Origin of the sequence: Allomuricauda sp. CP2A (assembly GCF_001683915.1) — a bacterium.
Taxonomy (GTDB): domain Bacteria; phylum Bacteroidota; class Bacteroidia; order Flavobacteriales; family Flavobacteriaceae; genus Flagellimonas.
Map to the genome: position 1 here is coordinate 1 of NZ_LXTT01000101.1, position 115,343 is coordinate 115,343.

Annotated in this window: 109 protein-coding genes, 1 tRNA gene and 1 pseudogene (1 of these 111 running past the window's edge); 43 read left to right on the forward strand and 68 right to left on the reverse strand. The window is 43.0% G+C overall.

From position 1 onward, the window contains the following. Positions 1-220 precede the first annotated feature (220 nt). From A7D14_RS11795 to A7D14_RS11810, 5 genes and pseudogenes are all read right to left on the reverse strand, one after another. Positions 221-988 carry an enoyl-CoA hydratase/isomerase family protein gene (locus A7D14_RS11795; RefSeq protein WP_067034667.1) on the reverse strand — a complete coding sequence of 256 codons (768 nt, stop codon included), beginning with the start codon at positions 986-988 and terminating at the stop codon, positions 221-223. Positions 989-1,057: 69 nt separating this feature from the next. Then, the gene (locus A7D14_RS11800; protein WP_067034669.1) at positions 1,058-2,392 is read right to left on the reverse strand and encodes an MATE family efflux transporter; all 1,335 of its coding nucleotides are present in this window, start codon (positions 2,390-2,392) and stop codon (positions 1,058-1,060) included. Between the two features lie 12 nt (positions 2,393-2,404). After that, positions 2,405-2,554 (reverse strand): annotated as a pseudogene (locus A7D14_RS20430) (GNAT family N-acetyltransferase); the annotation flags it as partial. A gap of 64 nt (positions 2,555-2,618) precedes the next feature. Beyond that, positions 2,619-3,605 carry an NAD-dependent epimerase/dehydratase family protein gene (locus A7D14_RS11805; RefSeq protein ID WP_067034671.1) on the reverse strand — a complete coding sequence of 329 codons (987 nt, stop codon included), beginning with the start codon at positions 3,603-3,605 and terminating at the stop codon, positions 2,619-2,621. A 93-nt stretch (positions 3,606-3,698) separates the two neighbouring features. After that, complete coding sequence (locus A7D14_RS11810; RefSeq protein ID WP_067034673.1) at positions 3,699-4,199, reverse strand: GNAT family N-acetyltransferase; 501 nt, start codon at positions 4,197-4,199, stop codon at positions 3,699-3,701. 53 nt (positions 4,200-4,252) lie between these two features. Between A7D14_RS11810 and A7D14_RS11815 the strand changes: the two genes are divergently transcribed. After that, a complete protein-coding gene (locus tag A7D14_RS11815) occupies positions 4,253-5,050 on the forward strand; it encodes a universal stress protein (RefSeq protein ID WP_067034676.1) in 798 nt (265 codons plus the stop codon). Between the two features lie 58 nt (positions 5,051-5,108). Further along, a tRNA-Ala gene (locus A7D14_RS11820) sits at positions 5,109-5,185 on the forward strand. Positions 5,186-5,285: 100 nt separating this feature from the next. Here the strand turns inward: A7D14_RS11820 and A7D14_RS11825 are convergent. Together A7D14_RS11825 and A7D14_RS11830 are read right to left on the reverse strand one after the other, a co-directional pair. Beyond that, positions 5,286-5,726 carry a hypothetical protein gene (locus A7D14_RS11825; protein ID WP_067034679.1) on the reverse strand — a complete coding sequence of 147 codons (441 nt, stop codon included), beginning with the start codon at positions 5,724-5,726 and terminating at the stop codon, positions 5,286-5,288. Between the two features lie 179 nt (positions 5,727-5,905). Beyond that, positions 5,906-6,829: a HEPN domain-containing protein gene (locus A7D14_RS11830; RefSeq protein WP_083158083.1), complete on the reverse strand. Its 924-nt coding sequence runs from the start codon at positions 6,827-6,829 to the stop codon at positions 5,906-5,908. Between the two features lie 114 nt (positions 6,830-6,943). On the opposite strand from A7D14_RS11830, the gene A7D14_RS11835 reads away from it, so the two are divergent. Beyond that, positions 6,944-7,654, forward strand: a complete 711-nt coding sequence (locus tag A7D14_RS11835) for an SDR family oxidoreductase (RefSeq protein ID WP_067034682.1) — start codon at positions 6,944-6,946, stop codon at positions 7,652-7,654. On the opposite strand, the gene A7D14_RS11840 is transcribed toward A7D14_RS11835, so the two are convergent. From A7D14_RS11840 to A7D14_RS11855, 4 genes are all read right to left on the reverse strand, one after another. After that, positions 7,655-10,387, reverse strand: a complete 2,733-nt coding sequence (locus A7D14_RS11840) for a PD-(D/E)XK nuclease family protein (protein WP_067034685.1) — start codon at positions 10,385-10,387, stop codon at positions 7,655-7,657. Positions 10,388-10,449: 62 nt separating this feature from the next. After that, entirely contained in the window at positions 10,450-11,808 is a 1,359-nt protein-coding gene (locus A7D14_RS11845) for an OmpA family protein (RefSeq protein ID WP_067034688.1), read from the reverse strand. A gap of 123 nt (positions 11,809-11,931) precedes the next feature. Further along, positions 11,932-13,125: a glycine C-acetyltransferase gene (gene kbl / locus A7D14_RS11850; RefSeq protein ID WP_067034690.1), complete on the reverse strand. Its 1,194-nt coding sequence runs from the start codon at positions 13,123-13,125 to the stop codon at positions 11,932-11,934. 10 nt (positions 13,126-13,135) lie between these two features. Then, positions 13,136-16,255 carry a UvrD-helicase domain-containing protein gene (locus A7D14_RS11855; protein WP_067034692.1) on the reverse strand — a complete coding sequence of 1,040 codons (3,120 nt, stop codon included), beginning with the start codon at positions 16,253-16,255 and terminating at the stop codon, positions 13,136-13,138. Between the two features lie 119 nt (positions 16,256-16,374). Here A7D14_RS11855 and A7D14_RS11860 point away from each other — a divergent pair, with 119 nt between their 5' ends. After that, complete coding sequence (locus A7D14_RS11860; protein WP_067034694.1) at positions 16,375-16,983, forward strand: superoxide dismutase; 609 nt, start codon at positions 16,375-16,377, stop codon at positions 16,981-16,983. Positions 16,984-17,659: 676 nt separating this feature from the next. Here A7D14_RS11860 and A7D14_RS11865 read toward each other — a convergent pair. From A7D14_RS11865 to purN, 4 genes are all read right to left on the reverse strand, one after another. Beyond that, positions 17,660-19,558, reverse strand: coding sequence for an amidophosphoribosyltransferase (locus tag A7D14_RS11865; protein ID WP_067034697.1), 1,899 nt, complete (start codon positions 19,556-19,558; stop codon positions 17,660-17,662). Between the two features lie 45 nt (positions 19,559-19,603). Then, positions 19,604-20,530, reverse strand: a complete 927-nt coding sequence (locus tag A7D14_RS11870; protein ID WP_067034700.1) for a PfkB family carbohydrate kinase — start codon at positions 20,528-20,530, stop codon at positions 19,604-19,606. Between the two features lie 155 nt (positions 20,531-20,685). Then, complete coding sequence (locus A7D14_RS11875) at positions 20,686-21,321, reverse strand: viroplasmin family protein (RefSeq protein ID WP_067034703.1); 636 nt, start codon at positions 21,319-21,321, stop codon at positions 20,686-20,688. Next, a complete protein-coding gene (gene purN, locus A7D14_RS11880) occupies positions 21,321-21,884 on the reverse strand; it encodes a phosphoribosylglycinamide formyltransferase (protein ID WP_067034708.1) in 564 nt (187 codons plus the stop codon). Before purN ends, A7D14_RS11875 begins: the two co-directional genes overlap by 1 nt. 161 nt (positions 21,885-22,045) lie before the next feature. On the opposite strand from purN, the gene A7D14_RS11885 reads away from it, so the two are divergent. From A7D14_RS11885 to pyk, 5 genes are all read left to right on the forward strand, one after another. Then, a complete protein-coding gene (locus A7D14_RS11885) occupies positions 22,046-22,279 on the forward strand; it encodes an acyl carrier protein (RefSeq protein ID WP_009778413.1) in 234 nt (77 codons plus the stop codon). Positions 22,280-22,380: 101 nt separating this feature from the next. Further along, complete coding sequence (gene fabF / locus A7D14_RS11890; protein ID WP_067034710.1) at positions 22,381-23,631, forward strand: beta-ketoacyl-ACP synthase II; 1,251 nt, start codon at positions 22,381-22,383, stop codon at positions 23,629-23,631. A 10-nt stretch (positions 23,632-23,641) separates the two neighbouring features. Next, complete coding sequence (rnc, locus tag A7D14_RS11895) at positions 23,642-24,379, forward strand: ribonuclease III (RefSeq protein WP_067034712.1); 738 nt, start codon at positions 23,642-23,644, stop codon at positions 24,377-24,379. 111 nt (positions 24,380-24,490) lie between these two features. Continuing rightward, positions 24,491-24,955 (forward strand): IPExxxVDY family protein, encoded by a 465-nt coding sequence (locus A7D14_RS11900; protein ID WP_067034715.1) that lies wholly within the window; start codon positions 24,491-24,493, stop codon positions 24,953-24,955. Positions 24,956-24,957: 2 nt separating this feature from the next. Next, complete coding sequence (gene pyk / locus A7D14_RS11905; RefSeq protein ID WP_067034718.1) at positions 24,958-26,400, forward strand: pyruvate kinase; 1,443 nt, start codon at positions 24,958-24,960, stop codon at positions 26,398-26,400. A gap of 12 nt (positions 26,401-26,412) precedes the next feature. On the opposite strand, the gene A7D14_RS11910 is transcribed toward pyk, so the two are convergent. Then, positions 26,413-26,931, reverse strand: coding sequence for a PAS domain-containing protein (locus A7D14_RS11910; RefSeq protein WP_067034721.1), 519 nt, complete (start codon positions 26,929-26,931; stop codon positions 26,413-26,415). A 141-nt stretch (positions 26,932-27,072) separates the two neighbouring features. Between A7D14_RS11910 and A7D14_RS11915 the strand changes: the two genes are divergently transcribed. The 3 genes from A7D14_RS11915 to A7D14_RS11920 all read left to right on the forward strand — a co-directional run bounded on the left by A7D14_RS11915 (position 27,073) and on the right by A7D14_RS11920 (position 28,755). Beyond that, complete coding sequence (locus A7D14_RS11915; RefSeq protein ID WP_067034724.1) at positions 27,073-27,921, forward strand: helix-turn-helix domain-containing protein; 849 nt, start codon at positions 27,073-27,075, stop codon at positions 27,919-27,921. A 91-nt stretch (positions 27,922-28,012) separates the two neighbouring features. Beyond that, positions 28,013-28,171 (forward strand): hypothetical protein, encoded by a 159-nt coding sequence (locus A7D14_RS20060; RefSeq protein WP_176712415.1) that lies wholly within the window; start codon positions 28,013-28,015, stop codon positions 28,169-28,171. Between the two features lie 35 nt (positions 28,172-28,206). Further along, positions 28,207-28,755 carry a carboxymuconolactone decarboxylase family protein gene (locus A7D14_RS11920; RefSeq protein ID WP_067034727.1) on the forward strand — a complete coding sequence of 183 codons (549 nt, stop codon included), beginning with the start codon at positions 28,207-28,209 and terminating at the stop codon, positions 28,753-28,755. A gap of 224 nt (positions 28,756-28,979) precedes the next feature. On the opposite strand, the gene A7D14_RS11925 is transcribed toward A7D14_RS11920, so the two are convergent. Continuing rightward, complete coding sequence (locus A7D14_RS11925; protein ID WP_067034730.1) at positions 28,980-29,558, reverse strand: TetR/AcrR family transcriptional regulator; 579 nt, start codon at positions 29,556-29,558, stop codon at positions 28,980-28,982. A 70-nt stretch (positions 29,559-29,628) separates the two neighbouring features. Continuing rightward, positions 29,629-30,729, reverse strand: a complete 1,101-nt coding sequence (gene dinB / locus A7D14_RS11930) for a DNA polymerase IV (RefSeq protein WP_067034733.1) — start codon at positions 30,727-30,729, stop codon at positions 29,629-29,631. Positions 30,730-30,756: 27 nt separating this feature from the next. On the opposite strand from dinB, the gene A7D14_RS11935 reads away from it, so the two are divergent. Further along, entirely contained in the window at positions 30,757-31,230 is a 474-nt protein-coding gene (locus A7D14_RS11935) for a CYTH domain-containing protein (protein WP_067034735.1), read from the forward strand. Further along, positions 31,224-31,940: a lysoplasmalogenase gene (locus A7D14_RS11940; protein ID WP_067034738.1), complete on the forward strand. Its 717-nt coding sequence runs from the start codon at positions 31,224-31,226 to the stop codon at positions 31,938-31,940. The genes A7D14_RS11935 and A7D14_RS11940 overlap by 7 nt, the downstream gene beginning before the upstream one ends. On the opposite strand, the gene A7D14_RS11945 is transcribed toward A7D14_RS11940, so the two are convergent. The 21 genes from A7D14_RS11945 to A7D14_RS12045 form a co-directional block, all read right to left on the reverse strand. After that, positions 31,903-32,961: a serine hydrolase domain-containing protein gene (locus A7D14_RS11945; RefSeq protein ID WP_255307446.1), complete on the reverse strand. Its 1,059-nt coding sequence runs from the start codon at positions 32,959-32,961 to the stop codon at positions 31,903-31,905. The two genes, A7D14_RS11940 and A7D14_RS11945, sit on opposite strands and share 38 nt — an antisense overlap. A gap of 72 nt (positions 32,962-33,033) precedes the next feature. Then, the gene (locus A7D14_RS11950; RefSeq protein WP_067034742.1) at positions 33,034-34,329 is read right to left on the reverse strand and encodes a Zn-dependent hydrolase; all 1,296 of its coding nucleotides are present in this window, start codon (positions 34,327-34,329) and stop codon (positions 33,034-33,036) included. 233 nt (positions 34,330-34,562) lie between these two features. Next, entirely contained in the window at positions 34,563-35,192 is a 630-nt protein-coding gene (locus tag A7D14_RS11955) for a TetR/AcrR family transcriptional regulator (RefSeq protein WP_083158085.1), read from the reverse strand. Further along, positions 35,183-36,583: an efflux transporter outer membrane subunit gene (locus tag A7D14_RS11960; protein WP_067034969.1), complete on the reverse strand. Its 1,401-nt coding sequence runs from the start codon at positions 36,581-36,583 to the stop codon at positions 35,183-35,185. Before A7D14_RS11960 ends, A7D14_RS11955 begins: the two co-directional genes overlap by 10 nt. Before the next feature lie 31 nt (positions 36,584-36,614). After that, the gene (locus A7D14_RS11965) at positions 36,615-39,761 is read right to left on the reverse strand and encodes an efflux RND transporter permease subunit (RefSeq protein WP_067034744.1); all 3,147 of its coding nucleotides are present in this window, start codon (positions 39,759-39,761) and stop codon (positions 36,615-36,617) included. A gap of 32 nt (positions 39,762-39,793) precedes the next feature. Continuing rightward, positions 39,794-40,864, reverse strand: a complete 1,071-nt coding sequence (locus tag A7D14_RS11970) for an efflux RND transporter periplasmic adaptor subunit (protein WP_255307447.1) — start codon at positions 40,862-40,864, stop codon at positions 39,794-39,796. A gap of 34 nt (positions 40,865-40,898) precedes the next feature. Next, a complete protein-coding gene (locus tag A7D14_RS11975) occupies positions 40,899-41,381 on the reverse strand; it encodes a GbsR/MarR family transcriptional regulator (RefSeq protein WP_067034748.1) in 483 nt (160 codons plus the stop codon). Between the two features lie 121 nt (positions 41,382-41,502). Further along, the gene (gene pheS / locus A7D14_RS11980) at positions 41,503-42,522 is read right to left on the reverse strand and encodes a phenylalanine--tRNA ligase subunit alpha (protein ID WP_067034750.1); all 1,020 of its coding nucleotides are present in this window, start codon (positions 42,520-42,522) and stop codon (positions 41,503-41,505) included. Next, entirely contained in the window at positions 42,515-43,207 is a 693-nt protein-coding gene (locus A7D14_RS11985; RefSeq protein WP_067034753.1) for a hypothetical protein, read from the reverse strand. Before A7D14_RS11985 ends, pheS begins: the two co-directional genes overlap by 8 nt. Before the next feature lie 21 nt (positions 43,208-43,228). Then, positions 43,229-45,082 (reverse strand): SulP family inorganic anion transporter, encoded by a 1,854-nt coding sequence (locus A7D14_RS11990; protein ID WP_067034755.1) that lies wholly within the window; start codon positions 45,080-45,082, stop codon positions 43,229-43,231. A gap of 107 nt (positions 45,083-45,189) precedes the next feature. Next, a complete protein-coding gene (locus A7D14_RS11995) occupies positions 45,190-45,816 on the reverse strand; it encodes a carbonic anhydrase family protein (protein ID WP_067034757.1) in 627 nt (208 codons plus the stop codon). A 9-nt stretch (positions 45,817-45,825) separates the two neighbouring features. Beyond that, a complete protein-coding gene (locus A7D14_RS12000) occupies positions 45,826-47,409 on the reverse strand; it encodes a SulP family inorganic anion transporter (protein ID WP_067034759.1) in 1,584 nt (527 codons plus the stop codon). 77 nt (positions 47,410-47,486) lie between these two features. Then, positions 47,487-47,798 (reverse strand): hypothetical protein, encoded by a 312-nt coding sequence (locus tag A7D14_RS12005; RefSeq protein ID WP_067034762.1) that lies wholly within the window; start codon positions 47,796-47,798, stop codon positions 47,487-47,489. Between the two features lie 55 nt (positions 47,799-47,853). After that, a complete protein-coding gene (locus tag A7D14_RS12010) occupies positions 47,854-48,618 on the reverse strand; it encodes an SH3 domain-containing protein (RefSeq protein WP_067034764.1) in 765 nt (254 codons plus the stop codon). Beyond that, complete coding sequence (locus A7D14_RS12015) at positions 48,615-50,399, reverse strand: BatD family protein (protein ID WP_067034767.1); 1,785 nt, start codon at positions 50,397-50,399, stop codon at positions 48,615-48,617. Before A7D14_RS12015 ends, A7D14_RS12010 begins: the two co-directional genes overlap by 4 nt. Then, the gene (locus A7D14_RS12020) at positions 50,399-51,292 is read right to left on the reverse strand and encodes a tetratricopeptide repeat protein (protein ID WP_313790845.1); all 894 of its coding nucleotides are present in this window, start codon (positions 51,290-51,292) and stop codon (positions 50,399-50,401) included. Before A7D14_RS12020 ends, A7D14_RS12015 begins: the two co-directional genes overlap by 1 nt. Beyond that, positions 51,273-52,319: a VWA domain-containing protein gene (locus tag A7D14_RS12025; protein ID WP_067034773.1), complete on the reverse strand. Its 1,047-nt coding sequence runs from the start codon at positions 52,317-52,319 to the stop codon at positions 51,273-51,275. Before A7D14_RS12025 ends, A7D14_RS12020 begins: the two co-directional genes overlap by 20 nt. Before the next feature lie 3 nt (positions 52,320-52,322). Continuing rightward, on the reverse strand, positions 52,323-53,321 hold the full coding sequence (locus tag A7D14_RS12030; RefSeq protein WP_067034776.1) for a vWA domain-containing protein: 999 nt from the start codon (positions 53,319-53,321) through the stop codon (positions 52,323-52,325). Beyond that, positions 53,322-54,941 carry a BatD family protein gene (locus tag A7D14_RS12035; RefSeq protein WP_067034972.1) on the reverse strand — a complete coding sequence of 540 codons (1,620 nt, stop codon included), beginning with the start codon at positions 54,939-54,941 and terminating at the stop codon, positions 53,322-53,324. A gap of 42 nt (positions 54,942-54,983) precedes the next feature. Further along, positions 54,984-55,850, reverse strand: coding sequence for a DUF58 domain-containing protein (locus A7D14_RS12040; protein WP_067034778.1), 867 nt, complete (start codon positions 55,848-55,850; stop codon positions 54,984-54,986). Positions 55,851-55,919: 69 nt separating this feature from the next. Next, positions 55,920-56,921, reverse strand: a complete 1,002-nt coding sequence (locus A7D14_RS12045) for an AAA family ATPase (protein WP_067034781.1) — start codon at positions 56,919-56,921, stop codon at positions 55,920-55,922. 158 nt (positions 56,922-57,079) lie between these two features. Here A7D14_RS12045 and A7D14_RS12050 point away from each other — a divergent pair, with 158 nt between their 5' ends. The 3 genes from A7D14_RS12050 (at position 57,080) to A7D14_RS12060 (ending at position 60,005) form a co-directional block, all read left to right on the forward strand. Beyond that, positions 57,080-57,955 carry an aldo/keto reductase family oxidoreductase gene (locus A7D14_RS12050; protein ID WP_067034784.1) on the forward strand — a complete coding sequence of 292 codons (876 nt, stop codon included), beginning with the start codon at positions 57,080-57,082 and terminating at the stop codon, positions 57,953-57,955. 14 nt (positions 57,956-57,969) lie between these two features. Continuing rightward, positions 57,970-58,725: an SDR family NAD(P)-dependent oxidoreductase gene (locus A7D14_RS12055; protein WP_067034787.1), complete on the forward strand. Its 756-nt coding sequence runs from the start codon at positions 57,970-57,972 to the stop codon at positions 58,723-58,725. Between the two features lie 143 nt (positions 58,726-58,868). After that, a complete protein-coding gene (locus A7D14_RS12060) occupies positions 58,869-60,005 on the forward strand; it encodes an ATP-binding protein (RefSeq protein ID WP_067034790.1) in 1,137 nt (378 codons plus the stop codon). Here A7D14_RS12060 and A7D14_RS12065 read toward each other — a convergent pair. Together A7D14_RS12065 and A7D14_RS12070 are read right to left on the reverse strand one after the other, a co-directional pair. Further along, positions 60,002-61,930: an amylosucrase gene (locus tag A7D14_RS12065; protein WP_067034792.1), complete on the reverse strand. Its 1,929-nt coding sequence runs from the start codon at positions 61,928-61,930 to the stop codon at positions 60,002-60,004. The two genes, A7D14_RS12060 and A7D14_RS12065, sit on opposite strands and share 4 nt — an antisense overlap. A gap of 1 nt (position 61,931) precedes the next feature. Further along, entirely contained in the window at positions 61,932-62,876 is a 945-nt protein-coding gene (locus A7D14_RS12070; protein WP_067034795.1) for a carbohydrate kinase family protein, read from the reverse strand. A gap of 157 nt (positions 62,877-63,033) precedes the next feature. Here A7D14_RS12070 and A7D14_RS12075 point away from each other — a divergent pair, with 157 nt between their 5' ends. Beyond that, the gene (locus A7D14_RS12075; protein ID WP_067034976.1) at positions 63,034-63,759 is read left to right on the forward strand and encodes a metallophosphoesterase family protein; all 726 of its coding nucleotides are present in this window, start codon (positions 63,034-63,036) and stop codon (positions 63,757-63,759) included. Positions 63,760-63,814: 55 nt separating this feature from the next. Continuing rightward, positions 63,815-64,810 (forward strand): acyl-ACP desaturase, encoded by a 996-nt coding sequence (locus A7D14_RS12080; RefSeq protein ID WP_067034798.1) that lies wholly within the window; start codon positions 63,815-63,817, stop codon positions 64,808-64,810. Here the strand turns inward: A7D14_RS12080 and A7D14_RS12085 are convergent, their stop codons facing one another. After that, positions 64,811-65,359: a hypothetical protein gene (locus A7D14_RS12085; protein WP_067034801.1), complete on the reverse strand. Its 549-nt coding sequence runs from the start codon at positions 65,357-65,359 to the stop codon at positions 64,811-64,813. Between the two features lie 526 nt (positions 65,360-65,885). Here A7D14_RS12085 and A7D14_RS12090 point away from each other — a divergent pair. Further along, positions 65,886-66,650 carry a hypothetical protein gene (locus tag A7D14_RS12090; RefSeq protein ID WP_067034803.1) on the forward strand — a complete coding sequence of 255 codons (765 nt, stop codon included), beginning with the start codon at positions 65,886-65,888 and terminating at the stop codon, positions 66,648-66,650. Positions 66,651-66,709: 59 nt separating this feature from the next. On the opposite strand, the gene A7D14_RS12095 is transcribed toward A7D14_RS12090, so the two are convergent. The 5 genes from A7D14_RS12095 to A7D14_RS12115 form a co-directional block, all read right to left on the reverse strand. Next, complete coding sequence (locus A7D14_RS12095) at positions 66,710-68,263, reverse strand: aldehyde dehydrogenase family protein (protein WP_067034806.1); 1,554 nt, start codon at positions 68,261-68,263, stop codon at positions 66,710-66,712. Positions 68,264-68,334: 71 nt separating this feature from the next. Beyond that, the gene (locus tag A7D14_RS12100; protein WP_067034809.1) at positions 68,335-68,706 is read right to left on the reverse strand and encodes a DUF1304 domain-containing protein; all 372 of its coding nucleotides are present in this window, start codon (positions 68,704-68,706) and stop codon (positions 68,335-68,337) included. Beyond that, the gene (locus tag A7D14_RS12105; RefSeq protein ID WP_067034979.1) at positions 68,706-69,248 is read right to left on the reverse strand and encodes a 3-hydroxyanthranilate 3,4-dioxygenase; all 543 of its coding nucleotides are present in this window, start codon (positions 69,246-69,248) and stop codon (positions 68,706-68,708) included. Before A7D14_RS12105 ends, A7D14_RS12100 begins: the two co-directional genes overlap by 1 nt. Positions 69,249-69,364: 116 nt before the next feature. Further along, positions 69,365-69,877 carry a CAP domain-containing protein gene (locus tag A7D14_RS12110; RefSeq protein ID WP_067034812.1) on the reverse strand — a complete coding sequence of 171 codons (513 nt, stop codon included), beginning with the start codon at positions 69,875-69,877 and terminating at the stop codon, positions 69,365-69,367. A gap of 186 nt (positions 69,878-70,063) precedes the next feature. Next, positions 70,064-70,591, reverse strand: a complete 528-nt coding sequence (locus A7D14_RS12115; protein WP_067034815.1) for a CvpA family protein — start codon at positions 70,589-70,591, stop codon at positions 70,064-70,066. A 59-nt stretch (positions 70,592-70,650) separates the two neighbouring features. Between A7D14_RS12115 and A7D14_RS12120 the strand changes: the two genes are divergently transcribed. From A7D14_RS12120 to A7D14_RS12130, 3 genes are read left to right on the forward strand one after another with little or no spacing between them, the layout of a single operon-like run. After that, on the forward strand, positions 70,651-71,007 hold the full coding sequence (locus tag A7D14_RS12120; protein WP_067034818.1) for a hypothetical protein: 357 nt from the start codon (positions 70,651-70,653) through the stop codon (positions 71,005-71,007). A gap of 2 nt (positions 71,008-71,009) precedes the next feature. Beyond that, positions 71,010-71,318, forward strand: a complete 309-nt coding sequence (locus A7D14_RS12125) for an antibiotic biosynthesis monooxygenase family protein (RefSeq protein ID WP_067034821.1) — start codon at positions 71,010-71,012, stop codon at positions 71,316-71,318. Between the two features lie 6 nt (positions 71,319-71,324). Beyond that, positions 71,325-72,992 (forward strand): glycerol-3-phosphate dehydrogenase/oxidase, encoded by a 1,668-nt coding sequence (locus tag A7D14_RS12130; protein WP_067034824.1) that lies wholly within the window; start codon positions 71,325-71,327, stop codon positions 72,990-72,992. Here the strand turns inward: A7D14_RS12130 and A7D14_RS12135 are convergent. Together A7D14_RS12135 and A7D14_RS12145 are read right to left on the reverse strand one after the other, a co-directional pair. After that, positions 72,989-73,990, reverse strand: coding sequence for an NAD(P)H-dependent glycerol-3-phosphate dehydrogenase (locus A7D14_RS12135; RefSeq protein WP_067034827.1), 1,002 nt, complete (start codon positions 73,988-73,990; stop codon positions 72,989-72,991). The genes A7D14_RS12130 and A7D14_RS12135 overlap by 4 nt on opposite strands. A gap of 411 nt (positions 73,991-74,401) precedes the next feature. Further along, positions 74,402-75,250, reverse strand: a complete 849-nt coding sequence (locus A7D14_RS12145; protein WP_067034833.1) for an AraC family transcriptional regulator — start codon at positions 75,248-75,250, stop codon at positions 74,402-74,404. Positions 75,251-75,390: 140 nt separating this feature from the next. Here A7D14_RS12145 and A7D14_RS12150 point away from each other — a divergent pair, with 140 nt between their 5' ends. Further along, complete coding sequence (locus A7D14_RS12150) at positions 75,391-76,356, forward strand: phytanoyl-CoA dioxygenase family protein (protein WP_067034836.1); 966 nt, start codon at positions 75,391-75,393, stop codon at positions 76,354-76,356. Between the two features lie 82 nt (positions 76,357-76,438). Further along, a complete protein-coding gene (locus A7D14_RS12155) occupies positions 76,439-77,965 on the forward strand; it encodes a SulP family inorganic anion transporter (protein ID WP_067034838.1) in 1,527 nt (508 codons plus the stop codon). Between the two features lie 5 nt (positions 77,966-77,970). Here the strand turns inward: A7D14_RS12155 and A7D14_RS12160 are convergent, their stop codons facing one another. The 11 genes from A7D14_RS12160 to A7D14_RS12210 all read right to left on the reverse strand — a co-directional run bounded on the left by A7D14_RS12160 (position 77,971) and on the right by A7D14_RS12210 (position 85,739). Further along, a complete protein-coding gene (locus tag A7D14_RS12160; protein ID WP_083158087.1) occupies positions 77,971-78,573 on the reverse strand; it encodes a DinB family protein in 603 nt (200 codons plus the stop codon). Between the two features lie 9 nt (positions 78,574-78,582). Next, a complete protein-coding gene (locus A7D14_RS12165; protein ID WP_067034840.1) occupies positions 78,583-79,065 on the reverse strand; it encodes a YciI family protein in 483 nt (160 codons plus the stop codon). A 110-nt stretch (positions 79,066-79,175) separates the two neighbouring features. Continuing rightward, positions 79,176-79,529: a YciI family protein gene (locus tag A7D14_RS12170; protein WP_141673376.1), complete on the reverse strand. Its 354-nt coding sequence runs from the start codon at positions 79,527-79,529 to the stop codon at positions 79,176-79,178. 11 nt (positions 79,530-79,540) lie between these two features. Further along, positions 79,541-80,026: a hypothetical protein gene (locus tag A7D14_RS12175; RefSeq protein ID WP_067034846.1), complete on the reverse strand. Its 486-nt coding sequence runs from the start codon at positions 80,024-80,026 to the stop codon at positions 79,541-79,543. A 2-nt stretch (positions 80,027-80,028) separates the two neighbouring features. Beyond that, the gene (locus tag A7D14_RS12180) at positions 80,029-80,844 is read right to left on the reverse strand and encodes an META domain-containing protein (RefSeq protein WP_067034849.1); all 816 of its coding nucleotides are present in this window, start codon (positions 80,842-80,844) and stop codon (positions 80,029-80,031) included. Further along, positions 80,841-81,260 (reverse strand): META domain-containing protein, encoded by a 420-nt coding sequence (locus A7D14_RS12185; protein WP_067034851.1) that lies wholly within the window; start codon positions 81,258-81,260, stop codon positions 80,841-80,843. The genes A7D14_RS12180 and A7D14_RS12185 overlap by 4 nt, the downstream gene beginning before the upstream one ends. A 94-nt stretch (positions 81,261-81,354) precedes the next feature. After that, positions 81,355-82,062, reverse strand: a complete 708-nt coding sequence (locus tag A7D14_RS12190; RefSeq protein ID WP_067034854.1) for a membrane or secreted protein — start codon at positions 82,060-82,062, stop codon at positions 81,355-81,357. Between the two features lie 81 nt (positions 82,063-82,143). Continuing rightward, entirely contained in the window at positions 82,144-82,626 is a 483-nt protein-coding gene (locus A7D14_RS12195) for a c-type cytochrome (RefSeq protein ID WP_067034857.1), read from the reverse strand. Between the two features lie 119 nt (positions 82,627-82,745). Further along, positions 82,746-83,705, reverse strand: coding sequence for a YheT family hydrolase (locus A7D14_RS12200; protein ID WP_067034860.1), 960 nt, complete (start codon positions 83,703-83,705; stop codon positions 82,746-82,748). Continuing rightward, positions 83,705-84,706, reverse strand: coding sequence for a bestrophin family protein (locus A7D14_RS12205; RefSeq protein WP_067034863.1), 1,002 nt, complete (start codon positions 84,704-84,706; stop codon positions 83,705-83,707). Before A7D14_RS12205 ends, A7D14_RS12200 begins: the two co-directional genes overlap by 1 nt. 55 nt (positions 84,707-84,761) lie before the next feature. After that, positions 84,762-85,739, reverse strand: coding sequence for an NAD(P)H-dependent flavin oxidoreductase (locus tag A7D14_RS12210; protein ID WP_067034867.1), 978 nt, complete (start codon positions 85,737-85,739; stop codon positions 84,762-84,764). A gap of 114 nt (positions 85,740-85,853) precedes the next feature. Between A7D14_RS12210 and A7D14_RS12215 the strand changes: the two genes are divergently transcribed. Beyond that, positions 85,854-86,327 (forward strand): acyl-CoA thioesterase, encoded by a 474-nt coding sequence (locus tag A7D14_RS12215; RefSeq protein WP_067034871.1) that lies wholly within the window; start codon positions 85,854-85,856, stop codon positions 86,325-86,327. Between the two features lie 35 nt (positions 86,328-86,362). Here the strand turns inward: A7D14_RS12215 and A7D14_RS12220 are convergent, their stop codons facing one another. The 5 genes from A7D14_RS12220 to A7D14_RS12240 all read right to left on the reverse strand — a co-directional run bounded on the left by A7D14_RS12220 (position 86,363) and on the right by A7D14_RS12240 (position 89,361). Then, positions 86,363-86,659 carry a hypothetical protein gene (locus A7D14_RS12220; protein WP_141673378.1) on the reverse strand — a complete coding sequence of 99 codons (297 nt, stop codon included), beginning with the start codon at positions 86,657-86,659 and terminating at the stop codon, positions 86,363-86,365. 210 nt (positions 86,660-86,869) lie between these two features. Next, positions 86,870-87,763: a DMT family transporter gene (locus tag A7D14_RS12225; RefSeq protein ID WP_067034877.1), complete on the reverse strand. Its 894-nt coding sequence runs from the start codon at positions 87,761-87,763 to the stop codon at positions 86,870-86,872. Next, a complete protein-coding gene (locus tag A7D14_RS12230; protein ID WP_067034880.1) occupies positions 87,760-88,113 on the reverse strand; it encodes an arsenate reductase family protein in 354 nt (117 codons plus the stop codon). The genes A7D14_RS12225 and A7D14_RS12230 overlap by 4 nt, the downstream gene beginning before the upstream one ends. 47 nt (positions 88,114-88,160) lie before the next feature. Next, positions 88,161-88,853, reverse strand: a complete 693-nt coding sequence (locus tag A7D14_RS12235) for an aspartate/glutamate racemase family protein (RefSeq protein WP_067034883.1) — start codon at positions 88,851-88,853, stop codon at positions 88,161-88,163. A gap of 205 nt (positions 88,854-89,058) precedes the next feature. Continuing rightward, positions 89,059-89,361: an ArsR/SmtB family transcription factor gene (locus A7D14_RS12240; protein WP_067034886.1), complete on the reverse strand. Its 303-nt coding sequence runs from the start codon at positions 89,359-89,361 to the stop codon at positions 89,059-89,061. An 80-nt stretch (positions 89,362-89,441) separates the two neighbouring features. Here A7D14_RS12240 and A7D14_RS12245 point away from each other — a divergent pair, with 80 nt between their 5' ends. Continuing rightward, positions 89,442-89,915 carry a DinB family protein gene (locus A7D14_RS12245; protein ID WP_067034889.1) on the forward strand — a complete coding sequence of 158 codons (474 nt, stop codon included), beginning with the start codon at positions 89,442-89,444 and terminating at the stop codon, positions 89,913-89,915. Between the two features lie 155 nt (positions 89,916-90,070). Next, positions 90,071-90,622, forward strand: coding sequence for a conjugal transfer protein TraO (locus A7D14_RS12250; RefSeq protein ID WP_067034892.1), 552 nt, complete (start codon positions 90,071-90,073; stop codon positions 90,620-90,622). A gap of 19 nt (positions 90,623-90,641) precedes the next feature. Here the strand turns inward: A7D14_RS12250 and A7D14_RS12255 are convergent, their stop codons facing one another. Continuing rightward, positions 90,642-91,382, reverse strand: coding sequence for a DUF3298 and DUF4163 domain-containing protein (locus tag A7D14_RS12255; protein ID WP_067034895.1), 741 nt, complete (start codon positions 91,380-91,382; stop codon positions 90,642-90,644). A gap of 85 nt (positions 91,383-91,467) precedes the next feature. On the opposite strand from A7D14_RS12255, the gene A7D14_RS12260 reads away from it, so the two are divergent. The 4 genes from A7D14_RS12260 to A7D14_RS12275 all read left to right on the forward strand — a co-directional run bounded on the left by A7D14_RS12260 (position 91,468) and on the right by A7D14_RS12275 (position 97,328). Continuing rightward, positions 91,468-92,622, forward strand: a complete 1,155-nt coding sequence (locus tag A7D14_RS12260; protein WP_067034897.1) for a cystathionine gamma-synthase — start codon at positions 91,468-91,470, stop codon at positions 92,620-92,622. A 130-nt stretch (positions 92,623-92,752) separates the two neighbouring features. After that, positions 92,753-94,096, forward strand: a complete 1,344-nt coding sequence (gene gdhA / locus A7D14_RS12265; protein ID WP_067034900.1) for an NADP-specific glutamate dehydrogenase — start codon at positions 92,753-92,755, stop codon at positions 94,094-94,096. Positions 94,097-94,186: 90 nt separating this feature from the next. Further along, positions 94,187-94,906 (forward strand): DNA repair protein RecO, encoded by a 720-nt coding sequence (gene recO / locus A7D14_RS12270; RefSeq protein WP_067034904.1) that lies wholly within the window; start codon positions 94,187-94,189, stop codon positions 94,904-94,906. 1 nt (position 94,907) lies between these two features. Beyond that, the gene (locus A7D14_RS12275; protein ID WP_255307449.1) at positions 94,908-97,328 is read left to right on the forward strand and encodes a TonB-dependent receptor domain-containing protein; all 2,421 of its coding nucleotides are present in this window, start codon (positions 94,908-94,910) and stop codon (positions 97,326-97,328) included. Between the two features lie 192 nt (positions 97,329-97,520). Here A7D14_RS12275 and A7D14_RS12280 read toward each other — a convergent pair whose 3' ends face one another. Further along, positions 97,521-97,841 carry a hypothetical protein gene (locus A7D14_RS12280; protein WP_067034911.1) on the reverse strand — a complete coding sequence of 107 codons (321 nt, stop codon included), beginning with the start codon at positions 97,839-97,841 and terminating at the stop codon, positions 97,521-97,523. Between the two features lie 182 nt (positions 97,842-98,023). Here A7D14_RS12280 and ileS point away from each other — a divergent pair, with 182 nt between their 5' ends. From ileS to A7D14_RS12300, 4 genes are read left to right on the forward strand one after another with little or no spacing between them, the layout of a single operon-like run. Continuing rightward, positions 98,024-101,425, forward strand: a complete 3,402-nt coding sequence (gene ileS, locus A7D14_RS12285) for an isoleucine--tRNA ligase (RefSeq protein ID WP_067034914.1) — start codon at positions 98,024-98,026, stop codon at positions 101,423-101,425. Positions 101,426-101,429: 4 nt separating this feature from the next. Next, positions 101,430-101,813: a TraR/DksA family transcriptional regulator gene (locus A7D14_RS12290; RefSeq protein ID WP_036380527.1), complete on the forward strand. Its 384-nt coding sequence runs from the start codon at positions 101,430-101,432 to the stop codon at positions 101,811-101,813. 29 nt (positions 101,814-101,842) lie between these two features. Next, the gene (locus tag A7D14_RS12295) at positions 101,843-102,463 is read left to right on the forward strand and encodes a DUF4097 family beta strand repeat-containing protein (RefSeq protein WP_067034917.1); all 621 of its coding nucleotides are present in this window, start codon (positions 101,843-101,845) and stop codon (positions 102,461-102,463) included. Positions 102,464-102,495: 32 nt separating this feature from the next. Continuing rightward, on the forward strand, positions 102,496-103,146 hold the full coding sequence (locus tag A7D14_RS12300) for a lipoprotein signal peptidase (protein ID WP_067034919.1): 651 nt from the start codon (positions 102,496-102,498) through the stop codon (positions 103,144-103,146). On the opposite strand, the gene A7D14_RS12305 is transcribed toward A7D14_RS12300, so the two are convergent. Further along, the gene (locus A7D14_RS12305; protein WP_067034921.1) at positions 103,134-103,697 is read right to left on the reverse strand and encodes a 5-formyltetrahydrofolate cyclo-ligase; all 564 of its coding nucleotides are present in this window, start codon (positions 103,695-103,697) and stop codon (positions 103,134-103,136) included. The genes A7D14_RS12300 and A7D14_RS12305 overlap by 13 nt on opposite strands. 474 nt (positions 103,698-104,171) lie before the next feature. On the opposite strand from A7D14_RS12305, the gene uvrC reads away from it, so the two are divergent. The 7 genes from uvrC to A7D14_RS12345 form a co-directional block, all read left to right on the forward strand. Then, on the forward strand, positions 104,172-105,959 hold the full coding sequence (gene uvrC / locus A7D14_RS12315; RefSeq protein ID WP_067034923.1) for an excinuclease ABC subunit UvrC: 1,788 nt from the start codon (positions 104,172-104,174) through the stop codon (positions 105,957-105,959). Positions 105,960-105,966: 7 nt separating this feature from the next. Continuing rightward, complete coding sequence (locus A7D14_RS12320; RefSeq protein ID WP_067034924.1) at positions 105,967-108,237, forward strand: patatin-like phospholipase family protein; 2,271 nt, start codon at positions 105,967-105,969, stop codon at positions 108,235-108,237. 336 nt (positions 108,238-108,573) lie between these two features. After that, positions 108,574-109,353 carry a DUF3108 domain-containing protein gene (locus A7D14_RS12325; protein WP_067034925.1) on the forward strand — a complete coding sequence of 260 codons (780 nt, stop codon included), beginning with the start codon at positions 108,574-108,576 and terminating at the stop codon, positions 109,351-109,353. Positions 109,354-109,363: 10 nt separating this feature from the next. Continuing rightward, positions 109,364-110,350 carry a tryptophan 2,3-dioxygenase family protein gene (locus tag A7D14_RS12330; RefSeq protein WP_067034926.1) on the forward strand — a complete coding sequence of 329 codons (987 nt, stop codon included), beginning with the start codon at positions 109,364-109,366 and terminating at the stop codon, positions 110,348-110,350. Between the two features lies 1 nt (position 110,351). After that, complete coding sequence (locus A7D14_RS12335; protein WP_067034929.1) at positions 110,352-111,632, forward strand: peptidoglycan DD-metalloendopeptidase family protein; 1,281 nt, start codon at positions 110,352-110,354, stop codon at positions 111,630-111,632. Then, a complete protein-coding gene (gene pgi / locus A7D14_RS12340; protein WP_067034933.1) occupies positions 111,632-113,269 on the forward strand; it encodes a glucose-6-phosphate isomerase in 1,638 nt (545 codons plus the stop codon). Before A7D14_RS12335 ends, pgi begins: the two co-directional genes overlap by 1 nt. Positions 113,270-113,438: 169 nt before the next feature. Continuing rightward, positions 113,439-115,343, forward strand: the 5' portion of a protein-coding gene (locus A7D14_RS12345) for a TonB-dependent receptor (protein ID WP_067034936.1). The gene runs 777 nt beyond the window's last position; the window shows 1,905 of its 2,682 coding nt (coding positions 1-1,905); its start codon is at positions 113,439-113,441; its stop codon lies off the right edge, out of view.

A 115,343-nucleotide genomic window follows, 5' to 3' on the forward strand; every position in this document is an offset into this window, starting at 1 on the left:
AATATATATTATATATAGTTCCTATTTTTTAAACCGTCTATTGCTTCGTATTCTGTTGACCACATAAACCACGATTACAAAGAGGGCCAGGATCGGGAAAATCAAATCATTCATTGTGTAAATTTTTAAATATCCATAATCATGTTGAATGCTCAAAAGACGTCATGCTGAAACCGGTTCAGAATCAGAGCCATTTTTATGATTGATTGAGAACATTCAACTATTTTTTAAACTTTTCCAGGGCGACCTTGGTTTCTGGGGACAGCGCCAACTTACCAGAAATCTCTGCACGCTGTGCCAGCAACTCGTCCCAATGGTCCGTGCCTTCCCAGAGCACGCGTTTCATTTCGGACAAAGCATTGGGGTTGTAGGAAGCCAGTCGCTGCACATGGAACTCCAACTCTTTATCCATTTCTGATATGGAATCATATACCTTGGCAAACAATCCTTTTTCTTGGGCCCAATACGCATTTTTCCATTCGGTTGGGGCCAAGGCGAGCTCGGCCAAGGCAGCCTTGCCTATTTTTCGTTCCACAGCCGGGGCAATAACAAATGGACCAATACCAATGGAAATCTCCGATAATTTTATGGCGGCATCCACTGTGGCATACACATAGTCACAGGCGGCGGCCAATCCAACACAACCGCCAACGGTCTTGCCTTGAACCCGCCCAATAATTGGTTTGGGATACTTGCGCATGGCATTGATCACATGGGCAAACCCACTGAAAAAGGCTTTACCCTCTTCCAAATTTGAGATGGCCACGAGTTCATCAAAAGAAGCTCCCGCACAGAAAGCACGGTCCCCTTCAGATTTCAACACGATTACAGAAACGGCTTCGTTATCCGAGAGTTTTGCAAATTCGTTGGCCAATCGCTCTAAAAGTTCCGATACAAAAGAATTACTGGCCGGATGACCAAATTCGATGGTTGCCACCTTGTTTTCTATTTTGGTGTATAAACTTCCGTTAGGTCTGTCTGTGGACATTAGTTTCAGTTATGAGTTATGAGTTATGAGTTATGAGTTATGAGTTCATTGTTCATGTGAAATACTAAATTAAGCGTTTTGAACCAAGGGCATGAACTTTTGTCTAAATTTCCAGACCAGGGCAAAGCCGCGGATCATCATCCAGACCACAAAAGCAATCCAAATGGCATAGAAGCCCCACCCTAAAAACTTTCCTAGATATAAGACGGGAATAAAACCCAAAAACGTGGCTGAAAGCAGTACATTCCGCAAATATTTCATTTCGCCCAGTCCTTTGAACAGGCCGTCAAAAATAAAGGCAATGGTGTTCATGGGAAGTCCAAGAATGACAATATAAAAGATGCTGTAAAATGTTTGGAGCACAATTTCCTCATTTGAAAAAATGTGACCAATAGGTCTATAAAAAATAAATCCTGAAAGCATTAATACCAGACTTACCACCATACCATACTTAAAAATGGTTTTGGCCAGCTTCCAAAGTCCATTATAGTCCGATGCCCCCAAAAGTTTTCCGCCCATACTGTTTCCGGCTGCGGCATAGCCATCAATAAAAAATGCGGCAAACAGCCATAGGTTCACGGCAATGGTGTGTGCCCCGATGAACCGATCACCCAAAATGGTGGCCTCTCTGACCGCGAGCATCAAAGCTGCATTGAGGGCAGCAGTACGGACGAACAAATTAAGGCTCATCAAAACCAATCTTTTGATTTCTTTATTGAGTGGAAAAACCAATTTCATACTGATTTCGGTCTTTTTCACCAACAAAATAAGGGCCAAAATAGCCATGATACCCTGAGAGATCAAGCTGGCCCAAGCAGCACCTTCCAAATACATTGGGGACATGAATCCGTCTATTCCGTAAACAAAAATAAAATCCAGAAGGATATTCAGCCCTGCGCCAATCATGGCAATTACCATAGGATAGAAGGTGTTCTGCAAACCTCTAAAAATGCCAAAAATGGCAAAGGTGAACAGCGTTAATGGAAACCCCCAGACCCTAATGGAATAATACGAAACGCAATACTCCAATATTTTTCCTGAGGCTTTAAAGAGTTTAAAAATATCCTCAACAACAAAAATGGTGGACACCAAGATGATAACACTCAAAAGAATATTGAAAAAAATGGCTTGGGCGGGCAGGTTTTTTACTTCATCCAACCTTCCTGCCCCTAAATATTGGGAAATAATGGCGGAAATGGCGCTTCGGGTCTGGCCCAGCACCCAAATGAGCATGGACAGAAAAGACCCCACAATACCGGCAGCGGCCAAAGACTCCAATCCATCCACCGGAATATTGCCCACTATGGCCGTGTCCGTAATGGAGAGAAGGGGTTCTGCAATCCCCGAAATGGTAGCGGGAATCGCAAGCGTATTTATACTTTTAAAATTTACCTGTGTGCTCAAATCGGCGGCAAGTTACAGCACTAATTCATAACAATGAAAAGGATGCTCACTTTGTTTGGGAAAGAAGATATTTCCCAATTTTTGGCAGCCTAGCTGCTCGTAAAATCGTTGGTTTCTGTGGTTTTAAGAGAAGGTGTCGAGCGTAACGCATACAAATCCATGTTCACTCTTAGGAATTTTCTTTAAAAGCAAATTTTCAGGGTTCTTCGCAAACAATTTTTAATAACTAAGTCCTTGCTTTGTATGATTTTAAAATATGATCAATTTTTTTATTGGTTTCCTGATTCACAAACATTCTGTCTTCCGACTCCTGAAACCATTCCAAAGTTCTTTTAATTCCTTTAGCAAATGGAATAGTTGCTTTAAACTCTGGCACAAATGTTTTGATTTTGGTGTTATCGAAAATGACGCTTTCGGTTTTATCACCCAATAAATCACCTGTAAAACTAGGCTCAAGATTACATATAAAATCGGAAGTAATATGCACTGCATTCAGCTCGCAACCTAAACTATCGGCCAAAATTTTATAAATGGAATTCCAGGTTAAAACTTCATCAGACGTGATATGAAACGTATGCCCTATAGCTTGGGTAAGTCCCAACAAGCCAACTAATCCTACAGCAAAATCATCAGCATGTGTGGTAACCCAAACCGAAGTGCCATCACCATGAATAATAATTTCCTGGCCTTTTAAAATTCTGTCTGCCGTGGTATATTCTTTAACCCCACCAATGGCAATAGGAATAATGGTATCGTAAGTAAATGAAGGTCTTACAATGGTAAATGGAAAATCCTGCTCACGGTAGGCTTTCATCAACAATTCTTCACACTTAATTTTATTATTGGAGTACTCCCAAATAGTATTGCAAACGGGTGTAGACTCAGTAATAATGGGATAGCTTAAGGGTGTTTGGTAGCAAGAAGCCGAGCTAATAAAGATGTATTGCTTTGTTTTTCCCTTGAAAAGCTCAATATCCCTTTGCATTTCTTCTGGTGTAAACACAATCCAATTGACCACTGCGTCCCATGTATGTTTACTCAATTCTGATAATGTTTCTGGCTTGTTGATGTCTCCAATAATAGTTTTCACCTTAGGAATTTCAACCCCTGTTAAACCCCTGTTCAAATGGTATAAATCCATCCCTTTTTCAATGGCCCAACGGCTACAAGGGGTGCTAATATTTCCTGTTCCTCCAATAAATAATACTTTCATAATGTTTTGCTTTTATAATGAAACCTCCCAAACCCGAATGGAATACTATGAAATGCTTCTAAAATTTACCTGTATGCTCAAATCGACAGTAAGTTACAGCACTAATTCATAACAATGAAAAGGATGTTCACTTTGTTTGGGAAAGAAAATATCCCCAAGTTTTTGGTAGCCCCGTTGCTCATAAAAATGCTGGTTTCTGTGGTTTTGGGAGAATGTGTCCAAACGGACCGATACAAACCCATGTTCCCGGGAATAGTTTTCAGCAAAATCCATCAGTTGTTGGGCCAATCCTTTGCCCTGATGTGCAGGATCTACCGAAAGGCGATGGATGTAGGTGCTGTTGCCATTGGGCGTTAACCATTTTATGGGGATGTATTCTTCGTCCATGTATGTTGAAATGACAATGGTACCCAAAATGGAGCCGTTTTCTTCGATGACATAGAGTTCATTTCGTTCCACATCCCGGACAAATGCAGCTTCAGACGGGTAGTGCTCGTTCCATTGAAAAATTCCATTTTCCTGCATTTTTGTGGCGCAGGCCTTGGTGATTTTCAGGATATCCTTTATTTCAGATATCTTTGCATGCCTGATCATGGTATCATTTCAATTAAGTTGTAAATTTAGGGTTTAATCTCAATCACCAAATAATGAACAATATACTCGTACCCATTGGAACTTCACCAGATTCTTCAAACACATTGCAATATGCCATAGACTTTGCAGCCAACTTTGGCGCCAAGGTTTTTGTGATGGACGTGTTTTCGGTCACTACCGCGGTAGGGAGCTTGGCCAATGTTGAGGAGAAAGTGGCCAAAAGCAGTAAAGAGCACTTGAAAGAGGTTATTGAAAAGGTGGAGACCAAGGGTGTGGAAATTAAAATGGCCACCTATAACGGCGATATTATTGACGGGCTTAAGGATATCAACAAAGAATTGGGGATAGATTTGATCATCATAGCTCCCAGAAGCAACGATATTCAAGAAGAACTTTATTTGGGGAACACCTCGGGCCGTATCATTAAACAGACCAATATTCCCACGCTGATTGTCCCAAAAGGAACACAGTTTAAGCCCCTAAAAAAGATATTGACGGCTTTTGGCTCTGGAATTTTGAAGCGAAGCAGCATCCTAAATCCTTTGGTAAGCATAAAGAACAAATTTAGGTCGGATATAAGTTTGCTTTTGGTGAAGCGGCCTGGATATTCAGAGGATGATCTTAAAGTGAACACCGCACTCATGGATTTGAGCAAACAACTGACCATTACGGAAAATGCCACTACCTATCTTGGTGTAATGGAACATTTTCAACAAGAACATCCAGATATGTTGTGTGTTTTTAGAAGGAAACGTGGGTTCTTCAAGAAACTGTGGGAAAAAAACACCATACGCAAAGCTGAGTTTTTTGTGCCGATTCCTGTATTGGTATTGAGCGTTAAAAAAGATTAAGGAAACAGCGCAATTTTTGATACTTTCGGAAAAAAGTATTTCCTTTGCGCTCACTTAAGGGGGATTAGCTCAGTTGGCTAGAGCGCTTGCATGGCATGCAAGAGGCCACCGGTTCGAATCCGGTATTCTCCACCAAAAATTGGAAGCACCTCAATAACGAAGTACTTTTTTTATTGCTTCTGTTGTGTTTGCCACAAGATGTAATCTTGCGGTAGCAGAGGGGTGTTTTTTCAATTTATTGAATCCATTTTGAAATCAAATCGACAAATAAAGCTACCATATAAGATGTCAGAATTGTCAAAATAGAGAATTCATTTAGATGTTTTCTCCAATTTAGGCAAATCATAATATAACAAATGATAGGCACAATCATTATAAACTGCATTTCGCCATAAAATGGCCAGTTCATAATTCCATGAATAATGGTTGTGCATGCAAAAAAGCCAATTATTGCACTGAGCCATTTGTTTTTTGTTGCACAATATATCCCGAACGCAAGAGAAGAAACTCCGAATCCAGTAAACCCAATCGTACTTGTAAGGGGATAATTAAGTAGCCCTAAAACATAGCTTACTGAAAGTCCTGCTAAAATCAATTTTAATAAGTTAGGATTGGTTTTTCTATAAAATAAAAGCCCGATTATGACTCCTATACCCAATATGATTTCTTGGATCATACTAATTTTAAACTTTTGGAGGTTGATTATTCAAGATTGAGAATCTTTTCCGTATCCTTATAAATTTATCACTTTTTGTAGGAAGCAGGGCTTTCCGTCAACCTGAACAGGTTTCAGGTTCCCATAAATATTTCTGACCAAATGCAGAAGATGCTGAAATGAATTCAGCATGACGTTTTTTAGCACTCCCCAATCTCTTTAATTTTTTCCAGGCAGATGGTTTCGGTCAACTGTTGTAGCTCCGCCACTTGGGCGGACAAATACTCCAAATCACCTTTGGTGATGTAGTACTCCTCCATTTTATAGCGGGCATCTATATAAGCACGCTTCAACAGCTCAAAAAGGCGTTTTTCTTCTTCGGTCTGGGTGGGGAAGACGGCAAAACGCTTGTCGCACATGGCCACTTTTATTCCGAGGGTCTCCAGATTATGGTCTTTGGGGCGGTAGTCCGTGAACACCAATAATATGGTGGTGTAGTAGCGCTCCGTAGCTTGGTGGAGTTGAAAGGCCGCTTCACTATAAATCTCTTTTGATAGTGCCTGTTCAAATAAATAATAGAAATTATTCGCACTCGTAAACCACTGGTCAAAATGGTCTTGTGCCTTGTGTTGGCTCTCTTGGGGGGTCAGGAGTTTGGGCGTGGCCAGTTTGAACTTTTCGGAATCGTACAGCACAACCCCCTCTTTTTTAATGTCCTTAAAAAAGTAATTGCCCAGTCGTAGGGCTTGGTTCAGGTGTTTTATACCGTGGAAGATAAGGTTCACGGGGGTCCGCACTTGGCCCGTGGCGGTGAGCTCGGCCTTTACCTTGTCCTCTATGCGGAATTTTTGTTGCAGATCCTCATGGGTGAGCACCACAAGGAGGTCATAGTCGCTCCGGTATTCGTAGGTGATGCCCTTTTCCACATAGTTGTCCTCTACCCAGTCGCCACGGGCGTAGCTGCCAAAAAGCAGTACCATTTCCACTTCTTTAAAAGTGGAGAGTAGCGTGGTCAATAGGCCCAGTTCTTTTTGCTTTGACTGGGGCAGATGGTCTAAATATTTGTTCACCCATGCAAAGTAAGAAATTATTTGACTACGAATCTTGGTAATGTCCAGCCACATGATTCATGGTTTTAGTTGGATTGGGATTCATCCCAAACTTTACCATCCTTTTAGGATGGTTTTTTTGTTTTTGGTCAATTCCTTTTTGAACTTTAGGGAATAAAACAAACTATAATGAATTTAGAAGGAAAAGTAGCATACATCACAGGAGGAACCAAGGGCATAGGATATGGCATCGCCGAATGTCTATTAAAAGAGGGCATGAAAGTGGCCATCAGCGGAAGAAGCCAAGAAGGGGTAGATTGGGCCGTAAAAAACCTCGGCGATGGTGAACGTGTTTTAGGTATAATTTCGGATGTTACAAAGTTAAAGGACGAGATAGCGGCCGTAGATAAGATTCTGGCGACTTGGGGGCAGCTGGATATGGTCATGGCCAATGCCGGTGTTGGAATTTTTGAGCCCGTGGATGAAATGAGTGAAAAGACATGGCGCCAAATGATCGACACCAATCTTAACGGAGTGTTCCACACCCTAAAAGCCTCTGTTGAGGCCTTGAAAAAATCTGAAGGCTATTATATGACCCTCGCAAGTTTGGCCGGGACCAACTTTTTTCCTGGAGGTGCCGGATATAATGCCACCAAATTTGGTGTTGTAGGGTTTACCCAAGCGGCCATGCTGGACCTTAGAAAACACAACATCAAAACAACCACGATCATGCCCGGTTCAGTGGCGAGTCATTTTAACAACAATGAGCCTTCGGATGATGACGCATGGAAAATTCAGCCCGAGGACATTGGTAAATTGGTCGTTGATCTGCTTACCATGCACCCACGGACCTTGCCAAGTAAGATAGAGGTGCGGCCCACACGACCAGATTTGAAATAATCAGACCGCTTTTTCGGTTAAGGGGAGAGAGGAGTTACAGATTTCCAAGATGAGTTGTTTTAGGTATGTCTCAAAAGTGGACAAAACTTCGGCATCAATAAGGGGATTGTTATTATCCTGAGAAAAGGAAAACAATCCCTTTCCTAAATTTTTAAAGGAATAGATTCCGGCAAGAACGGAATTGGTGTCGTGTTTTTTGGAATACAACAGCGCGTAGCACAACAACTGAAAAGCTTTACTTTTGTCGTAGTTGGTGATGAGTTCTTCCCAATCGGTGAGTTTTACGTTCTTGGGTTCCACCTTTCCTGTTTTGTAATCAATGATTCTCGTAGTGCCATCAAATTCATCAACCCGATCTAGGGTTCCCTTCAGTTTTACGAGGAAATCCAACTCTGGAATGTTGAGTGGAACGTCATATTTCTCTTCCAAGGCCAACAATTTGATGGTATGGCGTTGGAGTTGACGTATTTCAATGTCAATAAAATTCTCCAAGTACTTTACAATGACATTAAAGACCAGCAGGAATTTCCCCTTTGAAATATCCACCCCGGATAAATTCTTTTGAAAATGATGTTCTACCACAGTCGGAATTTTGGATTTTAATCCCGTAACACTTTCTTTGGAGAGCGTGGTTCCAACAAGAGGGGTATACAGCTCCTCCAAGCTATCATGGACAATGGTGCCAAAGGTGTTGGCGGCGATGTTTTCCTCCACCTCATCCAAATCATTGATTTTAAGGATGTTTCTGGTGTAAAAATCTATTGGATTCCGCACATAATTGGTCAACGAGGTAGGAGAGAACCCACTATGGGCAAAGGCAATGATATCATCCAGCAGCAATGGATCCTTAGTTATTTCCAAAGGCTGGGCTGGTGTAATGTTGGCCTGTGGCGCAGCAATTGAGTGTGTAACGAACGGTGCCATGTTGTCATCGGTCAACAGTTGGGAGATGAGCCTGCTTTTTTCGCCGCCTTCCAACACATCGGGCTCGGTGTTATAGATGATGTACACATTTTTTGCCCGCTGCATCAGTCTATAGAAATAATAGATGTAGATGGCGTCCTTTTCTTTGTAGGTGGGCAGGCCGTAATCCCGTTTTACATCAAAAGGGATGAAAGAATTGTTCATTTTTCCGGAAGGCAGGATGCCTTCATTCACCGATGTGATGATGACCGTTTCAAAATCCAGGTTCCTGCTTTCCAACATCCCCATGATTTGAAGTCCGGTCAGGGGTTCCCCGATAAAATCCAAAGTTTCCATGGCGGCCAACTGTTTGAACAGATTTTTGATGGATTTGAGCTCACTGATGAAATCCACATGGCCCAAATATTCCTTCAATTGGTTGAACAGGATGTAAAACCTATAGATCTGCTCCAGTTCCAAGGCATTTTTCTCCTGCTGATAGATGCTTTTCAATCGGTCAATGAGAAGGAGGCAATTATCTATCCATTGCAATACTGAAATGCGTTCTTTTGGAAAGATAATTTCCAACACCTCATTTGCATCGGCGTATGTATTGAGGACATCACTATTGATGTACAACCTATTCTGTTCTTTGATCTCCTTGGCCAGCATTGGGGCAAAATCTACTTTACTTGAAGCCGAAAGGGTTAGACAGTATGGGTTTGCGATAAGTTCCAAAACATATTTGTAGAACCACCCCCGTTCCGAAGTATTGGCGTTAAGCTCTAAGTGTGCCATGAAAAAGGAGTACAAAACGGTTTTGTTCAAGGGCAGCCCCATGGTAATGTTCACGGCATTGATGGACGGGGGTACGGCTTGGAGCATGGGTGAGAGCAGGGATTCATCGGCCAGGACAACAGCTGTTTTTGAAAAATCAATAGAAGTATTGGAATTCAGCTCATTCAACAATTGCCCCACATATTTGGTCTGTGAGATGCTTTTGGGAACGCCAGTAATTGAAATTTTTTTTGGTGATAAAAAATTACTTTGTGGATTTAACGATGTCTTGTTCTTGTAATAGGGCCAGTTGCGTTGATACCCCCTGATAAAAAGACCTGCATCATGGATGGGGTCATTGAGAAAATACGAATCTATGTCCCAATAGATTTGCCCATTGCCCTGCTCAAGAAAATGCTGTACAATTTTTGACTCGGCAGAAGTCAAAGCATTAAAACCAACAAAAATAATGGGATTGGTTTTGTGATTTTTGGAACAGTCATCCAAATGGGAAACCGCGACCTTGGCCATGAGACCTTGATAACCTCGCTTTTGTTTTTTCAGTACCCCAGTGAAAGTGTTATAAATAACCTCCAATTTGTTCCAAAGCTGAAGGTAGTTTTGGACCAATTCCGTTTTGTCTTTTTTTACGGACCAGTGGTTGATTTCCTTTATGGCGGAGAGGTAATTAAGAAGGTCATGGGCCGGAATAAGGTATCCGTCCATCTCATTAAAGTCCTGTAAAAGGGTTTGCCCCCATTTAAGGAAGGAGGGAAAATCATCTGGCTCGTCCATTTGGGCATCTTTGTAGACTTCATAAAGAACCAACAGCAGGTCTAGATTGGAGGTTTGCTCCATACCAGAGATATCTGCAATGAAATCTTGAATAGAATGTATTTTGGGGCTAAAAATGTTATGGGCGAGTGTGCTGGCCAGATGCTTTTTCAGAAAGGTTCCGGAACGCTTGCTCGGAAGGATAAAGGTACATTCGGAAAAATCCGTGCCTTTATCAAGGAGGTCGCCCAGTACATGTTCTAGAAAACTTTGATGCATGGATTAAAAATAAAAAAGGCCCCGCATTTGCGGAGCCTTTTTAAAGAAAACTTTGTTTCTTATTATTTTATCAAGTTGATTTCAACTCGTCTGTTCTGGGCTCTACCAGCTCTTGTATTGTTAGTGGCGATTGGCTTAGCCTCACCATATCCAATAGCTGTTAGTCTGTCAGAAGCAATTCCCTTATCAATCAAGAAGGTTCTTACAGAGTTAGCTCTTTCTTCAGAAAGTTTTTGGTTCAAGCTTTCGCTACCTACACTGTCAGTATGACCTTCAACGGTAAACTTAGCATTAGGATACTCGTTCAAGATTTGGATAATGTCAACCATTACAGAAGTAGATTCTGCTTTGATAGAAGATTTACCAGTATCGAACAAGATAGTTCTAGCATAGTCGTTCAATTGTTTTTGAACTTCTTCAGTTACTTCTGGGCAACCGTTGTTGGCTACAGTACCAGCAACATCTGGACACTGATCGTCTTTGTCTAGAACTCCGTCACCATCAGTATCAGGCCATGGGCATCCGTTGTTGGCAGCAGGACCTGCTTCGTTAGGACATTCATCATCTTTGTCAGCAACACCGTCACCGTCAGCATCAGGACAACCAGCTAGAGCAGGAAGACCAGCAGTGCTAGGACAAGCGTCATCTTTATCGGCAACACCGTCACCGTCTGAATCAGGACAACCGTTCATTTCTTTGGAACCAGCTTCGTTAGGACAAGCATCTTTAGAATCTTCGATACCATCACCGTCTGCATCTGGACAACCGTTGAAAGCTTCCAAACCAGCAACTTCTGGACAAGCATCGTCTTTGTCATAGATACCATCACCGTCAGTGTCAGTACCACCAAATTTGATGCTAAGACCTGCTAGGTGTTGGAAATGCTTAACCAAATAGTCCTCAAAAGCGTGCTTGTATTGGGTCTGCAAGGTAAGACCGATGTTTTCGGAAAACCAGATGTTAAGACCAATACCTCCATTAACTGTACCAGCACCAATTTCATCAACCCAAGTGTAACCACCACCAATCTCAGCAAATGGGTCAATTGTTGTGTTTTTTAGGAAGTTGTACTTAATGGTACCATCAACAGCGTAGTGAGAAAGGTCGTCTACAGAAGCTTCACCAATTTTCTCGATTCTGTTCAAGGAACCACGTGCACCTATGGAGAATCCATCACCAATGTACTTGGAAACGCCTACATAGGAAACAGAAGGCAAGATGTTCCAGTGGTCAGACACATTAAAGTACTCATCAAACAATGTTGTACTTGAAAATGGGTTATTCTCGTCATTGGTTGGATATGCATCAATTGCATTCACCCCAAAACTAATCTGCCATGGATTATTCTCGTCTTGCGCTTGTATGCTGTTGATCCCTACAAATACCAGGGCAACAACCAATAATTTGCTAAGATGTTTCATGCTCAAAATTTTAAGTTTAAGTGTTTATCAGCAGCAAATGTAAGTTGTTAAGACTTATTAACAAAATCTAACATTCTTTTTTTTTGACTCATTTACCAGAAGAATTGTTGCATTTCAACGATTTTAGACGATTTTCAACGACTTTCCTACCTTAATAAAGGCATTTATTGCATGGTCAAGGTGCTGTTTCTCATGGGCTGCGGACAATTGAACACGAATTCTGGCCTTGCCTTTTGGAACCACAGGATAGAAGAATCCAATGACATAAATACCTTCATCCAACAGCATATCTGCCATCTTTTGGGAGAGTTTGGCATCGTATAGCATAACAGGTACAATGGCGGAATCGCCATCAATAATGTCAAACCCCGCTTCTTTCATGCCTTTTTTGAAGTATTCCGTGTTGTTTTGGAGCTTATCACGTAGTGAGGTGTCTTTATCCAACATCTCAAAAACCTTAATGGAGGCTCCAACTATGGCAGGCGCCAAGGAATTGGAGAACAGATAAGGCCGGGATCGTTGCCGAAGCATCTCAATAATCTCCTTTTTACCGGTGGTATAACCTCCCATGGCACCGCCCAAGGCTTTGCCCAAGGTTCCGGTAATGATATCGATGCGGTCCATGACCCCTTTTTCTTCCAAGGTTCCACGGCCTGTTTCTCCTATAAAACCTGCGGCATGGCATTCATCAATCATCACCATGGCATCGTATGTATCTGCCAAATCACAGATTTTGTCCAATGGCGCCAAAAGCCCATCCATGGAAAAGACACCGTCGGTAACAATAATTTTAAACCGGGCACCATCTTTTATGCTCTGTTTCAACTGTTCTTCCAAATCGGCCATATCGCTATTGGCATATCGGTATCGCTTGGCCTTGCAGAGGCGGACCCCATCAATAATGGAGGCATGGTTCAACGAATCAGAGATAATGGCATCCTCGGCGGTCAAGAGGGGCTCAAAAACCCCTCCATTGGCATCAAAGGCGGCGGCATATAGGATGGTGTCCTCCGTGCCATAAAAATCGGCGATTTTTTGTTCCAGCTCTTTATGGATATCTTGCGTACCGCAAATGAACCTTACGGATGACATTCCAAAACCATGGGTGTCCATGACATCTTTAGCCGCTTGGATCACATCTGGATGGGAGGAAAGCCCCAAATAGTTGTTCGCGCAAAAATTGATGACCTCCTCTCCTGTGGAAATTTTTATGACCGCTCCCTGGGGCGATGTTATAATGCGTTCTTTCTTAAAAAGCCCTGCTTCTTTAATGCCTTCCAGCTCTTGGGCCAAGTGTTCTTTTATTTTTCCGGACATAGTTTTTTGTTTAGACGAAAACGGGATTAATATTTTGGTCAATATAGACAATAATGACATTTTTGATGGTAAAATCCATCTCTTTTAGCACATCCGCATATTGGGTGATTTGTTCCTTGTGCGAAGTCGATGGCTTTCCAGTTTTATAATCAATGATGTTGGCTTCCCTGCCCAGGATGGCAATCCGGTCCGGGCGAAGGGATGCCCCCTTCACAGTCAGAATTTCACGTTCGTTGATGATTTGGTAATCTTCTGAAAAATAAGCATTTAAGTCGGGGTGGGTGACCACATCCATCAGTTTTTGTTTGACTTCTTCCGAGGCATCCTTTTCAAAATGACCGGCCAGTTGAAGACTTTCCACCACATGCGGAACGTCTTTGGCATACGTGATTTTGCTCAGGGCAAAATGAATCAGATTCCCAAGCTCAATGGCCTCTTTTCGTTCATCATCCCACAAACGCCCAGAGGTGGTGGCAATGGTAAAACTTGTGTCGTTCTTGGGTCGGGTTATATAGTCAATATGGCTATCCCTCGTAGCGATTTGCACCGTGCCATCTTCAACCTCAGGAAGGGTACCAAATGCATAGACTTCCTGTTCGTTTTTTGGAACCCCCCGTTCTTGCAGATAGCCTTGAAATAGATCGGAATACGAAGTGGCACTTTCAATGGAGGTTACATCTTTGCCCGTTTCAGTGACCACAAAAAGCCCTTTAATGGGACGTGTCAAGGCCACATAGAGCACGTTCATGGCATCCAACACCGATTTTTGCTCTTCATCCCCATAGACTTGTGCTGTTTCATCATTGTATGCCAGCATCTCTTTATTGGTGTTGATGAGAAACTCTTCCAATCCCAAATCCTTTTCAGTCCCGGTTGCCGGCACCCAAGATTTCTTTTTCTTTCGCTTATCATCCAATAGGGCATTGGCAAAGGGAAAAATGACAAACGGAAACTCCAACCCTTTCGCCTTATGAATGGTCATGACCCGTACTGCGTTCACATGGTCCGGGGCCGCAATGGAAAGGGATGATTTTTTCTGCTCCCAATACTTCAAAAAAGAAAATACACTGGGGCCTTCCCTTTTTTCCACCACCAACACTTCGTCCATTAAAAAAGTAAGGTATGCAGTGGAATCGGAAGCAAGATCAAACTGTACAATGGCATTTTCCAAAATAGTAAAAACGGATTGCCCTTTCAGTTGACCCATGTGAAATCCATATTCTTTGGAGAGAAAAGATTCGATCCAATCTATGTTTTTGGAAATAAAATTGTGCTTGTCTATTTGTTCCTGGGCCAAAAACAACAAAACTTGATAGGCGGCCTCTCGATCACGGCTATTTTCAAATAGCTTCAACAGGGCAATCAAAAATGTGATCTTGTCATTATTGTTGAGCAACAACGCATCCGAAGAAAGAATGGGGATAGTGTGCTGCGCCAAAAAATCGGCCAAGAGCATTCCTTTATTGTTGTCCCGCACCAAAATACAGATATCCGAAAAAGGATGTTTTTTGGAAGTGATTTGGTTGATGGTTTCCAAAACCTGTTGGCAATAGACCTCGTCCTTGTCCTCAACTTTGCTGTCCAAAAAGGAGAGTTGGATAAACCCTCCGGGCTTGTTGTTCGGTTTTTGGTGTGCATCGTGCAAAAAGAGATTTCGATACGCTTCATTTTCAAGGACTGGTGCCACAGCGGTAAAAAATGAATTGTTGAACGCCACAATCTGGTCAAAGCTCCTCCAATTAGTGTCCAGTGAGTGAACGGTGGGTTCCACCACAAAAGGGTGCGATTTCCCGTTGATCAGGTCTAAAAACTGCTCGGCCCTACCGCCTCGCCAGCGATAGATGGCTTGTTTTACATCGCCCACCAAAAAGAGGGATCCCTTTTGATGGCGTTCATCCTCACTTTCCAGGGCATTGCCAATCAAGGGAACCAGATTTTCCCATTGCATTTGTGAGGTGTCCTGGAACTCATCAATAAAATAATGACGGTATTTTTCGCCCATCCGTTCATATATAAAAGGTACGGGCTGGTTCTTGATTTCTTTGGAAAGAATGGCGTTCAAGGATGAGATGGGAACAATGTCCCTGTCCAGCTCAATATTTTTGATTTCCTTGGCGATTTCGTTCAACACCGTCAGTGGAACAATGTTGCCATACATGTTCTTTAGGTAACTGCGTTGATACAGGCTTTGTTTGATGGACAAAAAGGCTTCCAAAACCATTTGCCCCAACAATGTTATGTCTCTTTTGTCGCTTGCTTTCAGGATTTTTCCCTCTTCCAGATTTTGCCCCAGTTGGTTATTGTAGAGTGTTTTGGTATTGAATTCTCCTTCAGAAATTTTTTTAAAGTGATTGGGAAGCGTTTGCCGGGGAAAATCAGCATGATCAAAACCTTGGTTTTCAATTTCTTGAAGCACATTTTGCGCAGCTTCTTTTACTTTGATTTCAAAAGACGCAATTTGAGAGGCGATGTTTTTCTGAATATCCTTAAAACCTTGAATGGATTCGGAACGCAATCGGTCAATATGTTCCGCATGGTTTTCTTGGAACAGCAATTTTCCAATGTCCAAAAGGTCGTAGGCAATGTTCCAACTTTTATCGTCATCAATTTTTTCCAAAGAAAAGTCGATGAGTACTTCGGTAAGTTCCTTGTCGCTTCCGGCTCGTTCCAAGAGTCTGCCCACAGCTTCCTCCAGTAGCAGGTCGGTGTCCAGTTCCACTTCAAAATTTTGGGAAAGCCGAAGGTCCCGGGCAAAGGTCTTTATGAGTTTGTGGTTGAACTTATCTATGGTGGAAACCTCAAAAAAGGAGTAATTGTGCAAAATCCGTTTGAGGATAAGTTTGGCCCTTTGTCGCAATTGATCTTCCGTTAATGAAAGTTCTTGGCAGAGTTCCTTGAACAACGGTTCCTGTTTTTCAGGCAGGGGATGCTTTCCAAAGTTATAGAGGTTCTCCAGAATCCGTGTTTTCATTTCATCCACGGCCTTATTGGTAAAGGTAATGGCCAAAATTTGCCTGAAACTGACAGGGGAATCGTTGGACAATAGCAATTTTAGGTACGCCTTGGCCAGGGCATAGGTCTTGCCCGAACCTGCAGAAGCACCGTATATTTTAAAATTGGAATGGTTCAAGGAAAATTTTGTTACAAATTACGGATTCCCAACCTGAACTTAACATGGTTTTAGGTGAATTTGTTTGTTAAAACCCGTATTTTTACACGAATCAAGTAATAACACAAAAACACAAAATTATGGCTTTTGAATTACCAAAACTACCGTATGCATACGATGCGCTGGAACCACATATAGATGCTAGGACGATGGAGATCCACCACACCAAACACCACAATGGCTACACTACCAAATTAAATGATGCCATTGCCGGAACTGATTTGGATGGAAAAGACATTGAGGATATTCTGTCCAATTTGGACATGTCCAACAGTGCAGTACGAAACAACGGAGGAGGATTCTACAACCATTCCCTTTTTTGGGAGGTGATGTCCCAAAACGGAGGAGGAGCCCCATCTGGGGAATTGGCTTCCGCAATTGACGGGGCTTTTGGCTCCTTTGAAGGTTTCAAGGAAAAATTTACCGCTGCCGCAGGATCTAGATTTGGATCGGGATGGGCTTGGCTGTGCGTGCACAAAGGTGGAAAATTGGAAATCTGTTCCACGCCAAACCAAGATAACCCCATTATGCCCGGCGTAGGTTGTGGAGGACATCCCATTTTAGGTTTGGACGTATGGGAGCACGCTTATTATTTGCACTATCAAAACAGAAGACCCGATTATATTTCAGCATTCTTTAATGTGATCAATTGGGAAAAGGTCGCCGAGAATTATAAGGCGGGCAAATAGGCAATAACAACCCTAAAGATATGAAGGCCGGACACTTAGTGTTCGGCTTTTTTTATGGGTTGAATTTTTTAGAATAGAAAAGGGCGAGGAAGCCCCCGCCCTTTTCGTCCCAAATCTTACCATAAACTTAACCTACTTATGCTATGGCGAGACTAAAATACTGGTATTGTGAGAAATAACAAAGGGTTTTGGATAAATTTTTGATTTTTCAATGAAAAAGAAAACGTGCAGTTCATCGATAAAATTGTTAAAGCGTTGGTAGTCAAATATAAAGAAGGCGGAGAATTCTCCGCCTTCTTTCCCCAAATCTTACCATGAACTTAACCTACTTATGCTATGGTTCTCCAAATGTACTGCAAGGCACCATTTGCCCGGCAAGCTTTTAGATGAAACTCCCTTTATTTGGTTGAACTGCCAAACATGCCTCCTAGAGATACTTTAAATGAAGAAAAGGATTACGAAGAGCCATAAAAGGAGAGATAAAATGGGGCGGAGAGAAAATAAAAAAGGTGGAATAGCTTCCACCTTTTTTGCCCCAAATCTTACCATGAACTTAACCTACTTATGCTATGGCGATACTAAAGTAGGTTTGCGAGTTGCCCATCGTACAAAAACCCGTTAATCTACTTGTTTCATCGATGAACTGCATACAATTTGGTTGAATGCAAACATGGGATCAGTAAGCGCGCTGGTTCTTACCCTCAAAAAAGTTGATGAATGCCCTGTTCACAACCCTGTTGCCGCCCGGGGTGGGGTAATTTCCTGTAAAATACCAATCCCCCAAGTTTTTGGGGCAGGCTGCATGCAAGCTCTCAATACTTTGGTAAATGATGTCCACTTCGGCCCTTATCCCTTCTGGACTTAGGATTTCAGCTATTTTTTTGGAAATCTGCTGCGCCGTGAACGGAGCATAAAACTCCTTCACATAGTTTACCACATCCTTATCCTTACTTTTGGTTTGGGTAAGGCATTTTTCATAGATCTCCCTTATCTTGTCCGTAGTGCCCGCCTCTTCATGAAGTACCTTTGCTGCCTTAAAGGCCACAAAATCCTCAAGTTTGGCCATATCAATCCCATAACAATCCGGGTACCGTATTTGTGGAGCGGATGATACTACAATGATTTTTTTGGGAGACAATCGATCCAAAATTTTAAGGATGCTCCTTTTAAGGGTGGTGCCCCTCACAATACTGTCATCAATGATCACCAAATTATCGTTTTGTTTTACGGAACCATACGAAACATCGTAGACATGGGTCACCAAATCATCCCGACTGCTATCTTGGGTGATGAACGTGCGCAGCTTGGCATCTTTAATGGCCACCTTTTCAATTCGGGGGCGTACATCCAAAATTTTGTGCAACTGTTCCCGTGTAATGGTTGGCCCCAGTTCAAAGATTTGTTCTTCCTTTCTTTTGTTGAGATAATTCTGGGCCTCTTTTACCATCCCAAAAAACGAAGTTTCGGCAGTGTTGGGAATATAAGAAAAGACCGTATTCTCCAAATCGTTGTCAATGGACTTCAAGATTTCAGGGAACACCAATTTCCCCAACATTTTTCGCTCTTGATAGATTTCTTTGTCACTTCCGCGTGAAAAATAGATGCGCTCAAAAGAACACGCTTTTCGTTCGGTGGGTTCTTGAATTTGTTTTAAGGAGAAAGATCCATCCTTCTTGATGATGACCGCATGCCCAGGATCTAATTCCTTGACATCCTCATATTGTACATTGAACACCGTCTGAATAGCAGGCCTTTCCGAAGCCACTACCGCCACTTCATCATCTTGGTAGTAATAGGCAGGGCGAATACCGGCAGGATCGCGTATCACAAAAGCATCGCCGTGGCCCAAGAGACCACCAATGGTATAGCCGCCATCCCAGTTTTTTGAAGCTTTTTTTAGGATTTTGCCCACGTTCAATCGCTCTGCGATCAAAGGGGAGGCCTCCCTTTTGCTGTATCCTTCTTTCTTTATCTGTTTGTAGAGCTTGGCCACGGCATCATCCAAAAAATGGCCAATTTTTTCCATCACGGTCACGGTGTCTGCCAATTCCTTGGGATGCTGTCCCAACTCCACCAAATTGCCAAAAAGCTCATCCACATTGGTCATGTTAAAGTTTCCGGCCACGATGAGGTTACGGTGCATCCAATTGTTCTGTCTGAGGAAAGGGTGCACACTTTCAATGCTATTTTTTCCAAAGGTGCCGTAGCGCACGTGTCCCATCAACAATTCACCAATGTAGGGAATGTGGCGTTTCTGCATTGCCACATCGTTTTCATACTCGGGATTCTCGGCCAATACCGAATTGATCCGGGCATTGATCTGATCAAAAATATCCTGAATGGGCTGTTGTTGTGCAGACCGTACCCGGCTCATGTAGCGTTCGCCGGGCTGCATATCCAACTTAATACTCGCAAAACCGGCTCCGTCCTGTCCGCGGTTGTGCTGTTTTTCCATCATCAGGTACATTTTATTGACTCCGTAAAAAGCTGTACCGTACTTTTCTTTGTAATACTCCAGGGGTTTAAGCAAACGGATCAGTGATATTCCGCATTCGTGCTTAATCGCATCACTCATAACAAACCAATAATAAAAAAGCCCCGAAAATTTCAGGGCGCGAATTTATGTTAATTCAATATTGAACTGGGTCAAATCCCTAAACTGCATCAGGCGGGCTTCCACCTCATGTTTTTGCAATTCCAACATCCGTTCCGTGCCAAATCGTTCCACACAGAACGAAGCCAGATTGGATCCATGTATAATGGCATTTTTCATGTTTTCAAAGGAAATATTACCTGTTTCGGCCAAATAGCCCGAAAAGCCACCAGCAAACGTGTCCCCGGCACCTGTGGGATCAAAAACTTCTTCCAAAGGAAGGGCGGGGGCAAAGAAAATGTTCTCCTTATGGAACAACAGGGCACCGTGCTCCCCTTTTTTGATGACCACATATCTAGGGCCCATTTCCTGGATTTTGGCAGCCGCCTTCACCAAGGAATATTCCTCGGTCAGTTGGCGGGCCTCCTCATCATTTATGGTGATGACATCTATCCGCTTTATGACCTCCATTAATTCGTCCCAGGTATTGTCCATCCAAAAGTTCATCGTATCCAAAACGATTAACTTTGGTCGTTCTTCCATCTGATTAATTACACTCATCTGGGTGTTGGGGTGCAGATTTCCCAACATGACCACATCGGCATTTTTAAAGTCATTGGGGACAACCGGGGTAAAATCCCCAAGCGTATTGAGTTCGGTCACCAAAGTGTCTCGGGAATTCAGATCATTGTGATATTTGCCTTGCCAAAAGAAGGTTTTTCCGCCTTTTACCACTTCAATGCCAGAAATATCAATGTTTCGGTCTGTCAATAAATCCAGGTATGCTTGCGGAAAATCATCCCCTACAACAGAAACTATGGCAGATTTTGCCTTGAATTGTGAAGCAGCCAACCCAATAAAAGGTGCGGCGCCACCCAAAATTTTACCAGTCTTGCCAAACGGAGTTTCAATGGCATCAAAAGCCACGCTACCGACAATCAGCAATTCACCCATTCACTAAATTTTGGTGCAAATATACGGTTTGATATTCCATATTGGAATCATTGGCATAGGATTTAAGAAAAAGAGGTGATAAGTTCAAGTTCAAAATCAAGTCCAAGTAAATTGGTCTTTTGTCTAGCATCTTATATCTCTTCGCTACAAAATCTTTATTTCCTGCCAAAATCAGCTGGGATTTCCCCCCATGCTTTGGTCTCCCATTTCACAATTGGAGTGGTGTAGCGGTTTTTTTTCAACCAATCCTCGGCACGTTCGATCAATTCAAAAAGGGCAGCATTTTTGGTACTTTTCTTGAGTTTGGTGCCACACTTTCCCTTGCGTACCCATCCAATGGCAATTCGGGAGTCTGAATATAGGATTCGATCACTGTTCTGTTTTTTCAGAAAGGCCAATCCGTGTACCAAAGCCAAAAACTCACCAATATTACTGGTACCTTCCTTGAACGGCCCTTGTTTGAAGAGTACTTTCTTGGTCTTGGTATCCACCCCACGATATTCCATTTTTCCGGGATTTCCACTGGAGGCGGCATCCACGGCAATGGAATTGTAATTGGGGTCTCCTATTTTTAATAGTTCCTCTGGGGAGAGCTCAGATTTTCCTTTGGACTTGCCCTTGTATTCCAAATAATTGCTGTTGAAGGCTTTTTTGGCCTCGGCAAAAGTGGCGAATGATTTGTACTGGGCGCCTTTGAACCCTTCTATCTGGGCCTTACAATCGTCCCAAGATTCAAAAATGCCGGGGTGTTTGCCTTTCCATACCACATAAAACTTCTGTTTTTTCGCCATTATAAAAGAAGTTTTTCAATCACTTTTGGGAAATGCTCATATTCCAATTGGTGCACTTTCTCTGCAATACTATCTGCATCATCCGAGGGCTCCACTGGGGTTTTTGCCTGAAAAATGATGGCACCTTCGTCGTAATGCTCATTAACATAATGTATGGTAATGCCGGTTTCTTTCTCACCATTTTCTTTTACGGCCTGATGCACTTTAGCCCCATACATGCCCTTTCCGCCATATTTGGGAAGCAAAGCGGGGTGAATATTGATGATTTGGGTAGGAAAAGCCTCAATGATGTTGGTTGGTACCTTCCATAAAAACCCGGCCAGTACAATAATATCAGGATTTAGGCTTTTGAGCAACTGCACCACCGCATTGGAGTGGATAAAAGCAGCTTTATTGAAAAAGAAAGCAGGAACTTTGAGTCGTTCGCACCGCTCCAAAACCTTGGCGGTATTTTTGTTGGTTAGCACGGCAGAGACTTGCACCATTGGGTTTTCCTTAAAATAGGTGATGATGTTTTCGGCGTTTGACCCGCTTCCCGATGCCAAGATGACAATTTGTTTCATCTGTTAGGAATTGATATGATTTTGGACTAACTTCAGGCGGCTAAAGTAAGATACTGAATCTTAAGATGTTTAATTTGGGGTACATTTTATCGTCAAATAGTGTATTTAATCCAAAGTTTTATATTTTTGCCAACAATTAAATTTTTAAAACCACTATAATTATGTCAGACATTGCATCAAGAGTAAAGGCTATCATCGTTGATAAACTAGGTGTGGATGAGAATGAAGTAGTAGCAGAAGCGAGCTTTACCAACGATTTAGGGGCGGATTCCTTGGACACTGTTGAGCTTATCATGGAGTTTGAGAAAGAATTTGACATTCAAATCCCTGATGATCAGGCAGAAAACATTGCAACTGTTGGCCAGGCCATTAGCTACATTGAAGAAGCGAAGTAATTATATGATATATTACTAAAGATTATAAATTATCCATGTGATGATAGGCACATGGATAATTTTTTTTATAATTTAGGTTCAAAAGGGTAAAAAATAGTTCAATGCAGTTAAAGCGAGTAGTGGTTACCGGAATGGGAGCATTGACCCCCATAGGTAACAATTTGGAAGCTTATTGGGAAGGACTACGGACCGGAAAGAGCGGTTCTGCGCCCATTACATATTTTGATACGGAGAAGTTCAAGACAAAATTTGCCTGTGAACTCAAAGGGTACAATCCAGAGGATTTCTTCGACAGAAAAGAGGCCAGAAAGCTGGATAAGTTTGCCCAATACGCACTGGTATCTTCCGATGAAGCCATTGCAGATTCCGGGATCGACCTGAACAATGTGGATAAATTTCGGGTAGGTGTTATATGGGGTGCCGGTATCGGTGGTCTGGAAACTTTTCAGAATGAAGTGATCGGGTATGCCCAAGGGGATGGAACACCACGTTTCAACCCTTTCTTCATACCAAAAATGATCGCAGACATCGCTCCGGGGAACATTTCCATCAAACATGGCTTTATGGGCCCCAACTACACTACGGTTTCCGCTTGTGCCTCTTCGGCCAATGCCATGATCGATGCACTCAATTATATTCGATTGGGTCATTGTGATGTAATCGTGACCGGAGGAAGTGAAGCTGCCGTTACCATTGCCGGTATGGGCGGGTTCAACGCCATGCATGCACTTTCCACAAGAAATGATAGTCCAGAAACCGCTTCAAGACCATTCGATGCAACCCGAGATGGGTTTGTGCTGGGTGAAGGAGGTGGTGCACTCATTTTGGAAGAATATGAGCACGCAAAAGCAAGGGGCGCAAAAATATATGCTGAAGTTTTGGGCGGTGGTTTGTCCAGCGATGCCTACCACATGACCGCTCCCCATCCCGAAGGGATAGGTGTGGTGAAAGTGATGGAAAACTGCTTGCAAAACGCCGGGTTGAAACCAGAGGATGTGGACGCCATCAATACGCATGGGACTTCCACTCCGTTGGGGGATGTTGCTGAACTGAAGGCCATTTCCAAAGTATTTGGAAATCATGCACCAGAAATCAACATCAACTCAACCAAGTCCATGACAGGGCATTTATTGGGAGCGGCAGGGGCCATTGAGGCCATCGCTTCCATATTGGCTATGCAGCACAGCATGGTGCCTCCGACCATAAACCACAGTGTTGTGGATGAGCAAATAGACCCCTCACTCAACCTGACCCTGAACAAGGCGCAGGAAAGGGAGGTCAATGTGGCTATGAGCAACACCTTTGGGTTTGGGGGACATAATGCCTGCATTTTGTTCAAAAAAATAGAGTAGTTTTGTACTTATGAAGCTCACCTCTAAAATATTCAATTCCCATCCGAAAACGGATGGGGATTTTTTTTTGGGGATTAAAAAAATCCTTGGTTTCAAGCCCAAGAACATTGAAATTTACAAGAAGGCCTTTCTACATCGTTCCGTGAACAAAAAGGATTCCGAAGGAAACCCCATGAATTACGAACGCCTGGAATTTTTGGGCGATTCCATGTTGGGGACCATCATTTCAAAACACCTGTACAACGAGGTCCCCGAAGGGGATGAAGGATATCTGACCAAAATGCGCTCAAAAGTAGTGAGCAGAAAACACCTCAATGAATTGGGCAAAGACCTCAATCTTTTGCGTTTTGTGGAGAGCCGGATTCCCAAATCCCATTTTGGGGAAAATATACATGGCAATGTCTTTGAGGCCTTGGTGGGGGCCATTTACCTAGATCGCGGGTACCAATACTGTGAAAAGTTCATCAATGAGAGGGTCATAGAGCCCTACGTGGACATAGAACAGTTGGAAGGAAAGGTCATCAGCTACAAGAGTCTCGTTATAGAATGGTGCCAAAAACAGAAGAAATCGTTCAATTATAATGTGTACGAGGACACAGGAAACGACGAGCTAAAACACTTTGCCGTTAAGCTCACCATTGGCGATAGGATCATGGCCAAGGCTAGGGCAACTTCCAAAAAGAAGGCAGAAGAAAAAGCTTCCAAAAGAGCCTATTTTGCCCTGCAGAACAAAATTGAAAACCAGTAACTTTAAATAAAAGTAAACTCAAACGTTTTCGTTGGTTTTAAAAGTGTATTGTTTTGTTTCAACTAGGCAGTCAATAGGATTAAGAGTATATTTACATTTCGTGTTAAGGGCATGTTGACGACGCACAAGATATCGGCAGACTTTTATGATGACAGTTTTAAGCTCATCGCCATACACAGTAATTTGGAGGATTATGCCATGACCTATGCCATAAACTCCAATTGCGGATTGTATTTGAAAAGGATGGCAAAAGACCTTCACCTTGATGAAAATCTATCATTTTCTGTGTTTGATTGGGATGATGAAATGAACGACATCTACTGGACGCTGATCTCCAACAAATGTGTTGTTGAAGAAGTTGTTCCGTCAGATGGCTTCTTTGGTGACGAAATGACCATGAAGACAAATTATCTGATAGGAGAGCGGAAAGAGGTCGACTATTTTTTAAAGGTTGATGCCGCTGAGGAACCAGCATTTTTACAAAAGGTGAAATCCATTAACAAAATATCCAAGGTCATCACCGCATATCCCATTGACACAGAAACCTTAAAATCAAAAAGAAATTTAATCTTTTAAAAATGCCAACTAGAAAGAAGACTAAAATTGTAGCAACGTTGGGCCCTGCCACCAGTAAGAAAGAAGTTCTCAAAGAAATGATTTTGGCAGGAGTGGATGTTTTTCGAATAAACTTTTCACACGCCTCTTATGATGATGTTACAGAACGTATCAAGATGATACGGGAGTTAAATGAGGAATTGGAGGTAAATACATCAATACTTGCAGATCTGCAGGGGCCCAAACTTAGAGTGGGCGTAATGGGTGGCGAGGCCGTTGTGGCCCCCGGGGACGAAATCACCTTTGCCACCGGAGAGCCTTTTGAAGGCACGGCCCAAAGGGTGTACATGAACTACAAAAACTTTCCCATTGATGTGAAACCAGGGGAGCGTATTTTGTTGGATGATGGAAAACTCATCTTTGAGGTAAAATCCACCAATGGAAAGGATGAGGTAACGGCAACGGTGATTCAGGGAGGTCCATTAAAATCCAAAAAAGGGGTGAATCTGCCCAATACGGCCATTTCATTGCCGGCGCTGACCAAAAAAGATATCAAAGATGCCATCTATGCCATTGAGCATAAGGTGGACTGGATTGCACTTTCCTTTGTGCGCCACAGTCAAGACTTGATGGACCTTCAGGAATTGATCAGTAAGCACACCGACCACAAAATTCCTATTGTGGCCAAGATCGAAAAACCCGAAGCGGTTGAAAATATTGACAAAATCGTTGCCTATTGCGATGGATTGATGGTGGCCCGTGGTGATTTGGGTGTTGAGGTCCCAGCGCATGAGGTTCCCTTGATTCAGAAAAAATTGGTGCTCAGGGCCAAAAAAGCCAGAATTCCTGTAATCATTGCCACACAGATGATGGAAACCATGATCACCAGCCTCACACCAACCCGTGCAGAGGTGAACGATGTGGCCAACTCCGTCATGGATGGAGCCGATGCCGTGATGTTGTCCGGAGAAACTTCCGTGGGGAATTATCCTGTTCAGGTCATTGAGAAAATAACAAGTATTTTAAACAGTGTTGAAGGTTCCAGTTTAATCAAGGTGCCCCAGACACCACCCCATATCAGGACCAAAAGATACATTACCAAGTCCGTTTGCTACCATGCGGCACTGATGGCCAATGAGATTCAGGCCAAGGCCATTTCCACCTTGACCAATAGTGGGTATACGGCATTCCAGATATCCGCTTGGCGACCCAGTGCCCACATTTTGGTGTTTACATCCAACAAAAGAATCCTGACCCAGTTGAACTTACTTTGGGGGGTGAAGGCCTTTTATTACGACAAGTTTGTGTCCACGGACCAAACCATAGAAGATGTGAACCAAATTGCATGCAAAAAAGGATTTTTGGGTGTTGGGGACATGCTCATCAGTCTTGCGGCCATGCCCATAAAAGATAAAGGAATGGTGAACACCCTTCGGGTGACCGAAATAGAGCACTGTAATTTTTAAGAGAAAGAGGAACTAAGCAACTTCTTTTTCAAAGGCGATAAAGTTGACCAACTTTCCGTCTTTATTCCAAATAGGAGCTCCTTTGATTTTACATTGATAAGGGGCTCCATTTTTTTTGTAGTTCACCAAAACCACCTCAAAGGGCACTCTGTTTTTGATGGCCTTTGAAATCAACTGTTTGGTCTCTTGGCACGTACCCTTGCCTTGAAATAGTGTAGGTTTTTTGCCAATGATTTCCTCTGGTTTATAGCCATTCATAAAATACATGTTCTGCGTAGCATAAACAATGTTTATAGCTGCATCGGTAACGACTACCGTATGATTTTTGTCCATGATTTCTTGGCGGAAAGGGAAGAGGTTTTCCCATTTCTCTTTGTCTGAAAGTCTATCCAAGGTTTCAACATCGTGGAGGTTTTGGCATATACTGTCAAAGAAAGGAGCATAAAAATCCATGGAACAAATGGGAGAGCTCCCTAACTTTCTTTTGCCGTAAAATTGGGTTACGGCCTCTTCATAAAAACGTGCATTCATACCCAATACTATAAAATTGATGAAATATGGACAAGACATTAACAGTCTTGTTTAAGATTTTGTTTGTTGATGGACGGAATATGCCATGTAAGTATGAACAAAAAAGGTTGACTAAAGGCTCTGTAAAGGAACGATCAACCCATGAAACACGAATACAAAGATTCCAGATTAGGGGCCATTTTGGGCTTTACAGAAGACATTAAAAGGGATCAAGAACGATTTTCCATTACAGCAAAGACCATTAAATTTTTGTGGAACAGAAACGATTGCCCCTTGACCATTCAGATAGATGGAATGGATTTGGAGCTGGAGCCCAATCAAATTGTCACGGTCACCTACCTACAGCATGTTTCGTATTCCCAAGCACAGTTACCACTTTCGGCCATCCTTTTCAACAGGGAATTTTATTGTGTGTTTGATCATGACAGCGAGGTTTCCTGCAACGGCATACTGTTTTTTGGAACCCAAGATGTCCCCATCATCACCATTCCCCAAGATCAGTTGAACAAGTTCGATTTGTTGCATGATATGTTCATTGAGGAGTTTTCAACCCCGGACAATATCCAAGGTGATATGCTACAGATGCTCCTAAAAAGATTGATTATTATGAGCACGCGTTTGGCCAAGGAACAGCTCATCGTAAAAACCCTTGGAAATGAGCAAATAGACACCATCCGAAGGTTCAATTTTTTGGTGGACCTGCACTACAAGACCAAGAGAAAGGTGAGCGATTATGCCGAAATGTTGTACAAATCCCCTAAGACACTCTCCAATCTCTTTTCCATTTACAACCAAAAATCGCCACAACAGATTATTTTGGACCGTATAGCTTTGGAGGCAAAGCGACTTATCAATTACACCGATAAGCAGAATCAGGAAATCGCCTATGAACTGGGGTTCAATGACCCGGCCCATTTCAGTCGATTCTTCAAAAAAATGACCCAGATGACCCCTTCAGAATACCGTGAAAACCTTCTTCTCACGGCCTAAGGGAAAATTGGTCAAGCCATCGGGAAATCCTTCCTAACCCCCACGCTCTTTTCCGCCGCATCTTTGCCCTGTAATTTAAAACAGATAAAAGATGAAGTCCACGGGAAAATCCATTTTCAATCTCATTGAGATTTTTAGAGCACCCAAAAAAACTGTGACACAGACCGTAAAGGCTGCGGAACACTGTGAACAAAAATACCATCACGATTTCTACTGTGATGCCGAAAAACCTTTTGTACAGACCTATTAATCCAGTTATAACAATTCATTTTAAAAATTAGAATTATGAGCACAATCAATGTACCTAAAAGAGAAGAAGTAAGTTCGGCCAACCAGGCCATTTTTGACAATTTGGAAAAAGCTTTGGGCTTTGTTCCCAACCTTTACGCCACCTTTGCCCACTCAGAAAACGCTTTGGGCAATTACTTGAATTTTGCGAACGCCAAAACCTCATTGAAAGCCAAAGAAAAGGAAGTGGTGAATTTGGCCGTGAGCCAGGTCAACAACTGTTTGTATTGTTTGTCCGCACACACCGCCATTGGCAAAATGAACGGCTTTACCGATGAGCAGATTCTGGAACTTAGGGCTGGAAAGGCTTCTTTTGACCAAAAATTGGATGCTTTGGCACGTTTGGCCAAAAATACAACCGAAAACCGAGGGGCAACAGATGCCCATGTGGTTGATAATTTCTTTGCAGCCGGATGGACCAAGGAAAACTTGATCGACACGATTGTTTTGGTTGGAGATAAAACCATTTCCAATTATATCAACAACACCACAGAAATTCCTGTTGATTTTCCAGTGGCGCAGCCTTTGGAAACTATTGAAGCCTAAAATCAATTAGGTGGAAATGTCATATCGAGCGCAGTCGAGATGTTTTGTCAATTGATGGCGTAAAGCGTTCTCGACTCCGCTCTAACTGACAGTAAAGATTATTTTTAACGCCCATTGGCAAAACTGATGGAGGTATGAAATCTCCATACAAATCCATTTTTTCGTTTTTGACACGAATTTCTCTAATTGACACGAAAGCGGATTGATAATTTTGGACAATCTTTCTAGTCTAATTCAGCATCAGCAAAAAGAGCAGGGGCAATGTTTTTGGCCATATAAATGGGCCAATCGTTTTTAAAGAGGTGGCTTTCGGTAATGGCACTTTCGTACAAGAGATAAAGCCCTCCGGAGATTTTTTCTGTCTCAGCCTTTGAAATAGTGGGAAGGTTTTCTCCCACAACCTCGCCCAAGAACAGCAGCAGGTCTCTCTTCTGCCTTTGAATGACCCCAAGGATCTTTTTCTGTTTTGGGGAAAGCTCGCCCAAGGTCTTTTGTCCCCAGCACCCTTGAAAATTTTCCTCACGGTACATATCCTGCAATAGGTCAAAAATCGCCAACAGTTGATTTTTGCCTTTTTTTCGTCGGCTTACATAACCTTTAAAGGATTCCATAAAGGCATCATGGCGTTGTTCAAGATAAGCAACACAAATGTCCTCCTTGGACTTAAAATGGCTGTATAGTGTAGCCTTGGCAATGTCGCACTTTTCAATAATTTCATTGATTCCGGTGGAATTATAACCGTTCGTATAGAAAAGATTGCCCGCAGTGGTTATGATGTGTAGGTGCAATTCGGGTCGTTGCATAGCATAAATTTGTCATAAAATTATAGGGGGCTGCTTACACAAAGTAAGCAAGAAATTATCGTATAGCAATTTAAAACTCAAATTTTAGTTGAACGGACACGGATTCTTTCTTGGTCTCTTCCTTTTTCTTTTCCGTATTGAGGTTGGCCAGAGAGATTCCCAACAAGCGCACAGAGTTCTGTAAAGTGGACTGGTACAGCAGTTCTTTGGCCGTTTCCAAGATCAGATCTTTGCTGGCAATATAATAAGGAAGCGTTTTACTGCGGGTTTGGAGGGTGAAATCACTATATTTTATTTTTAGTGTGATGGTCTTTCCGGCAATTTTTGACTTTTGAAGCCTTCGTTCCAGCTCGTTGGCAATGTTTTCCAGTTTTTCCAACATGAAGATTTCACTGCTCAAATTTTCAAAAAAAGTACGTTCCGCACCAACCGATTTTGGAATACGATGCGGTTTTACCGCACTGTTGTGAATGCCCCGAACCACATAATAATAGTATTTGCCACTTTTCCCGAAGTGTTCGTCCAAGAACTCAATGGTTTTTTGTTTGAGGTCCTTTCCCGTAAAAATGCCCAAACGGTACATCTTTTCGGCGGTGACCTTACCAACCCCATAGAATTTTCTAATATCCAAGTCTTCCAAAAATTGAATGACCTCTTCTGGATTCACCGTTTTCTGTCCATTGGGTTTGTTGTAATCACTGGCCACTTTGGCAATGAACTTATTGATGGAAATGCCAGCCGAAGCCGTCAACCCGGTTTTATCCAAAATTTTCTGACGGATTTCCTTGGCGATCAAGGTAGCGGAAGGATTCCCTTTTTTGTTTTCCGTCACATCCAAATAAGCCTCGTCCAAAGAGAGGGGCTCCACCAAATCGGTATACTCAAAAAAGATACTTCGTATCTGATTTGAAACTTCCTTGTATCGGTCAAATCGAGGTTTTACAAAAATCAAATCCGGGCAATTTCTTTGGGCAATATACCCCGCCATGGCACTTTTTACCCCAAATTTTCGGGCTTCGTAGCTGGCCGCGGAGACCACACCCCGTTTGGACCCTCCTCCCACGGCAATGGGTTTTCCCTTCAGCTCGGGGTTGTCGTGCTGTTCCACGGAGGCATAAAAGGCGTCCATGTCCACATGAATGATTTTTCTTAAGGGAAAATCCAAGTCCATACTCAAATTTAGGGTATATTTAGTTTGATGGAACACTTGGAAATAGAGCGCAAGTTTTTGGTGGTCTCGGATGCCTACAAACAGGAGGCCACATCGCAAGTACGGATAGCACAAGGATTTTTAAACACTGATCCCGAGCGAACGGTTCGGGTTCGAATCAAAGGAAACCAAGGTTTTTTGACGGTAAAGGGGCCCAGTAATCTGTCAGGGACCACCCGCTTTGAGTGGGAAACCGAAATCAGTTTACAGGAGGCCACCAATTTGATTGATCTATGTGAAGATGTCATCTTGGAAAAGGTGCGGTTTGAAGTGCCCTTGGGCAACAAATTATTCGAGGTGGATGAGTTTTTGGGCGAAAATAAAGGGTTGGTGGTGGCCGAAGTGGAACTCAACCATGAGGATGAGGTTTTTGAAAGACCCAAATGGCTGGGGGAAGAAGTAACGGGAAAGCCTGAATATTATAATTCCCAATTGAGCAAAAAACCGTTTACACAATGGTGAAACAACCTAAAAATTGGCAGAGGAACATCAATGTATTGAGCGCGGTTTCGGCCTGTATTGCCATTTATTTTGAGTTTGTAGGACATGACCTTTATGCATTTTTTAAGCCATTGACCACTGTTTTTATCACATCTCTTTTGTTTTTCACGCTAAAAAGCGAACGTTCAAAGTTCAAGTTCATTATGATTTTTGCGTTTGGATTTTGCCTTTTGGGTGATATCCTTCTGCTCAACCAAGCTTATTTTGTTTTTGGATTGGCCGCTTTTTTAATGGCCCATATCCTTTTTACAGCAGGATTTATTCATCTTAAAGGGTTTCGGTCCCATTGGGGTTCTTTTTTGATTCTTTTCTCCGTAGGAACAGCTATTTTGCTATGGCTCAAACCAGATTTGGAAGATTTCATGCTGCCAGTTCTTGTTTATGTTTTGGTCATTACCAGTATGGCGTGGCAGGGCATTGGCCTGTATTTGAGAGATAAGGGAAAGGCATATGTGTGGATTGCAGTAGCGGTTTTGTTGTTCATGTTTTCTGATACCCTGCTGGCCATCAATAAGTTTAAAGCGCCTTTTGCCTACGCAAGTTTGCTGATTTTGGGAACGTATTGGCTCAGTATTGCCCTTATTGCCAATGCAACTTACCAGATTGATTTAAAAAATAAAGAGCGATTCTTTTTTAATGGGTCAAGGGTTTATTGGCTAGTACATTTTTGATGAAATTTGAAATTTTGTTCATTCCCTTACCTTCAGCCGTATCAACATTTGAAAGTATAATTACAGTTATCTCGTCATCTTGAAAATGCATCAATTCACATTGAATGCCATACCACCCACCAGTGTGCCCAACAATAGTTTGATTAAATCGTTTATCTACCGAGATTCCATATCCATAATGTGTATAGTACCCTTTTACCAAAGGTGACATCATTTTGTTGGTCAGGCCCTCGGAAATTAAATGATAGTTTTTAAGGGCGGTGAAAAATTTTAGAAGATCCTTTATGGTTGAATAGTAGAATCCTGCTGGGTTTGCTTTGCTAAGAAATGAATCATTTTTAGAGAGATGGTCAGCTTCACCAAAATAGCTGGTATAACCACTAGCTTTGTTTTTTACAATTGAATCCAGAGGTATGGCCAGCGTCTTATCCATACCAGCTTTTTCAAAGACATGTGCATCCAAATATTGATGATAGCTTAAACCGCTCAGCTTTTCTATCAAAAGACCAAGAACAATATAGCCAGCAGCACTATAGGAGTATTGTGTTCCAGGTGAAAACAAAAGGGGCTCGGAAGAAAACAATGGTAAATAGTCTTTGGTTTCCTTTAAGTTCAACTTACCCATCGTTTTAAAGTCATCAACCAAAAAATTGTTCAATCCCGAAGTATGTGTCAACAATTGATGGGCCGTAACGGAATCACGGACGTTCTGGTTAGGATAAGATGGCAAGTATTTGCCTATGGGAGTATGTAAATCCAAAAGACCCTTGTCTACCAATTGCAGGGTGGCAACAGCCGTCATTGTCTTTGTAATTGATGCTATATTGAAAAGTGTGTGCCTTTTGTTCTTTATATCATATTCTAAACTTGCATACCCATATGACTGTTCAAAAATTGCACTATCTTTTTCGGCAATCAATATGGAGCCTGAAAACTCGGGATAGGATAGTTCACTCAAATAAGCTAGGATAGTTTCTTTCTTTTTTGCTTCTGATTGTGAATAAGAAAATTGGTTTGCCAATAAAAAAATGAGTGGGAGGAAGTAAAATTTGTTCATTTAATCCTAAGGTGATTAGGTTAGGGTATGATATTATCAATCCAATTTTTTATCCAAGGCCAAAATAGTGTTCAACAACACATTGGCACCGTTCGCCATGTCTTTTGCTGAAGTAAATTCTTTTGGGGAATGACTGATGCCACCCTTGCTGGGCACAAAAATCATTCCTGTGGGGGCAATGCGTGCCATATCTTGGGCATCGTGTCCCGCACCACTGGGCATATAATTGTAGGTGAGCCCCAACGCCTTGGCGGAACCTTCAATCTCTTTTTGGATCTGAGGGTCGGTCAGTGCGGGTTCTGCTGTGGTGTCCAAAGGGTGAAATTCAATGGTAACATTGGAGGCTTCAGCAATTTCTTGGGCTTTGGCCTTGATGGCTTGGAAAACTTTTTCAATCACTTCGGAGGACAAATCGCGAATTTCCAAACTGGTCACCACTTTTCCTGGAATAACATTGGGCGCCCCGGGTTCTGCCTTAATTCGACCTACCGTGCCCACTTGGGGGCCATCAAAACTGTTGGTGACCTCATTCACGGCCACGATAAATTTGGCAGCTGCCAAGAGCGCATCTTGCCGAGCGTTCATTGGTGTTGTACCGGCATGGTTGGCGAAACCGGTAAAGACCACATCCCACCATTTTAGACCCACAATGCCTTCCACGACACCTATGTTGAGATTTTCTTTTTCCAAAATGCCACCTTGCTCAATGTGCAGTTCCAAAAAGGCGGCCATATCCCCCTTTTTTCGGATGGCCTCGGTAATTCGGGTGGTATCTCCTCCCAAACGCATAATGCCCTCACCCATGGAATATCCCGTGGAATTAACTACGTTAAAGGCGGCTTTGGTCAAATTGCCAGACATGGCCCTACTGCCCATAACACCACCTTCCTCATTAGGAAAGATGATGACCTCCAGGGGGTGCTTGGTCTTCATGTTGTTGTCATTCAAGGTTGCAATCACTTCCAAAGCGGCCATGGAACCCACACAGCCATCGTAATTTCCGCCGTTGGGTACACGATCAATATGCGACCCAAAAGCAATGGGTTTTTTGGAAGCATCGGTTCCTTTTCGCTTTCCAATAATGTTTCCGGCCACATCAATTTTGACTTCCATTCCAAAACCCTTGAGTGTTTGCACCACCCAATTTCTGGCCTCAATATCAGCATCGCTAAAGGCCACCCGTTCTGTCTCCCCGTTTTCTTGCATTCCGAATTCAGCGAGATCAAAAATCCGTTTTTCCAATCGGTCTTGATCTACTTTTATTTCTTGTTTCTGGGCAAAAATGGAACTTGATAGCAATAAAATGTAGAGGAAAATCAAGCGAAAAAACATGGTTCAAGGTTTAGTGTATCTTGATGAAAGATAATCATTTGAGTGGAGAATCCCCGAAACTTTTAAGCATTCTCGGTAGCGGGCCTGACCAATTTGGGATGGGCCCATTTGGCGGTCAGTCCATTGAGTAAGGGTAAAAGCATGCCCACAGCCAAAAACACACCAGCAATCCAAAAAAAAAGGTCTTCTATTTTTTGAAATTGGAAAAGTTGGTGCAAAATGCTCAGAAAAAGTTATTTATCCAGCTTGCAGTCCTGTAGGTATTCGAGGGTAAGTATTCCAAGCAGGTTGTTCACCACAATATGATCTAGCAATTCCTGAACACTGTATTCTTCAAAAAGATTGGTTTTGGCGTAGACGGTGTCTTCCATCCGCGATAAAAAAACCTTGCACGTCAGTTCTACATTCACGTTGGGCCGTATCTGTCCCATTTTTTGAGCTTTTTCCAAAAGGGGGAATACCACATTCCAGATGATGTCCGCCCGAAAATCAGCATAGGCCTTGGATGCTTTTGGATAATACTTGTTAAGCCCATAAAAAAAGGATGGATTTATGGCTTGCAGATTGGTCAAAGCCAATTTATAAATGAAAACAATGGTCTGTAAAGGTTCTTCTTCATTGGGATTTTCTCGAACATAGTTTTCAATGGCATTTCGAACATTCTTCAATAAATATTGAAGACTTTCGGTAACCAACTCCTCCTTACTGTCGAAGTATTTATAAATGGTCTTTTTTGAAATGCCGATACTTTGCGCCAATTCGTCCATGGAAAAGCGTTTGCTCCCGAACTTGGTAAAATTGGATATGGCAAACGCCAGTAAATCTTCTTTGCTGTCCACGTCCCTATCGTTATTTATCGCCATCCGCCGCCCAAGGCACGATACAACTCTACAATGGCACTCAGTTGACCGTATTGTGAATCCACATAGCTCAATTCCGAATTAAGGGCATTTTGTCTGGCTGTCAGCACTTCCAAATAGTTGGCAAGGCCATTGTTCAACAATTCCTCTGAATAATCCTCGGCTGTGGAATAGGCGTCCAATTCTTTGGAACGTGCATCCAATTTTTGGGTTTCAGCATCGTAGGTGTACAGGGCATCTGAGACTTCTTTTCCTGCTGTGAGCAATGTTTTTTTGTACGACAAAAGGGCTTGTTCCTGCTGTGCTTTGGCCACCTCCATTTGGGTCCGCAGCCTTCTTCCATTAAAAATGGGCTGGGTGAGTGAACCCACCAATTGGGAAAATAGCGAGCTTGCATCCAACCAATTGTCGAACTCCAGACTTTGAAATCCGCCAGCAGCGGTAAGGCTCAATGAAGGATATAGACTGCTTTGGGCCACATTGGTCAGTTCAAAAGCATTGATCAGCCCATATTCCGCCTGCATCACATCAGGTCGATTTGCCAACAACAAATAGGGAACCCCAGTTTGCAGATTTGTTTCTATGGATTGATTGTCCAAACTTCCACGTTGTACTTCGTGTGGGGGTTCACTCAACAGAATGCAAAAGGCATTTTCCAACAATTTGATGTTGTTTTCCAAATCGATGAGGATAATCTCGGTGGTATGCACCTGCGCCTCGGTCTGTTTTACCGCCACTTCGGTCACCTGACCTGCCTCTTTAAGGGCAACCGTGGTTTCCAAACTATTTTTTCTGGCTTCCAAGGTCTGTTCTGCGATTTCCCGCTGCTTGTCCAAGGCCATCAATTGGTAATAAGTATTGGCAATGGCAGCGACCAAATCGGTTTTTACGGCTTGATGGGCGGCCACACTTTGCAGGTAGGATGCCCCGGCGGCACGTTTGTTACTTCTGATCTTGCCCCAAACATCGGCCTCCCAAGAAAGAGCACCAGAGAGTTCGTATTGTTCCAAAGGACGGGTAAAAAAGCTACCAAACTGGCTGTTTCTCGAGTTTTTGGTACGGGTGAAGCTCGCTGTTCCGCTCAGGGTTGGATAATACCCCGCCTTTCCCTGTTTCAAATAGGCTTCGGCGGCCGTTACGCTCTGTAGTGCAATCCGGATATCCAGATTGTTTTCCAAGCCTTGCTCAATATAGGACTTCAGTTGTTCATCGTTGAACAGGTCCCGCCAAGAAACATTGGCCATGGAAACACTGTCTTGGGGCAGGTTATCTGTACGGTACAAAGTTTCTGTTTCCACTTCGGGCCGATCATAGTTTTTGGCCACAAAACAGGACTGCAACAGCAAAGGTGCCGTGAGCAGCAAAATGAATTTATATGTGGATGTTATTTTCATGGGTAATCTACTTTGTTTGGTCAATGAATGATTAGGCATTGCTTTCTTCATGGATTACTTCGGGTTTTCCTGAAATGCGTTCTTGAAGGGCTTGGAATACCACAAACAACACGGGTATAACAAATACACCGAACACGGTTCCTATAAGCATACCTCCTACGGCACTCAATCCTATGGATTGGTTACCAATGGCACCGATTCCTGAGGAAAGGGCCAAAGGCATCAAACCAAAAATGAAGGCAAAAGAGGTCATCAAGATGGGTCGGAGCCTAGCACGGGCACCATCCGCAGCAGCTTCAAACAAGGACAATCCGGCCCGTCTTCGCTGCAGGGCAAACTCCACGATCAAAATGGCATTTTTGGCCAAGAGACCGATCAGCATGATCAATGCAATCTGGAAATAGATGTTGTTCTGCAACCCTGCCACGTTGATGAAAAGGATGGCACCGGCAAGTCCAATAGGTAATGACAACAGCACCGAAAGTGGCACAATGTAACTTTCGTATTGGGCACTGAGTAGGAAATACACAAAAACAAGGCTCAAAATAAATATGAGCGCGGTTTGTGAACTGGCATTGCTCTCTTCACGGGTAAGTCCGGAATAGTCATATGTGTAAGAGGTGGGCAGCACTTGGGCCGCAACTTCCTCAATGGCATTGATTGCATCCCCGGTACTGTATCCTGGGTTGGGCACGCCACTGACTTTTACCGAACTCAACAGGTTGAATCGCTCTACCACTTCTGGGCCATATATCTTTTTAAGATCCACAAACTGACTCACCGCAACCGATTCACCGTTGTTGTTACGAACATAAATGTGGTTGAGGGAATTTTCATCGGCACGATCTTCGGGCTTGGCCTGGATCATGACACGGTACTGTTTTCCAAATTTGTTGAAATCCGTGGCATAAATTCCGCCATAATATCCTTGTAGTGCATTGAACACATCGGTAGCGGAAAAACCGGCCATTTTTATTTTTTCGATATCGATTTCCAAATCGTACTGTGGAAATCCGGAATCAAATTGGGAAATGGCATATTGAATTTCGGGCCGTGCATTCAAGGCACCCAAAAATTGATTTTTCACATCATTGATGGCCAACCAATCATCTGTTCCTTTGTTCTGTAACTGCACCTCAAACCCGGAATTGGTCCCGAAACCTTGAATACTGGGCGGGGTAAAGTAAATGATCTGGGCATCCTTGAATTGGGCCGAAGTGGCGTTCAATCGTTGCATGGTGGCATTTACGGACAGCGAATCCGCATCCCTTTCACTCCAATCCTTCAATTTCATGATGGAAAAGGCATAGGAACCGGCACTGACACGGTTCAACAAACTGAAGCCAGCCACGCTCATCCGGGCTTCCACAATTTCCATGGATTCATAGATGGAATCCAGCTTCATAATAGTTTCTTCGGTCTTTTCAATGGTGGTGCCTGGGGGCATGCTCACATTGGCAAAAATGATGCCTCGGTCCTCATCGGGAACGAATCCGGCAGGTGTGGTCCTAAACAAGATGATTGCCAATACACTAAAACCAACCAACATGGCCACGGTGATCCATTTTCGTTTTACCAAGGTGCCCACGGTATTCGTGTATTTGTTGGTAATGGCCATAAAACCAACATTAAAGGCCCTAAAAAAGCGCTTGGCCAATCCAGATTTATGGTTTTTATCGGGATTATGAGGTTTTAGGAACAAGGCTGCCAAAGCTGGACTCAGCGTCAAAGCGTTTACGGCCGAAATCAAGATGGCAACAGCCAGCGTAATGCCAAATTGTTGGAAAAACACCCCGGAGGATCCTTGAATAAAGGACACGGGAATGAACACGGCGGACATCACCAAGGTAATGGAGATAATGGCTCCTGAAATCTCGCTCATGGCAGTTTTTGTTGCGGTTCTTGCTGAATCGGCTCCTTGCTCCAGTTTGGCATGGACCGCCTCGACCACCACAATGGCATCATCCACCACAATACCAATGGCCAGAATCATGGCGAAAAGCGTCAACATATTGATGGAGTACCCGAACAATTGCAGGAAGAAAAAGGTTCCAATAATGGCCACGGGCACCGCTATGGCCGGAATTAAGGTCGACCTGAAATCCTGCAGAAACAGGAATACCACAATGAACACCAAAATGAAGGCCTCAATCAGGGTTTGCACTACGTGGTCGATGGAAGCATCCAAAAAGTCTTTGGTGTTGAATGGGATGACATAGTCCAGTCCCTTGGGAAAATCCGCCTTGCTCTCAACCAAGATTGCTTCGACTTCATCAATGATCTCCTTGGCATTGGATCCTGCGGTCTGGTATACCCCAACGGCAACCCCGGGATTTCCCATACCGGAATTTTTTCGCACATAACTGAAGGCGCCCAGTTCAATTTCAGCAACATCCTTTAGGCGGAGAAAACCGCCATCTTCAGTGGTTTTTAGAATGATGTTTTCATATTCCCCAACTTCGGAAAGCCGGCCCTTGTATTTCATGACATACTCAAAGATGCCATCGGCATTTTCACCTATTTTCCCTGTTGCCGCTTCGCGGTTCTGCTCTCTTAGGGCAACTTGGATATCAGCGGGTACAAGATTGTATGCTGCCATTTTATCGGGAGAGATCCATATACGCATGGAATAATCCTTAGCACCAAAAACGTTGACGTTCCCCACACCTTTGATCCGTTGCAAACGGGGAACCAGATTGATTTTGGCATAGTTTTCCACAAAAGTGCCGTCGTAATTCTCATTTTCCGAAAAAATGGAGAAAAAGAGCAGTGCACTGTTTTGGGCTTTTTGGGTGTTCACCCCGGTCTGGATCACTTCTTGGGGCAAAAGGCTATTGGCCCGGGCCACACGGTTCTGTACGTTAACGGCCGCAATATCGGGATCTACCCCTAGTTCAAAAAACACACTGATGCTGGCGGCACCATCGTTACTGGCAGATGAGGTCATGTAGGTCATACCCTCTACACCATTGATCTGTTCTTCCAAGGGTACCACCACACTTTTCAACACGGTTTCGGCGTTGGCACCGGTGTAATTGGCGTTTACCTGAACGGTTGGTGGCGCAATCTCGGGATATTGCTCTACGGGTAAGGTGGCGAGTCCCAGAATACCAAGGATCACTATGATGACTGATATCACAGTGGAAAGTACAGGACGATCTATAAATTTTTGGAACATAAAATTTTTGTGCTATAAGTGATTGATGGCAATTATTGTTTTATGGGATTGATGGTTTGCCCATCTTTTAGTTTGGACACCCCTTCCGCAACTATGATGCTTCCGGCTTCCAGACCTTCATTTACAATGAATTGAGTGTCGGTTTGCGCAACAATGTTCAATGGCTTTGTGTTTACTGTGTTATCCTCGTTCAACACATAAACCATTTTGGTGCCTTGAAGATCCACCGTAACAAACTGGGGGATTACAAAAGTATCCTCATAAGTAGACGGAACTTTTATGGTACCCGTACTGCCCGAACTCAATAATAGGTCTGGGTTGTCAAAATCTGCCCTAAGTGTTACACTTCCGGTGGTTGAATTGATAATGTTGTTCACCATGGCAATTTTCCCTTTCTGGGGATAGGTTTCGCCATTGATCATTACAAGTTCCACCTCTGGTGAGTTTTCAGAAGAGATACCGACTCCAGTACCGGCCATTTTCATTTGCAACAATTCCTTTTCTGTCATTGAAAAATATGCTCGTACACCGCTAATGTCGGAAACCACGGTAAGTGGCTCGCCCATGGAGCTGCTGACCAGGGCACCAACCTTATAGGGTATTTCACCAATGTACCCGTTTACCGGGCTCACTATATTGGAGTAGCCAATGTTGGCGACAATGCTGCTATAGGTGCTCTTAGCTTGTTCCAATTGGGCCTTGGCAGTTTCCAGTTGTACTTCACTGATAATGTTTTTCTCTACCAATGGAACTAATTTGTTCACTTCCACTTGGGCCACATTAACGGCAGCTTTGGCAGCTTCGGCATCTTGCGAGAGTGTCTGCGTTTCCAGTTTAAAGAGCAATTGCCCTTTTTTCACTTGTTGCCCCTCCTCCACATATATATTTTGGACAAATCCAGAGACTTTGGGCCAGATCTCCACATTTTGTTCTCCTTGAATGTTTGTGGAATAGCTGTTGTATAGTGTAATATCCTCCTTTTCAAGGGTGGTCACCTTTAGCGAAGGTGTTTGGGGCACCGCGGCTTGCTGTTGGTTTTTGCCCCCACAGGACAGCACCAAAAGCACAGTTGTTGCTACTAAGATTGATTTTATTGTTTTCATGTTAGGGTTATTGTTGCGCTTGGGATTTTTGGAGTTATTGCTCATTTAAAATGGATTCTAATCTTTTGATTGATTTTTTCAGGATTTTTTCGTTCTCGCTCACATAATCCAGATAAACCTGAGTCCTTATTTGGCCTTCTTCATATTTTTTTGGACTGTGTTTTTTATGGTAGCCCAAAACCAAGGTGATAATGTTTTTTTCGGTTTCCATACGGTTCAAGTTTTCTTGAAGTTTGGTAAGAAAAAAGGTTTTCTTCTTTGCTGTAGAAAAATAGCGTCTTCTATCACCGGGCTTTGTGAAATAGGTAATTAACCCCATGTTTACCAAAAGGTTCAGGGAAGTTGAGGTGGAGCTTTTGCTCGCCCCTCTTTTTTCTATGCAATCCTCAAAAGTGAGACCGTCTTCATTGGTCAAGATCAAAATTGCATAGATACGGGCAGCCAATGGAGGTAGATTGTTCTCTTTTTCCAAATGCAACCCTAAAGTTTCGATTATTTCTTCCTTCGATTTTTCCATAAAATGGATTTTGAAGGCACAAAATTAGTGTTGGTTCGGAAGTTGCCAAACCAAACGAACTTAAACTTCTGTTAAAACTTTATGTTGTTTTTTGAAGGTTAGGTCAAAAGAATAAAAGAAGTTACAGAGCACTTTTAAACTGCTCCAAAAAGCGGACATCGTTTTCGCTGAGCAATCGAATATCCGAAATTTGATGTAAGAGCAAGGCAATGCGGTCTATCCCCATACCAAAAGCAAAACCGGAGTAGACATCGGGATCAATTCCGCAGTTCTTCAAGACATTGGGGTCCACCATGCCGCAGCCCATTATTTCCAACCAACCGGTTCCCTTGGTCATGCGGTAGTCGGTTTCGGTTTCCAGTCCCCAATACACATCAACCTCAGCACTGGGCTCAGTAAACGGGAAATAGGACGGGCGCAATCTAATCTTTGATTTCCCGAACATTTCCGAAGTGAAATACTGCAGTGTCTGTTTTAAATCGGCAAAGGAAACGTTCTTGTCCACATACAAACCTTCCACCTGATGGAAAAAACAATGTGATCGGGCAGAAATGGCCTCGTTCCGATAGACCCTTCCCGGAGAAATGGTACGGATGGGCGGCTTGTGGCTTTCCATATAGCGCACCTGTACCGACGAGGTATGCGTCCGAAGTAAAATATCAGGGTCAGTTTGGATAAAGAATGTGTCCTGCATATCCCGTGCAGGATGGTATTCCGGCAGGTTCAAGGCTGTAAAATTGTGCCAATCGTCCTCAATTTCGGGTCCTTCGGAAACATTGAACCCGATTCTTGAGAAAATATCGATTATCTGGTTTTTAACAATGGATATGGGATGTCTGGCCCCCAAGGTAATGGGCTCTCCGGGACGGGTAAGGTCTCCGTATTTGCCCTTGGCCTCCACTTGGTTTTCAAGAGCTGCCTTTAGCGCGTTTACTTTGTCGGTGGCAGCATTTTTCAATTGATTGACAACCTGCCCAAACTCCTTTTTCTCCCCATTGGGCACGTTTTTGAACTCAGCAAAAAAGCTGTTCAAAAGCCCCTTTTTTCCCAAATACTTGATTCGGAAAGCTTCAATTTCATCTTTTGAGGTTGAGGTGAATTTCTCCACTTCAGCCAAATGTTCCTTTATGGTCTCAATCATGTTTGATGGCTGTATTGGCGGACAAATTTAGCAAATTGTCCTTGAATATGTAGGCAATAAGGAAATGTACTGCAACACCACCAAAAAAATGCCATAACCAATGGGTGCCCATGGGAAAGAAAGTCTGGGCAAGATCTATGCTCCTGAAAAAAACAGCAATCCCAAAAAAACCAAAAGCCAAGATGACAAAAACCATATTTCTTCCTTCGGTCCTTACCAAATACCAAACCAATGGAAACAATATTGTTGCCGCTGTGATCACATAGCCCAATGAAATTCGCCATGGACCAGGAATGGGAAGAATACGTAGTAGGAATGACATCCCCAAAAGTGTAACAATCAAAAGTAATCGTTGCCACCAAGTCCGTACAAGCTTAAAGATAAAGTAAATGACGAGTGCAGCGCATAGTAGCATAATGGGCATCCAGTCGAGCCTAAGCCAGAATTCATGGCTTCGTGTGGCATGGTAAATTGTACCTCCAATATAGCTTATGCCAATTATGGGAAGCACCCATGCCAAGAATAGATGTTGTTTTGGATTTTTATAGATTTTGATTCCCCAATATACGAGTAAGGCTAAAAAAACAAGGTTGCTGTAGGTGTTGAAGGGCTCAACGGGCAGCCTACCTTGAACTGTTTCCAAATAAATGGGTCCTGAATCGTTGGGAAATCTTAACAAGGACATGCAAAGAATCGGTTGGTTCTGTTATTCGTCGTCTGTATTGTTATTACCTATCCAGTCCATACAAGCTTTAAAATTTTTAAAGATATGTTCTTCTGGAATTAGATCGGGGATGATGTCAATGCGCTCCATCATGTACTTGGGCTGATCCAGTATGTTCACCAATAGCACAGTAATATCTTTTCGTAAAAGATCTTGCAGCACATCTTCCATGGCATACAGACCGGATTGATCCATATACTGCATTCTTCCCATTCTAATGACCACCGTGGATGCATTGTTGGGTATTTGGGAGGCCAACTGTTGAAACTCATTGGTAGAACCAAAAAACAGGGGCCCTTTAATATGTTTTATGAAAACTTCTTCCTTGATTTTTGCGGGAAGATTTTTTTCATCGGACCAAGCTTCTTCACGCAAGGGTTTTACATCGGATCGTTGTGCGGTAAGGTCCCCAATTTTTTTCATGAACATCAATGAGGCGATCACCAAACCAATTCCTACCGCATAAACAAGGTTCCAAATAGAGGAAAGAACCATGACCACCAGCATGATAATCACTTCTGAACTGAGCTTTAACGGTCCTAATTTGATATCCTTGGGAAGGTGGGGAATTGCCTTTAGTCCTCTATAATCCATTACTCCTATCCCCACAGTGACCAAGATTCCGGCCAACACAGCAGCTGGAATTTGGGATGCCACAGGGCCAAGGGCCAATAGAATAATAAGGAGAAGAATACCGGCAACCATACCGGACAGCTTTGTTTTACCTCCCGAATTAATGTTGACGACGGTTCTGATGGTGGCCCCGGCACCTGGAATACCACCAAAAATGGCGGCAATACTGTTTCCAATGCCTTGTCCCACCAATTCTTTATTGGGTTTGTGCTTGGTCTGGGTCATATTATCGGCCACCACCGAGGTAAGCAAGGAATCAATCGCACCTAACAAGGCCAAGGTAAGGGCTGTAAAAATATAGGGAGTGATGGAGCTGAGTTGAAAGCCCGTAAATATTTCAAGATTGGGGATGGGCAATCCACTTGGAATTTGTTCAATGGGGCGATAGTTCACCCCAAATCCAAAGGCCGCCCCTGAAACAATGATCAGTGCCACCAAAGTACTGGGAATTGCAGTGGTGATACGCTTAAAACCATAAATAATAAGAATAGTGGCCAAAGCAAGCCCCAGTTCCAGCCAATTTATGTTTTTTAGGGCCCTGGGAAGCACCTTAAAGGAGCCAATTACCCCCGAAGCGTTTTTAGCGGCCAAGGTACTGGCTTCTTTTTGCATATCTGCCGGGCTTATTCGTTTTGCCCGCCTAATGGTTTCTTCAAAATTTTCCAAGACCAAAATACCTTCGCCAGCTTCTTCTTTGAGGATATTCTCCAAGATTCTTTCCTCGGCCTCGGGCATAAATTGATTTACATAGGCGGTATCTTCTTTTGGATAATACCCCACGGCCGGTAAAATTTGTGTGACCAGTATAATAACCCCGATGGCAGTCATGAATCCAGAGACCACAGGGTAAGGAATGTATTTAATGTATTTTCCCAAGCCAATAAGACCAAGACCCACCTGCATGATCCCGGCCAAAAGAAAAACCGTAAGAATGGCTGGAAGGGCCTGGTTGATGTCCCCATCATTTATGGCCACAATTCCGGCAATAACCACCATGCTCACGGCAGTCATGGGGGCAGTGGGGCCAGAAATTTGTGTGCTTGTTCCTCCAAAGAGGGATGCAAAAAAGCTAATAAATATAGCGCCATATAACCCAGCACTGGGTCCGAGCCCAGAACTTACCCCAAAAGCAAGTGCCAGTGGCAGGGCCACAATACCTGCAGTAATACCTCCGAATAAATCCCCTTTTAAATGTTTGAACATAATATGGTTAAGACTGTGTAATCTCGTAGACAGCAAATATACAATATAAAAAAGCCCAACGACCTTAAGGTCGTCGGGCTTTGGGTGGTTTATTTTTTAGGAGAAGATTATAAAAACGTCACCTTACCATCCGAGATGTCGTACATGGCACCCACAATGGCAATTTCGCCTTTGTCCTCCATCTCTTTTAGAACATCACTTTGATTTCTGATGTTGTCCAAAGTCATCTCAACATTTTTTACGGCTACAGCATCCACAAAATCCAAGTTTTTGGAGTTTCTCAAATCCTCATCCTTAGGTTCAGTAACCGCTGCTACGGCTGGTTCAATCTTGTTTATCAATTTGGTCAGGTTTCCTAGTCGAGCATGGTCGCAGGCGCCTTTTATGGCACCACAACTGGTGTGGCCTAGAACGACAATGGCCTTGGTTCCGGCCAATTTGCATCCAAATTCCATACTTCCCAAAATATCTTCATTGACAAAGTTGCCCGCAATCCTTACACTAAAAATGTCTCCAAGGCCTTGGTCAAATACCAATTCGGCTGATACTCTGGAATCAATACAACTCAGAATAGTGGCAAAAGGGAACTGCCCATCCTTGGTATCGTTCACTTGCTCCAAAAGATTTCTGTTGGCCTTTAAATTTTGTTGAAAACGCTCATTGCCCTCCTTTAAAAATTGGAGCGCTTTTTGGGGCGTCATGGTGGCTTGTGTTTCTTTGGTGTGTGCTTTCATATCAATATTTTATGCCGATTTTTTCGGTCTTAGATTAAAAAATTCAATGTAACTGGGAGGGTTTTCAACTTCTCCTCTTTCGGAAATAAGTTTTATATCAATATTCCTACTTTTGGCCTTACTTGAAAAATCTTCCAATATCTCGATAATATCATTATCCAAATACCTGGTCTTCCGAACATCCAGTTCAAGATAGGAATTTTCAGGGATGCGATCTAGCTCTTTCAGGATGGCTCCCTTGTTAAAGAAAGTCACTTCTTCGGCCAAGGTCATCTTTATTTTGTGGGCTCCATTGCTCTTATCCTCAATATGAAGAAAGTGTGAGTTTTGGTAACTTTTGATCAAAATGACCACGATACCAACACCCAGACCCAGTCCTATACCTACCAATAGATCGGTGAACACTATCCCAACCACGGTTACGACGAAAGGAACAAACTGTTTCCAACCCGCATTGTACATGGTCTTGAATAGGCTTGGTTTGGCCAGTTTATATCCTACAATAAATAGGATGGCCGCCAAAACCGACAGTGGAATCATATTGAGCAACGTTGGAATCAAAATAACCGAAGCCAACAAGAAAAAGCCATGGATAATGGCAGAAGCTTTTGTTTTACCTCCAGATTGTATGTTGGCGGAACTCCTCACGATAACCTGTGTCACCGGTAAACCACCAACCAGACCAGAGAAAGTATTCCCAACACCTTGTGCCAATAATTCCCTATTGGTGGGGGTTACACGTTTTTCGGGATCTAATTTATCAGTGGCCTCAACGCACAATAAGGTTTCCAAACTGGCAACCAATGCAACGGTAAAGGCAGTGATCCAAATCTCTGGGTTGGTAATAACCGAAAAATTAGGAAAACTGAACAGGCCAGCAAAAGATTCAAGGCTGTCTGGAACAGGAACACTTACCAAATGCTCTTTTGAAATAGCCCAAGAAGGATTGTCTTGGGTAATGGCAAAATAGAGGATTCCCAATACCACGGCTACCAAAGGACCTTGGATGAGCTGAAATATTTTTGCTTTTTTGCTCAGCACCCTGTCCCACAAAATAAGGATGGCCAATGCAACCACGGCAATTATGGTGGCCCCGGCGCTGATAAAATTAATGGAATTGATGATTTCACTGAAGGTGTTTTCACCATCTATTTGAAAAAAGGCGAAATCCCCTTCAGGGTCGGCGTCGTAGCCAAAAAAATGGGGAATTTGCTTAAGGATGATAATAATCCCAATCCCGGTGAGCATTCCCTTGATTACAGATGAAGGAAAATAATAGGCAATTACCCCAGCCTTTAACAAACCGAAGATAATTTGAATGATTCCGCCCAAAACCACGGCAACCAAGAAGTTTTGATAACCACCTAAGGTGCCTATTGCCGTCAATACGATGGCAGCAAGTCCTGCAGCCGGCCCACTTACACCAATTTGTGAACCACTGAGCGAGCCTACAACGATTCCTCCAATGATACCAGCAATAAGCCCGGAAAAAAGAGGAGCGCCACTGGCCAGGGCAATACCCAAACATAGGGGAAGTGCCACGAAAAAGACCACTATACTGGCAGGCAAGTCGTTTTTAATATACTTGAACATAATAATATGATAGTTGTGTCTTCAAGTTTTTAGATTGTTTGAAGACCGTTAGAAATTGATTTGAATGTAAGTGAGGATCAAATCAATCCCTTGGGGGGAGGGTCAAGTATCTCAATGGTATACTCCAAAACAGGGAAAATATACCCCATGGAGTTTAGGTTTTTTTCTTGTTGAAAGGATGCATCTACCGGAAAAAAATTCCGGAGCAAAAAATATTTGCTTTCAAAGTTTTTGGTTGGAGCTGTTTCGTTGCTATTGTTTTCTTCCTCAGAAGACCCAATGATCAATGCAGTACAGTACTCCCTGCCCAATAGGGGCACAAAGGGAGAGGCCATCAAAATTGTGACCAAGATCACCGAAATAAAAGGAATAGCCAATAGCCTTAGCATAGCACCATTTTGCGCAAAAATAAGCTGTGGCACGTAAAAAATTGTTAAATAACTTTTAAAAGTCCTTCAACAACTTAATATTGTCGGTCAACAACCACCCTGTTTGGCCATCTGCAATCTTTATTTTGCTCCAATCGTCCAAGTGGTCCATAACGTTGACTTTGGTCCCTTCATGCAAAGTGAAGACATTTTCGCTATTGTTGTTGGGTTCGGATGAGACCTGTACCTCTTTGCTAAAAACAATTGCAGGGTTGTCCTTTTTAAATCCTTGGTATTGCATGTAGGCCATTAAAATGCACAACGCTCCCAAGACCAGTGAAAAGATACTGGTTATGAAAGCCATTCTTTTTTGATTGGCATATCGGAGGAAGAAGTATGCCAAATAGGCGATCACAAACAAAAAGATGAGTGCAACAGCCAAATAGGCCCATTGATCAAAAGAAAAAAGGTTCACCACCGTATTGTAGATTTGGGAAATTTCGGTTTTTGGCATTTCCTCAATGGCATCCAACCGCATATTCTGGGCATAGCCTAAATTGTTGATGATCTCACTATCATTTGGATCCAGTAGCAAGGCTTTTTCGTAATAGTAAATACTGGGGCCTATGGCATTCTGTTTGTAGTAACAGTTTCCAAGATTAAAATAAAGCTGTGCCGAGTGCTCCCCATTTTCCAGGATTTGCTCGTAATTTTTTATGGCTTTGGAATATTCTCCTTTATTGTAGTGCTCCGTAGCTTGGTCAAACAGGCTGTTGTTTTGGGAAAACCCCAAGAAAAATGAAAAGAGACCCAATAAAACAATCAACTTTTTTAGATTCATAATTGCTTGTCCAAATTAGAGATTACCTCGCTGGCCTTATCATAATCGTTTTGCATTTGTACGTCTGAAAATGGACTGTAGCGAGCCATTTCGCAGCTTTTTAGCAAATCAATAAAGCCTTCCACATCCGCAGTGTCCACTTTTTTGTTCAGTAAAATGGATATGATTTTCTCCTTACTGAACTCTGAGGTTTCAATTTTTAGTTTGGCTTTCAGATAATTGTGCAGGCCTTTTTCCAACGCTACGTAAAAAGCTTCTTTGTTGCCCAGTTCCTTTTTGGCCGTTGACAGGTACTTTTTGGCCAGTTTATTGGCTTTTTTCACTTTATTGCCTTCCACATCGCGGGCAATGGCCTCTCTTTTCTTAAACGAAAAAATGGCGATGGGAATCAACAACAAAGGAAGGAACATGAGCAAATAGAATGTGTTGGACCCAAAAAAGTAATCTATACCAATAGGGCTCAGGTTGGGGGTCAATTTTATAAAGTGGAACTGTTTTCCGGTGGGAACCACAACTTGCTGATTTGAGGGTGTTCCAATGGCATTGTTGGATGAGGTACTCATAGGCCCTTCCAAAACCTCAATGTTTATCTCCTCGGAATTGAGGGTCACATATCTTTCTGTATTGGGATTGAAATAGCTAAAAGAAATGCTGGGAATGGGATATTTCCCCCTAAATGATGGTACGATGGTGTAATTGTTGCTCACCTTCCCCTCCATTCCTGAGGTGTAGGTCTGGATGTTTTCTTCGTATTCGGGTTCGTACACCTCAAGGGAACTGGGAAGTTCCGGTTCCGGAAGCTGGAACAATTTTAAGTTCCCTTTTCCTGATACTTCTACAACAGCCTGAAGCGATTCTGAAGCGTTCAATTGGTTCTTGCTGGCAGTGACCGAGAATTCAAAATCCCCTACGGCACCGCCAAAATTGGCAGGTTTTCCAGTTTCAGGAAGCGCCTTTACATTTAGCGTTCTTCTTCCTGCCGAAACCGTTTTACTGGTCTGGGTATAAATACGTCCCCCAAAAAAGTCCCGGCGATTGGTGGGCACATCCACAAAAATTTCCAAGGAAAGAGGCTCAATCTCCAGTTGTCCTGCCTTTTGTGGATAAAGCACCATTCTTTTCAATACCACATAGCGGTAGGGTTTGCCCTGGTAGGTGCCATTTTGGGCGGTGTGCTTGGTCACGGGAATTTCTTGGCTCCAAAAATTGTTGTACTTGGGATTGTCCAACGGTCTGTAATTGGTGACACTGATGTTGGGACTCACATAAAGCTTGTAGACAACCGTGACGGCTTCATTCAGGTAGGGGCTTCCTTTGGAGACTTCGGCCACCAAATGGAGACTCTCGTCGGCAACATCGTCAACGGTCTTTTGATCATTGGGCTTGTCCACAGCAGCGGTCACTTCCACAGTTTTGGGAAGGGTTTTATAGGTTTCGCCGCCAATTTCTATGGTAGCCTGCTTTATGGTAAAATTACCTCTGGCCGTAGGCATTAAAATATAGGAATAGGTTTTGGAAAAGCTTCGTTTTCCATTGACCCATGACGAACTGATGGATTGTGAAGGCCCCATGACCACCTTAAAACCTTCAAAGGGAGGAGGACTAAAATTGTCACCATCCTTGTTCATGGTAAATTCTACCCGAAGGCGTTCATTGATGCCCAGTTTTTCCTTGCTGAGGTTCATCTCAAACGAAACCTGATCGTCTTGGGCATAGGCGGGGTGGGCCACAAAAAGGATTGCGGTCATGAACACCAGTATTTTGCCCCTCAACCTGTACATTACCAGTCTTTTTCGTTTCTAATTTTTTTGCCCTTCACTTTTCTGGCCTCCATTTTTTCCTGCACCTTTTTTTCTTCGTTTTGCATGGCCTCTAGCAGATTCTGAATCTGCTGCTTGGAAAGTTGATTGGGTCTTGGTTGTTGTTTTTGCTCCTCAGGTTGGTCGCCCTCATTGGGTTTTTTCTCCTGCTCTTTTTTCTCCTCTCCATCTCCTTTCTGATTCTCTTCAGGCTTATCCTCTCCATTTTCACCCTCATCACCCTTGTCCTTGTTCTCATCTTCATTTTGCTTTCCTTCATCCTGCTTTTCGTTGTCCCCTTCGTTGTTTTGGTCCTTGTTTTGGTCTTTGTCTTGATCCTGCTGGTCCTGGTTGTCTTTATTATCCTGATTCTGATCGTTCTTCTGATCGTTCTGTTCCTTTTCCAGCATTTTTTTGGCCAGTGCTAGATTGTACCGGGTTTCGTCATCGTTGGGATTGCTTCGCAAAGCTTCTTTATAGGCCTCTACGGCTTTTTCGTATTCCTTGCTTTTCATGAACACATTGCCCATATTGTGGAAGGCCTTGTGCTTTTCAGGTTTTTCCTCTGTTGATTCACCGGCCTGTTTGTATCGCCCAAAAGCTTCACCGTAGCTTTCCCGGTTGTAGTATGCGTTCCCTAGATTAAAGGGTGCGGCAACATTTTCTTTACTTTTTGATATGGCCCTTCTGTAATTGGCTTCGGCAATGGGAAAATCGTTTGAGGTAAGCTCTTCATTGGCCTCGTAAGTGAGGTTTGTGGAGGTTCTTAGTGCTTTTTCGGCCTCTTTCTCCGCAATTTCATCCTGCGCATGGGCAATCCCGGCACAACAGAACAGGCCAAATATCAATCTCATCTTATTCATCGTCATGCTCATTAAAAAGATTTAGCTTTTTCAACCATTGTGTTTTTCGGTCCAAGAGGAAGATGTCCAAAAATAAAAATAAAAAGCCTGCGGCAAGAAACCATTGAAATTGGTCTTTGTACTCGGCAAACTGCTTGGCTTCAAATTCGGTTTTGTCCATTTGGTTCAATAGCTCTTTGATGTGTTCCACCGCCTCTTCGGTGTTGGAACCATCAATATATTCCCCATTGCCTCTCTCCGCAACCTCGGATAAAATGGCTTCGTTCAATTTGGTGATGACCACTTCTCCTTGATTGTCTTTCTTCAAACTTTCCACAACGCCATTTCTTTTGATGGGAATGGGAGCTCCTTTAGCTTTTCCAACCCCAATGGTGAAGACACGGATGCCATTTTGGGTGGCGTTATCCACAGCACTTACGGTATTGTCCTCAGAATGGTCCTCTCCATCAGAAACAATGAAAAGTACACGGTTGGTCTGTTCGGTATCATCATAATAGGTGCTGGCCAAGTCTATGGCGGCATCTATGGCAGTACCTTGGGAGGACAACATATCCGTATTCATGCTCTGCAGGAACATTTTTGCTGCTCCATAATCCGTGGTGATGGGCAATTGGGGATAGGCCTGCCCAGCATAGGCAATGATTCCGATGCGGTCACTGGCCAATTGGTTGATGATTTCAGAGACCAGCCTTTTGGCCTTTTCCAATCGGTTTGGGGCAATATCCTCTGCCAACATGCTTTTTGAAACGTCCACCGCAAAAACAATGTCCACCCCTTCGCGTTTAACGGTCTCCAGTTTGGTTCCGATTTTGGGGTTCACCAATCCCAAAATGAGAAAGGAGAGCCCCGCCAAGAGAAAAATCAACTTTAGGGTCGACTTAAAACTTGATCTGTCCGGGGCCAATCGCTTCAACAAATTGGTGTCCGCAAATTGGCGTTGGGTCCTTTTTTTCCAGATTTGAAGAAAAAAGAAGGCCAGGACCATTACCGGAATAATGCCCAAGAGGTAGAAATATATTTTTTCGTCAAACTGAATCATTTCTTAAATAAAACTTTTGAACAGGGAATTGCGCAAGCCCCATTCCAATAATAGCAAGACCCCTGCCAAAAAAATCAGTGGCCTAAACTTTTCTTCGTATTTATAATATTTGAATTCTTCTATTTCTGTTTTCTCCAAACTGTTGATTTCCTCATAGATTTCCTTCAGCTTCTCATTGTCCGTGGCCCGAAAGTATTTTCCGCCGGTCACCTGTGCGATTTCCTTAAGCAAATCCTCATCAATTTCCACTTGGCGCATCCCATATCTAAAGGAACCATCCCTGTTATAGGCCACGGGGGAAAGCGCATTTCCGTTGGTGCCCAACCCAATGGTATAGGTTTTGATTCCAAATTCCACGGCAAGATCGGCAGCGGTTTTTGGTTCAATAAACCCTGAATTGTTTACACCATCGGTCAACAAAATAATGACTTTACTGATGGCCTTGCTTTCCTTCAACCGGTTTACAGCGGTGGCCAGTCCCATACCTATGGCCGTTCCATCCTCCAGTTCACCGTAGGTGATTTGCTGCAGCGCATTGAGCACAATGGACTTGTCACTGGTAATGGGTGTTTTGGTATAGCTTTCCCCGGCATAGCCCACCAAACCAATACGGTCATTGGGGCGTTCTTCGATAAAATTGGCCGCCACTTCTTTAAGGGCGGAAAGCCTATTCGGCTTTAGATCGCGAGCCAACATACTTGAGGAGACGTCAATGGCCATGACAATATCTATACCCTTTGTGGTCTTGGTCCGTGTTGATATGTCCTCGGTCTGAGGCCGGGCCATAGCTGTAATGATGGCAGCCAATGCCAATAGTCTCAGAATAAAAAGGGCCGGTTTTATTTGAGAGGCCCAGTTACGCACCGAAAAACCTTTGATACTGGAAATCCGTAGCGAGGCCATTTCATTTTTGCGTTTGAAAAAATACCATAGCAAAGCCAGTGGAAGCAATACGAGCAACCAGAAAAACTGCGGATTTGCAAATTCTATATTTTCAAACATCTATACTTGTGTTTTTACGTCCAAACTGTTCAATATTCGGTCCACGATCTGTTCCGCATAATCATCCCCATCTTCCCAAGTGATGACCACTTGCTGCATAAACCCTTTTCCACCGAAGGAAAGGATGTTGTACTTGGCCCTTTTGGATTCACTACTGCCAGGGACATCCAAGGTTCCGGTGCCGTAGGTTTTTAATCCCTTTACACCGGATTGCGTTACAAACTCCTCTTGTTTGGTAATGATGTTTTTGAGTCCAAATTTTTCAAAATTGGACAAGGTTGACCCAACAGCGGCATTAAAATCAGGGTCTTTTTCTTCTTTATAGGTCACCGAGCTCGTGGATACCGAAAAAATACCCACATAACTTCCGTAGGAAAAACTTTGGAGCTCCTTGATCAATTCTTCGGTTTCAGGCGGGAGTTTCATCTCTTGTCGGATAAGCACATCGGGCGTTTCCAATTCCACAGGGGGGAAGCCATAGGAGCTGGACACCCATTCGCCTTCCAAAAGTTCTTTGGTGGGATAGCCAAAAACGGTGTCTTTTACTTGCTTGAAACCAAAATAGGCCACCGAGAAAGCTCCGCCCAAAACAACCAGCCCAGCAAAAATGGCCGCGGCCAAATAGATGCGTTTCCGTTGTTTTTTCTTGGCAAGTTCTTCCAAATATTCTTCGTTCAACAATAACTCATCTTCCGTGGGCTCTGGCAGGGCATCGTGGGTTTTTACCACGATATCTTCCACTAATTTTCTGTCCTGCTCAGCCACAGAGGTTGCTGGTTTTGACTTGGCGAACTTTACCAAATCAGCCGTTTCCAATATTTTTTGAAATTGATCTAGGGTATCATCATCGATTTTGAGTTCACCCGCATCCTTCAACATTTCCAATTTGGCGATCAATTGCCCCGTGGTACTTTCCATGGCGGAAACGTGAACTTCATCCTCAAGATACATTCGGACAATATCGGTGAGCTCAGAATAGTAGCGTTTGTACTCGTCTTGAATGAGGTATCTGGAATTTTCCAATTTTTTGAGTTCCAACAGTGCCCGATCATAGGGAGGAAGAAGCGCTTCTTTCTCTTCTTCGGTGAGCGGTTTCTTTCTGAGGAAGAACCAATAGACCAATCCACCGACCACTATCAGGCCCAAAAGAATCCAAAACAATGTTTTCAACAGTTCGGCGTGGCTCTTTTCCACCTGCATCAAAGGTTTGATGTCGTACATTTTCTGTTTGGTGGTGTCCACGGCAACATCGGCCACTTTTATGTTGAAGGAATCCGTAAAAAAGGGCTGTTCATTTATGGCGATGCGCTGTGGTGGGATAGTATAGGCCCCGCTATCAAATTGGGTGAGGGCATAAATGCGTTGAAGGGTAACCTTATCATTGTTTTTTAGGGTATCCCCGATGATGGACTCTACGGTTTCCAAGGGAGAGAAGGTTTGGCCTTCAGGGAAATGCACAACATCTGTGGAATCTGCTTCAACCGTAATTTTGTAATGGATCTGTTCCCCAATTTTTATGGAAAGGGTGTCCACTTCAACCGAAACCTTGGGCTTGTCCTGTGAAAATGTGGAAAGTGGTAATAGAAAAAGGCACAGCAAGGCACCCAACGCTATTCGCATTGCAGCGCTTTGACCTTTCAACCTTAACCTTTCTAGTATCATTTATCCTCTTCGTTTAAAATAGCCCAACAATTTCTTCACATAGCTTTCATCCACCCTGCAATTGATTACCCCACAGCCCGATTTGGTAAACGTATCCATAAAATAATTCACTTTGTCTTTGTGGAATTGGCCATACGCATTCCGTACTTTTTTGGATTGGGTGTTCACCAATTGTAGCGTTCCGGTCTCGGCATCCTGCATTTGTACCATGCCCAGATTGGGAATGGATTCTTCGCGTTCATCATAAACCCGTATACCGGTAACATCGTGTTTGTTGCCCACAATACGGAGCGTGTTGTTGTAATCATCTGCAATGAAATCGGAGAGCACAAAAACAATGGCCTTCTTCTTCATCACGTTGGTAAGGAATTTTAAGGCCTCGGCAATGTTGGTACGACTGCTTTTTGGGCTGAATTCCAGAAGCTCCCGAATGATTCGGAGGACATGGCTTTTTCCTTTTTTGGGCGGGATGAAAAGTTCAACTTCATCCGAGAACAATATCACACCCACCTTATCATTGTTTTGTAGGGCCGAAAAAGCCAGTGTGGCAGAGATTTCGGTAATGATTTCTTTCTTGAACTGATTGGCGGTCCCGAAAAGTTCCGAGCCGCTCACATCCACCATCAACATCATGGTAAGCTCCCGTTCCTCCTCAAAAACTTTTACAAAGGGCTCATTGTATCGGGCGGTAACGTTCCAATCGATGCTCCTCACATCATCCCCAAATTGATACTGTCGAACTTCACTGAAGGTCATACCTCTTCCCTTAAAGGTAGAGTGGTACTCCCCACCAAAAATATGGTCGGAAAGACGTCGCGTCTTTATCTCAATTTTACGTACCTTCTTAAGTAGTTCTTTTGTATCCATTGGGTTCAAGGAATAAACTTTCTGGTTGGTTAAAGTATAGGTTTACTTTTACCGAGAAACATTGAACCGTTACGGTACCTCTACCTCGTTTACAATCTTGTTTATGATTTCTTCTGAAGTAATGTTTTCGGCCTCGGCCTCATAGGTTATTCCAATACGGTGCCTTAATACATCGTGGACCACCGCCCTAACATCTTCGGGGACCACATACCCCCTTCTTTTGATGAAGGCATAGCATTTGGAGGCAATGGCCAAGTTGATGCTTCCCCTTGGAGAGGCACCAAAACTGATCAAGGGTTTTAGGTTTTCCAGATTGTACTTTTCTGGGTATCGGGTGGCAAATACCAAATCCAGAATGTATTTTTCAATTTTTTCATCCATATAGACCTCCCGGACCGCTTGTTGCCCACTTAAAATCTGTTTTAGGGTCACAACAGGCTTAACGGGTTCTGTTGCACCTTTAAGGTTTTGTCTGATGATGAGTTGCTCCTCGTTGAGCTTGGGATAATCAATAACAGTCTTTAGCATAAAACGATCCACTTGTGCTTCGGGGAGCGGATATGTACCTTCCTGTTCCACTGGGTTCTGGGTGGCCATCACCAAAAATGGGGGTGCCAATTTAAAGGTTTCATCCCCAATGGTCACCTGTTTTTCCTGCATGGCCTCCAATAAGGCTGATTGTACTTTTGCAGGAGCCCTGTTGATTTCATCCGCTAAAACGAAATTGGCGAAAATAGGTCCCTTTTTGATGGAGAAGTCGTTCTCCTTGATGTTGTATATCAAAGTACCGATGACGTCCGCAGGCAAAAGATCGGGTGTAAACTGAATCCGGCTAAAGCTTCCTTTTACCGCTTTGGCCAGTGTATTGATGGCCAAGGTCTTGGCGAGCCCGGGAACACCTTCCAAAAGAATGTGGCCCTGGCCCAATAGGCCAATGAGCAATCGTTCAACCATGTGTGTCTGCCCTACGATGGCCTTGTTCATTTCAACCTTGAGAAGGTCAATAAAAGCGCTTTCCTGGGCAATTTTCTCATTCACAGCACTAATATCAATAGTAGTGTTTTCTTCCATATGAAGCTTTATTGTTCGGTGTTAGTGTTGGCGTTTTAGCTAAGGGGTGCAAAATGAAAATTTATTTAAAATTCGCCTGTTAATTAATGGTTAAAAAAAATGGTAAAGCCCTAGTTTTATGAAGGATTTAAGGGTTTATTTTTATACTTTCACCCTATATGCAACAGACAGATACGTATTCCAGAATTATATCTGGAGCAATGACATGGGGAAGTTGGGGCAAAAAACTTTCCAAAAATGAAATGATCGATTTAATGCACCACTGCATTGCATCTGGATTGACCACCTTTGACCATGCCGATATTTACGGAAGCTATTCCACCGAAGCGGATTTTGGTAAAGCTTTCGCTGATAGTGGAATCAAAAGGGCAGATATTCAACTGATTTCCAAGTGTGGAATCCAAATGACACGAGGTAGGGACAATCGGTTGAACCATTATCAATATGACAAGGAGTATATCATTTGGTCGGCGGAACAATCCTTGAAAAAGCTCAATACCGAATATTTGGATTTGCTGCTTTTGCACAGGCCAAGCCCGTTGATGCATCCTGATGAAATTGCTGGAGCTGTTGACCATCTAATGGTAAGTGGAAAGATAAATTGGTTTGGGGTATCCAATTTTACACCATCACAAATCGCCATGTTAAACAAAAAGGCCATTCCCGTATCAGGAAATCAAGTGGAATTTTCATTGACCCATGATGCTCCCATGTACGATGGTACTTTTGATGACTGCATTGCCAACAATCGAATGGCCATGGCCTGGAGCCCATTGGGGAGCTTGTTCCAAGAAAAAAACAAACAGACGAAGAGAATAAGGAAAACCATGGATCCCTTGATGGAAAAATATGGAGCGGATGAAAGTCAATTGCTCTTGGCCTGGATATTGAAACATCCAGCCAAAGTTTTTCCTGTGGTAGGGACTACAAATAAAGAACGAATAACCTTGGCCGCGAAGGCCATTGATATGAACATGGAACTTCAGGATTGGTTTGCCCTTTTAGTGGCAAGCCAAGGTCATGATGTTCCTTAAAATTAGAAGTATATATGAAGGAGAAAAGTGCTTTAATTACTGGGGCCACCAGTGGAATAGGTAAGGCCACAGCAGAAATTTTTGCTAAACAAGGTTTTAATCTAGTGCTGTGCGGACGCCGGCAAGAACGGTTGGATGCGCTCAAGGAAACCTTGGGGAAAACTGTAAAAGTGCATACCCTGAGCTTTGATGTCAGGGACAGGGAGGCTGTTTTTTCGGCCATTGAAAGCCTGCCCGAGTCATTTACATCAATAGATGTATTGATCAACAATGCCGGGAACGCCCATGGCCTAGATCCAATTGATAAGGGAAACCTGGATGATTGGGATGCCATGCTGGACATTAACGTCAAGGGATTGCTGTATGTGACCAAGGCCATATTGCCCCAGATGGTAGAACGTAGGGCAGGGCACATCATCAACATTGGATCCATTGCTGGAAAGGAAGTGTATCCCAACGGAAATGTGTATTGTGCCAGCAAGTATGCCGTGGACGCCCTAAACCAAGGTATGCGTATTGACCTAAACTCCTACGGAATTAGGGTAGGGGCCATAAACCCGGGCATGGTGGAGACCGAATTTAGCGATGTGCGATTTAAGGGAGATGCGGATAAGGCCGATAAAGTTTACGATGGACTGCAACCGTTAACAGCCGAAGATATTGCAGATATCATTCTTTTTGTGGTCACCAGACCCTATCATGTCAACATCGCAGATTTGATGGTGCTGCCCACGGCACAAGCAAACTGTACCGTTGTGCATAGGGAGTAACTTTCCAAGGCCTGGGTTAAAAGCTGAAAAATGATAGTGCATCAGTTATGCCATACCTGATGAAATCAGAAAGAAAAGGGGTTAAATATGATTGAGGCTGTTTTAGCATTGGACCCAATACCCGAAACCCGAATCCTTAAGTTATGATCAACAAACGCCTACTGGTAAAGAATCTTTTAGCGCATAATGACGAGAACAGCTTTTACGATAAAAAGCGCTTTATTTCCATAGGCGAAAAAGAAGGAAAGGCCAAGTTTTTAAAGCATGTTTGTGCCCTGGCCAACAGTAATCCCAAGAATAACAGCTTTATTGTCATTGGAGTTGAGGATGCCGATAATGAAATAGTAGGGGTTGACTTTTTTGACGACAGTAAGATTCAGAATTTGGTCAACGCTTATCTGGACAATCCACCTATAATCTCCTATGAGAATATTCCATTTCCGCATTTGCCCGAAGGAAAAGTGGTGGGCTTGGTCACCATTCGGTCCAATGGAAAGGTATGTGCCCTCAGAAAAAACATCTGGAAATATTACGGGGGTGCTGTTTTCTTTAGGGAAGGGAGTATTAGCCTTCCCAAAGCTTTTGATATTGAGTTGAAGGACATCAACTCAGAAGCCGTGGCCACCATAGAACAACACGCCCGGAACAATATTGAGCTTACTTTGGATGCCGTCATCAACTTTATGAACACAAGGCATCCCGATCTTACCATCGACTATAAAGTTTTTAAGGAGCAGTTTGTGGTCTGCTGGGCCGGAAACAAGAAAAAAGTGAAGAACAAAACCTATTATTCAAGGGTTGATATTGAGCTCATCAATGAACAGGTGAAGCTTTTCTATTCCGCTTTGGATGAGATTACCATTAATTACGATGATGATTCGTTCCGTACCTTGGAGTATGTACAATTGGGATTGGGATCACAGCAGCACTATTACCCTTTGGAAGAATTGATAATCACTTTTTCTGAAAACGGCAAGTATACCATCAACAGTAAATTGGTGTTTGAGCCGCCACAGTATGATAAAAAAACCCTGTACCATGTGTACAATACCAACAATGCACTCCTGCAAAAACTTGAGAAGAAAATAGTACTCACCCAAGCGGAACAGATTGATCTTACCCATTTGCCGGCCACCTACCTTATCTGTTACCTCAATGGTTTTGAAGAGGCAAAAGAGCAGATGGACCGCTCCAGACCTATTCTTAAGGCCCATGACAACAATGTGTATCAATCCCTAAAGGAATCGCAACGTATTCTTAGAAAAGTGAGGTACAACTAAGCTCTTTTCAACCAAAGCATTTGGAAGGGCAAAACTTCCAACAGACCACTATTGATTTTTATTTTTTGACCAGAAACCAAATCTTTGGGCTCTCCTTGGGCAAAATAGCCCAATTTTTTGATCCAACTGGTTTCGATCACCTGCGGATTTTCATCAAAATTGCAAACCACCAAGAGCCCTTTTCTTTTGTCGTTGCTTCGTTCAAAAACAAGAATGTGGTCATTTCCGGTATGGTATAATAACAAATCATTGTGATCGGCAAAAACAGGGTTTTCTTTTCGGATGCGGATCAACTTTTGCAGTGTGTGGAAGATTTTGGATTGAGGTAATTCTTTGTTTTTTAGTTGGGAAACAACCCCCCAATCTTGCATAGGCCGGTTGAGCCATCTGCTGTCCTCCTTTTTGGACTTGTCCTTTAGATAGGAGTAATCGTTCAAGGTGCCAATTTCGTCTCCGGCATAGATCAAAGGAATTCCGCCAAAGGCAAAAGTAATTCCATGCAGCATAATGATTTTTGCTATGGACTGCTCAATGAGCACTGGGTCTTTTTGAATCAACCCCTTTTCAAGGCCCAATAGCGATGCAGCACTTCCGGTAATACGCCCATCGCCTGTTTTGGGATTGTACATGAACACCTGCCCCATGGCGGGTGACCAATCCAAGCGTTGGCAATAATAATTCAACAAAAATTTTCGGTGCATTTCTGGGTTCCAACCCAATTCATGGATCAAATTGTTTTCATAGCCCAAACCAATATCATCATGGCAACGGATGTAGTTGATCCAGGTACAGTCTTTTGGCTTGGGAGGTACGTGGGTAAGGCTTTTGTAGAGCAACTGGGTCTTTTTGGTAGCAATGGAATTCCATAAAAGTGCCATCAAGGAGGCATTGTAGGCAACCTCACATTCATTGCCTGCTTTCTGTCCTTCCCCAAAATATGTAACGATGTCTGTGGGAGCTACAATGGCCTCGGCCAAAAGGATTGTCCCTGGAGCCACCACTTGCAAACACATTCTAAAAAGTGCAATGAGATTGTGTGCCTCTGGAAGATTTTGCGAAATGGTGCCCATTTTTTTCCAAAGGAAGGCCAAGGCATCAAAACGAACCACGTCCACGCCCATATTTGTCATCTTCACCAAATTGGCCAACATCTCCATAAATACTTCGGGATTGGTGTAATTAAGGTCCCACTGGTAACTGTTGAACACGGTCATTACCCATTTGTCCATTTCTGGGATGTAGGTAAAATTTCCGGGAGAGGTTTCTGGGAACACCTCGGGCAGGGTTTTTTCATATTCCTTCGGAATAACATCATCCTCAAAGGTGTAATAATATCCCTGGTATTTTTTGTCACCCTTCATGGCTTTTTTGGCCCATGGAAACTCGTTGGAAGTGTGATTCACCACAAAATCCAACATTAGGAAGATTCCTTGTTTTCGGAACTCCGAGGTCAATTTCAACAAATCTTCCTTGGTGCCGTACTTTTTGTCCACTTCGTGGTAACTGTTCACGGCATAGCCCCCATCACTTTCTCCTTTGGGCCTTGTGGTAATGGGCATGATGTGCAAAAAATTGACACCGAGCTCTTTTAAGTAAGGAATTTTTTGCTGTAGCCCTTTTAGATCTTTGTTGAAATGCTCCACGTACAATTGCATGCCCATGAGCTTCTCGGACTGGTACCAATTACCGGCTTGCAATCGTTCCAAATCTTGTTTTTTTAATGAAGCGGGTCTGGATGCAAATAACTTTGGGAGCTGATTCAGCAATTTGCGAAAAGCTTCGGAATGCTGTTCCTCGGGATAAAGCGAGAAAAACAATTGTTGAATGAGGCTTAGGTTGGTGGCCAGTCGTAAATCAAAAAGTGCTTCGGGATTCTTCTGTTTGAGCTGGGCGGAGACCAGTCTATGTAATTCGGCTTGGTTCATTTTATTTTTCCAACTGGTCTTTGGTGGGCAGGGACGGGATTGCCCCATAATTGGTAGTGGTAATGGCACCCGCCTTATTGGCCATGGCCACCATCTTTTCGAGCAGATCATGATTTTCAAAAACGGGATCAAAGTTGCCCAGATCGGAGATTTGGTAGAGCAAACATCCAATAAAGGCATCACCTGCTCCGGTAGTGTCCACTGGTTTGACGGCTATACTGGGAATTATCTTTTTTGAACCGTTTACACTTAACAAAGTGCCCTCTCCGCCCATGGTCACCGTAATGATTTTGGCACCCATGCCGTGAAAAACATTACAAGCTTCATTAATGTCGTTCTTCCCTGAAAGTAATTCTGCCTCCTCCAAACTGAACTTGCACAAATGGGATTTTTCAATAAAGGGAATACATTTTTTAATGAATTGCTCCTTATTTTCTTTCCAGAGGTCGCTTCTAAAATTGGGGTCAAAACTGATGAGCATTTCTTTGGTGAGTCCATCAAAAAGATACTTTCCGTATGCTTTTTCCAAAGAACCTCCCAGCAATGCTGTTGCGGCTCCCAAGTGCAAAATATTGCCTTTAAGGCTTTTTCGTAAATTAGGGTCGTATTCCAGTTCTTTGTCCGCTCCCCTGCTGAACACAAAATCCCGCTCCCCATCCTCTGCCAGGGAAACAAAGGCCAAAGTGGTAAAGGTTTTGGACAGTTGTGCCATGGAGATGTCAACACCTTCGGCTTTGAGCACATCCAACAAAAAACGTCCAAAAGGGTCATTGCCTACACAGCCCAAGAAAATACTTTTTCCGCCAAGTTTGGATATGGCACAGGCCACATTGGCCGGGGCACCGCCCGCTTTTTTAGTGAATTCGGTAGCTTTGGATAGGTCGCTTCCTTGCTTTTCCGCAACAAAATCTATCAATAATTCACCAACGCAGAATACCTTTTTCATTTTTGTAATGCAATAACCTAAGGTACATAGAAAATTGTTCGTTGACCAAAAAAGATGTAAGCTTTTGGAAGAATCCTGTTGTTGGAGTTGGCAAAACTTTAAGCGTAATTTCTTATCAATGGGTCGTTTTGTCCGTATTTTTGTAAAAAATTTTTCTATGCGAACATTGGTTGTGGGGGACATCCATTCTGGATTAAAAGCATTGGAGCAACTTATTGTAAAAGCCAATGTAACCCCAAAAGACCGCCTTATTTTTTTGGGGGATTACGTGGATGCTTGGAGTACCGCCGTAGAAACCGTTGACTTTTTAATCGACCTGCAAAAGGAATTTAACTGTACCTTTATTAGAGGCAATCATGATGAGCTTTGCAGGGATTGGTTGTTGACCAGAAGGGAAAATCCGCAGTGGTTGGCCCATGGAGGTGTGGCCACCCGGGATTCGTATTTGAGGGACAACAGGGATGATTGGAGTTCCCATCTTGATTTTTACGCACAATTGAAGAACTACTATCTCGCAGATGACAATCGATTGTATCTGCATGCCGGGTACACGAATTTAAAGGGGATAGATTATGAATATTTTGATCAATCGTTCTATTGGGACAGGACGTTGTGGGAGTTGGCCACTGCCATTGATTCCAATTTAAAGCCAGAGGACCCAAAGTTTCCCAAAAGGTTGACCCACTACAAAGAAGTTTTCATTGGCCATACTCCTTTGTCCAAGGAAGAGGTGGTTCCGCCACAAAAAGCTGCCAACGTATGGAATGTGGACACAGGAGCTGCTTTTAGGGGAGGGCTGACCATGATGGATGCGCAGACCAAGGAGTTTTGGCAAAGTAACCCGGTCCACACCTTTTATCCCGGGGAGCAGGGCAGAAATTAAGGTGCCCAAACCCCAGATTTCAAAAAAACCTTGATTAAAAACTAAAAAATACGATATGTCAATAAAAAATATACGGTTGGAAGTAATGCAAGCCATCGAACCAAAAGTTGAAGGGTTTATGGATTCATTTTTGATTCCAACAGAAAAAATATGGCAACCCACAGATTTTTTGCCCGATTCACAAAGTGATGATTTCTATGATCAAATAGAGCAGATTCGTGGAGAGGCCAAAGAATTGGGCTATGATTTTTGGGTGACCCTTGTAGCGGACACTATCACCGAAGAAGCCCTGCCAACATACGAATCCTGGTTAATGGATGTGGAAGGAATAGATCAGCACAACGGCAAGGACAATGGTTGGAGCAAATGGGTACGGGCATGGACCGCAGAGGAGAACCGACACGGCGATGTGTTGAACAAATATCTGTACTTATCCGGAAGGGTAAACATGCGGGAAATTGAGATTACGACCCAGCATTTAATAGCAGATGGTTTTGACATCGGCACCGATAGAGATCCCTATAAAAACTTTATCTATACCACTTTTCAGGAACTGGCCACCAATATTTCACACAAGCGTGTGGGGGTGATGGCCAAGAAAAAAGGCAATGTTCTTTTGGGAAAAATGTGTACAATTATTGCAGGGGATGAAATGCGGCATCATTTGGCCTATAGGGAATTTGTGAAAACCATATTGGAGCAAGACCCCAACGGAATGGTGATTGCCTTTGCCGAAATGATGAAAAAGAAGATCGTGATGCCCGCCCATTTCTTGAGGGAATCTGGCGGAAGTATTGGCACTGCATTTGAGCAATTTTCCAATTGTGCACAACGTTTGGGCGTGTACACTGCACAAGATTATATAGACATCCTTAAAAAATTGAACGAATATTGGGCCATAGGTCATTTAAGGGGACTTTCAGATCAAGCTGAAAAAGCCAGGGATTATTTGATGAAACTTCCCGATAGATTACAGCGAATATCTGAACGGATGCAATTTTCGCAGGATCAATATAAGTTCAAATGGGTTGAGGCCAACGGAATGCTGTAGCTAAAATTTACCGGCCCTGTGCTTTTCTTGCCATTCGGCAAGTTGTTCCCAATGCCCTTCATGGGCCATTTTGGCCTGCATGGGCCAAGAGGCCGGGTCATGGATTCTGTATCGTTTGCCTCCGGAGTTGAGCACTTCCTGGCATTTATTGGCCGATGTTTCCGAAAGCGCCTTCCAAGTTTTTATGTCAAAATTGTGGAATAGTTCCTGAATTTTGGGGCCAATGCCCTCCACTATTTTCAAATCATCTTTGTTCACTTTTTTGCCCAATGCAGCTTTGGCAGCCTTGGGATCAAAAGAGGAAACAGAAGTGGGAGTTGCAGATACGGATTTGGGCTTGGGCATCTCAACCGAAGTAACCCGTTTTTGGCACGCCTCAAGGTCGGCCCTGAGTTTAGCATTTTCAATTTCAAGCTTTTTGATGAGGGAAGTAGTATCTGCTTTTGGGGATTTGTTCGTTCTGCCCAAGAGATACCCCACAACGCCGATGGTTATGCCAACAATGGCCAAAATAATCCAAAAAAAGATGTCTATGGTATCAGCATTCATTGGCTATTATTTAAGGGATGCATTACAGTTGTATCCAAATAAAGCCAAAGCATCAAAACAGGGCTTGGAAGATTTGGGAAATTATATATCAAAGTATTAAAAAAATCTTAAAATTCCGAATTTAACTTTAAGAATCTGAGGAGTTTGGGAGCGATTTCTTGAAAATGAAAAAAAATAAAATCAGAAAATCAATCAAAAAATACCAACTATACACTTTTTATGACCACTGATAAGATAGCTCTTAAAAACTTACGGAAATATGGTGAAGTTTGCAGTAAATATTAGGTAAGAAACCCTATTTCTCCCGACAAAGTTACGGCATTGGAATAGGGTTTGATTAAATTTAATTTTGAGTTAGTTAAGTTGGTTTTTTAAAGATCGCCCATCCAGTGTTCATCCTAGATGGGCGGCTTGCATTTAATACGGTTGAATATATATTTAACAAAAAGTTAATAATGTGTTAAGAAAGTGTTAAACAGCACTGATTTTCTGTACCTTATAGGGGAACAAACAAAAATCCATAAGGATGAAAAGAACACTATTAACAACTATCGCATTAACACTTGCAATCTGTTCATTTGGACAAGTAGCTTATTTTCAGTACAGGGCTGTTCCAGAAGACAGAGAGGCAGAATTTGTAGAAAAAGAAACCAAATATTGGGCTAAAGTAGCTCAAGCTGCTGTTGACCAAGGTAAGATGGCAACTTGGTCGCTTTGGAGAAAAGTTGGGGTAACCGAAGAAGGGGCTCCAAACTATGTTTTTGTAAACACGTATGAAAGTTTCGAAAAAGCTAACCCCGCCGATGTTTGGACCAGCGAAAATGTAAAGACAATGGGAGTTTCGCCAGATATGGTGGAAACCAATTCGTTTGCCAAGATTACTTTCGACTATTGGCTTCAAATTGAAGACATGGTACCCGGCGATTATAAGTATGCTATAGTAAACTATGCGATGCCAAAGAGTAGAGGTAACTTTATTGAAGAAAACAAAAAACTTTGGAAACCAATGTTTGAAAAAAACATTAAGGCGGGGAAAATGGGCATGACATCTTGGGGATTAATGTCGGTTGTGTACCCCGGTGGAAGTCAAGCAAGATTCTCTGCTCTTACTTGGGATGGTTTTGACAAGATTTCTGATGTTATGAACTATCTTAGGTACAATCCAGAGGGTATGGACCCAGATTTTCAGGAAGTTGTTTCCCAATCCAAAATGGGAGAGATCATGCCAGAGGGAGGATTTGAATACAGCATAGTCTATGAACTGGTAAAAAGAATTGCTCCCAATAATTAAATCAACCAAAAAGCTCTAAAAAAAGCCCGGTTCCCCGGGCTTTTTATATTTAAAATTCGCTATAGATCAAATTTTATGCCTTGTGCGAGAGGTAGTTCCGTTGTATAATTTATAGTATTGGTCTGTCTTCGCATATAGATTTTCCAGGCATCTGAACCACTTTCACGACCTCCACCGGTTTCTTTTTCTCCACCAAAGGCTCCCCCAATTTCTGCTCCAGAGGTTCCGATATTTACATTGGCAATACCACAATCCGAACCTTCCACGGAAAGGAAACGTTCCGCTTCCCGTAAATTGTTGGTCATTATGGCCGATGAAAGCCCTTGCCTAACACCATTTTGCATATCTAAAGCATTTTGTAGGTCGCCGCTATACTTTAAAATGTACAAAACGGGACCAAATGTTTCGTGCTGAACAATTTCAAAATGGTTTTCAGCCTCGGCGATGGCCGGTTTTACATAACAACCACTTTCATAGCCCTCACCTTCCAGTACGCCGCCTTCAACCAAAATGTTCCCGCCTTCGGCCTTAACCTTTTCCAAGGCGCTCAAATAGTTCTTTACGGCATCCTTGTCAATTAGTGGCCCCACATGGTTGTTTTCATCCAGCGGATTCCCAATACGTATTTGCTGATAGGCATTAACAAGCGCATTTTTTACCTTGTCATAGACGTCTTCGTGAACAATCAGCCTACGTGTTGAAGTGCAACGCTGCCCACAAGTGCCCACGGCTCCAAAAACGGCTCCGATAACGGTATTTTTAATATTGGCGTCGGGAGTCACAATGATGGCATTGTTTCCACCAAGTTCCAGTAACGATTTTCCAAGACGTTCACCTACGGTTTTGGCCACAATTTTTCCCATACGGGTAGACCCCGTAGCTGAAATTAATGGGATACGCTCATCCTTGGTCATAAATTCACCTACGGTATAATCTCCGGTAATCAAACAAGAAATTCCTTCGGGAACACCATTTTCAGAGAAAACGCGAGCTGCAATGTTTTGACAGGCAACAGAGGTCATAGGGGTTTTTTCCGAACCTTTCCAAATACAAGCATCGCCACAGACCCAGGCTAGGGCGGTGTTCCAAGACCAAACGGCCACGGGGAAGTTAAAGGCGGAAATGATGCCCACAACCCCAAGGGGATGGTATTGCTCGTACATGCGGTGACCCGGACGTTCGCTGTGCATGGTAAGCCCGTGCAATTGACGGGATAAGCCTACGGCAAAATCACAGATGTCTATCATTTCCTGTACTTCGCCCAAACCTTCTTGATAGCTTTTTCCCATTTCATAGGACACCAATTTGCCCAAAGGCTCCTTTAAACGGCGGAGTTCATCATTAAACTTGCGAACAATCTCGCCGCGTTGCGGGGCTGGCATTGTTCTCCAGCTTTTAAATCCTTTTTGTGCAGTGGTGATGACTTTTTCGTAATCCTCTCTTGTAGTGGATTTTACTTTACCAATGAGGGAGCCATCAACAGGTGAATAGGATTCGATGATCTCTCCGTTGGAAAACCAATCTTTTCCTGTGGATGTTCCATTATTTATCTCTTTGAGCCCAAGTTGTTGAAGGGCTTTATCCATTCCAAAATCAATAGCAGTTTCTGACATTTATAACTTTTTATTCGTGAATTGTTATATTTTTTCAAAATTACAAATTATCCTGATGGAATAATGCTGTTTTATCGGAAAAGGTGAAGTAGGAGCAGTACAATCCCAATAAGCGCTGGAAGTGCCTGCACAGTAAATATTTTTCTTGAAGCCGTAACCCCGCCATAAATACCGGCCACAGCCACACATCCTAAAAAGAAAAGTGCCACATATACTTGCCACATAGCATCTTGAATGATGAGAGACCAAATGAGTCCCGCTGCCAAAAAACCATTGTACAGTCCTTGGTTGGCGGCAAGGGTTTTGGTGGGTTCAAACAAATGTTCAGGAAATTGCCGAAACACTTTTTTGGCCCTTGTGGTCCATGCGAACATCTCCAACCATAGAAAATAGAGATGGAGCAAGGCCACAACGGCTACAATTATTTTGGCAAGGACAAGCATTATTCTTCTTTGGCTACAAATCGTTCATCCACGGGCATTACCGTTCCACAATTGTCACAGGTACGTAATTCTTCGGAGCCATAAAAATGTTTAAAGTGGCCCAAAAAATCCTTTTCAATATCATTAAGGGTAAAATAGACCTCATAAAGCTTGTGATTGCAGTTATCACAAAACCACAACAATCCGTCATCCACTTTCATGTCCGCGCGTTTGCGTTCCACCACAAGACCAATGGAACCTTCTTGGCGCGCAGGGGAATGGGGGACTCTTGCCGGATGGAGGTACATATCACCGGGGCCCAATTTCATGGTCCTTTTTTGTCCATCTTCTTGAATGTGGACCTCAATATTCCCTTCCAATTGGTAAAATAGCTCTTCCGTTTCATTGTAGTGATAGTCTTTTCGGGCGTTGGGCCCGGCAACGATCATAACAATGTAATCATCGGCCTCTTTGTATAAATTTCTATTTCCAACAGGAGGTTTTAGGGTTTCCCGATTTTCCTCGATCCATTTATTCAGGTTAAAAGGAGCCTGTATCGCCATAATCGAATATTTTACGAAAGGTAAAAAAATCCTTTGTGGAAACATAGGGTTGGCCAAAAAGAAAGCCCTATGATCATAGGGCTTTATTACTTTTATAAACAAATGAATTTGGTCAGTTATTCCACTTTCAGGAATATTTGTGTGTAATACGGCCTACCATCTTTGTCCAGCTGCACGCTAAGGGTGGTATGGGTAAAATCTCCTTCCATAGCCTCTTTGTGAGAAGAACTGTTGAGCCAGGCTTCCAAGATTATTTCCGATGAGGTGTAATAGCGGGCCACGTTTTCCGAAACACTTACTGCGTTGGTCTCTGCCGCTATTTTGGTGGCTCTGTCGTTAAAATTATCATGGCTTAATTTGTTGTGCGAAATCATGTATTGGTTGTGCTCTTCTGCATATTTATAGGAAGAGGGGCTATTTTGAAGTACGTTTTCCCCAATGGAAGATCTATGGTCGTTCACCAAATCCAAAAGTTCTTGCTCCATTGCAACGGGGTCAATTGTCACTTTTTCATTGCCCAACTGGGCTTCGGTGTACTCTTGTTCTTCTTCTTGGATGGATGAGGTGCTGCACATACTCACCACCAATGCCAGGCCTACGGCCATTAGTGTGCCATATAATCTTTTCATTTTTCGGGGTGTTTTCCGGGAGTGTTCTAAGCTCCCTAAGTGTTCTGTGGACCAATGTAGGTGAAGGCTTTTCCTTTACCACAAAATGTCCATGGAAGGCAAATTCTTACGTTGAAATGCAGCAATGGAATACTCTATGTCTTTTTTTGTGAAGACGGTGCACGTTCATCGGGAAAAATGCACACTTTATATTACTTCGAAGTTCGTGCTTGGCTTGGTTTCTGGTTCTGCCTCTTCTTCAAGCACAAGGGCAAAAACAAAGGCCCCAATTTCCTTTAGGGGTTCATAGAAGACCGATTCCTTTTTGGTTTCCTCGTTGATGAGATTTAGAGGAGTGGCAAGTCGTTCAAAAAAAATGAGCATGGCACCCAAAATGATGGCAACCTTAAGAGCGCCAAAAATACCACCTGCAATCTTGTTCAAAAGCCCCAGCATCGCAAAATCGGCAATCTTCGTTAAAAATTTACCAGCAAAATTTACAATCAGGATGATGCCAAAAAAAGTGATCAGAAATGCTGTCAACTTAATATATTGATCACTCCAGTTCAATCGTTCTGAAAGATAATCCCCGGTGATATAAGAAAAATGGATGGCACCATAAATCCCAGCAATCAGGGCCGCCAAGGAGGCAATTTCTACGAAAAGCCCATTTTTAAGGCCCTTGTAAAGGCCCCAGACCAATAGAATTCCCAAAACAATATCCAAAAAGCTCATAAACGGGTTTTAACAAATATAGAATATTGATTTGTACCTTTGGAATTCTTATCAAGAACATGGCAAGGGACGAAAAATTAAAGGAACGGTGGGAGCTTTTGGTGGAAAAATTGTCAGCACAGTTTTCCGATGGTGACCCCTTGGAAATGGATGGGATCATTTATTTGGTCGGGGTGCAGGAACTGGGGCATTTTCACCGCAGCTTCAAAAAAGACGAGAAAATCAATCTGATGCACATCGCCATTTGTAGGCTGTTGGAGCCATATGGGTACTATGATTTTGATTTTTTTGATGAAGAGGGTTGGCCCCACTACAAAATAAAGGAGCAATTACCACCATTGAAGGCAGGCGAACAGTCGGTTTTGATGAAGGAAGCCGTGGTCAATTATTTTTTGGAAAAGGAATATATCGTTTAAATATGGAGCTACAAAAACCCTACTACGCAGTCATTTTCACCAACACCCGCACCGAGGGTGACAATGGTTACGGCCAAATGGCCGAGGAAATGGAACAATTGGCCCGGCAACAGCCCGGATTTTTGGATTTTGAAAGTGCCAGGGATGGGTTGGGCGTAACCATAAGCTATTGGGAAAGTTTGGAGGCCATTGCCCACTGGAAGGCCAATATGGATCACAGAGAGGCGCAGAAAAAGGGCATCAAAGAATGGTATTCCTGGTACAAGGTCCGGATTTGCAAGGTGGAACGCGAGTATGAATTCACCAAATAAAATAGTATGAGTGGAGACATTCCGTTTTCAAACCTAAACCGAAAGGAAAACCTCAGAAAAGTCTCAAAAGAGACTTTTGACCTTGTGGTCATTGGGGGAGGGATCACTGGGGCGGGGATTGCTCTGGACGCATCATCGCGTGGTCTCAAGGTTTTGTTGCTGGAAAAGGGAGATTTCGCTTCGGGCACCAGTAGTAAATCCACTAAATTGATCCATGGTGGGCTTCGCTACTTAAAGCAATTCGATTTTTGGCTGGTGAAGGAAGTGGGCTCCGAAAGGGCCATTGTGCATAAACTTGCACCCCATCTGGTCATTCCAGAAAAAATGTTGCTGCCATTGATAGAGGGCGGTTCCTACGGAAAATGGCTGACATCCATCGGCCTAAAGGTCTACGATATTCTGGCCCAAGTTTCTGGGGATGATAAACGGCAGATGCTGGAGAAAAAAGAAGCCCTTAAACTGGAGCCTCTTTTGCCCAAAAAAATATTGAACGGGGCGGGCTATTATGCCGAATACCGCACCGATGACGCCCGACTCACTTTGGAGAACCTCAAAACCAGCCTCCAATTTGGTGCGCAGGCCTTCAATTATGCCAGGGTCACCGATTTTGTGTATGATAATGAAAGTGTGGCAGGGGTAAAATTTTATGATGAAGTTTTTGGGGATGAATGTAGTGTTTCCTCAAAATATGTGATCAATGCGGCAGGGCCGTGGGTGGATGAACTTCGTTCCATTAACCATTCCAAAAGGGGAAAACGCTTGCATTTGACCAAGGGCGTTCACTTGGTGTTTCCGAAGGAAAAACTTCCCGTCCAACAATCGGTCTATTTTGATATCCCTGATGGCAGGATGATGTTTGCCATTCCAAGGGGAAAGGTAACCTATGTTGGCACTACGGATACCAACTTTAATCTGGACAAGGATCATGTGACCACCGATATTGCAGATGCCATTTATTTGATATCAGCCGTGAACAATATGTTCCCGGACATTAATTTGGAGTTGGACGACATCATTTCCTCTTGGGCAGGATTGCGCCCGTTGATTCATGAAGAGGGGAAATCGGCTTCAGAACTTTCACGTAAGGATGAAATCTTCACTTCCGAAACGGGATTGGTAAGTATTGCCGGGGGGAAGTTGACAGGCTACCGGAAAATGGCGGAGCGGGCCGTAAACCGAATAGCTCGGAACATGGAAGAGGACCACAATGTGGAATTGGAGCCTTGTACCACGGACAAGATACGGTTATGCGGAAGCGATTTTATAAAGTTCAAACACGTAAAAAAATACATTGCCCAACTATTTGATCGTATCAAGGACAGTGGTTTCACGGAATATGATGCATGGTATTTGGTGACCACCTATGGCAAACAGACCGAGACCATTTTAGAGCATTATTCTTCAATTGCCGGTTCTGATGTGCATGAACGGATGATCCGGGCAGAGGCACAATTTGCCATTGCCCATGAGATGGCACTGAATCCGTTGGATTTCTTTATAAGACGCACGGGACGCCTTTATTTTGATATAGACAGTGTCCGAAGCTATACATCTCCTATTTTGGAAGAATTCCAGAAAGCTTATAACTATTCATCTGAAGAAATGGATGCCTTTTCCAAGGAATTGGGCGCTCAACTAAAAGAGCATTCCGATTTTTCGTTGGAGCGGGGTTAATCCAACTTCTCCGTCAGCTTCTCAAACACCTTTTTCGGGTTCTTGTTTTTGTAAAGTACTTGGTACACCGCGTTGATGATGGGCGTTTTGGACTTTTTTTGCAATTTGTCCATTAGATCATGGGCACTTTTCGTGGCGTAATAGCCTTCGGCGACCATATTCATTTCCATCATGGCACTTTTAACGGTATAGCCCTTGCCGATCATATTCCCGAACAAGCGGTTTCTACTGAAAGTGGAATAGCCCGTCACCAACAAGTCCCCCAAATAGGCAGATGCGTTGATGTTGCGTTTCATTTTGTAGACCCGATCAATAAAACGTTTCATTTCACGGATTGAATTGCTCATCAACACGCTTTGAAAGTTGTCGCCGTACCCAAGGCCGTGGGCAATTCCGGCGGCAATGGCATAAATGTTCTTCAGCATGGCGGCATATTCGGTGCCAATGATATCATCCGAAATTTTGGTGCGGATGTAATCACTTTTCAAGGCTTGGGCCACCAACTTGGCATTGTCCGCATCGGCACAGGCAATGGTAAGATAGGATAGTCGTTCCAAAGCGACTTCCTCTGCATGGCATGGACCTGTAATGACCCCGATGTTTTTAAAGGGCAAATTATAATTTTTATGAAAGTGTTCCCCAACAATAAGCCCGCTTTCCGGAACAATCCCTTTGATGGCTGAAAAAACGATTTTGTCATCCAAAGAAGTGTTCAGGACCTTTAGTTCCCCATCTAAAAAAGCAGAGGGAATGGCAAAAATCAATACATCCGAGGCATCTATCATTTTATTGATATCATGGTTCAAAACCAGTTTTTCCACATCAAACTCCACCGAACTTAAATAATTGGGATTGTGCCCTTCCTTCATGATGTGCCGGATGGCAGATTCGTTTCGCATGTACCATCCAACGGTATCCATGTTCTCCGACAACATTTTAACCAGGGCCGTTCCCCAGCTTCCTCCTCCAAAAACGCCAAACCTCAGTTTGTTTTCCATGCACCTAATTTAGTCAGCAAAGCTAAAAAATATATCACTCCTTTGTTAATTACTGATTATCAAAAAGTTATAGATTTTGTAGTGGTGCTTGGTCCAAATGTGGCCCATAATTCCAAAAACTTTAACACTCGATTATGACTACTTGGGCAATGATTATTTTGAGATATACGTTATTAATGACAGTACCGTTGAGCTGTACCATATGTTTAGCGGAACTATTTATGAGTTCACTGGAAGAGAGTTTCAGCAGTACTTGAAATTGGGCAATGAGACAGGCAAGAAAAGGGTAAAAACCAAAAATCCTGTCATGAACGTTGTCCGACAAATAAAAATGTAAGGAAATAATATAGTCTGCGACTATACAAACAAGTTTTTTGGTTGGTTATTTAGTTAAGAATCGCCCCGGGCACTTCAGCTTGGGGCGTTTCTTTTTTTGTAATCCGAAGGATTCTCTCCACTTATCTTTTTAAAAGTCCGATTAAAATAAGATAAACTTTCAAAACCACATTCGTAGCAGGTTTCGCCTATGTTCCTGCCCGTCAGCAACAACCGTTTGGCTTGGGTTATCCGATATTGATTTAAGAAATTGGTGAATGTGCTCCCCGTATTTTTTTTGAAATACCTGCAAAAAGCCTCTTTGCCCAAGTTGACCGATGCGGCAATGTCGTCCAAGACTATTTTTTTGGAATAATTCTCATCAATATAGGAATATACCTTTTGCAATCGTTCTTGCTGTTTTTCGGCCTTGTTGTTGATAATGGGATTGGTGTGCAGTAGGGTAAATTCATCACTTTTGGCCAAAACTTTGAGGAGTCGTAAAATTTTAAGGAACTGCTCAAACCTTCCCATGGCTTGCAACTGCTTCATGATGCTGCCAACAATTTTCTTGGTTTCCCCATAAAAAGCGATTCCGTGTTGCGATTTTTCCAACAGCCCATATACATCTTCCAGTTCCTCAATTTCACTAAAAACCTTTTCCTTAAAAGAAGCACTTATGTGCAAAACCTCTTTGTGATATGCTGTTTTTATACCGTGATCAAAATTCAAATGGGGAATGTTGGAGCCAATCAGAACTAGATCGCTGCCCTTAAAATTGGAGGTGTGCCGCCCAACGTGCCGTTTGCCATTGGCACCCTCAATATACACCAGTTCAAACTCGGGATGGAAATGCCAAAAAAAGAGGTCGTTCAATTTGGGGTTGTGCAATAAATGAAAAGAACTCTTGTCGTTCGGTTGTATGTTTTCCAATTGAATTTTCATTGTATTGCTTAATTATTTTTAAAAATAGCCAATAAAAATCAATATAGTTCAAACATTGGTCAACACTAGGGTGGAAACCCGAAAATTACCCACATAGTTTTGGGGTATCCATTGTTCAACCAAGAAAACAGAAATACATCATGCAACAAAAAATAGAAATGGCCAACAAGGCCCACGAAGCAATACCGGGAAATCCATCCACGGCGACCAGTAGTAAAAAGAAACTCAATGATCGATCCAATGGAGAACCGTTGCGGGTGTTGTCCGAAGAGGATTGGGCATTTTGGATCGAGAACGGATACATTGTGATAAAAAATGCGGTTCCAAAGGAACAGGCCAAGGCTACGGCCGATTTTTTATGGGAGTTTGATGAAAAAGACCCGAACGACCCCGACACCTGGTACGCTCCCCCGCGGGCGGAAATGAAAATGAAAGAGCTAACGGGAACCGGAATGGTGGAGGTATACAACCACCAGCATTTGTGGAACAACAGACAAACAAAAAAAGTGTACGATGCCTTTGTGGATATTTGGGGCACTGAAAAACTTTGGGTGACCATAGATCGTGCCAATTTGAATATGCCCCAACGCCCGGGGGAGAACAAAAAGGGATTTATCCATTGGGATTACGACCCCGAGACCAAACCTCAAAATGTGCAGGGGGTGTTGGCACTGGCCGACCAAACCGATGAAAACATGGGCGGTTTCCAATGCATTCCGTGGCTGTATCGAAATTATGATACTTGGAAGCGGAGCCAGCCAGAGGACCGGGACCATTTTCAGCCCGATGTAACAGGGTTGGAGGACAAAATCGTAAAAGTGAAACTGGAATCCGGTGACCTCCTGATTTTCAACAGTACCCAACCCCATGGCATTCGTCCCAACAAATCAGGGAATAAGGTGCGGATTGCACAATACATTTCCATGATGCCCGCTGAAGAAGACAATGAAGAACTGCGTACATGGCGAATCAACTCGTGGAAAAACAGAATTGCCCCCGAAGGCTATGCGTTCCCAGGAGACCCCAGAAAATGGGAGCAAACCAAATACGAAACCGCCAAATTAAGTCCGCTTGGCGAAAAGTTATTGGGGTTGACCAACTGGTAGATTATCAAATCCTTAAAAACTTCCAGCCAATTAGGGTCTTGCATTTAATAATGTTATTTTTGCCCGCTTCAAGAAAGAAGCCATGAAAAAATACCTCAACCTTTTTGATTTTTCCCAAAAGGTAAACTATCGCACAGAAATTTTATCGGGCTTAACCGTTGCGCTTGCCCTGGTGCCAGAGGCCATTGCCTTTGCCTTTATTGCAGGTTTGTCCCCTTTAACCGGATTGTACGCCGCATTTGTCATGGGTTTGGTCACTTCAATTTTGGGTGGTAGACCTGGAATGATCTCTGGAGCAACCGGTGCCGTGGCTGTGGTCATTGTGAGCCTGGCCCAGCAATATGGGGTGGAATATGTTTTCGCCACCGTAATTTTGGCGGGACTTCTGCAAATGGCAGCTGGACTACTTCGCCTTGGAAAATTGATGCGTTTGGTGCCCCATCCCGTTATATTTGGCTTTGTGAACGGGTTGGCGGTGATAATTTTTATGTCGCAGATGAGTCAGTTCCAAACGGTGGATGGCGAATGGTTGGGCGGAAGCACACTATATATTTTCTTGGGATTGGTACTGTTGACCATGGTGGTTATTTGGGGGCTTCCTAAATTGACCAAGGTGGTTCCCGCGTCTTTGGCCGCTATTCTGTTGGTATTTGGCATTGTGTTTTTCTTTGGATTGGACACACGAACCATTGGGGATATCGCTTCCATCCAAGGTACATTTCCTCCTTTTCATATTCCTGATCTTCCTTTTACGTTGGAAACCTTGCAGATCATATTTCCCTTCGCCGCAATTATGGCGGGTGTTGGTTTGATTGAAAGCCTTTTGACCCTGAACATCATTGATGAAATTACCGAAACACGAGGTAGGGGCAATAAAGAAGCTGTGGCCCAGGGTACGGCCAATATTCTCTCTGGACTATTCTCTGGAATGGGGGGTTGCGCCATGATCGGACAGAGTTTGATCAACACCTCCAATGGTGCAAGGGCACGTCTTTCAGGCATTGTAGCTGCTTTAATGCTCTTGGTATTTATCATGTTTGGCTCCGGCCTGATTGAAAAAGTACCCATGGCCGCACTTACAGGTCTGATGATCATGGTGGCACTGGGCACCTTTGAATGGGCCAGCTTGCGAACCTTTAGGCGTATGCCAAAATCTGATGTTTTGGTGATGGTACTGGTGACCTTGGTAACCGTTTTTCTCCACAATTTGGCCTTGGCCGTTTTGGTGGGGGTTATTATTTCAGCTTTGGTTTTTGCTTGGGACAATGCCAAACGTATTCGGGCTAGAAAACACATTGATGAGGATGGGACAAAACATTATGAAATCTACGGCCCCCTCTTTTTTGGGAGTACCACACTCTTTTCAGAAAAATTTGACGTCATCAATGACCCGGATGAGGTAGTGATCGATTTCGCTGAAAGCCGACTGGTGGACATGTCGGCCATTGAAGCCGTGAACAAAATCACCGAACGCTATCGCAAAGTGGGCAAAAAAGTGCACTTGAAGCATTTGAGCCGGGACTGTAGGCGACTATTGGCCAACGCCGATGACATTATTGAAGTAAATGTGTTGGAAGATCCAACCTACAAAGTAGCAGTGGACAAGTAAAAGGGTTATTCCCTTGTCTTTCCCAACAGCACATTTACGTTGGGGTTTTGCGGATTTCCACTCGTCCTGCGCATTAAAACAATCTGCCCGGTGTGATAAATAGCATCCGAGATCATGCCATTGATCAGGTTCCAAAAAGGAAGCACCGTCTGCTGGTCACCCCTTTGAAAAATAATGTTGAACTCCTCAAGATTTTGGGAACTTTCCCCCAGCAGATTATCACTTGTTGTTTTAAGATTTTCCAAGGTCTTTTGGCGAAGCTCCTCATACGAGAAAGCCGATAAATCCATTCGGGTGTTGGGCGTGGCTGTGGTAGCATTAACAATATTGATGGTCAAACCATAAATGTGCCGCAAGGTTTCCAAGCTGCTCCTTCCTTCTTCCGAAGGTTTGTACTCCAAATCGTTTTGGGTCAGTCCTTCCGATGCCCAATAATAGCGATATCCCAGCCCATCGATCATGCGGGCCGCAACATTACCGGCCGTGTAGGTTTCGGGATAATCGGGAATTTCATGATAAGGTAGTTTCATGTCTTGGGCTTGAAGTTGTGTCACTAAAGTAAAAAAGAAAACCAAGCCCAAGCGTTTTAGGATAGAACAGTTTTTCATGCTATTGAATTAGTTGGTGATTGATTTTTTGGCAAGGGTAAGGCCAATTTCATTCACTTCCTTGAGTGCCGCGGAACCATACCATTCTTTTAATTCCATGACCAAGCTTCCGGCTTGTATGGCTGGGTCGGTTTCGGTGAGTTTTTGTGCCTCTTCAATGGAATCCACATCAAAAATGTAAATTCCACGCAGGTCATCGTTGCCAAAAAAGGGACCGGCCAGCACCAATTTTCCTTCTTGTGCCATTTTTCCGATATTTTGCAGGTGAGCCGTTTGCAATTCCGCTGCTTTCTCTTCGGGAAGATCACGGTTTGGCCCTCTTTTCAGAAAGGCAAAAACGTATTTTTTCATCCCGTAGTCATCAGCACCATACGCTTTGGCTTTCTCTGCATTGTAAACCACTTCATTGTGTTCTGTGTTTTCAGAAGCGGATTGTGCCCTCGCCGCAAAACAACTGAGCAAAGCGAAAAGGCAAATAATTTTTGAATTCATATCGATTGTTTTTAGTAAGCCTGTCAATCAAAAATAACTATTTGAAAATCAAAACCTAACCGATTTATTGCCAAAAAGAGGGGGCAAAAGTGCAAGCTTTTCCAATCCGCTCAATCAAAACATCCTTTATAAAAAACATTGAACGGGTGCACCTCCACATTGAACAATTGGTTTTGCAGTGAAACATCCTCAGATAATAGGCTTTTTGCAGATTCCAGATCAGCGGCTTGAAGAACGATCATTCCGGTATCACTGTACCGAGCACCCATCACAATGGTGTTTTCTTTCCTGAGTTTGGACAAAAAAGCGGAATGTTCCTTAAAATAAGGTTGGTCATTGGGTTGTTTGTCCATGTCCCAAAGCGCGCCAACGGTGTAGAGGGCCACAAAATGTGATTTCTGTTCTTCGCTTTCCTGGGCATTCATAACGAAGGGCAACAAGAACAACAAAATAAGGTGTTTCATTCCAGTAGTGTTTACATTTCAGAATCGCAATCGGTCTTGCTCAAAGGCATGGACGAGCTGAAACTCAATGCGTTTTTATCTTTGAAGGCCGTTCCCGTTTCATCCAATTCGCCATAGCCCTCGATCAGTTGATCATCTTTCAACAAAAAGACAATTTCACGAGTGCTCTCCATGCCTTCGGAAACAAAGGTGTAGCTGCCAATAAGAATACTATCTTTCAACTCGCCAGCGAAGGTCCCTGTATTGGCATCCTTTTCTTTGAGGGCATAATCTAGATTTCCGAGGACAGTTTCTGAGACAGCGGTGATTTCAAAACGGATTTTGTTACCATTGGCTTCATAGATATAGCACCCTGTTTCCAAAATTGGAGATGAGGTTTCCATTTTTTCTTCGGTCATTTCTGTTGAAATCTCCGGTTCAGCGCTGTTCTTTTCTTCTTTGGTTTTACAGTTTACAGCCAATATTATCAGGAAGAAGACAAGTGCTATTTTTTTCATATTCAATCTATTTTTTTGAAAACAAGAAGCTTTTCCTGACTGCCATTGGACAGATACAATCTATTATTTGCTATGGAATATTTGGTAATGGCCTGAAGATTCTTCAAAAATTCCGATTCTTTGCCCATGTCCGGACAGGCCATTCTTGTACCGGCCACTTGGGTAAAACGGAGCAAATCTTTTTCAAAGAATAGGCTTCCTGTCATTCTGTTGCATCCAGAGAATCCCGAAAACCGGTTGTTGTTGATATTGATTTCCATGTTGGGCACATCCTTTCCATTAAAATCTTCTTTGGAAACCGTCTTTCCATCCATCTCCTCTAGCACCCAAATATCATGTAATCTATAATCCGTAACATAGGAACCACAACCCTCCAAGGCAAATGTTTCATCCTCACCCGTTCGTTTATAGGCTATGGTAACGGTATAGGGCGATTTTTCACCGGACATGGCGTTGGTGCATTCCTTCTGCGCTATGATCACATCAAGCTGCACAGCCTCGGTTTGGATACGGTACATGCTTATGTTGGAGTCCTGTGCCTTAATGGGCTCAGTATTTGGAGTGGTGATGGTGTCCTCCATCATGTTCAACTCCACCCTGTCCTCCAGAATTTTTAGTCCCCAAAAAGGCTCAGTACCCGTGGCCTTAAAATAGCTTCCATCTGGAGTTACTGCCAAAGGTTCCATTTTTTTAGACTTGACCTGTACGGTATCGGCAGTTGTTTCAACGGACTCATTTTCTGTTGGTTCTTGTTTTTTCTTCTCGATACAGCTCATAAAAAAGAGCAGCATTCCTATGATGATAAGTCCCTTTCTCATGGCTCAACTTTTTTAAAACGCATCATGGGGACGTCACCTATCAAAAGCGTGAGCTTGCCATCTTCCATGGCATATCCGTCTATCTTTTGCATCATGTTGAGGAATTGTCGTTCCCCTCCTCCACAGAACATCATGGTGGTGGGGCCGGGTTCACCAAAAGAGAGGGCATTTTGGTTTAATTCGTAGTCAGCGGAATAGCCGTTGCAACTGTCGGTACCGGAAACTTTTGAGGTTTCTTTGTCGAAAGCAATCTGCGGTTTTTTCTCTGGAAAAAGCCCATCAAAGGCAATGCGTGGTCCAGAAATGTACTCCAATTCCCAAGTGGTGTTGAAGAGCGCTTCGGAATCGTCCGGTTTTGGATTACAGGAAGCACCCAAAACCAGCACAGAGAAAAAAAGGATGACCAAGGGTTTCATTTGTGCAGAAAATTATAGTTAATGGTTCAGAAAAATACTAAAAAATGTCATGAACCCACACGCTATCAGGTTAATAAATGGAGAAGAAAGTGATTTACTCCATTCTTTTGCTCCAGACTTCGTAAATAGGGTCCCCTTTACTACTTAATCCAGAATGATGCCAATCCCCATCCTTGAGCTCATAATTGAACTGTAAACTTGCTCCGACCCTGGAGTCGTCTCGGGAAAAGAAACCGATGTTTTCGGTATATTTGCCATCAACAGTGGTGTAGGAGCCTCCGCCAGTACCCATAAATTGCTTGGTTTCGGTGTTGAAGGCAATCCATTGAAATCGGGTTCCTGAGAGAATTTTCATGGTTTTTCGAGGTCCAGAGGTGTCACGTTTCACGATTTCACCATCGCGCTTACGTCCAGAAATCAACCATGCCCCGGCCAAATCCCCTGGAGAGCCGTCGTCCAAGCGGGACCATATTTTGTCATCAATATGGAGTTTTCCATCAACAAATTCATAGGGTGCACTGTTGGTTGTCCCCACAAGAGCGGAATCGAAGGAAGCAAATTCCAAAGTATAGGTAAGCATTCCATTTTCCGAGGTAAAGTTTCCGCCCATCGTGCCTAGGAATTTACCGGTTTCCTTTTCAAAGAAGGCCTCGGAAAAATAGCCATCGGAAACAATGGTTACGTATTGTACTTCAACCCCAGTTTCATTGGTTTTTGTCGCTTCCCAAGCCCCTTGAAAACTTTGGGCAGAGATAAAGTAGAGGGGGGTAAAGACTAAAATTGAAAAAAGACACTTTTTCATAATGTGGAATGTTTATTAAACAAAAAATGCTGTTGCTTTACAAGAAAACAACAGCATTTCAAAGATTTTATGGGCAATGCTCTACAGCGTCCTTAAGTACTCAGCCACATCCCTGGCCTCGTCTTCGGTAAGGTTTTGGTTGAGCATGATCGCATTATTGTATTCTTTCAACAAGGCTTTTGCTATGGGATCTTCTTTGAGCATTCCATCGGGGTTCAAGATTATGTTCATGACCCATTCTGGGCTTCTACGCTCATAGACTCCTTGCATGGCAGGACCAATCATGCGTTTGTCCACCATGTGGCAAGCCACACAGATGGATTCGAACTTCGCCTTTCCACGGGCAGCCATTTCTTCATCAATTTCAGTGCCGAAATCCACATTTTCAATGGGACCGACCCCTTTATTGTCCAAATCAACGGGCACACCTTCGGTAGCCTTGGCCTTTGTCTCTTCAGTTTTGGTACGGCTTACTTCAAAACCATCATCCTTTTTTTCTTCTTTTTTTCCGCCACAGCTGGCCACAAGGGCTCCCAATGCTACGAAAAGGAGTATTTTTTTCATCTTGATCAATTCTGTTGAAGTTTGATTAAATTACAGCAACTAAGATAGGTAATTGAAGACTAATTTTATAGTGGTTTTTGTATTAGATATAACCATTCACCTTTGCAGAATAATCCAACTTACAGAAGGTCAAAGAATTCCAAGGCTCTTTTCTCGGTATAGGTAATGTTCTTTTTTCCCAAAAAACCGACATGTCCGCCATATTTTGGCGTCTCCAAATATAAGTTTGGATTAAGTCCCACTTCGGAAAAAGGATAACATTCCGGCCCCAAAAAAGAATCATCCAGTGCATTTATGATAAGACTCGGCACCTTAATGTTGGGCAAAAATTGCAGGGAACTGCATTGTGTGTAATAGTCCAGGGCATCTTTAAAATTATGGGCCTTGCTGGTGTAGACATCATCAAAATCCTTTAGGGTTTTGATTTTATTGATATCGGAATCGGTGATGAGCTCTGGAAACATTGCTTGTTTTTGTCTGAGCTTGCCAATCAAATTTCCTTTAAACCGAATGGCATAGTGGATATTATGAAAAGATAAAAGTTGTTGGCACGAACTGTGCAAATTGCACGGCACTGAAACGGCAACGACTCCCTTTATTTCCTTCGGAATGGTATGGTCCTCACCCAAATATTTAAGAACGAGGTTTCCACCCAAGCTAAAGCCTTTAATGTAGATTTCCGAATAGTCTTTGGTCTTGAGAATATGGTCGATGACTTCCCTAAGGTCCTCAGTAGCCCCAGAGTGGTAGGAGCGGTAAAGCATGTTGGGTTCTCCACTGCATCCACGATAGTTAACGGCACAGGCATCAAACCCATTAAGGTTAAAAAGTTTGGCGCTTCCCGTAATGTAGGGTCGTTGGCCATCACCCTCCAACCCGTGGAGCAAAACGACCAGTTTTTGGGTTGGGGTAATGGATTCGCTCCAGTCCAAATCCAAAAAATCACCATCGGACAAGGTCAACCGTTCCCGCTTTTGGACCACTCCATTGACCTTTCTGAAAAGACCACAGTAAATGGTGGCTAGATGGGCATTCCTAAAAATTAGTGGCGGAGTGTAATCTGAGGAAACTTGGGGCATTAATATAAAATGTTATGCTGTGGTTGTATTTTTTCTGGAAGGTTCTGTTCATCCAGCATATCACGAAGATCAATTTCTATTGTGCGACAGAGTGCGGTCATGGGTACATCATTGATTCGGCCTTCAAAAGGATCTTCACTGTTGCTACCCACTTTTTCCATAGTGGTGAACATCCAGGAAATCAATACAGAGAAGAAGACCATAAGCCCAAGATACCACCAGTTTTGACCTGCATCCAGACTTTTCAATTGAGTCTCAAAAACGTTGAGCAATCCAAAGGGTAACAGCAGAATAAAGATCCAAGTAAACACGGTGCTGAAATATGCGTATTGCCGAGGAAAAGGAGTATTCTTAATACGCTCACACATGCCTTGGAGGTTGTACATTTCTTCTAGGTTATTGTGGAGGACCTGCTTGTCAAATTCAGTTATTTTGTCCTCGCTTAATAGCTGCTTTAGGTGCTGCCCTTGATTTTTTACTAGGTGGGTGGCCACATTTTTCCGTTTTTCCAAGTCGGCTATTTCCTCTGCGGACAAGAGCAATTCCATACCACTGCATGCTGGATTCCTTTCCCCGTGCCTATCAAATAAGCGCTCCACGGCTCGGTTCTCGCGAATGGAAAAGCTATTGGGCTGCCGCAACTGTATGCGAAGGGCGTTGATCCAGGCAATATGCCGATAAATCAAGGTAATTTGGGCATTTCTATCATTTTCCACAAAGCTCAGCACATTATTGGCCCAGGTGCGAGAATAGTTTACGATACCTCCCCAGATTTTTCGACCCTCCCAAAAACGATCATAGCTTTGGCTGTTCTTGAACCCAATGTAAAAAGCAACGGCGATACCAATTACGGATAGTGGTTGGAATGGAATATCGATATGCGTCCAGCCCAAGTTATAATAGAGGTAAAAAATAGCACCGGCATACAGGACAAAGAAGATGAGGTTTTTCCAGGCATACCTCAAAATGATGCCCCAGGATATATTTCTTTTAATATACATGGAAATACAAAAGTTGATTAGCTATTACCAAAATACAAAAGAAAAGTTAGTGTACTCAGTCCTTGGGGAAAGTCTCCAACAGCTTGGCCTGTTCTTGAATGGCCGCCTTAAACTCGCTCTTGAGGTTTTCCACCAACTTTGAAACTGGCAGCACATTGTCAATGGCCGTGACGCCCTGTCCGGCAGACCAGATGGTTTTCCATGCCTTGGCCTCGGTATCGAGTTCCTTGCCAAAATCGATTTTATGGTCTTTTTTCAAATCTTCCTCCGAAATACCGGCGGCATTTAGGCTGGCGGCCAAAAAGTTGGCATGAACTCCGGAAATGGCAGCGGTGTACACTACATCATTGGCTCCGGCTTCAATGATCATTTTTCGGTATTCATCAGTGGCCTTGCTCTCTTCGGTATTGATGAAACGGGTCCCCATATAGGCTAAATCGGCCCCCATTTGCATCGCTGACGCAATATCCCTACCGTTACTGATACACCCTGAAAGGATGATGGTCTTATCGAAGATTTTTTTCACTTCGGTCACCAAACTCATGGGGTTGATGTTCCCGGCATGCCCTCCGGCACCAGCAGAAACCAGAATCAAACCATCCACACCTGCTTCGGCGGCCTTTTCCGCATGCCGTTTTTTGATGATGTCATGGAACACCAGCCCTCCATAACTATGGATGGCATCCACCACCATGCTCACGGCTCCAAGTGAAGTGATCACCAAAGGGACCTTGTGCTTCATGCAGAGTTTTACATCGGCCTCCAATCTGGGATTGGTGGGGTGAACAATCAGGTTTACACCAAAAGGAGCGGCCTTTTTACCGGTTTCCTCCTCGAATTGTTGTAGTTCTGTTTTTATTTGAATGAGCCATTCCTCAAACCCCTCGCTGGTACGCTGGTTGAGGGCAGGAAATGTTCCAACAATGCCATTTTTGCAACATTCCACCACTAATTTAGGGCCGGATATGAGGAACATGGGGGCGGCTACAACAGGTAGCGATAGGTCTTTGATGAATTCGGCTTTTTGGCTCATGGGTTTTGTGTTACTATGTTTAAAAATAGAATTATTAATGCGACTTCATTGGAATTGGTTTATAAAACTATGGTATTTTTGTCATCTATTATGCATGCATAACAAATAACTGCTATGTTTTTTAAGGAATTTGAGATTCGATGGAGCGATTTGGATGCCAATCGTCATTTGGCCAACTCGGCCTATGTTAACTTTATGAGCCATACCCGGTTGGCGTATTTGGGACAACTGGGCTTTAACCAAAAAAGTATGGGAGAACACAACATTGGCCCCGTGATCTTTTATGAACACATGTACTATTTTAAGGAAGTGTTTGCCGGAAAGCCCGTAAAGGTTTCATTGGACTTTAAGGGAATGAGCGAGGACGGGATGTTCTTTGAGTTTCACCATGATTTTTACGACAGCGAGGGTAAAAATTTTGCCCGTTGCCAAATGATGGGGGCTTGGATAGACTTGAAGGAGCGAAAATTGATCGGATTGCCCGAGGAATTCTTGCAAGCTTTTGGCCGTATGGAAAAGGCTGACGATTTCAAGGTTTTGACCAAGGCCGATACCAGAAAGTTTGTCCAAATCCCAAAAGATTTATAGCCTTATTTTTCTTCATTTAAGGAACATAGGGGGCATTAGTTGTTTTCCTTGTCCCCAATTTTTCCCCACAGTGCTTTTTTGCTTGTCATTACATAGATAAAACGCCCAACGATGCATGCAAGAAAAACGGAAAAACCCAATTCCACCACGGACATTTGCGGCTTGTTCAGGCGTAATAGAAAACCTAATGGCCCCTCAAGTTGAAAAGGGGTATCAATTTGCGCCATTTTCCATGATTCGGGAAGAAACCCATTTGCCAGATCTGGCAACCAATAAAATGCGAGATAAATTAGCCCTAGTTCCAACAATGGATTTATTTCAAAGGCTTTCACCAGTTTTTTTTCAAACCAAAGTAGTGCCACAAACAGCAGGAGGCCCATACCGATTCCATAAAGTAGTAATAGATTCATGATGTAGTTATTCGGCCAAGTATAGCAGCCAATTAAAGCGGTAAGCTACAGTCCAAAAATGGGATTTTGAGGTGTTAATTGATAAACACCCCATACAACTTGATGAATAACAGATTGGGAAAAACTACTAGATCAGGTTTTGGGCTTGGGTCGTTTCCCGGCCAGGTACACTCCCAGCAATACCAGGCAAGTGGCCAAAATCTTGACCAAGGTAAGGTGGTCTTTGCCAGAGAACAGGGCAAACAGTATACCAATAAGGGGCTGTACATAGATAAAGGCCCCAACCGTTGATGCCTTGAGTTCTGTAAGGGCGAACACATTGAACAGATAGGTCAAGAAGGTGGTGCCGATCACCACAAAAGCCACGGAACCGTATACCCAAAGGGGCATGGTGGCCCATTCAATTTCCAAAAATTCTGGCAGGGTTATGGGAAAATTCATGATGAAGCCTAGGCCAAACAACCATTTCATCAGGTTGAAGGGATGGTATTTTTCCAATAGCTTTTTCACCAGGATAAGGTAAGAGCCGTAACAGGTGGCATTTACAATGAACAGAAAATTGCCCAGCGGTATGTTAGGGGCATCTTGTCGGATTTCGGCACCGAAAAGGATAAGTCCCAGTGCACCAATAAAGCCTAAAAAAATACCCAGCCCCTTATTTAATGTAATCCGTTCGCTAAGAAATAAAGCGGACAGAATTACCACAATAATAGGGGTAATGGTCACCAAAACCGCGCTGTTGATGGGTGTGGAAAGCTGTAGGCCCTTAAAAAAAGCCAACATATTAATGACCATCCCCAGAAAGGAACAGGCCAGAATTCGTCCCCAATCCTTTTTCTCGATTTTCTCTTTGGGCCCAAAAAAGGAAATCAGGGTAAACAAGAGGGTGGCCCCTCCCACCCGCAACATGATAAAAGCATAGGGCCCCACATAATCTGGCATGGCACCCTTGGCAATAGTATGGTTAAGGCCATAAATAACCGTGGCCCCGATGGCGGCCAAAATTGCCAGTGTTCTTTTGCTCATGGGTGAAGGGCCTCTTTTGCGGCCTGGACCACTTTTTTGGAGTTGCCGATAAAAATTTGCCCATCAACCAGAATAACAGGTCGTTTTAAAAAGGTATAATGTTCAAGAATGAGATTCTTATAATCGTTTTCGGAAAGTTGTTTCTCGTGCAATCCTTTTTGTCGGTAGAGCATGGCCCTTTTGCTGAACAAAGGCTCGTATCCTCCGGCAAGGGAGGCCATTTCCTCCAATTGCTCCGAGGTCATTGGTTCTGTCTTAATTTCTTGCAATTGGACACCATCCAAAGGTTCCAATTCTTTTAAAATGCGTTGGCAGGTAGAGCAGCTGCCCAGATGGTAAATCTTTTTCATAATCACGTTCTAAGGCACAAAGGAAGTCAAAAATGAATCAAAACCCATTAAGAAAGTGCAAATTCAACCGCTTTTTGGGCATGGATTTTAGTAGTGTCAAAGGTAGGGATCGAGGCTTCATGGTCTGGAATGAGCATGGGAAGCTCCGTACAGCCCAAGATGGTACCTTGGGCCCCTTGCACCTCCATTTTTTTGATAATGTCCAAACAAAACATTTTTGATGCATCGGTAAAAATCCCTTTTACTAATTGATTATAGATGATGGAGTGCAGGGCGTCCCTATCCCCTAGATCTGGAACAATGACCTCAAGGCCAAAATCCTCGGTAAGAATTTTGGTGTAAAAATCATTCTCCATGGTAAATTTGGTCCCCAAAAGTGCCACTTTGGCCATTCCCTTTGCCTTAATGGCTTCCCCCGTGGCTTGGGCAATATGAAGAAAGGGGACAGTAATGGCATCTGTGATGAAGTTACTCACCAAATGGATGGTATTGGTACCCAGTAGGACAACATCTGAACCGGCAATTTCCAATTTTTTGGCATGCTCGGCCATTAAATCTCCAATTTTATCCCAATCGCCAGAAAAGGAATAGCGTTCAATTTCATCAAAATCGACTGAGGTAAGAATGCTTTTTGCGGAGTGTGAGCCTCCCAATTGACTCCTTACCATTTCATTGAGGTGCTGGTAGTATATTTTTGAGGATTCCCAACTCATCCCACCGATCAATCCAATAGTTTTCATTTTGTGTTCTTTTGGAAATTATTACTTGATTTTTGATATGTCTTCTGCCCCTTCGACTGTAAAGGAAGTCAATAGGCATTTTATTTTCTCGACCAATATGCTCCTTGTTTTTTGGATTGGAACAATTTGGTCTGGGCAGATATAGGTTACATTGCACTCCATAATATTCAGATTTCGCTATTTGTCAATATGAGTTCATAAAAAATTACAGCTCGTTTCTAATGGCGTTCATATAGGCCGTAATGACCTCTTCATTTCTTTTGTAGTAGGTCCATTTGCCATGTCTTGTGGGAATCACCAAATTGGCATTCTGCATGGAGTTCAAATAGGTTGATACGGTGGATTGTGACAATCCGGTCTTATCTTGGATATTGCCCACACATACACCATCATCAAAATGATCAATATCTTTATGGGGCGGAAAATTTAATTCCGGGTTTTTTAACCATTTTAAAATATTAACCCTAGTTTTATTGGACAAAACCTTATTGATTTCAACGATATCCATAAGACAAATATAATTCAAATATTTACATATCTAGAAAAATAGATGTGTTTTAACGAAACGAAGCTTTTTTGATCAATGTAATGGAAAAGATATTTGACATCCTCCTCAAGAATAGAAAAATACTGCACGACCTATTGCAAAATACCCCAAAGGAAGACCTGTATAAAATCCCCGAGGGATTCAACAATAATATTTGGTGGAACATTGCCCACGTAGTGGTGACCCCCCAATTATTGGTGTATGGCTTAAGCGGGCTGGATTATACCATTGAGGAAGACCTCATCAATACATACCGAAAGGGAACTTTCCCCGAAGGAGAGCCCACTGCACAGGAAGTGGAAAAAATCGCTGCCTATCTTTTTAGCACAGTGAAGCACATTAAGCTGGATTACGATCAGGGTAGATTGAATGTGGAAAATTATAAGGAACTTACCACTTCGGTCAATATAACCTTGACCAGTGCTGAAGATGCCATTGCGTTCAGTGCCTACCATGAAGGGATTCATTTGGGGGCCATCCGCGGCTTGCAAAAAGCGCTTGCCAAAGACCGTTAGGATTTCACATTCATTTTAATAGAACACTTCGCTTTAATTTAGGGTAGCATACCCCCATTTTTAGCCATTTTGTATCTTTAATGTTATAAATGGCGATTGCGCAGTACCCCAAAATGACATTTACGAAGTAATGTCTAGTCCAAATCTTTATCAAAATGAGAAAAACCTACCTTATCTACTGGGTATACTGCACCTTAGTATTGGTTACCTTAGAACAAATCCATTCCCAGCGCGGTAACTTTTCTGTTGGGGTGGTTCCGACCTACAAAACCGATGGCTACGGTATTCAGGCCAACTTAAATTATTCTCGTAGCACGACGGATCATCTCCAAGCTTCATTGGCCGCTACTTTTTCTAAAGAGCAGCCCAATTCTGGAGTTGAGTTTCCTTATGAGGACTATCTGTTCAGTCTTGGGTATTTCACTACGGTTTTGACCTCTCCCAAACGGGGGTTCTTTATTTTCTTCGGGGGTGGGCCTTCCGTAGGGTACAAGTACATCAACAATGGGGAAACTGAATTTCCCTTTGATGCCTTAACCGCCGAAAGCAGCTTTATTTATGGGGGATATGCCTCTTTTGAAATGGATTTCTTTATCTCTGATGCCTTCTCCTTGATTGTTCCCATAAATGGGTTTTACCATTTTAACAGTGATCTAAACGACTCTATGTTGTTGTTGGGAGTTGGTATTCGGTATTACTTGAAATGAGTTTTATTGGTGAAAATGTTCAAGACTTCACCTTTCTTTTTAGGTACACATTGACTTCGGCATAGGGTAATGTCAATACAATGGGCCCATCGGCATAGGAGGCCACTTCATATTGGTTGTAGATCAATTGTACCCCATCTTGGGTATACCCCACATTGTAGGGTAGATGAAACATGTCGCCCTCGAACATAAAACCAGTAGCGTTGATGTTGCTATCCTGGGGAATGTCCTCTTGAATCCTGAACTTGGTCTCCGCAAATTTTTCAAACCCTTCAGGGTCATCAAAAAGCTCCCAGTTTTCCAACTCGGTTCCTTTTCGTTTATCAAAATTAAGATAGCTCGTAGAACCATACCCGTGCGCTCCTCCAGTAAACGTATAGGAATTGACCACAATGGTCACCAAATTGGCATCCTCATAGATGATCTCGCCATTTATCTTGGCTTCCCAGCCAATTTCATCTGGGAATTTGGTCTTTAGCTCTTTGTAACTATCCGTAAAAGAGGCCATGGCTTGATCAATATCCCCAACATCCTCATTTTCACTAAAGGACAATAAGGCAATCACCTCTTCCCGCAGACTGCGGTTTATGGCAGTGGCCACACCTGTATCATCCAACGCATGTGGAATGTTTATTGTAATTTCAGGACAATTCTGGCAAGATTCCCCCTGTAAATTCAGCGGTTCAAAAGTAAGTTTGTGTTCGGTTTGGCAACCAACAAGAATCCAAAGGAATAGAAGTACGCCAAGATACTTTTTCATGAGTGAGGTTTTAGGGTAGTCAAAAATAAGACTTCATTGAAAACTCCGAAAGATAGCAATACATTTGTATGAAGATCCTAAGAAAATGAGCAAAAAAGAGTTACGATTCAACAGCAAGACCATTCACGGAGGCCAACATCCAGACAAAGCCTATGGTGCGGTTATGCCTCCCATTTACCAAACCTCCACCTATGCCCAGACTACACCGGGCGGACATAAGGGCTTTGAGTACTCCCGAAGTGCCAATCCTACCCGGACCGCTTTGGAAAATGCCTTGGCCAGTATAGAAAACGGAAACTATGGATTGGCTTTTGCCAGCGGGTTATCGGCCATTGATGCGGTGATAAAATTATTGGGGCCCGGCGATGAGGTGGTCTCCACCAACGATCTGTACGGAGGAAGTTATCGGCTTTTCAAACAGGTTTTTGAAAAATATGGGATTAAATTCCATTTTATAGGAATGCAGGACATGGATTCCATTGAAGCCCACATTAATGCAAAAACCAAGCTGATTTGGGTGGAAACCCCAACCAATCCCATGATGAATATCATCGATATTAAAGCAGCATCAGCCTTGGCCAAAAAACATAATTTACTACTGGCAGTGGACAATACGTTTGCCACGCCCTATTTGCAAAGACCTTTGGATTTGGGCGCGGATATTGTAATGCACTCGGCCACCAAATATCTGGGCGGCCATAGTGATCTTGTTGTTGGAGCCTTGGTTGTGAAGGATAAGGAACTCGCTGACAAGCTATACTTTATTCAGAATGCCAGTGGTGCTGTTTGTGGTCCCATGGATAGTTTTTTAACCCTTCGCGGAATAAAAACCCTTCATGTGCGCATGCAACGGCATTGTGAAAATGGTGAAGCGATAGCAAAATATTTAGACAAACACCCCAAAATTGAAAAAGTGTACTGGCCCGGATTTGAGTCGCACCCCAACTACAGCGTGGCCAAAAGCCAGATGAGTGGTTTTGGGGGAATGATATCCTTTGTACCCAAGGGAAGCAGTTATGAAGATGCTATCAAAATTGTGGAGAAATTGGAAGTCTTCACCTTGGCCGAATCCTTGGGAGGTGTGGAAAGTTTGGCCGGCCACCCTGCAAGCATGACGCATGCCAGTATTCCAAAGGAAGAAAGAGAAAAAAGTGGAGTGGTGGATGCACTGATTCGTCTCAGCGTGGGCATTGAGGATGCAGGGGATCTCATAGCGGATTTGGAACAGGCCATCGGATAGCCTTATTGAAAAATTTACAAAAAAAGACCAGTATAATTATGTAAATACTATAATTTTGCGGTCAAATTCAAAATTCAATAAAACTGTCTCTAATTAAAGTTGCACCAGCAACAAAATAGCAATCCGTTATATGGAAGAAAAAATTAAAACATTTATGGATGAGGTCATCGCTAGAAATGGCCACGAACCTGAATTCATCCAAGCGGTTCAAGAAGTAGCTGAAACCGTAATCCCTTACATCGCTAAAAATGATATTTATTATGGAAAAAATATCCTTTTGCGAATGGTGGAGCCGGAACGTTTGATCTCATTCCGGGTGGCATGGATAGATGATGACGGTGAAATCCATGTAAATCGTGGATATCGTGTACAAATGAACTCAGCCATTGGACCGTACAAAGGAGGACTTCGTTTTCATCCCACTGTAAATGCCAGTGTACTGAAGTTCTTGGCCTTTGAACAAGTCTTTAAAAATAGTTTGACCACCCTCCCCATGGGTGGTGGTAAAGGAGGTTCCGATTTTGACCCAAAAGGTAAATCAGATGATGAGATCATGCGTTTTTGCCATGCTTTTATGACAGAACTATGCAGACATATTGGTCCCAACACCGATATCCCAGCTGGCGATATAGGTGTGGGTGCCCGTGAAATCGGGTTCCTGTTCGGGATGTACAAAAAAATACGCAACGAGTTTACCGGTGTACTTACCGGCAAAGGCCTTTCTTGGGGCGGTTCATTGATTCGCCCTGAAGCTACCGGTTATGGCACGGTTTACTTTGCCGATAGCATGCTAAAGACCAAAAATGAAACTTTTGAAGGTAAAAAAGTCGTGATTTCAGGCTCCGGGAACGTAGCACAATACGCAGCCGAAAAGGTATTGCAACTGGGAGGAACCGTATTGACCCTTTCCGATTCAGGAGGGTTTATTTACGACAAAGACGGTATTGATGAAGAAAAGCTGGCCTTTGTCATGGATTTGAAGAACAACAAGAGAGGTAGAATCTCAGATTACGTGGACAAATACCCATCAGCAGAATTCCACAAAGGGGAAACCCCATGGAAAGTTGCTTGTGATATTGCATTGCCATGTGCCACCCAAAACGAATTAAATGGTGATGACGCGAAGACATTGATTAAAAATGGGTGCATTGCCGTGGCCGAAGGGGCAAACATGCCTTCCACCCCAGAAGCCATCCACGCATTCCATGAAGCTAGAATTTTATTCGCTCCAGGAAAAGCTTCAAATGCAGGAGGTGTGGCCACTTCAGGATTGGAAATGTCACAAAATTCCCTTCGTATCAGCTGGACCCGAAAGGAAGTTGATGAGCGGTTAAAAGGGATCATGGCGGACATCCACGATTCTTGTATTGAATATGGAAAAGAGGAGGATGGCTACTGCAACTATGTAAAAGGAGCCAATATTGCTGGTTTTGTTAAGGTTGCGGATGCCATGTTGGCCCAAGGAGTGATATAATTCCTATAATCAACCAGAGTTTTTGGTTGGCAGTTACCGGAAGGAGTGTTTATTTTTGCCCTTTCTGTAACTGCTTTTTTTTGACCCCCTATGCAAATAACCACCAAGGCCATAGTACTTTCTTCCCTGAAATATGGCGACACCAGTCTTATTGTGAAGGCATTTACGGCTTCGGATGGACTTAAAACTTATTTGTTGAAAGGAGTCATGGGGTCCAAGAAGGGAAAATTGAAACCGGGTTATTTTCTCCCATTGATGCAATTGGAAATTGTGGCCATCCACAAGAACAAAGGCACTTTGGAAAGCATACGGGAGGTAAAGGTGGCCATGCCCTATAAAACCCTCCACACCGATATTGTAAAAAACAGCATTGTACTTTTCTTGGCCGAAATGCTGGGCAACAGCATCCATGAAGAGGAGCAAAACCATAGCCTTTTCAATTATTTGGAATATGCACTCCTGTGGTTGGATGAGCATCCCGCAAACCCTAATTTTCACCTCCTTTTTTTATTGAATCTCACCAAGTATTTGGGCTTCTATCCAGATACTTCTTTTAAAAACGCGCCTTTCTTTGACCTTCAGGAGGGGAGTTTTTGTCAAACCCCATCACTTAACCCATTGATTCAGAGCGAATTGTTAGATAACTTTAAGGGTTTTTTAGGCACGAATTTTGAGGCATTACAGGCTATACAACTAACGAAGTCTAACAGGCGGGAACTCTTAAAAATGGTCATTCTCTATTTCCGGTTGCATGTGCATGGATTCAGGGAACCAAAGTCCCTTGCCGTATTAAATGCCGTTTTTCAATAAAATGAACAAACCAACCTTAATCCTAACCCTATTTTTTTTATTGATTTCCTTTTCATTTTATGCTCAAGAAGTAATTGTATTGGATGCCGATTCGGGAATACCCATTTCCAATTTGGCCGTTTTTAACAAAGACAAATCCAAAACCACGATCACGGATTATAACGGAAAAACTGATTTGGGAGTTTTCAACCCGAACGAACAGATTACCTTTCAACATCTCAGTTATGAGATTTATGTGATCAACAAATCTCAAATAGCAAAAAATGGAAATCGAATTTACCTCCACTTGCGTTCCGAGGAACTTCAGGAAGTGGTGTTATCCGTTTCAAAATGGGAGCAACAAAAAAAGAATCTTCCCCAAAAAATCGAGACTATTGATGCCCGGAGCATTTCTTTCACCGCACCACAAACCTCGGCAGACCTGCTACAGAACAGCGGAAAGGTCTTTGTGCAAAAAAGTCAATTGGGAGGCGGAAGCCCCATGATCAGGGGTTTTGCCACCAACAGATTGCTGTTGTCTGTGGATGGTGTTCGGATGAACAATGCTATCTTTAGGGGCGGAAACCTCCAAAATGTGATTTCCATCGATCCCTTTGCTGTGAACAAGACCGAAATCATTTTCGGACCAGGCTCTGTGATCTATGGGAGCGATGCCATCGGCGGGGTAATGAACTTTTACACGCAAAGACCCCATTTTTCCTTTACCGATAGCTTGGCTTTTTCAGGAAAGGCAGCCTATCGATTTGCATCGGTCAATAATGAGAGCACCAGTCATGTGGAGTTCAATTTTGGGCAGCAAAAATGGGCTTCCTTCACCAGCTTTACCTATAATAATTTTGATGACCTGAAGATGGGAGAACATGGACCGGATTCCTATCTCAGGAACAATTATGTCATCCAACAAAATGGCATGGATGTGTTGGTGGCCAATGACGACCCCAAAAAACAGGTCTCCACAGGATATGATCAGCTCAATTTTCTTCAAAAATTTGCGTATCGCCCAAATGATATCTGGAACTATAATTTGGGCTTGTATTATTCCGAAACCTCGGATTATCCCAGATATGACCGATTGATCCGCCCTACGGGTGATGGACAGGGCCTTCGGTCAGCAGAATGGTATTACGGTCCCCAAAAATGGTTTATGGGCAATTTTCAAATCACCAAAAAAGGGGACAGTAAATTCTATGACCGCGTAAAACTTACAACCGCATACCAGTTTTTTGAGGAGAGTCGACATGACAGGGGGTTTGGGGATGTGGAATTGTTCTCCACCAAAGAAAAAGTGGATGCCCTTTCAATGAACTTGGATTTTGAGAACAAAAAATTGGGCGGTCTGCATTTGTATTATGGCGCCGAGTATGTCTTGAACAAGGTAAATTCCAAAGGAAGCATGCGAAACATTGAAACGGATGAAGTGGAACGCACCGCATCCCGTTATCCGGATGGATCAACGTGGCAGACTTTTGCGGGCTATATTAATGGGGAATACCAAGTGGAACCTAATTTCACTTTGCTTTCCGGAATTCGTTACAGTCAGGTCTGGGTGGATGCCGAATTTGAAAAAACATTCTATCCCTTTCCGTTTGATGAGGCCGATATTGTAACCGGAGCACTTACTGGAAGTTTGGGTTTCAGTTGGTTTCCAAGGGAAGATTTGCAGGTTACCTTGAACGGATCTACGGGGTTTAGAGCACCGAATATTGATGATATTGGAAAAATATTTGATTCCGAACCCGGTTCTGTGGTGGTTCCCAATCCTGATTTGGAACCTGAATATGCCTATAATGGAGAAATCGGAATCCGAAAAAATTTTAGTGATCGATTTGTTTTAAAGGGATCCGCCTATTACACCTATTTAGTGGATGCTTTGGTTCGAAGGGATTTTAGTTTTAATGGGGAAACCGAGATTGATTACAATGGCGAACTGAGCAATGTACAGGCCATACAGAATGCAGCCAAGGCCTATGTCTATGGTTTTGAATTTGGAATGGAGGCCTTTTTGGATGAGCATTGGTCATTTTCATCAAACCTTACCCTTACCGAGGGTATTGAAGAGGACGATGATGGTACCGATAGTCCGGCCCGCCATGCGGCTCCCACCTTTGGTGATGCCCATTTGGTTTGGCAGAATAAGAAAATTAAAGCAGATGTTTTTGTAAACTATAACGGAGAGGTAAGCAATGCTGATTTGGCCTTATCTGAACAGAGCAAGGGTTACATCTACGCCAGTGATGCCAACGGAAACCCCTATTCGCCATCTTGGTACACCCTGAATTTTAGGTCGCAATACCAAATTACCAATGCCTTAAAGGCATCTTTGAGTTTGGAAAACATGACCAACCAACGTTACCGGATGTATTCTTCGGGCATTGTGGCTCCTGGAACCAACCTTATTTTGGGATTGGGGTATGTATTTTAAAAAGCAAAGAGGTCTAAAAAGTATTGAAATGCGTCATTCTGAATTCCTGCCTGCCGGCAGGCAAGGCATTTCAGAATCTCACCATACTGATAAACCAATTGTTATGAGAACCTGAAACCTGCCTATGCCGGCCAGGCAGGCAAGTTCAGGTTGACGGAAACCTATCTTTTTAGACACCCTTTTTACTTCTTGTTACATTTTTAGGCTGTCTATGGCCTTTTTGGTGATTTCTTTGGCATCCTCACCCATTTCTTCAGCCTTGTCCATGGCCTCTTCACCGGCTTTTTTAATGCTGTCCGCAGCTTTCTCGCCCATTTCCATGGCTTCGTCCCCTGCTTTTTTTACCGCATCAACAGCATCATTTGTGGCATCTTTTAGACCTCCACCCGCTTCTTCAAGGGTTTCACTGGCCTCTTCGGAAGCATCTTTGGCCTTGTCCGCAGCCTCTTTACAGGAGGTCATAACGGACATGGATAAAGACAGTGCCATCACTGCAATCACAACTTTTTTCATTTTTTTAATGGTTTGTGTTAGTGCAAACCAAGATAGTGAATTTAACGTAAACAGTAATGTGGGACATATCATATTTAGGTTAAGGCTATTAAGGAAATACTAATACCCAAAAGGGAGGGGTATTATTCCATCTAAATTTATAATTTTGCAAACTTGGAATTCGAGAAGAAGTAGCAATATATATGAAGTTTGCAGAATATAAGGGATTGGATTTGCCCAAGGTATCAGAAGAGGTTCTGAACTTTTGGAAAGACAAACAGATTTTTGAGAAAAGTGTTTCCACACGGGAGGGCAGGGAGAGCTACGTCTTTTACGAAGGCCCACCATCTGCAAACGGAATGCCCGGGATTCACCACGTAATGGCACGTACCATCAAGGATATATTTCCAAGGTACAAAACCATGAAAGGTTTTCAGGTGAAGAGAAAAGCGGGATGGGACACCCACGGACTGCCTGTGGAAATTGGTGTGGAAAAGGAATTGGGCATCACCAAAGAGGATATCGGCAAAAAAATATCGGTAGAGGAATACAACGCAGCCTGTAAAAAAGCGGTAATGCGCTATACGGATGTTTGGAACGAAATGACCGAGAAAGTGGGGTATTGGGTGGATATGGACGACCCCTACATCACCTACAAGCCCAAGTACATGGAATCCGTTTGGTGGTTGCTTAAACAGATTTACGACAAAGGACTCATATACAAGGGCTACACCATACAACCGTATTCGCCAAAGGCGGGTACCGGGTTAAGCTCCCACGAGCTGAACCAGCCAGGAACCTATCAAGATGTTACGGATACCACGGTTACGGCCCAGTTCAAGGCCAAAACCGATTCGCTTCCAGAATTTTTGAAGAAAGTTGATGGGGATATTTATTTTTTAGCCTGGACGACCACACCATGGACGCTCCCATCGAACACGGCATTGACCGTTGGCCCAAAAATTGAATATGTACTTGTAAAATCGTACAACCAATACACCTTTGAGCCCATCAATGTAGTGGTAGCCAAAAACTTGGTCAGCTACAATTTTTCGGGAAAGTTTTCCAAGGTTGAAACTGAGGAAGAATTGTCCAACTTTAAAGAAGGTGATAAAAAGATTCCATATTTGGTGGGCGAAACTTTTGTGGGCAAGGATTTGGTAGGCATCCGGTATGAGCAATTGATAGATTACGCACAGCCCTACCAAAATCCAGAGAATGCGTTCCGGGTCATTGCTGGGGATTTTGTAACTACTGAAGATGGTACGGGAATCGTGCACACTGCCCCAACTTTTGGTGCAGACGATGCCTTGGTGGCAAAACAGGCCACACCAGAAGTTCCACCCTTGTTGGTTTTGGATGAAAATGACAATCCGGTTCCGCTCGTTGACCTTCAAGGTAAGTTTAGACCGGAAATGAAGGAGTTTGGCGGCAAGTACGTAAAGAACGAATACTATGATGAGGGTGAAGAACCTGAAAAGTCGGTTGATGTTGAGATTGCCATCAAGCTAAAAATAGAGAACAAGGCCTTTAAGGTCGAGAAATACGTGCACAGCTACCCGAACTGCTGGCGTACCGACAAACCCATCCTTTACTATCCGTTGAATTCTTGGTTCATAAAGGTAACGGATGTTAAGGACCGCATGTTTGAGTTGAACCAGACCATCAACTGGAAGCCAAAATCCACTGGAGAAGGCCGTTTTGGGAACTGGTTGGCCAATGCAAACGACTGGAACCTTTCCCGATCCCGGTATTGGGGTATTCCATTGCCTATCTGGCGTACCGAAGATGGCAAGGAAGAGTTGATGATTGGTTCCGTAGCAGAATTGAAATCAGAAATGGCCAAAGCGGTTGAGGCGGGTGTGTTGGACAAGGATGTGTTCGAGGATTTTGTGGTGGGCGATATGAGTGAGTCCAACTACGATAAAATAGACCTGCACAAAAATATAGTGGATGGCATCACTTTGGTTTCTCCATCAGGACAACCCATGAAGCGCGAAGCAGACCTTATCGATGTTTGGTTTGATAGTGGTTCCATGCCCTATGCCCAATGGCACTATCCTTTTGAGAACAAGGAACTCATTGATGACGGAATTGCATTTCCGGCCAACTTTATTGCTGAAGGTGTGGATCAAACCCGAGGTTGGTTCTATACCCTTCATGCCATTGCCACCATGGTTTTTGATAGCATTGCGTACAAAAATGTGGTTTCCAACGGGCTTGTTTTGGATAAAGAAGGCAAAAAAATGTCCAAACGATTGGGCAATGCGGTTGACCCATTCGAGGTGTTGCCAGAGCATGGCCCCGATGCCACACGTTGGTACATGATTTCCAATGCCAACCCATGGGACAACCTGAAATTTGATATTGAAGGCGTTGTTGAGGTAAAACGAAAGTTCTTCGGAACGCTCTACAACACCTACTCCTTTATGGCACTTTATGCCAATATTGACGAGTTTGATTATTCCGAAGCCGATATTCCGTTGAAAGATAGGCCAGAGATCGATCAATGGATCTTATCCGAACTCCACACCTTGATCAAAAATGTGGATGAAGCTTATGCCGATTACGAAGCTACCCGTGCAGCCAGGATGATTTCCGACTATGTTCAGGAAAATTTGAGCAATTGGTACGTTCGTTTGAGCAGAAGACGTTTCTGGAAGGGCGATTACCAGCAGGACAAGATTTCTGCCTACCAGACCTTATATACCTGTTTGGCAACAGTGGCTAAATTATCTGCTCCGATTGCCCCATTCTTTATGGATCAGTTGTACAAGGATTTGGACGCCACAACCCAAAAAGACGGTTTTGAGAGTGTTCATTTGGCCGAATTCCCGGTTTTTGATGCCAATATGGTGAACAAGAACTTGGAACGTAAGATGCAATTGGCCCAAAAAATTTCATCTTTGGTGCTTTCCATCCGTCAGAAGGAAAAAATAAAGGTGCGCCAGCCGCTTCAGAAAATCATGATCCCTATTTTGGATGATGAGCAACGAAGTGATATCGAGGCTGTTTCCAATTTGGTGAAATCCGAAGTAAATGTGAAGGAAATTGAGTTGTTGGATGATGCTTCAGGAATACTGGTGAAACAAATAAAACCTAATTTTAAAGTGTTGGGCCCAAGATTTGGTAAAGATATGAAGGCGATTGCCGCGGCCGTATCAAAATTGGGTCAAGAGGACATACAAAAAATTGAACGCGAAGGGGAATTAATGCTACAATTGGAAAATAAAAGCGTTATTTTACAGTTAACCGATGTAGACATAAGCTCCCAGGACATTGAAGGTTGGTTGGTTGCAAGCTCTGGCCCATTGACCGTGGCCTTGGATGTAACGATTGATGAAACCCTAAGGAAAGAGGGCATTGCAAGGGAACTCGTGAACCGAATCCAAAACCTCCGAAAGGAATCAGGATTTGAGGTAACAGATAAAATTGACATTAAAATATTGAAGGACGGCTTTGTGGAAAATGCGGTTTCCAGTAACGAGGATTACATCAAAACGGAAACCTTGACCGCCGAGCTGAACTTTGAGGAACAACTTGAAGAAGGTATAGCAATTGCCTTTGATGAAGTGAATACAAAATTGTTTATTCAAAAACATTAAGAAAATGGCAGAAGAACTAAAAGTTAGATATTCGGATAAAGACCTTGATGAGTTCAGGGCCTTGATCGAAGAAAAAATAGAAAAGGCAAAGAGCCATTTGGAACTTTTGAAGAGTGCCTATATGAACGATGGGAACAACGGTACGGATGATACATCACCCACGTTCAAGGCCTTTGAGGAAGGGTCCGAGACCATGAGCAAGGAAGCCAATACACAATTGGCCATCCGTCAGGAGAAATTTATCCGGGATCTTAAGAATGCACTTTTGCGCATTGAAAATAAGACATATGGCATCTGCCGTGTTACCGGAAAGCTTATCAACAAGGAGCGATTGAAGCTGGTCCCCCATGCCACACTGAGCATTGAGGCGAAGAACATGCAGAAATAATAAAAGCGCCTTTGGGCGTTTTTTTGTTTATGAAATCCTTTTTCATTGTCTTTGGGCTTTTTTTTCTTGTACATGTACAGGGGCAAAAACTGGTAAAGAAAGCTTTTATAGGTCCCAGAACGGAATCCATTCAAATTGACTCACGGTACTGCTACCAGATTGATCTGTATACGGCCAAGACCAAACAGGTTCAAGTTGAGGCAAGTATTGAAGGGGAATATGCCAAGGATTTGCTTATTTCTATAGAAGAAGAAGGGACAACAGTGCGCATCAGTGCGGGTTTCCACCCCAACTTTATTAACCCCAACGACAAGTTAAGCGCCCATAAGGTAGTTTCCATTGCCTTGCACATTACGGTGCCCCAGTACAAAAACGTCTCCATTTTTGGAACCAACAGCAATGTTGAAATCGAGGGCAAGTATCAAAACCTGGATGTAAAGCTCTCCGATGGTAGGTGCGTGTTGAACAATGTTTCTGAAACCGTTGAAGTGACCACCCAAAAAGGCGATATATGGTTGAATGCCGAAAACGGAAGTGTCCTTGCGCAAAGCACCTATGGGCAAGTTGATAATAACCAAATCCCAGAGGGACACAACCAATATATCTTGAAAACGGTGGAAGGCAACATCCATCTTAGGAAAACAAAATAATATACCTATTTTTGCAACCTCTTTTTAACGGCATGAATCTAAGGAAATCCCTCATCATCATTATAGTGATCTTACTTATTGACCAAATAAGCAAGGTCTACATCAAGACCAATTTTATTTTGGGGGAATCCCATGATGTTTTGGGGTGGTTCAAAATACTTTTTATTGAGAATGAAGGCGCTGCATGGGGGACCAAACTGAGTGATTTATTGCCCATTTCGGAATCGGCTGGAAAACTTGTTTTGACGATTTTTCGGATTTTTGCCGTATTTGGCATCGCCTATTGGCTTTGGGACATCATTAAAAAACAATCCCCCAGAACCCTTATTTTAGCGGTATCGCTCATTTTAGCCGGGGCTTTGGGAAACATTATCGATTCTGTTTTTTACGGAATCATTTTTGATCATAGCAGCGGCCAAGTGGCCACACTGTTTTCCAACGAGCCGTATGGAACCCTGTTTCACGGCAAAGTAGTGGACATGCTCTATTTTCCTTTGATTGATGCCACATGGCCCGATTGGATTCCATCCGTGGGTGGACAACGGTTCCGGTTTTTTGAACCGGTCTTCAATATTGCCGATACGGCCATAAGTACCGGTGTGGGCATATTGATTGTCTTCAACAAAAGGGCATTTCCAAAAAAATCAGAGCAAGGACAGGAAGTGACCGATCAAAATGTATAGATCTTTTCCGGGGTAACGCAGTAATCCAGCTTCACATCATTTTCATGCACATCGGTGATGTTGTTTTCTTCTGGCCCAAACAAAGAAAGCCCAATTTTGAGGGTTTCTTTTCTACATTTTCGTAAAAAGGTGTCGTAGTACCCTTTTCCATACCCTACACGATTTCCTTGAAGGTCAAATGACAAGAGGGGAACAAAGACCACATCAATTTTGTTTTCTGGGATCAAGATGCCATCCACAGGTTCTGGAATGCCCCATTTGTTCTTTTTGATTACGGTGCTATCGGTCAACAAAAAGTTTTCCAAAGCGTTTGCGCCATGTGTTCTTGGAACCACAACATGCTTATCTTTTCCTTGCAAAAGGGTAATGAGGGGAAGTGTGTCCACTTCTTTGTTTTCGTCAATGCTCAGGAAGATATGGAAATAAAAAAAATCCCAAACCGGGATTTGAAGCACATGATTTGCTAAACGGATACTCAAATCTGAAATTTTGGGAGAAGAAAATTCCGCTCTCAGACTCTTGTATTTTTTTCTTAGTTCATGTTTCAACATCTAATTGAATGTTGAAGATTCTGGGGTAGTGTTTTGGGGAAATGCAGAGCTACTCTCCTCGGGTAGACACCGAAAAAAAGATTTTGAAGAAAAGCATCAAAATCAAGTACATTCCCAAAACGATAACATAGTTTTCCATCGCATCGTGTTTATATCGTTAAATGTAGGTAAAACAATTTTAAAATTCACCATGAAATGCACTTTTTATCGATGAAATGCACAATTTTTACCAATTGTTTAACAATTTAGACGCATTCAAATTTCCGGATTGTGGGTTTTCCATAGTTTTTTTATGTGAAAACCACAGTTTTGGACAAATTAAAAAAATGGTTTCCTTTATAGGGAAACTGTATTGGTAAAGGGAAGTGTGCCAACGGTTAAGCCAAAATAAGAAAGCATCAAGTTTAACAAAAAACACGCCAATTAAAATTTAACTTTGTTCAAAGTCGGTTAAGGAAATTTCCTGAAGCATCTATGTCCTACCCATCCATCAATGTACAAATCAGTTCACTGCCCAACAGTCCAGGGGTATACCAGTTTTATGATGTTGATGGGAAAATTTTATATGTGGGCAAGGCCAAGAACCTAAAAAAGCGGGTGTCTTCCTATTTCAACAAAAAACAGGAGTACGGCAAAACCCGGGTATTGGTCAAAAAGATACACCACATTAAGCATATTGTGGTTCCCACAGAGTCTGATGCCCTGCTCTTGGAAAACAACTTGATCAAAAAGTTGAAGCCTCGATATAATGTAATGCTGAGGGATGACAAGTCCTACCCCTGGATCTGCATTAAGAATGAGCGTTTTCCCAGGGTCTTCCCAACCCGGAAACTCATCAAGGACGGGTCGGAATATTATGGCCCCTACACCAGCATGAAAACGGTGAGGACCCTTTTGGATTTGATCAAAAGTTTGTACCCACTGCGCACGTGCAACTATGACCTGTCCGAAGAAAAAATTACGGCCGGAAAATACAAAGTGTGCTTGGAATATCATTTGGGCAATTGTCTGGGCCCCTGCGAAGGCTTGCAGAGCGAAGCCGAATACCGCGGACAGATTGAGGACATCAGACAGATCATAAAGGGAAACCTAAGGAACTCGTTGCAGGCCTTTAAACAGCAAATGAAAATTTTTGCAGAGGAAATGGAGTTTGAAAAGGCCCAGCGCATCAAGGAAAAAATAGATGTTTTGGAAAACTATCAGGCCAAATCAACCGTGGTCAATCCCAAGATCAATAATGTGGATGTGTTCAGTATCGTGTCCGATGAGACCCATGCCTATATAAACTTTCTGCAATTGTCCCACGGATCCATTGTTCGGTCACACACCATGGAAATCAAGAAGAAATTGGATGAGACCGATGAAGAATTGTTGCAATTGGCCATTACGGAGATCAGGCAGCGGTTCAATTCGCAATCCAAGGAGATCTATCTGCCTTTTCCGGTTGCCGTTGAGGATACCCTAAAAGTAAGTATGCCAAAATTGGGAGATAAGCGCAGGATTTTGGAACTTTCAGAACGCAATGCCCGTTTTTATCGTCAGGATCGATTGAAACAGATCAAAATAACAGATCCGGACAGGCATACCAAAAGAATCATGGCCCAGATGAAAGCGGATCTAAGGCTTTCTACCGAGCCCACACATATTGAGTGTTTTGACAATTCCAACATCCAAGGAAGCAACCCTGTGGCCGCCTGTGTTGTCTTTAAGAATGGAAGGCCCTCCAAAAAGGACTATCGACATTTCAATATAAAAACAGTGGAAGGCCCGGATGATTTTGCAAGTATGGAGGAAGTGGTGTTTAGGCGGTACAAAAGATTGCTCAACGAAGAGGAGCCCCTGCCACAGCTCATTGTTATTGATGGGGGAAAAGGCCAACTGTCATCAGCCCTAAAAAGTTTGGAGGCGCTAGGACTTAGAGGAAAGATAGCCATCATTGGTATTGCCAAGCGGTTGGAGGAAATCTATTTTCCGGACGATCCGGTCCCATTGTATTTGGATAAAAGGTCAGAGACCTTAAAAATTATACAACAACTAAGGAACGAAGCCCACCGATTTGGGATCACCCACCACAGGAACAAGAGAAGCAAAGGTGCCATTGGTTCCGAACTGGAAAGCATAGAGGGTATTGGGAAAAAGACCACCGAACAATTGCTGAAGAATTTTAAATCGGTAAAAAGAATAAAAGAGGCCACCATTGAAAGTCTAGCTGAATCCGTGGGGATGGCTAAGGCAAAAAAAATCTATAAATCCTTTCACTGATACCGCTATGGGCTTAAAATATATTTTTTTAACACTGACCTTTATATTTTTTGAGGTTATGGGCATGGCCCAGGCCCCTGAAAAGGATGTGCCGCCCAAAGTTGGCCTGGTCCTTAGCGGTGGAGGTGCCAAAGGATTGGCCCATATTGGGGTCCTCAAGGTAATTGAGGAGGCGGGAGTAAAGGTGGATTATATTGGGGGCACCAGCATGGGAGCCATTGTGGGAGCCTTATATGCCTCGGGATACTCTGCACAAGAACTTGATTCCATCTTTAGGGTAACCGATTTCACCAAACTTATCCAGGACAACGTGCCCCGGGGAGCCAAGACTTTTTATGAGAAAGAAGATTCTGAACGATATGCCCTGACCCTGCCCTTTACAGATTTCAGTGTTTCCTTTCCGCAAGCAATTTCTGGAGGCCAGAACATTTTTAACGAGTTGGTCCGCTTGCTGTTCCATGTCAAGGATGTGCACGATTTTAAAAAATTGCCCATCCCTTTTTTGTGCGTGGCCACCAATGTGGAAACAGGCCAAGAGGTATTGTTGGACCATGGATACCTGCCCGAGGCCATCATGGCCAGCGGAACGTTTCCATCGCTTTTTGAGCCGTCCGAAATTGACGGGGATATACTGGTTGACGGTGGAGTGGTCAACAACTACCCCATCGACAAAATAAAAGATTTGGGGGCCGATATCATTATTGGTGTGGATGTGCAGCACGATTTATCTACAAGGGAATCCCTGTTATCGGCTACGGAAATTTTACTGCAGATCAATAACTACAGGACGGTTAACGATATGAAAAAGAAGTCCGAAGCAACGGATATATACATCAGACCGGACATTGAAGAATTTTCGGTAATCGACTTTGGAAAAAGCGCAGCAATTGTGAAAAGTGGGGAAGAGGCCGCCAAGGAAATGATGCAAGAATTGGAAACATTGGCCCAAAGCCAGAATAAAACGGAAACACGCAAGAAGCGGATCCAACCCATGGACAGCCTAACCATTAACAGGATGATCATTAGGGGGAACGATCAATATACCCGGGGATATATCAAAGGAAAGCTAAGGTTTAATTTGGCAGAAAAAATTTCGTTCAATGATCTAAAGCAAGGTATCAACAACCTATCGGCAACGGGGAATTTTAAAGCTATACGGTATGAGTTGATTTCCAACGGGCTTGGCACGGATTTGATTCTAAAACTAAAGGAGAACCCCACCAAAATGTTCTTGAAACTATCCGCACATTATGATGACCTGTACAAAAGTGCGGCCCTAATAAACCTTACCAAAAAGAATTTTTTGATGAAGGATGATGTGGCTTCCTTTGATTTTATTTTAGGAGACCATTTGCGGTACAATATGCAATATTATCTGGACAAAGGATACTATTGGAGTTTTGGGATCAACTCCAAGTTTACCGATTTTGATGAGGAAGTTGATTTTGGTTTGATTCGCTCCAACTTTAGTGTGCCCAATGATCCCAATATTCGCGAAATAAATTTGGATGTTACCGATTTGACCAACCAGATTTATTTACAGACCGTATTGCAAGAGGAATTTGCCTTTACCATTGGGGCAGAGCACAAACTGTTGCGTTACAGCACAAGAACCCTTAACCAATTGGATGGAGAAGCGGCGGAAGAATCGTTGATAGACCCTCCGGAAAGGACATTTTTTGAAAACTCAAATTACTTCAGTGCTTTTGGAAAAATCACCTTGGACACCTATGACGACAAATATTTTCCGACCAAGGGCCTGTATTTTGACAGTGATTTTCATCTATATCTCTTTTCATCGGATTTCAATGATAATTTCAGGGAGTTTTCCGTCGCAAAGGCAAAATTGGGAACTGTAATTCCCTTTTCCCACAACCTCAGCTTTAATTTGGAAGCTGAAGGAGGGGTTAAATTAGGGACTTCGGCCATCACCTCTTTTGATTTTGTGCTTGGCGGTTTTGGAAACGACTTTGTGAACAATTTTGTTCCCTTCTTTGGATATGACTTTCTAAGTCTTCCCGGGAACAGTTTTGTAAAGCTCTATGGAAGATTGGACTACAGATTTGCCCCAAAGAACCACCTGCTCTTATCGGCAAATTTTGCCAATGTGGAAGATGACCTTTTTAGGACAGGGGACTGGTTTTCAGAGCCCAGTTTTTCCGGTTATGGAATAGGCTATGGTTTTGAGTCGTTCATAGGGCCCATCCAAGTATATTATTCTTGGACCCCAGAGATAAAAAATGACAGTATTTTCTTCAGTATAGGCTATTGGTTCTAATTTGGGGGCATTCATCCAACACCCCATTTTTCTTAAGAATTTGCCAAAAAAAGCCGGCAAATCCATCAAAATGGAACAAGTTAAGTTAAAGTCCGTTAAAAACTTATTTTCCTACAGAACCATGGCGTATCTTTACATCACATAAGGGGTGGTTCCCTTATAACTTTAAGTATTGGTTTTTCATAATTTAAAGTTTGGTTGGTTATTTAGGAAAAGCCCAGTTTTAAGACTGGGCTTTTTTTTGTACATAATATTTTGGAATAACTTTTGTTTAAATAAGTGTAAAGCGCATAGCCCCAAAAGCGATTTTATTAATTTTATTCAATAAAAAGGGTCATGAAAAAGACATTGATCGTACTCATCCTACTTATGGCTACGTCTGCATTTGGGCAAAAATTCCAACCAGCGTACAAATCGGGTGAATGGCTAAAATTTCGAATCCACTATGGAATTCTCAATGCAAGCTATGCCACATTGCACTTAACCTCGGACACCCTGGACAGCATTCCAGTATACCATGTTGTGGGCGAGGGGAAGACCACCGGTTTTGCCAGTATTTTTTTTAAGGTGGACGACACCTATGAAAGCTATTTTGGCCGTAAAAATGGAAAGCCGTATCGATTTATCAGAAAAATAGACGAAGGCGGCTACACCAAGGATATAGAAATCGACTTCAATTACAAAGAAGAAATGGCCGTTCTTCGGGACAACAAGAATGGGACACAAAAGCGGATTCCGGTACACAATAAAATCCAGGACCTTATCTCTGCTTCCTATTTTATGAGGAACAACTATAACCTTGAAGAGTTTGAGGAAGGCGACTTCATAAATTTGGATATGTTGTTCGATGATGATGGCGTTTTTCAATTTAAACTGAAATATTTGGGAAAAGAAGTGCTCCGGACCAAGTTTGGAAAGGTGGAATGTCTTAAATTTAGACCCTTGGTTCAATCGGGCCGTGTTTTTAAGGAAAAAGAAAGCCTTACCCTTTGGGTTTCAAACGATTTGAATAAAATCCCAGTACGGATAAAGGCCGATTTGGCCGTAGGGTCCTTAAAAGCAGATTTGGAGGCCTACAACGGACTAAGAAACCAGTTTAAAATAATAATGGATTAGATTAGTTTGGATGAAGAATGATGAGCGAATTGAGTCCCAAATCAACAAGCTTGAAGAAAAGTACAAAAACTCTGGACAAGACCTAAGCTCGTACCTCGATGGTTTGCTCTACCAGAGATACCTTACGTATTGGGACTACATACATTTGGATACCTTGTTGAGCCTTCAAGTGCCGCGGACCCATTTCCCCGATGAAGAGATTTTCATCATGTACCACCAGATTACCGAGCTCTATTTTAAACTGATCATCCACGAACAAAAGCAGATTGTAGAGGACCGATCCCAAGACCTTCGGTTCTTTATTGAAAAGGCAAATAGGATCAATAACTACTTCAAGGCCCTCATTTCTTCATTCAGTATAATGATAAAAGGCATGGAGCGGGAACAATTCCTTCGGTACCGGATGGCCTTGCTGCCCGCCAGTGGATTTCAGTCCGCCCAATACAGAATGATAGAGATCTACGCCACCCCTTTGGAAAATTTGGTGCACCATACAGAACGTGATGATTTTTCATCCAAAGATGGCGTTGAGGAACTTTTTGAGCATATATATTGGAAGAAAGGGGCCACGGACAGGGACACCGGAGAAAAAACCTTGACCTTGAAACAATTTGAGATTCGCTATACCCCAAGGTTGTTGCGTATTGCCAACCAGGTCAAGGACAGCACCATTTACCAAAAATACCTGCAACTGCCCGAAGCTTCCAGGAATAATAATGAGCTCATAAAAGCGTTAAAAGAGTTGGACATGAACGCCAACGTAAATTGGCCGTTGATGCACATGGGCTCCGCCTACAGGTATCTGGCCAAGGAAAACCAAGAAATTGATGCCACTGGAGGCACCAATTGGAAACAGTTTTTACCGCCCAGTTTTCAGAAAATAATATTTTTCCCAACTTTGTACTCAGAAAATGAGCTGGATACGTGGGGAAAACAGTGGGTGGACCATATATTTAATCCGGCAAACAAGCAATACAAGGAAAAGGAACAAGATTAGAATGCGAATAATTATTGGGGCAATTTTGGCACTGGTGGTTCTGGTGTCGTGCAAAGAAGACAAGGTTTTGGTAAGTGATGAGTTGGTTAAGGTGGAAACCATTGAAAAACCACCCATCACCCATTTCGGTTTTAACTTGGACAACTTTAATGTAGTCCACGATACTGTTCGTCGAGGCGATAGTTTTGGGGAACTTATGCTGAAAAACAAGGTGGACTATCCAAAAATCGCCACAATTTCAGAAAGCTATAAAGACACTTTTGATGTACGAAAGATTCAGGTGGGCAAACCGTATACCATTCTTAAATCCAAGGACACCTCTGAAATCGCCGAAATTTTCATTTATCAAAATGACAAGATCAATTATACTGTTGTTGATTTAAGGGATAGTGTAAAAGCCTACAAGAGCAAGAAAAAGGTGAAATTGGTCGAGCGTGAGATAGGTGGTATTATTGACCATAGTTTGTCCATGTCCATTGATACGTTGGGAGTAGATTACAACCTAACCTTTGCACTTTCCGATATTTATGCCTGGACTATTGATTTTGGACGATTGGACAAAGGTGACAGATTCAAGGTGATATTTGATGAGCGTTATATCAATGATAGCATTTATGCAGGAATTGGTGCTGTAAAGGCAGCATATTTTGAGCACAAAGGAAAAACCATCTATGCTTTTCCTTACATCTCAGATGCAACCAACAATATTTTAGAGTATTTTGATCAAGACGCGAATAATTTAAGAAGCACCTTTTTGCGGGCTCCGGTTAAATTCAAGTATCGGTTATCGTCCCGGTATAACCTGAAAAGAAGGATTGCTTACTACGGGTATAAAGTAAGGCCCCACAAAGGAACTGATTATGCCGCTCCCATTGGCACGCCCATTGTGGCCACTGCAGATGGAACCGTTACCGAATCGACCCGTAGGGGGGGAAATGGTAAATACGTAAAAATTAGACACAACGACACGTACAGCACCCAATATCTACACATGAGGGCCCAAAACGTAAAACGAGGTGACTTTGTGCGTCAAGGTGATGTAATTGGTTGGGTCGGAATGACGGGAAACACAGGAGGCCCACACGTTTGCTATCGTTTTTGGAAGAATGGAAGACAGGTAGACCCCCTTAAGGAAGAACTCCCCGCCGCGGAACCCATCGCAGATTCATTGCGTGCCGACTATTTATTGCACATTCAACCGTTGCGCGATCAATTAGATTGTATCGAATTAATAGAACCAACCCCCGAACTCGAAGAAACGCTCATAACCTATAACCAGTAATGGCCTTACCCAAAATCAACCCAACTACTACCCACGCTTGGAAAAAACTTTCAGAACACTATAACGAAAACAAGGACACCCACCTAAGACAACTTTTTGCCCAAGATGCTGATAGGGGAAAAACATTCTGCATTCAGTGGGATGATTTTTTGGTGGACTACTCAAAAAACCGGATCACAGCAGATACGTTTTCCCTTTTACTGGATTTGGCCGAAGAAGTAAAGCTCAAAGAAGCCATGGCCAGTTATTTTGGAGGGAAATTGATCAATCAGACTGAGGGAAGGGCCGTACTCCACACTGCACTTCGGGCAAAAAAGAATGATAAAGTTTATGTGGATGGTGAAAATATTGTTGCGGAGGTTTACGAAGTAAAGGAAAAGATCAAATCGTTTTCCGAAGCAGTAATCTCTGGAAATAAAAAAGGATTTACTGGAAAAGCCTTCACCGATGTGGTCAATATTGGTATTGGGGGATCAGACCTAGGGCCCGCGATGGTCACCGAAGCCTTGAAATTCTACAAGAACCACTTAAAAACCCATTTTGTCAGCAATGTGGATGGTGATCATGTGCATGAGGTCTTGAAAGAACTCAATCCAGAGACCACCTTGTTCATTATCGTTTCCAAGTCCTTTACCACCCAAGAAACGCTGAGCAATGCCCTCACCATTAAAAAATGGTTTTTGGAACACGCATCGCAAAAAGATGTTGCCAAACATTTTGTTGCCGTTTCCACCAATCTTGAAAAAATTGAGGAGTTTGGCATAGCGGATGACAATGTATTCCCCATGTGGGATTGGGTTGGAGGCCGTTTTTCGCTTTGGAGTGCCGTTGGACTTTCCATTGCCCTTTCGGTAGGCTATCAAAATTTTGATGACCTGCTTTCCGGTGCCCATGCCATGGACAATCATTTTAAAGAAACCCCTTTCTCAGAAAACATTCCTGTTATTTTGGCCTTGTTGAGCATTTGGTACAACAATTTTTATGGTGCAGAGACCGAGGCCATCATTCCCTACACACAATACCTGCATCGTTTTTCGGCCTATTTGCAACAAGGCATTATGGAAAGTAACGGGAAGAGTGTGGACCGAGCTGGAGATAGAGTGGGGCACGAGACCGGGACCATTATTTGGGGAGAGCCGGGAACCAATTCCCAACACGCCTTTTTTCAATTGATCCATCAAGGCACAAAATTGATCCCTACCGATTTTATCGGCTTCAAGAGATCATTGCATGGCGATGTGGACCATCACAATAAATTAATGGCCAATTTCTTCGCCCAGACCGAGGCATTGATGAACGGAAAGACCGCTGATGAGGTCAAAAAGGAATTGGAAGCACAGAATATATCCGAAGAAGAACAAAAATCGTTGCTCCCGTTCAAAGTGTTTGAAGGCAACAAACCTACCAACACCATCTTGATTCAGAAACTCACCCCCAAGAACTTAGGGGCCTTGATTGCCCTTTATGAGCACAAAATCTTTGTGCAGGGAATTGTTTGGAACATTTTCAGTTATGATCAATGGGGTGTGGAATTGGGCAAGCAATTGGCCAAGACCATTTTGGCCGACATTGAAAATTCAGAAATTGGCAAACATGACGCTTCCACATTGAATCTTCTCCATTTTTTTAAGAGCTAAACAGGCAGTTTTTGATTTGTAAGGAAAAACCTTAAGCATTTGTTTGTCAACTGCTTTTCTTTGTTAATTTTGTGTTAACTGTAACACTTTCATTTAACTTTGACTTAATCGCTGTATGTCAAAAATGAAGCACTTTTGCAGGGCAAATTAAACACTTAAACACTAAAAAATGAGAAAAATTTACTTGGCTTTTGTGGCAATTTTTGTGTCCGCAATGGCATTTTCACAAGGAACGATTACTGGTACTGTGGTGGATGGCGAGCTTGGCGGCCCGCTTCCCGGAGCCAGTGTGGTAGTTAAGGGTACTTCCATAGGTACTTCTACAGATTTTGACGGAAACTTTACTTTGGAAGTGGATCAAGCTTCCGGGACTTTGGTGGTTTCCTATATTGGGTTTGTTAAGCAGAATGTTTCTTTCAGCACCACTGGGAACGTAGGGACAATTTCTTTGCAGCCCGACGCCGAAGAATTGGAAGGTGTAGTGGTTGTAGGTACGGGTATCATTGACCTTGCTGCTGATAGAAAAACCCCAATCGCAGTTTCTTCTATACCAATAAAGACTATACAGGAGAAAATAGGGACTCAAGATGTTACCATGACCTTGGTGAACACTCCATCTGTTTATGTTTCAGGACAGGCAGGAGGATTTGGTGACACCAATATGAGGGTTCGAGGGTTCGATCAAGACAACACAGCATTCCTTTTGAACGGGCAACCCATCAACGGTATGGAAGATGGTTTAATGTATTGGTCAAACTGGTCTGGATTGAACGATATTGCCTCTGGTGTACAAATTCAAAGGGGTCTAGGGTCTTCTAAATTGGCTATTTCCTCTGTAGGGGGTACAGTGAACTTTGTGACCAAGGCTACCGAGATGAATGAAGGTGGTTTTGGGTATGCCACAGTGGCCAATAACAATTATATTAAAACTTCTGCCGGGTATAATACTGGTGTTTCCGATAAAGGATGGGGCCTAAGTGTTATGCTTTCCCACTGGCAAGGAGATGGCTACAATGAAGGAATGTTTGGAGAAGGCCAAACCTACTTTATTTCTGTGGGGTATAGGCCCAGTGACAGTCATAACTTCAACTTTTTGATTACTGGTGCACCTCAGTTCCACGATCAAAACTTTACCAAACCCATCTCCGATTACCTAGAATATGGGATGCGTTACAATAACAACTGGGGAACATACAATGGTCAGTATTTGACGGAAAGAAGAAACTTCTACCACAAGCCCGTGGCTAACTTGAACTGGGACTGGACTATTGATGACACTTCTAGTTTGTCAACCGTATTGTATGCCTCTTGGGGTAACGGTGGTGGTACCGGGGACCGTGGTAACCGTATTAGAACAGAAGATGGTTATATTGATTACGATGCCATTTATGCATTCAACAACAGTGTGCCCAATGGAGCTGGGGGTTATTTTGCCGCCGGTGGTGGATATGTTACCAGAGCGTCAATGAACCTGCACAACTGGTATGGGTTGATTTCAAACTTCGAAAAGCAATTGTCTGACAATCTTAGCTGGAACGTAGGGTTCGATTTAAGAACCTACTACGGAAAACACTTTAGGGTAGTTTCTGATTTTCACGGTCTAAACTCTTGGCAAGAAAATATTCGTTTGAGAGACCAAAATAATGACCATCAAACTTATGGTACATTTGGAACCTACAAACAAGTAATTGCAACTGAGTCTTTCAGACCATCAGGATGGGAGGCCGCTTTTAATAGCTATCCCGAAGATCAAAAAATCGCCTATAGCAATGATGAGCGAATCTCTTATGGAGGATTGTTCACTCAATTGGAGTATGCAACCGATCAATTTTCTGCTTTCTTCCAAGGATCTATTTCCAATCAATATCACCAAAGATTTGACCCTTATCAGTATGCAGACCAATCTTTGATTGATGGCACCTCTTCCCAATGGACTGGAGAGCCTCTTCCTGCTGGAATAGAGCCTGGTGTGGATTCAGAAAAAGTGAACAACTTTGGATATAATGCCAAAGCAGGTTTTAGCTATAGCCCAACAGAGCAGCACAGTTTTTACTTTAATACAGGATACTACAAC

What these genes read in the sequence shown, in the direction of transcription:
- A7D14_RS11795 (WP_067034667.1), bottom strand. Translation starts at nt 988, where the DNA reads ATGTCCACAGACAGACCTAACGGAAGTTTATACACCAAAATAGAAAAC.
- A7D14_RS11805 (WP_067034671.1), bottom strand. Translation starts at nt 3,605, where the DNA reads ATGAAAGTATTATTTATTGGAGGAACAGGAAATATTAGCACCCCTTGT.
- A7D14_RS11810 (WP_067034673.1), bottom strand. Translation starts at nt 4,199, where the DNA reads ATGATCAGGCATGCAAAGATATCTGAAATAAAGGATATCCTGAAAATC.
- A7D14_RS11815 (WP_067034676.1), top strand. Translation starts at nt 4,253, where the DNA reads ATGAACAATATACTCGTACCCATTGGAACTTCACCAGATTCTTCAAAC.
- A7D14_RS11825 (WP_067034679.1), bottom strand. Translation starts at nt 5,726, where the DNA reads ATGATCCAAGAAATCATATTGGGTATAGGAGTCATAATCGGGCTTTTA.
- A7D14_RS11830 (WP_083158083.1), bottom strand. Translation starts at nt 6,829, where the DNA reads ATGTGGCTGGACATTACCAAGATTCGTAGTCAAATAATTTCTTACTTT.
- A7D14_RS11835 (WP_067034682.1), top strand. Translation starts at nt 6,944, where the DNA reads ATGAATTTAGAAGGAAAAGTAGCATACATCACAGGAGGAACCAAGGGC.
- A7D14_RS11840 (WP_067034685.1), bottom strand. Translation starts at nt 10,387, where the DNA reads ATGCATCAAAGTTTTCTAGAACATGTACTGGGCGACCTCCTTGATAAA.
- A7D14_RS11845 (WP_067034688.1), bottom strand. Translation starts at nt 11,808, where the DNA reads ATGAAACATCTTAGCAAATTATTGGTTGTTGCCCTGGTATTTGTAGGG.
- kbl (WP_067034690.1), bottom strand. Translation starts at nt 13,125, where the DNA reads ATGTCCGGAAAAATAAAAGAACACTTGGCCCAAGAGCTGGAAGGCATT.
- A7D14_RS11860 (WP_067034694.1), top strand. Translation starts at nt 16,375, where the DNA reads ATGGCTTTTGAATTACCAAAACTACCGTATGCATACGATGCGCTGGAA.
- A7D14_RS11865 (WP_067034697.1), bottom strand. Translation starts at nt 19,558, where the DNA reads ATGAGTGATGCGATTAAGCACGAATGCGGAATATCACTGATCCGTTTG.
- A7D14_RS11870 (WP_067034700.1), bottom strand. Translation starts at nt 20,530, where the DNA reads ATGGGTGAATTGCTGATTGTCGGTAGCGTGGCTTTTGATGCCATTGAA.
- A7D14_RS11875 (WP_067034703.1), bottom strand. Translation starts at nt 21,321, where the DNA reads ATGGCGAAAAAACAGAAGTTTTATGTGGTATGGAAAGGCAAACACCCC.
- purN (WP_067034708.1), bottom strand. Translation starts at nt 21,884, where the DNA reads ATGAAACAAATTGTCATCTTGGCATCGGGAAGCGGGTCAAACGCCGAA.
- A7D14_RS11885 (WP_009778413.1), top strand. Translation starts at nt 22,046, where the DNA reads ATGTCAGACATTGCATCAAGAGTAAAGGCTATCATCGTTGATAAACTA.
- fabF (WP_067034710.1), top strand. Translation starts at nt 22,381, where the DNA reads ATGCAGTTAAAGCGAGTAGTGGTTACCGGAATGGGAGCATTGACCCCC.
- rnc (WP_067034712.1), top strand. Translation starts at nt 23,642, where the DNA reads ATGAAGCTCACCTCTAAAATATTCAATTCCCATCCGAAAACGGATGGG.
- A7D14_RS11900 (WP_067034715.1), top strand. Translation starts at nt 24,491, where the DNA reads ATGTTGACGACGCACAAGATATCGGCAGACTTTTATGATGACAGTTTT.
- pyk (WP_067034718.1), top strand. Translation starts at nt 24,958, where the DNA reads ATGCCAACTAGAAAGAAGACTAAAATTGTAGCAACGTTGGGCCCTGCC.
- A7D14_RS11910 (WP_067034721.1), bottom strand. Translation starts at nt 26,931, where the DNA reads ATGAATGCACGTTTTTATGAAGAGGCCGTAACCCAATTTTACGGCAAA.
- A7D14_RS11915 (WP_067034724.1), top strand. Translation starts at nt 27,073, where the DNA reads ATGAAACACGAATACAAAGATTCCAGATTAGGGGCCATTTTGGGCTTT.
- A7D14_RS20060 (WP_176712415.1), top strand. Translation starts at nt 28,013, where the DNA reads ATGAAGTCCACGGGAAAATCCATTTTCAATCTCATTGAGATTTTTAGA.
- A7D14_RS11920 (WP_067034727.1), top strand. Translation starts at nt 28,207, where the DNA reads ATGAGCACAATCAATGTACCTAAAAGAGAAGAAGTAAGTTCGGCCAAC.
- A7D14_RS11925 (WP_067034730.1), bottom strand. Translation starts at nt 29,558, where the DNA reads ATGCAACGACCCGAATTGCACCTACACATCATAACCACTGCGGGCAAT.
- dinB (WP_067034733.1), bottom strand. Translation starts at nt 30,729, where the DNA reads ATGGACTTGGATTTTCCCTTAAGAAAAATCATTCATGTGGACATGGAC.
- A7D14_RS11935 (WP_067034735.1), top strand. Translation starts at nt 30,757, where the DNA reads ATGGAACACTTGGAAATAGAGCGCAAGTTTTTGGTGGTCTCGGATGCC.
- A7D14_RS11940 (WP_067034738.1), top strand. Translation starts at nt 31,224, where the DNA reads ATGGTGAAACAACCTAAAAATTGGCAGAGGAACATCAATGTATTGAGC.
- A7D14_RS11950 (WP_067034742.1), bottom strand. Translation starts at nt 34,329, where the DNA reads ATGTTTTTTCGCTTGATTTTCCTCTACATTTTATTGCTATCAAGTTCC.
- A7D14_RS11955 (WP_083158085.1), bottom strand. Translation starts at nt 35,192, where the DNA reads ATGGCGATAAATAACGATAGGGACGTGGACAGCAAAGAAGATTTACTG.
- A7D14_RS11960 (WP_067034969.1), bottom strand. Translation starts at nt 36,583, where the DNA reads ATGAAAATAACATCCACATATAAATTCATTTTGCTGCTCACGGCACCT.
- A7D14_RS11965 (WP_067034744.1), bottom strand. Translation starts at nt 39,761, where the DNA reads ATGTTCCAAAAATTTATAGATCGTCCTGTACTTTCCACTGTGATATCA.
- A7D14_RS11970 (WP_255307447.1), bottom strand. Translation starts at nt 40,864, where the DNA reads ATGAAAACAATAAAATCAATCTTAGTAGCAACAACTGTGCTTTTGGTG.
- A7D14_RS11975 (WP_067034748.1), bottom strand. Translation starts at nt 41,381, where the DNA reads ATGGAAAAATCGAAGGAAGAAATAATCGAAACTTTAGGGTTGCATTTG.
- pheS (WP_067034750.1), bottom strand. Translation starts at nt 42,522, where the DNA reads ATGATTGAGACCATAAAGGAACATTTGGCTGAAGTGGAGAAATTCACC.
- A7D14_RS11985 (WP_067034753.1), bottom strand. Translation starts at nt 43,207, where the DNA reads ATGTCCTTGTTAAGATTTCCCAACGATTCAGGACCCATTTATTTGGAA.
- A7D14_RS11990 (WP_067034755.1), bottom strand. Translation starts at nt 45,082, where the DNA reads ATGTTCAAACATTTAAAAGGGGATTTATTCGGAGGTATTACTGCAGGT.
- A7D14_RS11995 (WP_067034757.1), bottom strand. Translation starts at nt 45,816, where the DNA reads ATGAAAGCACACACCAAAGAAACACAAGCCACCATGACGCCCCAAAAA.
- A7D14_RS12000 (WP_067034759.1), bottom strand. Translation starts at nt 47,409, where the DNA reads ATGTTCAAGTATATTAAAAACGACTTGCCTGCCAGTATAGTGGTCTTT.
- A7D14_RS12005 (WP_067034762.1), bottom strand. Translation starts at nt 47,798, where the DNA reads ATGCTAAGGCTATTGGCTATTCCTTTTATTTCGGTGATCTTGGTCACA.
- A7D14_RS12010 (WP_067034764.1), bottom strand. Translation starts at nt 48,618, where the DNA reads ATGAATCTAAAAAAGTTGATTGTTTTATTGGGTCTCTTTTCATTTTTC.
- A7D14_RS12015 (WP_067034767.1), bottom strand. Translation starts at nt 50,399, where the DNA reads ATGTACAGGTTGAGGGGCAAAATACTGGTGTTCATGACCGCAATCCTT.
- A7D14_RS12020 (WP_313790845.1), bottom strand. Translation starts at nt 51,292, where the DNA reads ATGAGCATGACGATGAATAAGATGAGATTGATATTTGGCCTGTTCTGT.
- A7D14_RS12025 (WP_067034773.1), bottom strand. Translation starts at nt 52,319, where the DNA reads ATGATTCAGTTTGACGAAAAAATATATTTCTACCTCTTGGGCATTATT.
- A7D14_RS12030 (WP_067034776.1), bottom strand. Translation starts at nt 53,321, where the DNA reads ATGTTTGAAAATATAGAATTTGCAAATCCGCAGTTTTTCTGGTTGCTC.
- A7D14_RS12035 (WP_067034972.1), bottom strand. Translation starts at nt 54,941, where the DNA reads ATGCGAATAGCGTTGGGTGCCTTGCTGTGCCTTTTTCTATTACCACTT.
- A7D14_RS12040 (WP_067034778.1), bottom strand. Translation starts at nt 55,850, where the DNA reads ATGGATACAAAAGAACTACTTAAGAAGGTACGTAAAATTGAGATAAAG.
- A7D14_RS12045 (WP_067034781.1), bottom strand. Translation starts at nt 56,921, where the DNA reads ATGGAAGAAAACACTACTATTGATATTAGTGCTGTGAATGAGAAAATT.
- A7D14_RS12050 (WP_067034784.1), top strand. Translation starts at nt 57,080, where the DNA reads ATGCAACAGACAGATACGTATTCCAGAATTATATCTGGAGCAATGACA.
- A7D14_RS12055 (WP_067034787.1), top strand. Translation starts at nt 57,970, where the DNA reads ATGAAGGAGAAAAGTGCTTTAATTACTGGGGCCACCAGTGGAATAGGT.
- A7D14_RS12060 (WP_067034790.1), top strand. Translation starts at nt 58,869, where the DNA reads ATGATCAACAAACGCCTACTGGTAAAGAATCTTTTAGCGCATAATGAC.
- A7D14_RS12065 (WP_067034792.1), bottom strand. Translation starts at nt 61,930, where the DNA reads ATGAACCAAGCCGAATTACATAGACTGGTCTCCGCCCAGCTCAAACAG.
- A7D14_RS12070 (WP_067034795.1), bottom strand. Translation starts at nt 62,876, where the DNA reads ATGAAAAAGGTATTCTGCGTTGGTGAATTATTGATAGATTTTGTTGCG.
- A7D14_RS12075 (WP_067034976.1), top strand. Translation starts at nt 63,034, where the DNA reads ATGCGAACATTGGTTGTGGGGGACATCCATTCTGGATTAAAAGCATTG.
- A7D14_RS12080 (WP_067034798.1), top strand. Translation starts at nt 63,815, where the DNA reads ATGTCAATAAAAAATATACGGTTGGAAGTAATGCAAGCCATCGAACCA.
- A7D14_RS12085 (WP_067034801.1), bottom strand. Translation starts at nt 65,359, where the DNA reads ATGAATGCTGATACCATAGACATCTTTTTTTGGATTATTTTGGCCATT.
- A7D14_RS12090 (WP_067034803.1), top strand. Translation starts at nt 65,886, where the DNA reads ATGAAAAGAACACTATTAACAACTATCGCATTAACACTTGCAATCTGT.
- A7D14_RS12095 (WP_067034806.1), bottom strand. Translation starts at nt 68,263, where the DNA reads ATGTCAGAAACTGCTATTGATTTTGGAATGGATAAAGCCCTTCAACAA.
- A7D14_RS12100 (WP_067034809.1), bottom strand. Translation starts at nt 68,706, where the DNA reads ATGCTTGTCCTTGCCAAAATAATTGTAGCCGTTGTGGCCTTGCTCCAT.
- A7D14_RS12105 (WP_067034979.1), bottom strand. Translation starts at nt 69,248, where the DNA reads ATGGCGATACAGGCTCCTTTTAACCTGAATAAATGGATCGAGGAAAAT.
- A7D14_RS12110 (WP_067034812.1), bottom strand. Translation starts at nt 69,877, where the DNA reads ATGAAAAGATTATATGGCACACTAATGGCCGTAGGCCTGGCATTGGTG.
- A7D14_RS12115 (WP_067034815.1), bottom strand. Translation starts at nt 70,591, where the DNA reads ATGAGCTTTTTGGATATTGTTTTGGGAATTCTATTGGTCTGGGGCCTT.
- A7D14_RS12120 (WP_067034818.1), top strand. Translation starts at nt 70,651, where the DNA reads ATGGCAAGGGACGAAAAATTAAAGGAACGGTGGGAGCTTTTGGTGGAA.
- A7D14_RS12125 (WP_067034821.1), top strand. Translation starts at nt 71,010, where the DNA reads ATGGAGCTACAAAAACCCTACTACGCAGTCATTTTCACCAACACCCGC.
- A7D14_RS12130 (WP_067034824.1), top strand. Translation starts at nt 71,325, where the DNA reads ATGAGTGGAGACATTCCGTTTTCAAACCTAAACCGAAAGGAAAACCTC.
- A7D14_RS12135 (WP_067034827.1), bottom strand. Translation starts at nt 73,990, where the DNA reads ATGGAAAACAAACTGAGGTTTGGCGTTTTTGGAGGAGGAAGCTGGGGA.
- A7D14_RS12145 (WP_067034833.1), bottom strand. Translation starts at nt 75,250, where the DNA reads ATGAAAATTCAATTGGAAAACATACAACCGAACGACAAGAGTTCTTTT.
- A7D14_RS12150 (WP_067034836.1), top strand. Translation starts at nt 75,391, where the DNA reads ATGCAACAAAAAATAGAAATGGCCAACAAGGCCCACGAAGCAATACCG.
- A7D14_RS12155 (WP_067034838.1), top strand. Translation starts at nt 76,439, where the DNA reads ATGAAAAAATACCTCAACCTTTTTGATTTTTCCCAAAAGGTAAACTAT.
- A7D14_RS12160 (WP_083158087.1), bottom strand. Translation starts at nt 78,573, where the DNA reads ATGAAAAACTGTTCTATCCTAAAACGCTTGGGCTTGGTTTTCTTTTTT.
- A7D14_RS12165 (WP_067034840.1), bottom strand. Translation starts at nt 79,065, where the DNA reads ATGAATTCAAAAATTATTTGCCTTTTCGCTTTGCTCAGTTGTTTTGCG.
- A7D14_RS12170 (WP_141673376.1), bottom strand. Translation starts at nt 79,529, where the DNA reads ATGAAACACCTTATTTTGTTGTTCTTGTTGCCCTTCGTTATGAATGCC.
- A7D14_RS12175 (WP_067034846.1), bottom strand. Translation starts at nt 80,026, where the DNA reads ATGAAAAAAATAGCACTTGTCTTCTTCCTGATAATATTGGCTGTAAAC.
- A7D14_RS12180 (WP_067034849.1), bottom strand. Translation starts at nt 80,844, where the DNA reads ATGAGAAAGGGACTTATCATCATAGGAATGCTGCTCTTTTTTATGAGC.
- A7D14_RS12185 (WP_067034851.1), bottom strand. Translation starts at nt 81,260, where the DNA reads ATGAAACCCTTGGTCATCCTTTTTTTCTCTGTGCTGGTTTTGGGTGCT.
- A7D14_RS12190 (WP_067034854.1), bottom strand. Translation starts at nt 82,062, where the DNA reads ATGAAAAAGTGTCTTTTTTCAATTTTAGTCTTTACCCCCCTCTACTTT.
- A7D14_RS12195 (WP_067034857.1), bottom strand. Translation starts at nt 82,626, where the DNA reads ATGAAAAAAATACTCCTTTTCGTAGCATTGGGAGCCCTTGTGGCCAGC.
- A7D14_RS12200 (WP_067034860.1), bottom strand. Translation starts at nt 83,705, where the DNA reads ATGCCCCAAGTTTCCTCAGATTACACTCCGCCACTAATTTTTAGGAAT.
- A7D14_RS12205 (WP_067034863.1), bottom strand. Translation starts at nt 84,706, where the DNA reads ATGTATATTAAAAGAAATATATCCTGGGGCATCATTTTGAGGTATGCC.
- A7D14_RS12210 (WP_067034867.1), bottom strand. Translation starts at nt 85,739, where the DNA reads ATGAGCCAAAAAGCCGAATTCATCAAAGACCTATCGCTACCTGTTGTA.
- A7D14_RS12215 (WP_067034871.1), top strand. Translation starts at nt 85,854, where the DNA reads ATGTTTTTTAAGGAATTTGAGATTCGATGGAGCGATTTGGATGCCAAT.
- A7D14_RS12225 (WP_067034877.1), bottom strand. Translation starts at nt 87,763, where the DNA reads ATGAGCAAAAGAACACTGGCAATTTTGGCCGCCATCGGGGCCACGGTT.
- A7D14_RS12230 (WP_067034880.1), bottom strand. Translation starts at nt 88,113, where the DNA reads ATGAAAAAGATTTACCATCTGGGCAGCTGCTCTACCTGCCAACGCATT.
- A7D14_RS12235 (WP_067034883.1), bottom strand. Translation starts at nt 88,853, where the DNA reads ATGAAAACTATTGGATTGATCGGTGGGATGAGTTGGGAATCCTCAAAA.
- A7D14_RS12240 (WP_067034886.1), bottom strand. Translation starts at nt 89,361, where the DNA reads ATGGATATCGTTGAAATCAATAAGGTTTTGTCCAATAAAACTAGGGTT.
- A7D14_RS12245 (WP_067034889.1), top strand. Translation starts at nt 89,442, where the DNA reads ATGGAAAAGATATTTGACATCCTCCTCAAGAATAGAAAAATACTGCAC.
- A7D14_RS12250 (WP_067034892.1), top strand. Translation starts at nt 90,071, where the DNA reads ATGAGAAAAACCTACCTTATCTACTGGGTATACTGCACCTTAGTATTG.
- A7D14_RS12255 (WP_067034895.1), bottom strand. Translation starts at nt 91,382, where the DNA reads ATGAAAAAGTATCTTGGCGTACTTCTATTCCTTTGGATTCTTGTTGGT.
- A7D14_RS12260 (WP_067034897.1), top strand. Translation starts at nt 91,468, where the DNA reads ATGAGCAAAAAAGAGTTACGATTCAACAGCAAGACCATTCACGGAGGC.
- gdhA (WP_067034900.1), top strand. Translation starts at nt 92,753, where the DNA reads ATGGAAGAAAAAATTAAAACATTTATGGATGAGGTCATCGCTAGAAAT.
- recO (WP_067034904.1), top strand. Translation starts at nt 94,187, where the DNA reads ATGCAAATAACCACCAAGGCCATAGTACTTTCTTCCCTGAAATATGGC.
- A7D14_RS12275 (WP_255307449.1), top strand. Translation starts at nt 94,908, where the DNA reads ATGAACAAACCAACCTTAATCCTAACCCTATTTTTTTTATTGATTTCC.
- A7D14_RS12280 (WP_067034911.1), bottom strand. Translation starts at nt 97,841, where the DNA reads ATGAAAAAAGTTGTGATTGCAGTGATGGCACTGTCTTTATCCATGTCC.
- ileS (WP_067034914.1), top strand. Translation starts at nt 98,024, where the DNA reads ATGAAGTTTGCAGAATATAAGGGATTGGATTTGCCCAAGGTATCAGAA.
- A7D14_RS12290 (WP_036380527.1), top strand. Translation starts at nt 101,430, where the DNA reads ATGGCAGAAGAACTAAAAGTTAGATATTCGGATAAAGACCTTGATGAG.
- A7D14_RS12295 (WP_067034917.1), top strand. Translation starts at nt 101,843, where the DNA reads ATGAAATCCTTTTTCATTGTCTTTGGGCTTTTTTTTCTTGTACATGTA.
- A7D14_RS12300 (WP_067034919.1), top strand. Translation starts at nt 102,496, where the DNA reads ATGAATCTAAGGAAATCCCTCATCATCATTATAGTGATCTTACTTATT.
- A7D14_RS12305 (WP_067034921.1), bottom strand. Translation starts at nt 103,697, where the DNA reads ATGTTGAAACATGAACTAAGAAAAAAATACAAGAGTCTGAGAGCGGAA.
- uvrC (WP_067034923.1), top strand. Translation starts at nt 104,172, where the DNA reads ATGTCCTACCCATCCATCAATGTACAAATCAGTTCACTGCCCAACAGT.
- A7D14_RS12320 (WP_067034924.1), top strand. Translation starts at nt 105,967, where the DNA reads ATGGGCTTAAAATATATTTTTTTAACACTGACCTTTATATTTTTTGAG.
- A7D14_RS12325 (WP_067034925.1), top strand. Translation starts at nt 108,574, where the DNA reads ATGAAAAAGACATTGATCGTACTCATCCTACTTATGGCTACGTCTGCA.
- A7D14_RS12330 (WP_067034926.1), top strand. Translation starts at nt 109,364, where the DNA reads ATGAAGAATGATGAGCGAATTGAGTCCCAAATCAACAAGCTTGAAGAA.
- A7D14_RS12335 (WP_067034929.1), top strand. Translation starts at nt 110,352, where the DNA reads ATGCGAATAATTATTGGGGCAATTTTGGCACTGGTGGTTCTGGTGTCG.
- pgi (WP_067034933.1), top strand. Translation starts at nt 111,632, where the DNA reads ATGGCCTTACCCAAAATCAACCCAACTACTACCCACGCTTGGAAAAAA.